Source organism: Paenibacillus rhizoplanae (assembly GCF_042684125.1).
Taxonomy (GTDB): Bacteria; Bacillota; Bacilli; order Paenibacillales; family Paenibacillaceae; genus Paenibacillus_AQ; species Paenibacillus_AQ rhizoplanae.
This window is the reverse complement of record NZ_JBHUKY010000024.1, coordinates 1-88,687: the sequence shown is the minus strand read 5'-3', so window position 1 is coordinate 88,687 and position 88,687 is coordinate 1. Positions and strand designations below refer to the sequence as shown.

The window sequence follows — 88,687 nt, the reverse complement described above, 5'->3', positions numbered from 1 at the left end:
GTTAATCAGGAGCAAGCTCCATCATAACTCCGCTCGACTTGCATGTATTAGGCATGCCGCCAGCGTTCGTCCTGAGCCAGGATCAAACTCTCCAAATTGGTATTCAGAAAGAGCGATTGCTCATTTTGAAACATCTGACGAGAATTTTCATTCTCATTTTTGGATCTCGCCGAAGCGATTTCCGATACTCACTCGTTGTTCAGTTTTCAAAGATCAAGCTCGTTGTCAGCGCCGCTCACCGCGTCACCAGCAACTTTTATAATATAACACGTTCTCCTTCTGAATGCAACACTTATTTTTAATGAAATACAATGTGTATTAGTCAGATCAACATGTCCAATCTTCTTGCAGGGCAGCTGCCTTGCGACTGGATATATAATATAGCATGATATATACCCGCTATCAACCCTTAATTTTTACCATTTTCGAAATAGTTCTATAGACTTTCATAGATATCCTATACAAGTCTCTGTACCTGCATAACCATGACCAAAGAACACATGCAGGGCCTCATATCTAGCAGGACCTGCATGTGCAACTCTCTCCTTAGAGACTAGGCTCTTTAATTCGGAATCCAAGGAGTCTGATTCTTCTTAGCTGTACTTGAACGTCCGTTTGAGTTCGAACTCGGCTTGGCGTGGGCCTTATCCTTAGTGGCAGACGTCTGGCTGGAGGTTTTCGCTTTCGCCGCTGCCGGTTTGGATTTTCCTGGTTTTGTATCCTTTGCTGCTGTGGCCTCAGTTCGCCCCTTATCCGGAAGCTCCTCCGTTTCCTGCACTACAGGTTCAGGAATCTGAATCTCGGGTACGCGGTTGTGGGCGAAGTTCTCCATGCCCGGATACGCCGGATATGGCGGAATATTCGATACCATAGGCTGTTCATACATCGGTGAGACCGCGTTAGGCATGGCATTCATTCCTCCAGCATACGGAGAAACCATCCCCATCTGCGGCATGCCGTACACCGGATAACCGTTATACATCGGCTGCTCATAAGGATAAGGCTGAATCGACATTGCGCCGCATCCGCAGGAAGGCCACGGAAGATTAACCTGCTCGCTCTGGTACTGCGGAGCAAATGCAGCATTGTCATTGACAGGGCTTACTGCAGACATATTCACATTGTTATAATCCGGCGCTTCATTAGGATACCATGCTCCGGGATATTGTCCAGGCGGACAAGGATTAATCGGCTGAGCATAGAACGGCGGGCAATCCGGCATAAACGCAGCAGGTTGAACATAACTCGGAGCATTGTTCATGTAATTCATATTGTTCATATTGTTCATATTGTTCATATCCATGTTGGCCATTGGCTCATATACGGGATACACGGGTGCATAATTCATAAAATACGGATTCTCGCTGAGGCCGGGATAGCCATCACTCTTTCCCCATGGCGAGGTTTTACCCTCATCCCAGGTGGCAGGCTGAACCTCTGATTTATGATGCACTTCTTTGGTTTTCTCTTCCTGCGCGGGAACAGTGATTTGCACATACAAGCTTTGTTTCTCATGGTTGACTTCCTGAACCGGCTTAACCTCCGGCGCTTTATTAGGTGCAGGATTAGGTGCAGGAACAGAGATTGGGATGGGAACCGCTTCTGCCAGAGGAGCCGGGGCTGGAGCAGGAGCTGGCTTTTCAATGACACCTGTGTAAGTTTTACCGCCAATCGCCGTTTTATCAACCACTGCCGGAGCGGCGGACTGAGCCTGAATTGGAGTTGTATTAGCTTTTACAGGAGAGATGGATTGGGCCTGGATTGGAGAAGTACTGACTTTCTTAGGGATATTCACGACTTCACCCGTCATCAGTGCATTAGGGTTCTTAAGCTGCGGGTTGGCATCAATCATGTCCTTGAGTGTAATTCCCCAAGCCTTGGAGAGCTTCCACAGGGTATCGCCTTGCTTGACAGTATGCTTATAGTAGATATCGTTGTTGTCCGGAACAGGCAGAGCTACAGGCGCAGCCGGGATTTTAACCTTATCTCCAACCGCAAGCACATCTGGATTGGCGATTTGCGGATTGGCCTCGATTATTTTCTGCAGCGGCACTCCATACTTCTGTGATAACGCAAACAGCGAATCACCTTGCTTAACAATGTGTATTTTCACGCAGCATTTACCTCCTAAAAGTATCTATTGATCGGCACTGCACCCCGGTTCAGGGATGATAGCCCTCCAGATTCGGTAGTTGCGGTACAGCCGCCTCCTTCGTTACTACATCTTATGCAGCCCATGGGCGAATGACATCCCTAGATGCAAAAAAAATCCTTCCATGCTTGGCATGAAAGGATTTTTCTCTATTCGCTTCTGCGAAACTACTGTACTATTCCCAAACCTTATAGCCGTCTTTATCAACCACATTGCGGAACTCTTCCAGCAATTGCAGGGTAATCGGCCCGGCCTGGCCGGAACCGATGACTCTGCCGTCGATCTCACGGGCTGCAATCACTTCCGCTGCTGTGCCGGTGAAGAAGACTTCATCAGCAATATATACGTCATGCATAGTGAACGGTTCTTCCTTAAGCGGTAAGCCCAGTTTCTCACATAGCTCAATAATCGCCAGACGGGTGATTCCCTCCAGGGCACCCAGGTAACAAGGCGGTGTATAGACTACCCCTCTTTTGATAATGAAGATATTATCGCCGGAGCCTTCGGTTACATACCCTTGAGCGTTCATCATGATCGCTTCATCGGCTTCCGCCAGATTCGACTGAATCTTCACCAGAATATTGTTCAGATAGTTCAGCGATTTGATCTTCGGATTCAGCGCATCCGGGATATTGCGGCGCTGGGAGACCGAAACGGCTCGAAGTCCGTTCATATAAGCCTCCTCCGGGTAAATGGCCAGCTGCTCAACAATGATGATCACACTTGCTATGGGACAACGGCGCGGATCAAGACCCAGGTTGCCGGGACCGCGTGATACGATCAGCCGGATGTACCCGTTGCGCATGTCGTTAAGGCGGATAGTCTCAGCCATAGCTTCCAGCATCTCATCATAGGTCAGAGGAATGTCCAGCATAATCGACTTCGCCGAATCATACAGCCTGTCCAAATGCTCCTTACATTTGAAGATGTTGCCGTTATAAATACGGATACCTTCAAATATTCCATCTCCATATAAAAAGCCGTGATCGAATACGGATACCTTTGCATTCTCTTTCGTTACATGTTGTCCATCCAGATAGATCCATTGCTCAGCCATGAACTTACTGCACCTCCGCTTTCTCTTCCTCATAAGTGTATGTGGGATAGGACCCCAGAATCCGTACCTGACAGCCCAAGGCTTTGATCTCTTCAATCGCCCCTGGAAGCAGTACCGATTCTATCGGCTCCAGCACATCAATATAGAAATAATAAGTACCCAGTTTCTTCTTCGTGGGTCGTGATTCAATACGGGACAAGTTCAGCTTCCGCCAGGAAAAAGCAGCCAGCACCTGATGAAGCGCACCAGGAAAATCCTCCGGCAGTGTGACAAGAATACTCGTCTTATCTCCGCTGCTCTTCTGCGGAAGCTCCAGCTTCTGCGGGCCAACCAGTACAAACCGCGTGTAATTGTTGTTATGGTCTGTAATCTGGCGTTCCACTACCTCCAGCCCGTGCGTAGCGGCTCCAAGCGAGGTGCCGATGGCAGCCCAGCCTTTGCCGGGATTACTCTTCACAATCTCCACCGCTTCAGAGGTACTTCCGACAGACTCAAGCTCAGCCCAAGGCATAGCCTTACGGATGAACTGCGTGCATTGCGCCATAGCCACCGGATGGGACAGGATCTTGACCATCTTCGTATAATCCTTGTCCCCATTCTCCTTGGTGAATTCCTGCGGATGACTGATCAGATTCTGTACTGACGGGAAAATCCACTCCGCCTGCATCGGCAGGTTCACTTCATTAATGAGCCAATCGATATGCAGGCTGACCGAGCCTTCTATCGTGTTCTCAATCGGAATGACACTGTAATCGGTAACTCCGCCAGCCGTAGACAGAAAGACATCGGATATAAGCTTATGGTGTTCAATATGAACAGGGTTACCGCCAAATAAATGCAGCAGCGCTTCATGCGAGACTGAGCCCTGAGGCAATACCGCTATCGATTTCATGACTGTAATTCTCCTTCTATCATATCCAAAAATGATTCGTTTTGCATCCCGTTTCTTTCAAGCAGCTCCGCAGTGACACCTGTGGTGCATGGGGACAGCCATACGGTACGGGCAGAAATTCCGTTCTCCTGCATCGTCGCTGTCAAAAACAGCTCCAGCTCCTGCTTCCGCCGCTCGCTGCGGTCGACCATACATAACAGGGTCGGGCCTGCACCACTAAGCGCAATCCCCAGCGCGCCGTGGCCCGGAGCTTCAGCCAGCAGCTTCTCCATCCCCGGCACTAGCGGTGCACGGTAGGGCTGATGCAGCCGGTCCTGCATCGCTGTGCCAATCAAGTCCAGCCGGCCTGCGGATAATGCTGCGGTGAGCAGCGAGGTACGGCTGATGTTATGAACAGCATCGCTGACCGTAACCTCCGCAGGCAGTACGCCTCTTGCCTTGACGGTCTCCAGCTCGAATTCAGGGATGACCACAAGCACTTCAAGCTCCTGAGGAGGCTCGATCCGGATATAATCGGCATGCTCGCCGTCCCACACGGCCGTAATAATTCCCCCGAAGAGCGAGGCTCCGACATTATCGGGATGCTTCTCAATCGCGGTAGCCATATCGAACAGCTTCGCCTGACTCAGCGGTGAACCAATCATAGCATTTGCCGCAGCCAGCGCGCCAATAATGGCTGAAGCACTGCTGCCAAGCCCGCGGGTCAGCGGGATTTCCGAATACATGGAGATGGACAACTCCGGAACCTGGACTCCGGCCTCTGCAAATACCATTTGAGCGACCTTGTAGAGCAGATTGCTTTTGTCCCGGGGAACGCCGGCCATCTCATCTCCGTACAGATGAAATACCGTTTCAGCGGCTTCCTCCATTTCAATCCAGGCGTACAGCGACAGAGCCATGCCCAGCGTATCGAAGCCCGGACCGAGATTGGCGGTACTGGCAGGGACCTTCACTCTAGACCTTCCGTAAATACTCATGGCGGGTAAATCTCCTTCATTATATTTGCGCGCAAGCCCTATGTTCCATGGACGCCTGCGATATTTAGCCTTCTACACGGTAATGGCTTTTGATGCGGTGAATGACATTCAATTGCTCTAAATGCCGCAATACTTTATTCATACTCGCCTTGCTGGCATTGTGCGTTACAATAATGATTTCCGCATCCGGATTATTAGTATTGGCCTGCTGCACTACGGAATCCAGACTGACATCATATTCGGCAAACACTTGAGTAATCTTCGCCAGCACACCGGCCTTGTCATCAACATGGAGCAGCAGGAAGTTTTTGTAATAGATATCCTCATCACTCTTCAGCTTCTTCTGCTTATATGGCACAATCTGCTTAAGCCCGTTGACACCCAGCTTCAGGTTCTTGATGACCGCCACGAGATCCGCCACAATCGAGGTTGCCGTAGGCATCGCCCCTGCCCCCGCACCGTAGAACATCGTCTCCCCTACAGCCTCACCATATACATATACCGCATTAAACACGCCGTTCACGGAGGCAATCGGGTGGTTCGTACGGATCATCGTAGGCTGAACGCTAATGCTGAATTCTTCATCCTGGCGTTCAGCGATCCCGAGCAGCTTCATCTCGTACCCCAGCCGTTTGGCAAAAGCTATATCCTCCTTGCTGACGCCGGAAATCCCGCTTACACTGACATCGCTCAGCTCCACATTGGTCCGGAAGCCCAGCGTGCCCAGAATGGCCATCTTGCGGGCCGCATCCAGCCCCTCCACATCGGAGGTCGGATCAGACTCGGCATACCCCAGCTCCTGTGCTTCCTGCAGTGCATCAAGGTAAGACGCGCCTTCCTGGCTCATTTTACTGAGGATGTAGTTGGTTGTCCCGTTCACAATCCCCATAATCTTCATAATCTTATCCGAGGAAAAGCCTTCAATCAGGGTGCGGATAATCGGAATGCCTCCCGCCACACTCGCCTCATAGAACACATCGCACTGCTTCTCCTGCGCCTTAGCCAGAATCTCCGAGCCGTGCAGGGCCATCAGATCCTTATTGGCGGTTACGATATGCTTGCCGCGCTCCAGCGCCTCCAGAATATACTCCTTCGTCCCTGCGATCCCGCCCATGACCTCAACAATGACATCAATCTCCGGGTCACGGATGACTGCCCATGGATCATCGGTAATCTTCGACGGGTCCACCTCGATATCACGCGGCTTCTCGGTATTCTTCACGGCAATCCGTTCAATAAGAATCGGCGAACCCACCTGGCTGCTCAAATCCTCCTGATTCCCTTCCACAATACGGACAACGCCCGTACCCACTGTACCCAGACCCAGCAAACCTACTTTGACCGGCTTCATTCGTATTCTCACCCCTGACCAATAATTAACGCACGCTTCACACCCGGGATTGCCTTGAGACTGTCCAGCAAATCGCCCAATTCTTCATTCAGATGGGAAATCTCGACAGAGATCACCACATTGGCCCGCCCCTGAAGCGGAATACTCTGATGAATCGTCAGCACGTTAGCCCCGTGGACAGCTACGGAGCCCAGCACCTTGGAGAGCATGCCTGACTCGTGCTCCAGATCAATCGAGATCGTAACGATACGTTCGCGCTCCAGCTGATGAATCAAGTGTATCCCATCTTTGTATTTATAAAAAGCACTGCGGCTAAGACCGACCTGTTCCACGCCCTCGTGTACGGTTTTGGCATCTCCTGCTTCCAGCAGTTGCTTAACCTGCATGGTCTTCAGCACCGCATCGGGCAATATGTCCTCCCGGACCAAATAATAGCGTTCTTTCACGAACGTCCTCACCCCAAAGACTTTTGTATGTACATAGTGGACATTATACGGGATTGAAGGCTTTTATTGCAATAACTTTCTGCAAACCAAGTTGAAAAGGCTGTCCCCCCATCATCTAGGAGGAACAGCCTTCACCTGAGTACCCCGCTCAGCTGTAAGCAAGGGTCGTCCCGCAGTAATCACAGCTTGTGGACTGGCCGGGAGCGACCGTATTCTGCGCACCGCAGCCCGGACAACGGACAGATTTGGGAAGCTGCTGCGCTCTCGGCTGCTGATATAACGGCTGTCCCCCAGGTGTTGAAAAGGGCGATGCGGCCGCTTGTCCCGCCGGGGCTTGAGGCTCCGTATCAGCTCCCTCATGGAAGAGAAGCCCGGAGTCCAGCACTCCATACTTTTGGAGATACAACAGATCTCTGTTCACATCTCCTTCGCTCTGCCCGGTGCGGTCAGCCAGATTACCGGTATAGCGGACTCTGTCCACCGCGATAAGATGTACATACTGATTGGCGAGCTGTGAGAAGCGAAATCTGGCTTTGGCTGCACTTCTGGCAAATACGGCCGCAGGCAGAAGCGTTATCAATGAGAACATAATTAACATTCCAATCAACGTACCCGTATCAACAGCAACTTCACTGAAGATGGAATTGACGACAATTCCCAACAACTGCACGAAGCCGCCCACAAACACATGATGCATCAGATTATAATTGACTGCCTTGCGGTAATTTTTGTAATGGGTCGTGATTATGCGTACCAGCGCAAGCACAAGTCCCAACGGCATAAACAAATATCCGGCGCCGATAGTTACAACATCAAAAGTGGTCCGCTCATACTTAGGCAGACTATCAGAGGGCTGCCCTTCCCGGCCCGGCAACAGTCCCCCCAACTCATTCCCTATCCCCATTGCTGTGTATTCCTCCTATTTAAGCGCCGCCAGCTCCAGGTTACGCCGCTGGAGCGTGCCGGCAATACTCTCGGTTAATTCCTCTGTCTCCGTGTCCCAGCGAGCCGGCAGCTCCTTCAGGACAAGCAGCAAAGCCACATGGTCATGCAGTAGAGAGATCTGCTGCCTAATGATGTCTTCCGTTGCATATAATCCCGGTCTCGATACCGGGTCACTATAGCGGAATTTCTCCTCCAGAGACTCAATCAGCTCTACCAGTCTGCCTGCCTCAGGATGCTTCCAGGTGCCGGCAATCTCTCTGATCTCATGCAGCTCCTGCATGTGAGTGCGCAGGCTCCGCGAAGCGTCCGCAGCCCTGCGCTCCCCGGAGGCGGCATTCCAGGCATATCCCCCTGTAGCCACAAGTACGATGGAAGCTACAATCAGGATCAGCAGCTGCTCTCCTGCATACCAGAGCGGACTCAGCTCCAGAATCCAGTCCAGCAGAATAGCCGAAGCAAGTACCGCAGCAACATAGAGGGCCATAATCACGGCTCCGCTGATGAATACCGGTGAAGTCCGGCCCGCTTCAGGAGCACGGCGCAGCCAGATCATGCAATATATATAAACCACAGTCTCTGCCATACCTACAGCAAGCAGAGTCACTACGAAGCGCAGCAGCGATTCCGAGAATTCAAACGTGAAGAAGGTACCCGCAGTAACTGCCAGAACAGCAACATAAATGCCAGTAACAAGACCCGTATATGACCTCTGCTTCTGCATCCCGCTCACCTGTTAGCCGCTCTGGTACCGCACTCTGGACAGAATTTCTGTCCGGGCTTCATCTCATGCCCGCAGCCTGCGCACTTCAGAATCAGGCCTTCACCGCAATGCGGACAGAATTTGGCACCAGGGATGACCGCCTTGCCGCAGCTATGGCATACCTCATTCTCCGCCTCCGGCGGGGTTTGCAGACTGCGCCCGCAGCCGGTACAGAAGCGTGCATCTGCCGGATTAAGGGTCCCACAGCCCGAGCAGGATTTAGAAGCAGCATCCGGCGCCGGCTGGCTGCCCGTACTGCCGTCCAGGGACATGCTCCGGGTCATCCGGGTGGCTATCTCAGCCGCAGGTCCGGCCAGCCCGAAGCCCATGCCGAGCCCCAGCCCGGCATTCATCATGCCCGCGCCTATATTGCCCGGATTGCCTGCCGCCTCCTCCATCGCATCAAAGCTTCGTTCCTGCTGATAGGTGAAGCCGATAATGTCCATCTCTGCTTTTTTGGCCAAGGCTTCCTTGAGACGCTGGGTTGCCGGATCATCATCGGGAATATTGATCGAGTCAATATAGAAGTTGTTAAGTTCAATACCGCTATCCAGGAATGAGGAGGACAAGCGCCCCTGAATATGCTTGGAGATTTCAACCACGTAGGCGTTGATCTCCAGGATGCTGATTTTTTTGTGCACCAGATAAGAAGAAATGAGTTCATTGATATTAGACATCAGCAGGCCGCGGAAATAACTCACCATCGTATCCTGATCGAAGACCGGCAGCGTCCCCACCAGCTTCAGCAGGAATTTGCGGGGATCTTCGATTCTCACTCCGAACTGCCCGAAGGCGCGGACCGCCACCATGAGTTTGTACTTGGGGTCTTGCAGTTGCAGCGGGGCGCTTGTTCCCCACTTGACATTCATAGAGTTCGTCTTGTTCACGAACCAGATCTCTGCGGTAAAAGGGGACTTGCCGCCGAACGGCAGATTCACCACATTCGACAGAATCGGAATATTCGCTGTGCTTAGGGTATGGCGTCCGGCCGTGAAGGAATCCAGCGCCTCTCCGCCCTTGAACAGAATCGCTTCCTGGGATTCATTCACAATCAGCTGTGTCCAGGTACCCAGCTCCTGATTCGGATACTTCCAGGCGAAGACGCCCGGAGGCCCGTCATATTTGACTACTTCAATAATTGCCATCTATCCATCCCTCTTTCTTGACAGGTATGTATGATATACGCAGATTACACCCTTGTGGGTTCAACTTAACGTCCCTGACCGCATTCAAAAAAAGGCCGCATCCCCTCTCGGAAGATACAGCCGGTAAACTTGCTTCTCTATTAATAGTAACTGCTATTCTCTACAAATTCAAATTCAAAATCAGCAATCCGCACGATCGTACCTTCTACGGCGCCGCGTCTGCGCAGCTCGGCATCCACACCCATGTGACGCAAAGTACGGGCCAGCTTAAGAATAGCATCATGTGTGCTAAGCTGCATCCGCTTAATCATCCGCTCAATGCGCGGACTGTTGACCACATAGGCCTCGTTATCACGGGTAATTGTGAATGAGTTATCCTCTTCCGCTTCCAGCTTATACACCTTGCGCTCTTTGCCAGCCACTTCTTCAACCACCGGAGCCACAGGAATACTGTCAAGAATATCCGTAGCACGGTAGAGCAGTTCCTGAACTCCCTGACGGGTCAGTGATGAGATCGGCATAATCTCAAGGTCCGGACGAAGCTCCGCGATACGCTCACGGAAGGAAACCAGGTTCTCCTCGGAATCAGGCATATCCATCTTATTCGCCGCCACGATCTGCGGACGGTCAATCAGCGCTGCATTGTATTGCTTAAGTTCATCGTTAATGAGCACCCAGTCTTCAAAAGGATCACGGCCTTCCGAGCCGGACATATCCACGACATGAATAATGATACGCGTGCGTTCAACATGGCGCAGGAACTCATGTCCCAGCCCCACTCCTTCACTCGCGCCCTCAATCAGTCCCGGCAGATCCGCCATTACAAAGCTGCGGCCGTCTCCGACAGCAACTACACCCAGATTCGGGGTAATGGTGGTAAAGTGGTACGCTCCGATCTTCGGCTGAGCAGCAGATACAACCGATAGCAGCGTAGATTTCCCTACGCTTGGGAAGCCTACCAGTCCTACATCTGCCATAACCTTGAGCTCCATGACCACGTAACGCTCCTGGCCCTCTTCGCCATTCTCGGCAAGCTCCGGCGCCGTATTGTTCGCTGTTGCAAACCGGGTATTCCCCCGGCCGCCACGGCCGCCACGGGCCACCACAACCTGTTGTCCATGACGGGTTAAATCGGCCAGGATCTCCTGGGTATCATCATCAATCAACACAGTTCCAGGTGGAATACGCACGATCATATGATCGGCGTTGGCCCCGTGCTGGCTCTTGTTGCGCCCCTTAATTCCCTTATCAGCCTTGAAGTGCCGCTGATAACGGAAATCCATCAGGGTCCGTAAGCCTTCATCCACGCGGAAAATCACATCTCCCCCGCGGCCGCCATCTCCGCCGGCAGGACCGCCATCCGGTACATACTTCTCACGGCGAAACGCTACGAGACCATCTCCGCCGTCTCCGCCTTTTACATAAACCTTAGCCTTATCTACGAACATAAATGTTCACCTTCCTTACATCTCCAGCGGTAACCGCAGTTCCACATAGCCCTTGGCAGGCTGAACCTGCTCCGCCTTCATGATTTTTCCTTGTACTATATTATAAATTTGCCCCTGAAGCAGCTCGGGATGACCTTGTTCTCCCTCACCTTTGAAAGAGATCAGAATGTCCCTTCCCTCCTGTGAAAAGCTGAGCTCAAGCTTCCGTGTGTCTCCATGCGGCGTTATTCCGCTGTACTGGTAAGCCCTAACCGTCTGCATAATTACCGAAGTCAGCTCAGACCCTACCTCAGGACTTAACTTGTCCTCCAACTGAAGCCCTTCCTCCACCTGTATGTCCAGCTCCAGACTGCTTCTGAACGTACGGAAGGGTTGGAGGTAGAACACCAGGGAAGGCACTCCCAACTTGGCAATACGGCTGTCGAGCGCAATACGCTCCTTTATTCTTTCCACACATTGTACGGATTTATCAGGCTTGCCCAACTGGATATATCCGTAAAGCACCTGCAGATCATTCATCCAGTCATGACGATGATGATTCAGTGTCCGGTTTGCCGCCTGCTGCAGAGTATTCTCCTGTATACGCAGTTCCTCTTCATATTGACGCCGGTTGTAAACAAAGCTGAATGCAAGCACTGCCGCTACCCAGACTCCGAGCAGCAGGCATGTGAAAAGGGAGGTTTGCCAATACACGAGACCTAAAGGAAACACTGCGGATAACATGACTGCCCAGACCTTACTTTTCCAGGATTTCATTCTTTCTCCCCGTCCCTCGGTTCGCAAAATTGATTCCAATGTAAGCACTGCTCATCTTGCTTCATATTCACCATTTTCCAGTATAACACAGGCTTTCTCCGCAATCACCAGAATCCCCCCACAAAGTGAGGCTTAAGCTTCGATGCTTACTCAGGTACTGTGCGGGGACCCCGAAACAATTTCAAAAAAAGCCCCCGGCACTCATGCCGGAGGCTTCTCATCTTCATAGGTTCCGTAAGCTTACGCTTCCAGTGCCGCTGCTACCGGAGCGACATCCACCGGATACACGCTCACTTTTTTGCGGTCGCGTCCCCAACGTTCGAACTTCACTACGCCGTCCACAAGTGCGAACAGTGTGTCATCTTTACCAATGCCCACGTTCGTGCCCGGGTGGATTTTGGTTCCGCGTTGACGAACCAAGATGTTGCCGCCGGTTACTGCTTGACCGTCAGCACGTTTCACGCCAAGACGTTTGGAGTGGGAATCACGTCCGTTTCTTGTGGAACCTACACCTTTTTTCGATGCGAATAATTGAAGATCCAATTTCAACATGTTGTCAACCTCCTTCTTCAAATAATGACTTCCTGTATCTGAACAAATTTTCTGTAAGATTTAGCGATATCCTTGAGCATTAGCACCATGGATTCCAGCAAAAGCTGTACCTTGGCGGAGACTTCGGGATCATTCACGGGAACCAGGGTTCCGCTTAAGAATCCATCCTTCATCGAAGTATCCAGAACGACACCGGTCAGGCTCTCAATCGCATTCACAGTTCCAACGGTAACCGTCGAAACACCCGCGCAGACGATGTCTTTCCCATTCCTAGCGTATTCCGCATGCCCCTTGACGGCAAAACCGACAATGACACCCTGAGCAGAAGCCCGTGTAATCCGTACGTTAATCATTAACGCACCTTCTTACGCCTGAATCTTCTCGATAGTTACTTTGGTGTACGGTTGACGATGGCCTTGTTTCTTGTGGTAGTTCTTCTTAGGTTTGTATTTGTAAACTACAACCTTATGACCCTTACCATGCTTCTCGACTTTGGCTGTTACAGACGCGCCGCTTACCAGCGGAGTTCCTGCAGTCAAACCACCTTCGTTAGAAACAGCCAAGACACGGTCAAACGTTACGCTTGCGCCGTCTTCAGCTTCCAGCTTCTCAATGAACAAAACATCGCCCTCTTGGACTTTGTATTGTTTACCACCAGTTTCGATAATTGCATACATTGTACTTGCACCTCCTCATGTCTCAGACTCGCCTAGTCAAGGTGGCAATCCCCGGAGGAATTACACTTCATCTACCCGATCGGAGCGGTTACAGCATGTGCAGGAATGGAACAACCAAACACATACTTGAAGATATTATCATACATATTGGTCCAAGTCAACATCTCCCCACAAAGTGGAGCTTTAGCTTCGATGTTTACTCAGGTACTTTGCGTGGGCCCCAAAACATATACATCCTATCGTCTCTCGCCTACTCCAGCCATGTTCCAACCTTGCCTGTACCGCCGCAGCACTGGCAGATCACCGGGGCAAATCCGGCGGAATCATGTCTGGCCTTCTTACGGGTCATCTCCAGCAGACCGAGATGGGTCCAGCCGAGAATATGGGTCTTGGTCCGGTCCCGGCTGATGATGCTCTCCAGCTTGTCCGTCACCTGCCTGCGGTGCTCTTCCCGTTCCATATCAATGAAATCAACAATAATAATGCCGCCCGTATCCCGGAGCCGGACAAGCCGCCCGATCTCCTCTGCAGCGAGCAGATTGGTCCGTGTTACCGTATCCTCAAGGTTCGTCCCGCCGGTGTACTGGGCTGTATTGACGTCAATGACGGTCAAGGCCTCTGTCTCATCCCAGATGAGTGTAGCCCCGCCTTCGAGGACGATTTTGCGGGCAAAGCTCTTGTGAAGCTGATCCATCACCCCGTAAGCGGAGAAAATGGACTCCTGTCCCCGGTAGAATCCCACAGGCTTGTACCCTTCAGGAGCCATATCTGTAAGGAAGGCTTCCGCCTCCTTCACCGACTTGGCCGAATCAATCATCAGCTCATCGCGCTGCGGATTGAAGGCATCCCGGATGAACCGCTGGACGATGCTCAGATCACAGTGCAGCAGGGCCGGTGCCGTCACTTCCTTGGAACGCCGGGTAATCACTTCCCATTGTGCCCGCAGAAAAGCCAGATCCCCTTCCACGGCATCCACCGGCTCGTCCTCGGAGACCGTGCGCATAATGAGCCCTTCCTCCCCTTGGCGCAGCCGCTCGCCGATGCCTTTGAGCCGACTGCGCTCGGATTCGCGGCTTATTTTTTTGGAGACCCCGACATATTCGGCAAAGGGCATGTACACCATCCAGCGTCCGGGCAGTGTATAATGCGTGGTTACCCGCGCACCCTTGCCGCCCCGCGGTTCTTTTCTCACCTGGACGACAATCTCCTGGCCGGGCTGCAGCAGCGTCTCAATTGAAGGCTTTACCTCCGGCTGCTTGTCGAGATGGGGATGCAGCACATCATCAACATATAGGAACGCATTCTTTTTCTGTCCGATATCTACAAAAGCCGCCTGCATACCCGGCAGCACATTCATAACCCGACCTTTATAATAACTCCCGACCAGGCCTTGCTGCTGATCGCGTTCAGCCGCATATTCTACCAGCCTCCCGTTCTCCAGAAGTGCCATGCGGGTAATATGCTGTGTACAGTGAACGATCATTTGTTTCATGGCTTCACCTCTGGTTTGAATCAAGCTCGCTTTTACTTTCCGAAATAAGAAGCAATCAGACGCTGCTCCGGCATAACGGCTACGATATCCCTATCGTTGTTCATCACATAGATATAATGATAATGGTTACGTTTAAATAGACGCAATATCTCATCCAAAGGTTTCGCGGAAGCGGCAACTATTGGACGGGCAATGTTCTCCGCCAGCAGATAACGCTCATAGATCCGCTCACGGTTCATCAAAAAACCAACAAACCGGTACGGCAAATTGCGCTGGTCCGTCCAGTTGGAATAGAGCAGAAACGCTCCGATCATCAGCAGGTTAAGCTGGAGGCCGCCCCCGCTCCCCAGCGGAAGAAGTGCGGACATTATCACAAGCAGGCTAGCCGCAATGCTGACTCTGCCGGTCCACAGCAGCGTGTAATAATAGGGGAGCAGCATACTCAGGGCTGCCTGAAGGACTTTGCCTCCGTCCAGCGGAAGCACCGGCAGCAGATTGAACAGAGCGATCATCGCATTGGCTCCGATAAAATAATCCAGATAGGCGATATTTCCATACTCCACCTGCTTAAGCGCCAGCGCCATCAGAATCATAATTCCGTTCTGCAGCGGACCAGCCAGGGCAATTCCGATCTCACGGACAGCCGTAAGCCGCCCATGATCCTCTATAACCGCAACGCCGCCGAAGGGCAGCAGTTGGACCGATCTGACGTTAACTCCGACCAACAGCGCCGCGCACACATGTCCAAGCTCATGAATAAATACGATCAGGAACAATGTGAGCAGCTCCAGGAACTGTCCGGTAAGCACGGAAACCATGAGAATCAGCACGAAGAGCGGATGCAGTGACAATTCAATGCCGTAGACCCTAATCAAACGATACCACTTCGGCGGGATCAATATAAGACTTGTCTTTCATAATCGCAAAAAAAAGCAACGGGACCCGGGCATCCTCCGTCCCCTGAATCCAGCCTATTTCGTCTCCGCTCTGTACCCAGTCGTCCACCGCGAGCCGTGTCCCGCTCAAATGACCGTATTCTGCCGTGATCTCCCCGGTATGGCGGACTGTAATACGGATGCCCCCCCGGGCTTCCTTCGAAACGGCCAGCACCCGGCCCGTATCTACACTTTTCACCGTGACGCTGGCACTTGAATCGTCTGCCGGTACAATTTCAATGCCATTAAGCGAAGTAGCAAAGGGACGTACAATGCTTCCCGTAAGCGGAGCGCTAAGCTCATGAGCGGCTGTCACCTTCTCTGCCGGCACCTGTTCATCTCCGAAAATCGGAATGAAGGACGGGGCTCCATTAAAATGTTCCTCGTACCACACCTGCGCCGCTGCAAAATCCATATCCTTGCTGAGGATGTCTGTAATAAAGTACTGCGCCTTCACTGCCCATGGCTGCTGGACTGCAAAGATGCCCCAGACCGCGCCGAAGACCAGCAGACTGGCCACGGTCCGCCGCAGCAGACCCGCACGGAAGCCCTGTCCCGGTCCCTTACCGCCTTCATCCTCCCAGTGACCCCGCTGCTGCTTCCACATCGTTTCGGGATCGGGCTCAGGGGAAGAGGCAAATTCATTCCTGTCACCTGCCCCCCATTCTCTGAATGAGAGAGGACTGTCAGGCAACCGGAACCGCTCTGGTGCTGCTCCGGCTGCCGGCTTTTCCTCCAGCAGACTCTGTATACGTTTCTTACGTAGGTTCTTGGACTCTCTCGGGTATTCCATCCTGATCCCTCCGGCGGGCTTGTTTTACTTCTATTTTATGAGTGCCGGAAGCTGCTTTAGAACAAGCCCTGTCCAAGTTACCGAGAAACACCAAAAAGCCCGCTGGTGATTGCTCAGCAGCGGGCTCTTAACAGAAGATTACCGTGTATAAGTGCGTGGCCGGGATTCAGCCCATTCCAAAAAATTTCTTGAGCTTCTTGAAGGCGCCCGTCTTCTGGTCAAGCTGCATCAGCGGCACCGCGTCGCCAAGAATACGCCGGGCAATATTACGGTAAGCAATCGCTGCCAAGGAGTCCGGGTTCATCACGGTAGGCTCTCCGTTGTTCGCCGCCCGGATGACCTGCTCATCATCTGGCACAATTCCGATCAGATCAATATTAAGCACCTGTAGAATATCCTCAATATCGAGCATATCCCCGGATTTCACCAAGCCCTGACGGATACGGTTAACCACCAGCTTCGGAGATTCCACATGCGACTGCTCCAAGAGACCGATAACCCGGTCTGCATCCCTTACTGCAGCATGCTCTGGAGTAGTGACCACAATCGCTTTATCGGCACCGGCAATCGCATTGCGGAAGCCATGCTCGATACCTGCCGGACAATCGATCAGAATATACTCATATTCCTTCTTAAGTTCAAGAATGATGTCCTTGACCTGCTCCGGTGTAACTGCGGTCTTATCCTTGGTCTGGGCTGCGGGCAGCATGTACAGCTCATCGAAGCGCTTGTCCTTGACCAGCGCCTGATTCAGACGGCAGCGGCCCTCCGCTACATCGACAAGATCATAAATGATCCGGTTTTCCAGCCCCATGACAACATCCAGATTCCGCAGTCCAATGTCCGTATCCACCAGACATACTTTTTTGCCCTGCAGGGCAAGTGCGGTCCCAATGTTGGCTGTTGTGGTTGTCTTGCCAACTCCGCCTTTGCCTGAGGTTACGACAATCGCTTCTCCCATGGAGGCTACACCCCTTTAAAGACATTTAAATCCTGACGTAACTTCACTATATTATGAATTTTGTCGATTTGCATAGCACCGCCTGATAAATAGGCAAATTCCATACTGCTCTCCCGGGTTCCCCATTCATCCGGCGGCCTGCTGATAATCTCAGCAATCCGGAGCTGGGTAGGCGCGAGGAGGGAAGCTGCAATAATAGCCTCCTGGTTACCGTTGATTCCGGCGTGTGCCATCCCTTTGAGCGCTCCAAGAATATAGATATCTCCTGAACAGGTAATGGTGCCTCCCGGATTCACATCGCCGAGGAACAGCAGATTACCCTCATGATGCAGCATCTGCCCCGAGCGGAGCATTCCGCTCATCATGAACAAGGCTTCCGTATCCTTCTCTTCAGGATCTTCAATCGCTTCAACCGAACGGATCAGCAGATTCCCCTGGCTCTTGAGGATATCCAATACCGCCTCTTTATCTTCTTCAGTAACAGCACGGTTGCCCAGCTTAATATCCACATGCACAATCGGTCCGGTCAGAATATTTTGATGGCTGTGCTCCAGCTTGTAGCGAAGCTCGCTTAAGAGATCTTCAAAGGGACACTTGTCGTCTAACAGGAATACCAGGCCATCCTTGATGCCCTTAATCCTTACATGCTTGGATTTAACTGTCATATGCCTGTCCCCCTATCCTCATTCATTCGTGCCGGGCCGGGCAAATTCCTTCTTTGGGCGATAAGAAAATACCGCTGCAGCTTAGGCAGCTTCCTCATCAAGCGTCTCTTTCTTCAGCAGCTCCAGCTGGCGCCGGAGCGGAATGTAGAGAAGCAGGCCTGCAGCAAAATGAATCAGCATAGTAGGCAGCATATGATGTAGTAGCGCCCAATTGTAAGGCTCCTGGCTTAGATTAAATACATTATAAATGGCAAAAAGAATACTGTCCTTCAGCAGGCTGCCCAGCAGCACCGCTGTCATCATCAGAGGCAGCGGCGCGCGGGGAATCTGGAATATCAGTCCGATCAGGTAGGCAGATAAGCCCATGGCAAAGGAATGTGCCCCCAGAATGCGGCCATAGAAGACCACATCATGCAGCATCCCGAAGGATAAGCCCAGAATAAGTGCCGTATGCCGGTGATGGTATACCGTTACGAACAGAATCACGATGAAGACGAGATCAGGAACAATCCGCATCGCCCAGGCATCAGGAATCAGCCAGGGAAGCACTGTGCCTTCCACAATAAATAATAAGAATAACAAAAGTACCAGGACAGGTCTGCGCATCCTCACTATTCTACACGCTCCTCCGTATAGACAACGAAGAGTTCCTTCCAGTCCTGGAATCCTGCCGCTGGCTTGATAATCGCTGTAGAGGTGAACCCGTACTGTCCTACCTTGACTTCTTCCACCGTGCCGATAGGCACACCGCGCGGATATCGTCCTCCAATACCCGATGAGATAATGATATCATCCTTGGCAATCGGATCGCCTACGGGAATTTTGTTCATCAGCAGCATTCCGTTCTGCTGATCATAGCTCTCAATCATCCCAAAGGTCTTGCCTTCCTTGTTAACAGCGGTTGCCGCTATAGGAGGCTGTGAGTTCGGGTCGTTGATATCCATCATTGTCATCAGCTTCACCGTAGAGGTGAAGTTACTTACATTACTTATAACTCCTACAAGCCCCTCGATAGAAGTTACGGACATATTCAGTCTAATGCCATCTTTCGCACCCAAATCAATAACAAGTGTATTATTGCCCGGTTCTGTCGTTACACTGACCACATTGGAGATCAGATATTCATATTTATACATGTTCTTTTGAGCTTTAGTGAATTGAAGATCCTTTTCATATTGTTCATTCTTGGCTTTAATGAAATTAAATTGCGCCTTATCCCGGGCGTACTGCGCAGCCAAAATCTTAAGCCGCTGGTTCTCTTCGGCCAGCTCATTCAGAGTTCCGATATCTTGGAAGAAGCCCGCTACGTATCCAGCGGGCTTGTAGAACAATTTCTGTACGAATCCGGTCGTATCCCTGAGGAAGTTCTCCGGCCAGGACAGGGTCTTTCTCTGCCCCAGGCTGAAGCCCATCAGAACGATAAACGTGACCAGCGTAATCAGCAATATAAACAGTCGTTTATTGTTAAACAGCTTAAACAATCTCGAGCACCCTCTAATAACCGTATTTCTCCAACCTCAGGGGTTGACGTTCACAGTCAGCATGATCCTAGCGTTTGGAGCGGAAGCCTGAACTGCTGCGGCTCTTGAACAGGTGGATATTCTCCAACGCCTTGCCTGTGCCGATTGCTACACAGTCCAGCGGATTCTCAGCCACGATTACTGGCATTCCGGTCTCACGCGCCAGCAGCTTGTCCAGGTTGCGCAGAAGCGCGCCGCCGCCCGTAAGCACAATGCCGCGGTCCATAATATCGGCAGCCAGCTCCGGTGGACATTTCTCCAGCGTAACCTTCACAGCTTCAACAATGGCATTCACGGTATCAGACAGAGCTTCACAAATTTCATCGGACGTAACGGTCAGCGTCTTCGGCAGGCCGGTTACCAGATCTCGTCCGCGGATCTCCATCGTCTCGGCCTTCTCCAGCGGCAGGGCAGAGCCCACATCCATCTTGAGCTGCTCGGAGGTACGTTCACCGATCATGAGATTGTACTGGCGCTTGATGTATTGAATGATAGATTCATCCGCATCATCCCCTGCCACACGTACAGAACGGCTGGTAACAATACCGCCGAGTGAGATCACCGCCACCTCGGTAGTTCCGCCGCCGATATCTACAACCATACTTCCGGTTGGCTCCCATACAGGAAGATCTGCACCGATGGCAGCTGCAAAAGGCTCCTCGATAATATAGGCTTCCCGCGCCCCGGCCTGCTTCGTGGCATCCTCTACCGCACGCTGTTCAACGGCAGTAATTCCGGAAGGTACACAGACCATAACATTCGGATGGCGCTGGAACATCGAGCGCTGCTTCTGGGCCTGGCGGATGAAATATTTGATCATGGTTGCCGTAGTATCGAAATCGGCAATGACCCCATCCTTCATTGGACGGATAGCACGGATGTTGCCCGGTGTGCGTCCGATCATTTTTTTGGCAGATTCCCCTACCGCTTCAATCGTCTTAGTATCAGTATTAATGGCTACCACGGACGGCTCTCTGACAACGATCCCTTTACCGCGCACGTAGACAAGCGTATTCGCTGTCCCCAAGTCAATTCCTAAGTCTTTCGTAAAACCACCTAACATCTTGTATGCTCCTTTTCCTTGTGAATCTGGACAATTGTATTACATATACCCTTTTTCTTTCAAACTTACATAGCTGCTGTCTCCGATAACCAGGTGATCCAGCACATCGATTCCGACAATCTCGCCTGCCTGCATCAGCCTGGAGGTCAGGGAGATGTCTTCAGGGCTCGGCGTAGGATCACCGCTCGGATGATTATGTGCGCATATAATAGCTGCGCTGCTGCATTTCATGGCTGCCCGGAACACCTCGCGGGGATGCACAATGGAGGCATTAAGGCTACCCATGGACAATGTTTCCTGCGCAATAACATGATTCTTCGTATTCAGGAACAGGCAGATAAAATGCTCCTTCTGCAAATAACGCAGCTGTTCGGTCAGAATCTCCGCCGCGTCCTGGGGACTGCGGATAATGACCGGTTCGGTAAGCCGGGAATTCGCCATGCGTCTTCCCAGCTCTATGCCTGCTTTGAGTTGCACGGCCTTGGCGGGGCCGATGCCGTTGATTGTTGTCAATTCTTCAATACTCAGATCCGCCAGTCCGCGGAGACCGCCTGCATGGCTCAAAAGCCGCTGGGCGATATGAATGGCTGATTCACGGTGCGCACCTGTGCGCAGTAGAATAGCCAGAAGCTCCGCCTGACTTAATGATTCTGCCCCATAATGCATCATGCGCTCTCGTGGTCGTTCTTCATGGGGGAGGTCACGCAGCATAAATGATTGCGACTCCATCCCTAACCTTCTTTCTTCGGCTACCCTTACCGGTTCAGCACCGAAATGCCAAACCCGGACAACATGCCGCTTAGCAGTGACAGCGGCAGACCGACCACATTAAAATAGCAGCCTTCAATTTCTTCCACCAGGGTGGCGCCCAGTCCTTGTATCGCGTAAGAGCCGGCTTTGTCGGCAGGCTCCCCGGTCGCTATGTAAGCGGAGATTTCCTCTTCGCTCATTGCTCTCATAGTTACAGAGGTTACCCTATGATCTACCAGGGTACGTCCCTCTGCGGGACCGATGCAGGCCACCCCGGTGTATACCTGATGCGTCCGGCCTTGCAGCATGCCCAGCATTCTGGCGCTGTCCTGTTCGTCCGCCGGCTTGCCGAGCACCATTTCGTCAAGCACAACAATCGTGTCGCTGCCGATAATAACGGCATCCCGGTCTCCGGCAACAGGAATCACGGCTTCTGCCTTACGCAGGGCCAGGTTCCGTACAATAGCTTCAGGGCTCCATTCAGGCGGCGTACTCTCATCAGCATCGCTGGACAGCACCTCGAAGGGCAGGCCAAGCGAGGCTAACAGCTCACGCCGCCGCGGCGAGCCTGAGGCCAGAATAATATGCCGTGTGTTGTTGTCAAGCTCCACTGTAATAAACGTCCCTTCCTGATGCTGCCAGCTAAGGCTACAGTCTGCGGTACAGCCATACGGCTGTAATGATACCGGCAAGACTGAGCAGGCACAGTTTCAAATGGATTGTAATGTCATAGGTTATGATGTCCAAATCGGCTTGCGGCGACCACTTGAGGACAGTCGAGGCTGTAAGAAAAGACAGAGCTTGTACAGGTTCCAGCAGCTTGGCAATCCAGGCTCCAGCCAGCCAGCCCAGAATAAGAAATAACAGCAGTGTTCCTACATTTTTCTTCTTCATTCAAGTCTTCCCTCGCCATTTTTTGACACCCTAATTATTATACGGTGAAACGGAGTTCAATACAAACTCAAAATCCATCCAGGGAATGTTTACCACGTATGCAGGCTGCAGATTTCAGCATAGCTCATGATTACCGCCGGAAATACAGCAATCCCCCGCCGGGCATCTCGTCCGGTACGGGGGATCTTTCAACCTATGGCTGGCGGTGCTTTACGCTTAAGCTGTCAGCTCATGGCGGACAGCAGGCTTTTTTGGCCGGTCAGGAAGCTCATCATGGCCTCCTGCACTTCCCAGAGCAGCCCCTCCGCCTTATTCTTGCTGTATTCATTCAGCGCCGCTATTCCCCGGCTCATGGATTTCTCCAGCCCGTCAGCGGTTCTCTGCCCTTCCGGGGTCAGGCCCGGCTCCAGCGCCTTGACCGCCTGGGTCCACTGCATATGGAGATCACTTACTGCTCCTCCGCCGTTCCCGCTGCCCCCCCCGACAAGCAGGGAAGCAGACAAGCTGCTCAGCTCGCTTAACAGCTGGCTGCTGATTGTGAAATAGCTGTCCACCGCCGCCCCCGTTCCGGTATAGCGGACCTGGTTCACAGCTGGCAGGGACACTTCTCTCACATACAGCTCGATGCCCTGCCCCTTGAGGCCATTGCTGAGCAGCTTGGCCTGCTCACGGTCAGGAGACAGCCCGGCGTACACACGGTTGCCGTCGGCCGGGTCAAGGCCTGCAGCAAGGCCTGCGGTCAGCAGCTCCTGCCGGGCCTGCTCCGCTCCTGCCGGTGTACTGAAGACGCCATATTGCAACAAATAATAGCTCTGCGGTGCAACCTGAACCGGAATCTGCGCGCTCACCGCTTCTCCCGTCTGCTCAGCAGGCACACCCGTTATATCTGCTGCGGTACCGCTGTTTGCCGCATTCTGCCCCTGAGTGATCCCCGTCTTAACCGCAGCATTGCCGGGAGCTTTACCCGTCTCCCCTGTCCCTCCTGTGATGAACGACAGGGCTGCGTATCCGAGCAGAATTCCCGTTCCCAGCGCTCCAGCTATGGACAGTGCGAACTTCCACCAATACGAGGGACGGCGGGTATGGAAGGAGCCGCCGGAGCTGTTCCCCTGAGCGCCGGACTGACCATAACTGTCCGGCGCTGATTCCCGGTTATCTTCATACAGCGGATAGTACTCCTCTGCCGAATACAGATCTTCTCCGTCCGCTTCTCCATAGAAGGGATGCTCCTCCGAATCTTCACTCTGTTCCCACAGGTTCCTTGCAGAAGCAGGACGGGCAACAGAATACAGCCCCAAATCATAGTTATCCTCAGGAGCTTTCAGTTTCCGGCGGCTGGAACCCTGGGGCTTCATGTAGGCTGTCTCTACAGACCGGGGCAATTCCACCTTCTCCAGATCCACAATATATTCATCGGCCTTGGAATAGGAGGATGTCTTAACTCCCCCGCGCTGCACCTTGTCAGTGTCCTTGTCCTCCACAACCACACCGGTTTCGTTCACCGCCCGGAGGTCTGCCGTCTCCATCCGCTGTCTGCCCTGGTCCCCGTCGAACCGGAATGTCATTCTACCGTTATTCAATACCCTCACCTCGCGATCTTCAGTTCTATACTGAAAGATATGAAAGCTGCGAGAGAGATATGCTATTTTAATATATTTACACCAGGCTCAGCACCTTCGCCTTCACGCCGTCTGCTGCATAATGCTTGCTCAGTGTCCGGTAGGCCTGATCCGCGATAATGGAACCAAGCTCCGGCGTCGTCAACAGTGTGATCAGATGCTCGGCAAAGGCAGCCGTTGTTTCTGCCAGCAGAATATTCCTCCCCGGCTCGCAGATCAGCTCCTCTGAGCCCTTCAGGCTGCTGACCACCGGAGTTCGGAGGGCCCAGGCCTCCAGAATCTTGCTCTGACTGCCGCAGTCCTCGCTGCACGAGGCAACCACAGCTCTGGCCCGGCGGATATAATCGGCTGTCTGTATAGCTTCGCCGATGATTAGAATAGAAGAGTCCTTCCGGGCCGCAGCTGCAACCTCAGGATGCACTTCCCCGCTAATCACGCAGCAACGGAGATCCGGCACTGCCACCTGAACCAGCGGGTATACCTTCTTGAAGAACAACAGCGCTGCATTCTTGCCGTGAGTGGAATGCATGTCCCAGTGCAGAACGATGGAGTTATCCTTGGCAGTATCTCCGGCAGCCGCATAAGGGGGTTCGCTCAGATCAATGTACGGCGGAACTACATGCACCTTGCCTGCATCGGCAAAGGATAACGCCTTGAAGGACAACGCCTCTTCTTCTGAAGCGGCGAGCAGCAGGCTGGTCTTGTTCATGAACCGGCGCTCCTCCCGGCGCATTAGGGCATTATTCAGCTTGCGGTAGCCTGTGCTGATTCCCCGCTTGCCAGCCGCCCGGCTCTGCGCCTGTCTGCCATAGGCACGGCGCACGTCGGTGACGATAACCGCACCGGGAAGCAGCGAGGAGACCAGATCCAGCCCATTGCCGAGCATGGCATACGAAACAAACACATGGCTGTAGTCGTGCTGGCTGCACATTTCAGTAATTACCGCCCGCAGAGACTTGTCATTGCCGATCATTGAGGCATCCGTACGGAGCCTGTTCAGTGGAAAAAGCAGGCTTCTGCGGGTGGCCGCAGGCCGCTTCACCTGATGCACGGTCAGGGCCGGACTGCGCAGAATCTGCGTCTCGCGGCGGTGGTGGCAATACTCCAGCAGATCAATATCAAACCTCTCCAGCAGAATATCAAGGAAATTCTCTGTTCTTATGTCTCCTTCCCGGTCTTCCGGCGTATGACTCCGGGCAGAAAGGAACAGCATTCTCTCTCTCATGGCTATAGCTCCTTGGTTCTATGTAAAATGTGTATGAATGTGTACGAAACAAAGAGGCCGAATGACATCCAGCCCAGGAATGTGAAACTTTCGATGTAGATCTATAGTAACGCATTCCCCTGGAGAAGGTTGTCGATTTATGGGGGAAATAATTTTTTTAGCTTTCACACCCCTTCAGACCAGGGAAAGCAGCTTCTCCTTGACACTTTCCGCCTCATAATGTGCCAGCAGAGTCTCGTAAGCACGGTCCGCGAGTACTACTCCTCTTTCGTGATCCTGAAGCAGCAGTGTCACACTATCGGCAAAAGAAGCGGGATCATCGGCAATCATAATATTCCGGGAATGCTCGCAGAGCAGCCCTTCCGCCCCTTTGGAGCTGGAGACGACAGGGATCCTCAGCGCCCAGGCCTCCAGAATTTTCAGCCGTGTCCCGCTGCCTTCCAGCAGTGGAGCAATGACAACCTGCGCCTTGCGTATATAATCCGCCACACTATCCACATATCCGGTAATGACGATAGAGGAATCCTTCAAGGCCAGTGCCGCTACCTCCGGATGCACATCCCGTCCGACAATATACCACTTAATGTCCGGTACCCTCGCCTTAATCAACGGATATACCTCGCGGTAGAAGTAGAGTGCTGCGTTAATGTTAGGGAAGTAGTTCATATTACCTGGAAGGATAATCCACTGCTCTCTGGGAAAAAGCGTCTTGGTCCGGTAATCCTCCATGCGTATGAAATTCGGAATGACATGGACCTTATGCGACTGGCTTGGAGCCAGTGCCTTGAAGGACAGAGCATCCTCTTCCGATGTGGCAAGCAGCACATTAGTCTTGTCCATCAGCTTAAGCTCATCCTTGCGCGTCCATACGGCATTAAGGGAATAGTAGACCTTGGCAATCCCCTTTTTGCCGCCTGCAAGCTGTGCAGATAATCCGCTCTCGAAATTATGCGCATCGGTAATAATCACAGTGTCAGGCAGGGAGCGCTGTACAATGTCAATGCAGCAGCCCAGCAGACTGTGCGAAATAAATACATGGCTGTAGGACTTCCGGCTGCAGAGCTCAATAATCATCGCCTTCATATCCACATCGACATGGCTCATATACGAGCAATTCCGCCAGGTATATAAAGAACGGAGAAGCGCTCTGCGGTAGCTGACCGTACGCTCCACTTCATGCACCGTAAGTGACGGCAGTCCCTCCGGCGTCCCTGTCTTCCGGGGATTGGCGTAGGTGATAAGCTCTACCTCATACTTGGCGAGCAGAAGCTTCAGAATATTGCCCGTTCTCAGCTTGCCCCCGCTATCCTGCGGATACGGATTCTCTGCGGAAATGAATAGCAATGGTTCCTTCATGGCTTGTTCTCCTACTCTCCATTGATCTATTACCCGGGACTGCCCAGGACATCTAGGATCTATTACCCAAGTTCGGGTGTTTGACCACGCAGTTCCTTCCCCGCTGCCGAACTGGCGCTCAATCCTGCGATTCTATGGGGAATATAGTAACTTCGCATGCAAAAAAACGGCCCTACACTCCCTATTAAAGGAATGTGGAGCCGTTTCTGTAATCAACACGATGCTGTCTTACCGGTTCTTCAGGTTGTCTGCCAGCGCATAAGCGACCTTCCAGATATCGCCTGCACCCATGGTGATGACCAGATCACCGGGAGCAATGCGGTTCTGCAGGTCTGCCAGCACATCTTCCTTTGTCGGCAGATGCCGTGCACCGGCGTTGCTGTTCTGTACAATTAGCTCTACCAGCTTGGCAGAAGTAACTCCCTCGATCTGCTTCTCACCCGCAGGGGAGTAGATATCGGTAATAATCACTTCGTCCGCTTCGCTGAACGCGCGGCTGAACGCATCCAGCAGGAAGAAGGTACGCGTGTAGCGCTGCGGCTGGAACACGGCGATAATGCGTTTGCCGGTTGCCTTGGCGGCGCTGATCGTAGCCTGAATCTCTGTTGGATGATGCGCATAATCATCAATGACGAGAATCTCGTCAACCTCGCCCAGGACCTGGAAGCGCCGTTTGGCGCCGTGGAATTTCACAATGGCAGCGGCAATGGCTTCAAAGGAAATGCCTGATTTCAGACAAGAAATCACTGCCGCCATAGAGTTATACAGATTGTATTGTCCCGGAATAGAGAGCTCGATACGGCCTAATACCTCTTTTCCATGATTCATGGTATAGGATACCTGCCGGTCACCGAGGACAATATCAGTCGCCGTATAATCGGCTGTTTCTGATTCGATCCCATAGCTGATCACTGTACCTTTTACCTTAGGCAGCAGGGATTTCAGATTCTCATCATCTGCACACACGATAGCTGTTCCGTCCTCGCGCAGCTGATTCATGAACTGAACATAAGCATCCTTCAGCTTGCCGAAGTCGCCGCCGTAGTTCTCCAGATGATCAGCTTCAATGTTCGTAACGATTCCCAGCCAAGGATGGTATTGCAGGAAGGAGCCGTCACTCTCATCGGCCTCCGCGACGACGAATTCCCCTTGTCCCGCTTTGGCATTCGTGCCGACATTCATAATCTCCCCGCCGATAATATAGGTAGGGTCCACGCCGCAGTCTTCCATGACCAATGCGATCATAGAGGAGGTGGTAGTCTTGCCATGCGCTCCGGCAACAGCTACACCCTTCCGCTGATTCAGCAGCCGCGCGAGCATCTGCGAACGGTGCAGAATCGGAATCTTCAGCCGCTCCGCTTCCACCCACTCCACGTTATCTGCTGCAAGCGCCGTAGAATAGACGACCAGATCTGCACCTTTTACCTGTTCAGCCGTATGCCCGATGAAGACCTTGGCACCCTTGGCAATTAATTTCTCCGTTAACTCTTGTGCAGCTACGTCAGAGCCCGTAACTGTATATCCCATCTCCAGCATCACCCGGGCAATCGCGCTCATGCCATAGCCGCCGATCCCTATAAAATGCACACGTTCAGTAGTATCCAACAGTTCGTCACCAGCCTTTTTCAGAATCGGGTTGCCGTAAAAGCGTACTGCGCACATCAGAAATCAAATACAGCGTTCCGGACACAACCGCAAGGTCATCGTCCGCTGTGATCGTCTGCAGCTTCTGCAGCGCCTGGCCCCAATTACGTTCTACTATAATTTCCAAGTTGTCCTTGGCATACTTATTCCGCAGACTCTCTGCAATAGCCTGCAGATCTTCCGCGTCCATTTTCTTACGGAAATCCGGTTCGGTCAGGATGAGCGTATCCACTATAGGCAGTATATGCTTAAGATACGACTCGTGATGCTTATTTGCCAGCATCCCCATGAGCAAATTTAATTTACGGTAAGGCTGGAACTGCGGAAGACTCTTCGCAAGGCTTTCTGCCCCTTCCGGATTGTGCGCGCCGTCCAGAATAATTCTGGGTGAGGTACTCACTTCCTCCAGTCTTCCGGCCCAGAATGTGCCGCGAAAGCCCTCCAGCACATCCTCGTCCTCCAGCATGAAGGCCATATACTGCCGCAGCACCTCAAGCGCCATCATCGCCCCGGCCGCATTCTCCAGCTGGTGTTCGCCCTTCATGGCAATATCCAGCTCAAGCCCCCGGAACGGCCCGTTGAAGGTGAAGTGCTGGTAGCCGTCTCTCTGCTTAACCTTACTATAGCTGAAATCTTCTCCGGCTAAATAGAGTGTCGAACGGGTAGATGCCGCCTTGGCCTTCAATACAGCTACAGCTTCCGGCTGACTCACACAGCTGACTACAGGAACGCCCGGCTTAATAATCCCAGCCTTCTCGCCGGCAATCAGCGTAAGCGTATCTCCCAGCACATCGGTATGATCATGTCCAACATTAGTGATGACTGATATAACCGGAGTAACAATGTTCGTTACATCCAGCCTTCCCCCAAGCCCCGTCTCCCATACGACTACATCGGGATAACAGACTTCGCCGTAATAGAGTATCGCCAGCGCCGTCGCCACCTCGAACATGGTCGGTGAGCCCAGCTCACTGCCCGCAATCTCCCGGGCCAGCGGACGCAGCTGATTGGCAAGCTTCAGCAGAGTCTCCTCGGGAATATCCGTCCCGTTGTACTGGAACCGGTTCGTGAACTTCGTGATATAAGGAGAGGTAAAGGTCCCCACCGAATATCCGCTCTGAATAAGGGCCGAGGTCAAAAAGGCGCAGGTCGATCCCTTGCCGTTCGTCCCGGCCACATGAATGAACTTGAGCTTGCGGTGCGGATGTCCCAGCTTCTCCATCAGCAGCTCTATCCGCTCCAGACCCGGCCGGATTCCAAAAGGAATCAGACTGTTGATCCAGTCTACCGCTTCTGTATAAGAACTTAAGGGAGCGGCAGCGCCGCTCCGGATGATCTCTTCCATGTCTGTTATCCTCTCAGCTCTGCAATACGGGCCAGCACTTTCTCGCGTCTGTCGGAATAGTCCGCCTGCTTCGCCCGTTCCTCTTCGATGACTTTTGCCGGAGCTTTGGCTACAAAGCCCTGATTACTGAGCTTCTTCTCCACACGCTCCACTTCGTTGTTCAGGGTCTGAACTTCTTTTTCAAGACGGATAATCTCCTGGTCGATATCGATCAGACCGGACAGCGGCAGAAGCAGCTCCGCTCCGGTAACCACGGCGGACATCATTTTATCCGGCGTCTGCGGCGCAAGACCTGCTTCGAACGAAGAGGTGTTGCAGAAGCGCCCGATGTAATTGTCGTTGCGGGAAATAATGTCCAGGGTGTCCTGGCTGCCGGCTTTGATAATCAGTTCGACCTTCTTGCTCATTGGCGCATTCACTTCCGCGCGGATACCTCGAACGGCCCGGATGATATCCATCAGCAGGTTCATCTCTGACACTGCCTGCGGATTCTCAAGCGCCGCATCGTACTTCGGCCATTCGGCCAAGGTGATGGATTCGCCCTGATGCGGCAGATGCTGCCAGATCTCCTCCGTAATGAACGGCATGAACGGGTGAATCAGGCGCAGTGTGCGGTCCAGCACGTAAGCCAGAACGGACTGGGTCTTGGCCTTGGCGGCTGCGTCCGCTCCATATAGCGAGAGCTTGGCGAATTCGATATACCAGTCACACAGATCATCCCAGATGAAGTTGTAGAGCAGGCGGCCAGTCTCGCCGAACTCGTACGAGTCAATTAGACGCGTAATATCGCGGGAAGTTTCGTTCAGGCGGTGCAGAATCCAGCGGTCCGCTGTGCCAAGCTCACCTGTAATGTCGATATCTTCAAAGGCTACGCCTTCCAGATTCATCAGCGCGAACCGGGAGGCATTCCAGATCTTGTTGGCAAAATTGCGCGCCTGCTCTACCTTTTCCATCCGGAACCGCAGATCCTGTCCCGCTGTACTGCCGGTAGTAATCATATAGCGCATGGCGTCAGCGCCGTACTGATCGATAACATCCAGCGGATTGATGCCATTGCCGAGAGACTTGGACATCTTGCGTCCTTCGGCATCGCGTACGAGTCCGTGCATCAGCACATCGGAGAACGGCTTCTGTCCTGTGAATTCCATGGCTGAGAAAATCATGCGCGCTACCCAGAAGTAGATGATATCGTAGCCGGTAACCAGTACGTTGTTCGGATAGTAGCGCTGATAGTCGCTGCTGTCCCCGTCAGGCCAGCCTAAGGTAGCGAACGGCCAGAGATTCGAGCTGAACCAGGTATCCAGAACATCTTCATCCTGCTTCAAGTCGGACAGTCCGCTGATGCGACGTGCTTCTTCTTCATCATGTGCAACTACAATCTCACCGGTGGATTCGGAGTACCAGGCCGGAATACGGTGGCCCCACCACAATTGGCGGGAGATACACCAGTCGCGGACATTCTCGATCCAGTTCAGGTACGTCTTCTCGAAGCGGTCCGGAACGAAGTGAACTCCGTCTCCGTCCTTCTGTGCGGCGATGGCTGCTTCTGCCAGCGGCTGCATTTTGACGAACCACTGGGTGGACAGATAAGGCTCTACTACGGCCCCGGAACGTTCACTGTGTCCTACCTGATGTACGTGATCCTCAATGGAGATCAGCACGCCTTGCTCCTTCAGGTCCGCTACGATGGCCTTACGGCAGTCGCTGCGGTCCATTCCCTGGTAGGCGCCTGCTTCCTCATTCATCACTCCGCCTTCATCCATTACATTGATCTGTAGAAGGTTATGGCGGACTCCCATCTCGAAGTCGTTCGGATCATGGGCCGGTGTAATCTTAACCGCACCGCTGCCGAAGTCCTTATCTACATACTCATCGGCAATCACCGGAATCTCCCGGCCGATTATTGGCAGAATCAGCGTCTTACCGATCAGATCCTTATAACGCTCATCCGAAGGGTGTACCGCTACCGCAGTATCGCCCAGCATCGTTTCGGGCCGTGTGGTAGCCACCGTGATATGGCCGCTGCCATCCTTAAGCGGGTAACTCAAATGGTACAGATGACCGTTCACTTCTTTGTATTCAACCTCGATATCAGACAGCGCTGTACGGGCAGCCGGGTCCCAGTTAATAATCCGCTTGCCGCGATAGATCAGGCCCTTCTGGTACAGCTCCACAAATACCTTGCTTACTGCCTTCTTCATTCCGTCATCAAAGGTAAACCGTTCGCGGGAGTAATCCAGAGACAGGCCCATCTTGGCCCATTGGTCATGAATCGTCTCTGCGTACTGGTCTTTCCAGGCCCATACCTGCTCCAGGAACTTCTCGCGCCCCAGATCATGGCGGGAGATTCCCTGCTGGCGCAGCTTCTGCTCTACCTTGGTCTGCGTAGCAATGCCTGCATGATCCGTACCCGGCAGCCACAAGGTATCATAACCCTGCATCCGCTTGGTTCGAATCAGCACATCCTGAAGCGTGAAATCCAGTGCGTGTCCGATATGCAGCATTCCTGTTACATTCGGCGGCGGAATAACGATGCTGTAAGGCTCCGCATCCGGCCGCTTGCCGGCTTCGAAGAAGCCGTTCTCCATCCAGTACGCATACCATTTCTTCTCTGCCGCTCCCGGATCATATGTAGTCGGCATGTCGCTCTGCTTGTGATTAGCTGCGGCGGTATCTTCTGCCGCTTCCTGCTGGTTCGGCAGCTCTGCTGCTGCATTGTTATTATCAGCCATTGTGAACCCTCCACTGTTAATGTATTGAGTAGCTAGTGGTTTCTGAGAATACAAAAAGGCCCTTCGTCTCAAAGGACGAAAGGCCATTCTTTCGCGGTACCACCTTTGTTTCGCGCCAACAAAAAAGAAAACTCTGCCTTAAGTCCCCTTACAGGTTCCTGAAGCTTAGCGCGACACTTCTGCAGATAACGGCTGCGTCCGGCCGCATCCTAACCGGTCTTCAGGATGAAGACAAGCTCAGAAGGGCAACTCCGGGGCGACTTCGGGGGCTGCATCCTGCGGAAATTCACACCAATAATAATTCCGCTCTCTGAAGGGCTGACCGCCTACTCTTCCCGTTCCCAGTCTTTATGCTAGTTATTACTTAGTTCAATAATACATTCAGTATTATCCCTAGTCAACCAGCATATGCACTAAACGGCAGGCAGCAGTTAAGCCGCAGCGCTTACTCCCCGCTCCAGATCACCTGAACCACATTGAAGCCCTGGTTGCTGCCTGTTCCGGGAGCTCCATCCAGTGTTACGGCGAACTTGCTTCCAACATCAATAATGGAGAAGGCCGAGGCTGAGACCTCCTCTGTTTTGGAGGTTGCTCCTTTTTGCACGAAATAGTCCTTATACGTATTGCCGAGCGTCTCCAGACTCTGCTTCGTGCGGTAGCTGAAAGTCGCGGACGGCGTACCGGTCGCCGAGCCTTCGATCAGATCAAATATCTTCGCATCGGCCGGAAGCGGGAAGTCCGCCGGCAGACTCTTCGGACGCTTCACGGAATCCGCTGGTGTTCCTGCGGACGAGCCGCCGGAGGAGACAGCCGGGGCAGCCGCATCGCCGATGATTACCCGGCTGGTAGCAGCGTCGTAAGTGACAGCGGTGTTCAGCGCTTCGCCGATGGAGCGTACAGGCAGATAAGTAATGCCGTTGTAGGTAATCGGGGCGAGGGTTTTGCCGTTGCCGTCTTTGGGCGTGTACGCCTGGCCATTCACGACGATCCCGATTTTGTTGTTCAGGAGCGCCTTGATCTCCTGCAGATTACTGGCGGCGTAGACACCGGCCGAGACTGTGAGCGTCAAGCATAGTGCGGCCGCAGTGGCTGCCACTTTTTTCTTCATGTGAGTTATCATCCTTCCAGAAGTGGTGTACCAGCGCATAGCTGCCTGAATGTGTAATGTATGTAGGCCGGTAGTGACTATTACCCCCGGCTGAACGGTTTGTAAACCAAAAGCGGATTTCACAAAGAAAACAGGAACAGCCCCATCCATAAGGCAAGGGCTGTTCCTGTTAAGCCTGAATTCTCCGCACACCGTCAATCTCAAGGAATGTATAAGACCTGTCCCTCTTCTACAATCTGGCCGGACAGCCGGTTGTACATGGTCAGCTCCCGGGTGCTAAGCTGATATTTCTCGGCAATGGTATCCAGCGTCTCTTCCCGCTGCACGATGCAGAGCCGTACCTTGCGGAACAGCTCCGTTCCGCCCATGCCGCCGATGAACCGGCTCTTCCACGCTGTATCATTGCCGGCCTCAGGGATAGCCTCCGCTACAGAGTCAATATTGCCCGAGAGCAGCTCCTCCTGCTCTCTGTTGGCGCGGCTTGCGCTGAGCAGCGAGGAGAAGGTGAGCGGCTCCTTCTCCGCGGCTCCCGGTTCTTTTTTGCTGCCAAGGGCAACCTTGAGATCCTGCTTCTCCTCCTGGGGAGCCAGAGATTCCGCAGACAGGAAGACTTCATTGTCTGTGGCCTGAATCTCCTCTGCCGTCTCCACCTCTTCGTTCCCGGCAAACAGCGCAGCAGCATCGTTGGCAGCGGAGGTAAGCACCGGCTCCGGCTGCGTGGCGGCATGAAGCTTCGCATTGCCCCAATGATCCACTGTGTTCAAGGCAGCGGTGCCTGTCTGAAGCGTGGTGTCTTCTTGAAGCGAGCCGTTCACAGCCGCTGGCGCCGTCTTCTCTCTGGAGGTGAGGAAGTGGCCGGAGACCGGATCAGCCGCCGGCTTGCTGCCTGCCGATGAAGCCGTATCCAGGCTATGGGTTCTTACTCTGGGTTCCTTGTCCTTCAGAGGTGTGGTGAGATAGGCAGCGGGCTGGGTGTACGCAGCGTCTTCCGCATACAGCGGCCCAGCTGCAGCCTCAGCCGGATCAGCAGCGTTCTGATCTTCTTCAGAGCCCTCTGCTGCTCCTTCGCCATAGGTCCAGAGCGAATTCTCATACAGGCTATCATTCTCCGGACTGCGTAATTTCTCCTCAGCCGCCCTACTGTCTCCTGCCTCCGGCGAATACGCTACCGTGTATTCCTCCTGCTGCCAGGCCGGCTGTGCATCTGCACTTCCGATTCCGCGCAGCGAGAGCACTCCGGTAATGTTGACGGTTCGCATCGTCAGCAGATCAATATCGAAATTCTCGATCTCCACCCCTATGTCATCAAGTGAGCTGACCCGGGTCAGCGGAACAGTGATTTCAACAGGAATTGCATGCTCCAGACGCTGTGTAAGGTCATCCTCCCCCCGGTAGAGTCCGGTGAGCAGCAGTTGACCGTGCAGCTCGGCCCGGTCCTCCCGCTGGATGACCTGGATGTCGGGAACCAGCTCGACTTCCTCCAGCTCTGCTATTCCCGGAAGCTCTTCCGAAAGGTGAATGCGTTCATAAATATCAAACCGCAAGCCATGGGACTGGTCAAACACGGGAAATGTCCTCCTTCTTGGCATAATCTATCCCTGAGACAAGCCCAGAGTATAAGCCCAAAATGTTACTCCCCTCATGTATATGCTTCAATCAGGCAGGCATGACAACTTTGCCGCTTCAATTGCGGACAGCGTCTATCCCAGGGGAGGAAGGGCAGTACGTGCATCAGGAATAGTGTAGTACTGTGGAAGCTTGACACGCAGCGTTACGGCAAGCGGATTCCCCGGATCACACTCGTTAAGCACATCCGCCGGATGAAATGCTGCCGGAAGCGTACCCGAGCCCGGCTCTTCCTCAAACCGGAGGTGATCCGGAATTCCCGGCCGCAGCCTGACCGCTCGCTGGTATACATTCAGCGTACCCGCAGCCATGACATCCAGCGACCGGGTCTGCTCTGCCCACTCTCTGGCCTGGAGGCCGGTGCGTCTTCTCAGCTCCACATCCCCCAGCAGCTGCTCGATCTGCAGGGCAAGCTGCGCGGCATCTCCGGGAGGAACAATCCAGCCCGTCTCCCCCTGCCGGACCATCTCCGGCATGCCTGCGGTTCCGGCGACAATCGGCGCGATCCCGGCAAGCTGCGCTTCTGTAACCGAGAAGGGCTGCGTGTCCTGGAGGGAGGGCTGCACATAGATGTCGGCAGCCCGGAGCGCAGCCGGAATGTTGTTCAGCTTCCCGGTGAAATGGACCTTCCCCGCGATACCCAGCCGGCGGGTCTGCTCCATGAGCTCCTCCAGGAGGCTGCCGATTCCGGCCACCGCACAGATCCACTGCTGACAGCGCTGCTCTAGAATGCCTAGCGCCTCTATCAGTACATGTACTCCTTTGATATATTCAAGACGTCCGGCAAACATGATCACAGGAATTCCCTCTGCAAATTGAAGCGGCGGCGTCTCTGCAGCCCGGGCGGCATATTGGTGCAGGTCCAGCCCGTATGGCAAGGTATGAATACGGTCCGGGCTGACTCCCAGGCTCTGCGTGAGCTGTCCGATCCACTCCGAAGAGACCAGAATCTGGTCGGCCGCCCTGGCACCCAGCGTCTCAAGCCTGCGGAAATAGCTCCAGATCGGCCGCTGTTCATATTCCTCCCGGGTCAGCCCGGGCTCAAGTCCCTTGTACTCATAGAAGGTCTCCTTGGTCAATGCCCCATGAACACTTGAGACCAGCGGAACGGGACGGCGCATAATCCGCCGCAGCGCGTACGAGGCTATAGGGTCCTGGGCATGAATAACATCATATTCCTCCAGCCCCAGCACAGCGGCTCCGCCCTCGAACACATAACGCCCCAGCTCGAAGCTGAAGATGCCATGCTCCAGATGCAGCGAGGGGAACCGGCCGATATCAAGCTGCGGCAGCAGAAGCGAATAGAACGGTTTTTTATCAAAAGACTCGGTCCGGTTCAGCAAATACAATGTATTGTTCTCCACATGGCTGCCCATCACTGTAACGGAATGCCCCTGCTCGCCCAGCTTATCTGCCAGCTGCTTCATATACGTCCAAATCCCGCCCATATTGGTGAGACCCCAGTAGGTGACCAGCAATATCTTCATGCATTCCTCTCCCCGGCTTATAGATTTATTTAGAGGCACAGGAGCAGTCTGCTCCACCTTAGCCAGGATAGTATATGAAGGCTACGGGCAGGCGGAAATGGATATATGGTCATTCGATACAAATTTCAAAAATAACTTTTAATCAAGAATCGTCTTTTCGGGTATAATCGGTATAAATCCTGAAAGGAAATTTCCGACATGTCAAAAGCGAGGGTATTTGACCTTTTCCTATTTGTCGCCTCCCTGGCTATAGCCTTCATTCCCACACATGCTGTAGTCCTGGATGTTACCTATATAAAAGCATTGCTGCTATACACTGTCTTCTCCAGCATCTACTTCCAATTGCGGATTGTGACCCGGAGCGGGAATTCTACGATCGATTATGCGATCAGCTATACTTCGTCATTCGGGATTTTTGCCGGACCGCTGGGTACGCTCCTGTTCGAGACCGTATACCGCTTCATTGTCTATTTCTATAAAAAGAAAACAAAAACCGCCGATCCCGGAGAATTCCTGGATACCTTCTACAACATCGGCTCGTTCACACTGGGCGGCTCAGCCGCGTATTATCTGTACACGGCACTCTCTCCCCTGGCGGACAAGCTTCCGCTCGGATACTGGCTGCTGTTCCTGCTCGTGGTCTGCGTCACCACTCTGCTGTCCTCCACCTTCCTGGTGCTGACCTTTGCCCTGTCGGGAGATATCAAGACACGCCGGGAAGCGCGGAACCTGCTGCTGCGGAGCCGGAATCTGCTGGACTTCAGCAAGGTGGCCCTGAGCAATGCTCTGCTGCTGCGGCTGCTGCAAATGGAGAAATGGGAGATGCTGATCGCCCTGTTCGTGCTCAACTATGTAGTCAGTATCTCGTTCTATTCCAAATCGCAGAGTGCCCAGCACAAGTATGAACGCGACAAATTCGAGCAGATGGCTTACCGCGATTTCCTCACCGGCACCTATAACCGGGCACATATGGACAAGATGATGAAGGAGCTGAACCAGAGCGGGGAGTATATCGGAATTGTAGTGGCGGATATCGACCGGTTCAAAAAAATCAATGACAGCTACAACCACGCCGTTGGCGACCGTGTCATTGTTCATTTTGCCAAGACGCTGCAGAAGCATCTGCATGAGGGAGACATCCTGTTCCGTAGCGGCGGGGAAGAGTTCACGCTGTTCCTCAGGGACAAGACCTTCGAGGAATGCCAGAGACAGATTCAGGAGATGCTGGACAGCCTTCACGATCACAGCGTAAGTGCAGAATTCGAGGAGCAGGTGATCCGCGTGCCGTATTCGGCATCCTTCGGACTCTTTTACTATAAGGCAGACCCGGAACAGAAGACCTCTATGGAAAAAGGGTACGTCTACGCCGACCAGCTCCTGCTGGAGTCCAAGAAGCTTGGCCGCAACCGTCTCTCTTACCGGAATGATCTTGAGTCTTAGCCAGGCACTAAAGGCCGCTCTCCGTCAACCGGAAGAGCGGCTCTTAGTGTTCGTGATGCTGGAATCGGCTATAGTTCAGCAGCCTTGAAGGTATCTCCGCCGGCAATCGTGCCGGAGTTAAAGCCCTTATAGAACCAGCGCTTGCGCTCTTCGGAGGTTCCGTGCGTGAAGCTGTCGGGCACCACATATCCCTGCGCCCGCTTCTGGATCGTATCGTCCCCCACCGCGCTCGCGGCAGTCAGCGCCTCTTCGAGGTCCCCTTCCTCCAGCAGATTCATCCCCTGGGCATGATGGGCCCATACCCCGGCATAATAATCAGCCTGCAGCTCGAAACGGACCTGAACCTTATTGAATTCGGTCTCGCTGAGACGCTGGCGCTCTGCATTCAGCTGCTTGGAAGCACCCAGCAGGGTCTGCACATGATGACCCACCTCGTGGGCAATCACATATGCCATGGCGAAGTCGCCCGGTGCCTTGAACTGCTGCTGCAGCTCATCATAGAAGCTGAGATCGATATACAGATTGGCATCCCCCGGACAATAGAACGGGCCGACGGCCGAACTTGCGGTTCCGCAGGCAGAGTTTACGCTGCCGCTGTAGAGCACAAGCGTCGGGTCCTGATAAGTCATCCCCTGCTTCTTGAAGATATCGGACCAGACATCCTCGGTATCGGCCAGCACCACGGATACGAACTCGGATAGCTCCTTCTCCTGGGCGCTCTGTTCATAGGGAGCACCAGAGTTTGTACTTGAACCAGTTGAGGTCAGATTCCCCATAATATCGCCGATATTCCCGCCGCTCAGCAGCGTTACAATCACTATAATCACGATCCCGCTGATTCCGCCGCCGATCAGCTTGCCTCCGCCGCCGCGGCCTCTGCGGTCTTCCACATTAGAACTGCCTCTTCTGCCCTGCCATTTCATGGCCTTACCCCCAGTTATGAATACTCGCGAATGCTGATGTCTTTATACTTATTAGTGTTATACCCATAATTGCAGGGGTGCCACTCTCTTGAGCAACGAAGTCGGTCTGGAGACAAATGGAAACAGCATAGCAAAACCCCTCCACAGCCGCAGCCACGAAGGGGTTAAAATCGGTTAAATGATGGAACAGCCGTTTATTTTGCAGCTTTGGCTGCGCTTAGAATGGCTTTCAGGTAACCTTGGGTATCCACCAGAGTTGCACCGCTTACAGCGTCAACGACTTGCTCTTTGCTTTTGTTAGTCAGTGTAGCTTCAAGGGATTTAATCGTTTTGCCTGTGGCGAATTTCTCGATGGCCGCCAGGTTCTTGTCATAGGCTACTGTTGATTTGGCTTCTTCCGTCATGTGCTCACTGTAGTATTTGGCGTTGGTCTTCTTGGAGGCCAGCACCATATTAGGGTCTTTGTAATTCTTGCCGAAATCCTTGTCCGAGTTCGGTACGCCAGTGGCTACATCGGTGCCCAGGAACTGATAATCATCCAGCGAAGCCGCAACGATTACGCCATTCTGTACTACAGCAACCGCAACGGTGAAGCATTTGGTGCCATGGGCAGCCGCTTCCACCCGGCCTACCTTAAGCGGTGCGCTCGCTGCCGAAGTGACATTGTTCAGGGCGCCGCTGTTCCCTACCCCGACAAGTGCCAATGAGATACCGGCCACGAGCATAAACTTAGTAATTTTTTTCACAAAATTTCCCCCAGTTCATCAATTAGACTGCGCTTACATACTATATTTATCAATATATTGGCAGCCCGTCAGTTACAAATGTTACTAGGGATCTGCAAATATCTGGATTGTTCATAGATTAGCTGCAGTTTTGTTTGATTGTCACCTTGTCATTCGTAATAATAACTTTGGAATATCCGGATAAAGTTTCGGTGTAGGAGCATATTCCGATGGTTCTGGGAACGTCCGGTTCTCTCTTGTCTGAATACTTCAGATAAATTCCGCCTTCGCCGCTTAAGGTCAGCCGGGGCTTAATTTTTACAGTTTTTCCGCTTTTGAGTATCTTGCCAACTTCATCTACTGATGCCTCTGCTGCTGCGCCGGTTACTACTCCTGTCTCCAGAATACTCAGCTCAAAGTCCGATTGATTGTCTACCGTCACCCGGAAGCTCTGAAGCTGGGCAACCAGACCCAGTACTCCGTAGTTGTTGTTCAGTTGCACAACCACCATTATTCCGGCGGCAATCACCAGGGTCGAGGCGGCTAAGAGTCCTAACACTCTGCGATTCCATCTCAATCTCACAGCCAGATCATCTCCTCATATTAGTAAGACGGGCTTGCGCGCGGAAAGGTATCAGAGGACACGTGGGCTAACTGGTGGCTACAATGAAATAAGTGGAAAAAGGGTAACTGTTCACCAGTAAATTAAATAGCATAAATCCACTTATTGTCCGATGTTCCGGCTGGGGGAGGTCGCGCTAAACAACAACTAAAAAGCCGGGCCGCAATCCTCCAGATATCGGAGAAACGCGGCCCGGTTGAGTACAGCTTACCTTAACTTCACACAGCCGATTGGTTAATGGCTTACTTCTGATCTAGGCCGCCGATTTGCTCACGCAGACGGCACAGATCCTCCGGCCAAGGATCAGATACTTCGATCTTGATGCGGGTCCAGGGATGGGCGAAAATCAGCTTCTCGCCATGCAGCGCCTGGCGGTCGGAACTCTCCCTCTTCACCGTGACTCCCGGCTTGGAAGGTGGAGCTGGCTGCTTGCCGGTGACTTGCAGACCAGGGGTAAGCCCTGCCTTCTCCTGCTCTTCGAACCAGGCCGTAATGGCAGACTTCACCTGACCAGGCTTCGTGCGCAGCTGCTTCTCATCATATAAAGAAGGAATACCAGCGGTATGCCAGCCGGCTCCGCCGTAGAGATCATCCCCGAACAGCGGATGTCCCGCATGGCTGAGGTGGACACGAATCTGGTGCGTTCGGCCCGTCTCCAGCTGAAGCTTCACTACGGTTCCGCCGGGCAGGGCTTCGCGCCCCACAATCCGCGTTACCGCCTCCTGCCCTCCCGGGGATACCCGTCTGCGCGCTGCATGATGGCGGTCACGGCCGATGGGGGCATCGATCACCGCAAGCTCAGGCGGCACTGTGCCTTCAACAATCGCCGCATACAGGCGGGATACATTCTTCTCACGCATATCCTCATCCAGTACAAGCTGGGCGTATTCGTTCTTCGCATACAGCACAGGTCCGGTAGTATCCTTGTCCAGCCGGTGGATATGACGAACCGCAATCCCTCCGCCGGAAGCCGCATAATGTGCGGCTACGATATGATCCAGCGTCACCTCTGTGCTGCTGCCGTCCGGATGAACCGCCATGCCCGCAGGCTTGTGGACCACGAGGCAGAAGTCGTCCTCGAACAGCACCTCAGCCGCAGCTTCCTGCCACACCGGCTCTATTCCCGCTTCCCGGTGGGGGAACAGGGCCAGCCGCAGCCGGTCGCCCCTCCACTGGATGCCGTCCTCGCGGCGCAGCCGGGCGTGCAGCTTCTCCGGCATGCCGGCTACGCCCAGCAGCCAGGCATCGATGGCTGCCGGTCTGTCGGCAGCCGACGTAATGACCCGGCCAGGCATGGCTTCCAGCCATTCCCCGCGCCGGGTCCACTTGCCGCCGCCTGCGAAGGGGGCGCCGCCCTGACCGGACCGGTCCTCTGGTCCGGCCGTCATAGCGATTTCAGGGCCTGGTAATGGCCCGCAATCGTATCGTCAATATCCTGCTCGCTGTGCGCAGCGGATACGAACATTCCCTCGAACTGGGACGGGGGAACGCTGATGCCCTGATCCAGCATTTTGCCAAAATAACGCTTGAACCGCTCCAGATCACTGGTCTTGGCTGTCTCGAAGTTAGTGACCGGCTCCTCCGTGAAGAACGGACATACCATCGAGCCCACGCGGTTAATCGTCAGCGGAATTCCCGTCTCCTGCGCATTGCGCTTAAGCCCGGCTTCCAGTCTCGCACCAAGCGACTCCAGACGGGTGTAGACCTCAGGGGTCAGCAGCGCAAGCGTGCTGTAGCCCGCCGCCATCGCCAGCGGATTCCCGCTGAGTGTGCCTGCCTGATAGATCGGGCCGGATGGGGCGATCTGCTCCATAATCTCTCTTTTGCCGCCGTAAGCCCCTACAGGAAGCCCGCCGCCGATAACCTTGCCGAAGCAGGTCAGATCCGGGTCCAGCCCGAACAGTCCCTGCGCACATCCCCGGTCCACACGGAAGCCGGTCATCACCTCATCAAAAATCAGCAAAGCCCCGTACCCCGTAGTCACCTTACGAAGCCCTTCCAGGAAGCCCGGAAGCGGAGGCACCACGCCCATATTTCCGGCGATCGGCTCAACGATGATAGCGGCAATCTCGTTGCCGTAACGTTCAAAAGCAGTTTTGACCCCGTCCAGGTCATTATAAGGCACCGTGATCGTGTTCATCGCCACACCTTCCGGCACGCCCGGACTATCCGGTAGCCCCAAGGTCGCCACCCCGGAACCGGCCTTAATCAGCAGGCTGTCGGCGTGTCCGTGGTAGGAGCCTTCGAATTTGAGGATTTTGCTGCGTCCGGTGTAGCCGCGGGCCAGTCTGATCGCACTCATCGTCGCTTCCGTTCCCGAGTTCACCATGCGGACAATGTCCACCGAGGCTACACGTTCTACCACGGTTTTGGCCATAATGGTCTCCATCAAGGTCGGCGCGCCGAAGCTTGTCCCTTTGGCCGCAGTCTCCTGCAGCGCCTTCACCACCGCAGGATGGGCATGTCCCATAATCAGCGGCCCCCACGAGCAGACGTAGTCAATGAAGCTATTGCCGTCAATATCATAGATCCGCGAGCCTTCGCCCCGCTCGACATACACCGGGGTCAATCCTACGGATTTGAATGCCCGGACCGGGCTGTTCACCCCGCCGGGAATATATTGTTTTGCCTCTTCAAAAGCGGTGCGGGAAGCCTCTTCCCGGCGGTTCATCGGTATATTACCCATGCTTGTTCCCTCCTGATCCTAGCCGCGCAGCCAACCGGCTGCGTCCTTGGCGAAATAGGTAATAATCACATCTGCTCCGGCGCGCTTCATGCCGGTCAGCATCTCCAGCACAACCGCCTGCTCATCGATCCAGCCCTGCTGCGCAGCCGCCTTGACCATCGAGTACTCACCACTGACGTTGTAGGCTACGAGCGGCAGATCGAACTGGTCGCGGATCGTCCGGATTACATCCAGATAAGCCAGCGCGGGCTTCACCATCAGCATGTCCGCGCCTTCCAGCACATCGGAATCCGCTTCGCGAATCGCTTCCCGCAGGTTGGCCGGGTCCATCTGATACGTCTTGCGGTTGCCGAACTGGGGAGCGGAATCTGCCGCTTCGCGGAACGGGCCGTAGAAGGCAGAGGCGTATTTTACCGAATAGGACATGATCGGCACCTGCTCGAAGCCATTCGCATCGAGTCCGGCACGGATCGCCTGCACGAATCCGTCCATCATGTTGGACGGCGCGATAATATCCGCCCCTGCCCGGGCCTGCGAGACCGCCGTGCGGGTCAGCAGCTCAAGCGAAGCGTCGTTGATTACATCCCCGTGCACCACACCGTCCAATGTATGGGTATGCACCATGCCGCAGTGGCCGTGGTCGGTGAATTCACACAGGCAGGTATCGGCGACGACCAGCAGGTCGGGGTACCATTTTTTGATTAGCCGTGTTGCCTCCTGTACAATGCCATCCTCAGCGAATCCGGACGAGCCAACCGCATCCTTCGTTTCGGGAATGCCGAACAATAATACCGCCGGAATCCCAAGGGAAGCAATCTCATCCACCTCCGCCTTCAGCGTATCCAGCGAGAAATGATAGACACCGGGCATGGAGCTGATCTCATTCTTCACACCGGTACCATAGGTTACAAAAATCGGCTGGATGAAATCCAGCACATTCAAAACGGTCTCGCGCACCATGCCGCGAATACCGGCCGACCCGCGCAAACGGCGGTGTCTGGTTATTGGAAAGCTCATTGCTGTAAACCTCCTGTCCAGTAGTTATACACACACATCTATTCGTCTTAAGCAGTATTGGGATGTTACCGTTATCGAAGCTAATAGGCCGGACCCGATTGCAACGCTCAAAGGCAGCGCTGACAGATCTGGCAGGAACAGGCTATCTCAGTCTTGTCGATTCATTCCAGCGGCACAGCTCCTGCACTAGTCCTTCAATGGTGGCTTCTTCCGGGAGCAGTCCCGGAGTGAGTCCTGCTTCGACTGCGGTCTGCTCGGTAACCGGGCCGATGCAAGCAATCTTAACGCCCGCCAGCATTGCCAACGGATCTTCCAGGCCCATCCGCTTCAGGATTCTGAGGAAATTGCGCACCGTGGACGAGCTGGTGAAGGTCACCGCATGAATGCGCTTCTCCTCCAGCAGCTTCACCAGTTCAATATCATCCTCGCCAGTGACAATCGTCTCATAAGTATCCACTTCCGTCACTTCCAGCCCCAGCTCCCTCAGCTTACCAGGCAGCCACTCACGCGCCAAATCGCCGCGCGGAAGCAGCACCTTCTGCCCCGGCAGCAGCTGTGAGCCGAAGGATTCAATCAGCCCTTCGGCCTGGAAACGGCCAGGCAGTTCCTCGGAGATCAGTCCGCGCTCTGCAAGCGCCGCGGCCGTACCCGGTCCCACAGCGCACAGCCGCGCCCCGTGCAGGCTGCGGATATCCAGCTTCTGCTGCGTCAGATGACGCATGAAGAAGTCTACGCCGTTCGGACTGGTGAAGAACACCCAGTCGTACGCCGCAAGCCCGCCAAGAGCCGCAGCGATCTCCGCCTGCTTGTCCGCATCCCGCTGCATCACCGTCTCAATGACCGGGAACTCATACGGCTCGCCGCCCAGCTCCTCGATCCGGTCCACCAGCTCACTTGCCTGTGCGCGCGCCCGCGTCACTACAATGCGCTTGCCGAACAGCGGCAGCGCCTCCACCCACATCAGGTGCTCCCGCTGGAGCACAACGTCACCGACCACAATAACCGCCGGCGGCTGAAAATCCGCTGCCGTAACCTTTGCCTCAATATCGGCCAGCGTTCCGGTCAGCGTCTCCTGATCCGCACGGGTCCCCCAGCGCACCAGCGCCACCGGGGTCTCCGGCGGACGGCCGTGCTTCATCAGCTGGGCGCTGATGTAACCGATTTTGGCGACACCCATCAGGAACACCAGCGTGCCTGTAGCATTCGTTACTTTATCCCATTGAATGGAATGATCCAGCTTATCCGGGCTCTCATGGCCCGTAATAATCGACAGGGAAGATGATGCCTCCCGGTGGGTCACCGGAATACCGGCATACGCCGGGACGCTGATGGCCGAGGTAATGCCCGGCACAATCTCATAGTAGATGCCATGTCTGCGCAGGAGCTCCGCTTCTTCACCCACCCGGCCAAAAATCACGGGGTCCCCGCCCTTCAGACGCACCACCGTTTTGCCCTCCAGAGCGAGATCCACCAGCAGCTGATTAATATCCTCCTGCTTCATCGTATGGCGGTCAGAGAGCTTGCCTACGTATATTTTTTCACCGCCGGGCTTCATCCATTTCAGCAGCCTTGGACTGGCCAGCCTGTCATAGACCAGCACATCAGCCTTCTGGATACACTCCAGCCCTTTGACCGTAATCAGCTTCGCATCCCCCGGACCTGCACCTACCAGATATACCTTCCCCGCCATCTCCGTCATCCCCTTATCCCTATACACATGCGATTCTGGCCTGCATAAGCTTCTCCCCAACCCACACTGTTTCCCTATCTGACCCTTACCCTTATTCCCTTACATCCGCCAAAATCTTCTCCGCACCTCTGGCCACCAGCTTACGCGCGACCTCCGCACCCAGCTCCACCGGATCTTTGCCGGTGCAGGTCTCCTTCAGAATAACAGTACCGTCCGGTGTTCCGACCATTCCGGTTAACGTTATGGACGGACCCGCAGCTTCGCCTTCCGGCTCAAGGATCGCGTAGGCGCCAATCGGCACCTGACAGCCGCCGTTCAGGGCGCCGAGGAAGGTCCGCTCCGCTGTCACCGTGAGTGCCGTGCGCTCATCATTATACAGCGCCAGCAGCTTGCGCAGCTCCTCATCGTCCTCACGGCACTCAATACCGAGTGCTCCTTGGCCTACAGCGGGCAGGCAGACCTCAGGCGGCAAATATGCCGTAATCCGGTCCTGCCATCCCATCCGTGACAGCCCCGCCGCTGCCAGCAGAATCGCGTCATATTCGCCGCTCTCCAGCTTCTTCAGCCGCGAATCAATGTTGCCGCGTACCGGCTCAATAAGCAGATCCGGCCGGAGTGCAGCCAGTTGGCTGGAGCGCCGCAGACTGCTCGTGCCTACGCGCGCGCCTTGCGGCAGATCCTCCAAGCCCGCTCCGCTGCCCGAGATCAGAACGTCGCGCGGATCTTCACGCTTCGGCACCGCACCATTCATCAAGCCTTCCGGCAATTCGGAAGGCATATCCTTCATACTATGTACCGCCATATCGATGTCCTTGGCCAGCATCGCCTGTTCAATTTCCTTGACGAACAGACCTTTGCCGCCCACTTTGGACAGGGTCACATCGAGAATCCGGTCACCCTTGGTCACAATCTTATGCACCTCAAAAGTAAAATCAAATCCATGCTCTCCGCTAAGCCGCTCCAGATCGGCAATCACATGCCCCGTCTGCGTTAAAGCCAGCGCACTTTGTCTGCTGCCCACGATAATCTTCCGCATGCCCCATTCCCCCTGTTCAAGTCAGTCCCTTATCCCCGCTGTTACCGCCGAACAACTTGCCCCTGGATTCGCTCGCCTGGGCTGATTCGGCCTAAATTCAGGTGTATTTATACACCTCATTTGCTCGATTGAGCCGTTTTGGCCGAATTCAGGTGTATTTATACACCTCATTTGCTCGACTGAGCTGATTCGGCCGTATTCAGGTGTATTTATACACCTCATTTGCTCGATTGAGCTGTTTCGGCCGTATTCAGGTGTATTTATACACCTCATTTGCTCGATTGAGCCGTTTCGCCCGTATTCAGGTGTATTTATACACCTCATTTGCTCGACTGAGCCGATTCGGCCGTATTCAGGTGTATTTATACACCTCATTTGCTCGACTGAGCTAATTCGGCCGTATTCAGGTGTATTTATACACCTAATTTGCTCGCTTGAGCCGATTCGGCCGAATTCAGGTGTATTTATACACCTAATTTGCTCGACTGAGCCGTTTCGCCCGTATTCAGGTGTATTTATACACCTAATTTGCTCGATTGAGCTGATTCGGCCGTATTCAACGGCACTTTTGCCCTTGATTCGTTCACCTCGGCGGCTCAGCTACTTCCGCCGCCTATTCCTCCCGGTGGCGCGCCACCCAGGCCTCAATCTCCTCGGATGTCCATGGTATAAAGGTGCCCTGCCGCAGCTCATTCAACACATCCAGCTTCCCCAGCCGCTGCAAGAGCCGCGACCGGGTCTCTGCCGCTGGCTCCAGCTGCTTGATGGCCTTCCGCAGCTCATGCAAAAAATCCAGATACGGCTCGTATTCCTCGCCGAGCAGCCCCGCAATCTGCTGCGTAATCTCCGCAGCAGCAGACGGTCCCGCTCCCGAGGTCGAGACCGCAACCGTCAAGCGCCCGCGGCGAAGCACGCCGGGCGTGATGAAGGTGCCCGCCTCCGCATGGCTGGCTACATTAACGGGCAGCCCCAGTTGCCGGGCTTCCCCCGCAACAGCCTCATTCACCGCTCGATCGTCGCTCGCGGCGTAGACCAGGACAGCTCCCTGGAGATCCCCGGGAGCATACGGGCGGCTGATCCATTGCAGCCGCCCGCCATCAGCCATCGCAGCCAGCGTTCCGCTAAGCGATGGGCTGATGATCACAAGCTCCGCACCTGCTTCCAGTATCGGGATCGCCTTACGTTCAGCCACCGCCCCGCCGCCAATTACCACCACTCGTCTGCCGCCCACATCCAGCATAATCGGCAAATACTTGTTCATCCCACCTCACTCCCCGCCCCAGCCATGGAACTCCGACCAGGAATTCAGCAGGAAGTTAAGAATAGTGAAGGCATACCCGGCAATAGCCCAGCGGGCCATGACTGTACCGCTTCGGCGGCCGGAGAACTTCAGCACAAGGTAGACGATGTAGACGCCAAGGCCCGTAAGCGTAGTCAGTACCTTCGTATCCTGAAAAAGCGGCGCCCGCCCTTCCGCCACAATCGACAGCCCGGCAAGGATCAGCGAGGCCAGCAGCAGCGGAACTCCGGCCAGGATCGCCGTGTATGAATATTTGTCCATGGTCTCCAGGCTCGGCAGCCTGCGGACACGGTCATCCCACTTCTTATTCTTAAGCTTGGTATGCAGGAATAAGTACATTATCGCAAATACCGTCCCCAGTGTCAGTGCGGCAAAGCTCAAATTGGCCAAAATAACATGCATCGCCAGCCACCCGTGCACCGCACTCCAGCTCTGCAGCGTATGATCCTCCGCCGTCAGCCATACCCGGTTCAGCAGGAATACGCTGAATCCCGCCATACTGAGCAGCAGAACCGTGAACTCGCCGCCGCGCATATACGCCACTGCAAACGAAGTCACAACCATACTGAAGGAGAACCAGAAGAGGAAATCATAAGGCGTGAAAATCGGCAGTCCGCCCTCCTGGGAGAAGCGGATTGCAAGCCCCGTGAGCTGGAGTAGGCCCACGACAGCAAGAAGCCCTGTGCCCAGCCGCTTTCCGCCCGGATTACGCCGAAGGCAATCCGAGAAAACAAACAGCAGGCTCAGGGCATATAGCAGCAGAGCGGCATCATATATTCCGTTCAGCAGTAGCATGTTGCTCACCCGCCAAGCAGAGCGGCTGGGGTAAGCACAGTCCCCGGCACCAGGATCTCTCCGCCGGAGACCCGTTCAGCAGAGCTGCGCTTAGCCGGCTCTGCACCGCTTCCGGCCGGACCGGAATCGAGCTGCTCCTGCAGGGCAAAGATTTGGGTGAAGTACTCCAGTGCTTCATTCCCCTGCTTGCCGCCGGACATTTCCTTGATTACATTGATCGGATCATGCATCATCTGGTTGACAATGCTTTTGGTCAAGCGGCGGATCACCTTGCGCTGGTGCTCATCCAGCTCCGGCAGCTTGTTGAACAGACTGTCCATCGTATCTTCGTAAATTCCGTTTGACTTGTCCTGCAGCGCACGGATGACCGGTCTGACCCCAAGGGTCTTCAGCCATTGCTGGAATTCCGCCATCTCATCCTCAATCATGACTTCGATCTTGGCGGCTTCACTGCGGCGCATCTCCAGATTGCTCTCCACAATCCCCTCCAGATCATCAATATCATAGAGGAACACATCAGGCACACTTGCCGCTGCCGGATCAATATCCCGGGGTACAGCGATGTCGATCATGAACAGCGGCCGTGATGGACGGCGCTTCATTCCCTCGGCGACCTGGGCTGCCGTAAGCACATAGCCGTCCGCACCCGTGGAGCTGATCACAATATCCACCTCATCCAGAGACTTCAGCGCCTCGTCAATCGTGCTGGGCTTACCCGAGAACTTCTCGGCCAGCTCCATGGCACGGGACAATGTACGGTTAGCGACGATCACCTCTGCGGCACCGCTGCTGTACAGATGCTTCACCGTCAGCTCACTCATTTTGCCGGCGCCGAGAATGAGCACCCGCTTGCCGGTGAACATGCCGAAGATCCGCTTGCCGAGCTCCACAGCCGCGTAGCTGACCGACACCGCGCTTTCGCCGATGGAAGTCTCGCTATGCGCCCGCTTACCAAGCGTCACTGCCTGCTTGAACAGCCGGTTGAACCAGGTCCCGGTCACACCCTCCGCCTGGGCAGTCAAAAATGCACTGCGCACCTGTCCCAGTATCTGCGTCTCGCCGATGACCATGGAATCCAGACCGCAGGTTACGCGCAGCAGGTGGGCAATGGCCTGCTCGTCTTCATATATATACATATGCTGTGCAAAACTATCGCTTTTTACACCGAACCACTGCTCCATGTAGCTGCGGATGAAATATCCGCACATATGAAGGCGGTCCACGACCACATAAATTTCCGTCCGGTTACAGGTGGCGACCAGAACCCCTTCCAGAACGCTCTTCGTCTGCAGCAATTGATGAAGCGCAGCAGGCAGATCCTTCTCGGCAAAAGCGAACTGTTCCCTCACCTCTACGGGAGCCGTACGGTAATTCAGGCCAACGACGACAATATGCATCGCTTGTTCACCATCCTAATCTCTATTCATTGGTGTAGGCTCTGTTACTGCTTAGCAGCAGATATTAGTATCAATTTCACAAGATCTCAAATCGCTGTGTTAAGTATATCACATCAAAATACGGCATTTTACATAACCTTTGAACTATTTATGAATTACAGATAATAATTATTATAAATAAAAAGTTGGAAAAGCACCATGCTTTAGCATGAGTTATTTAGAGTTTATTTATGAATCCGCCACTTAACTGACTAATATCAAATCAAATAGAGTCACGTAACCTAACACAATAATGAAATATTGACACACTTTATTACGGATGATAGCATATAACAAATGATCTGAGTAATGTTTTATAACACAAATAACAAATCAACTCTGATTACCCCCTTCAAAAGTCACTTCCATGTCAGTTATCTTAATTATTTCTCTTGTATAAGCCCGTTAATGTGGAATGGGCGTATCTACAGGCAACCGTAAATTGCCCCAGGCTACAAGAGGCCAGACAAGACGCTGGAATCATCAGCAGAGAGCTTACGGCCAAGCCGGGCTTTTTCCTTCTGAGGTATTCTGTCTTGACTTAGGCCTCTTTCGTTCCTGGGGTTTTTGCCATCTATATAATAGAAGGAGTGAGGGCAATGAGTGCATCCTACGCACGGTTAAGTGAGTCGATCAGCCAGGCCAAGAATGTGAGGATCTACACCAATAAGGATACCGCCTATGACTTCAAGCTCTACCCCTTCGGAGAACGCGGAACGTACATCGCCCCCGAGCTGATCAGTGAGATTACGGATAGTCTGGCAGCGGCCATCACAGAGCAGTTCCCCGATTTCGATTACATCGTATCTCCTGAACCGGGAGGGCATACCTGGGGGATGCTGGCTGCTTACAAGCTAATGAAGCCGATGAATATCCTGCGCCTCAGCACGGAGCTGTATGAGAATTATGAGGTTAGTGTCCGGCGCGAGACGGCGTATAATGAGAATTATATATATTTTGACGGCTTCTCTTCCGGTGACCGTGTGCTGCTGCTGGATGATGTGATTAGTTCAGGGGCTACGATCCGCTGCATTGCCGGGCAGATGTCCGTTATGGGGATTGAGCTTGTGGGGGTACAGGCGATTCTGGCCAAAGGAGAGCACTATAAGCAGCTTGAAGCGGACATTGGAGTGCCGGTCAGGCTGCTGTCCAAGGTATGACATTATAGCAGGGGAGTGACAAGCCATGGCTTATTATTACGAGCAGCCTTCAAGAACCTTCAGTGAGTTCCTGCTGGTGCCCAGCCTGACCACCAAAGAATGCATTCCCGGAAATGTGGATCTTAGAACACCGGTCACCAAATTCCGCCGAGGAGAGACCCCGGCACTGACCATGAACCTTCCGGTGACTTCGGCGGTCATGCAGGCGGTATCCGACCACAACATGGCAATCGCACTGGCCAAAGGCGGAGGCATCTCCTTCATCTACGGCTCCCAGTCGATTGAGCAGCAGGTCGAAATGGTCCGCCGGGTCAAAAAGTTCAAGGCCGGGTTCGTCCTCAGCGATTCCAATCTGCGTCCGGAGGATACGCTTCAGGATGTGTTAGTGCTGAAGGCGCGAAGCGGCCACTCCACCATTGCCATCACGGACAACGGAGAACCGACAGGCAAGCTGATGGGCATTGTCACCAGCCGCGATTACCGCGAGAACCGGCTGCCGCCGGACTGCCCGATTACGGAGTTCATGACCCCGCTCGCTTCGCTGATCTATGCTGAAGAAGGAATTACACTGACCGAAGCCAACGACATGATCTGGGATCATAAGCTGAACTGCCTGCCGATTGTGAATGCCAGCGGCCATCTCGTCCACCTGGTCTTCCGCAAGGATTATGACAGCCATCAGGAATATCCGCTGGAGCTGCATGATGACAACAAACAGCTCATCGTTGGCGCAGGGATCAATTCGCGGGATTACAAGGAACGCGTACCGGCGCTCGTGGAGGCTGGTGCAGATATCCTGTGTATCGATTCCTCTGACGGGTATTCGGAGTGGCAGGCGGAGACCATCCATTATATTAAGGGGACTTTCGGGGAGCAGGTGAAGGTTGGCGCAGGCAATGTTGTCGATAAGGAGGGCTTCCTGTACCTCGTGGAAGCGGGGGCGGACTTCATCAAGGTCGGCATCGGCGGAGGCTCCATCTGCATTACCCGGGAGCAAAAAGGGATTGGACGCGGTCAGGCCTCCTCCGTCATTGAAGTCGCGGCCGCCCGCCAGGAATATTACGAGCAGACCGGCATCTACGTCCCGATCTGCTCCGACGGCGGGATTGTCCATGATTATCATATTGTGCTGGCTCTGGCGATGGGCGCTGATTTCGTGATGCTTGGCCGGTATTTTGCCAGATTCGATGAAAGCCCCGGACGCAAGCTGCTGGTCGGCGGGAACTTCGTGAAGGAATATTGGGGTGAAGGCGCAAGCCGTGCCCGCAACTGGCAGCGTTATGACTTCGGCAATGCCGATAAGGAGAGCAAGCTTGAGTTCGAGGAGGGCGTGGATTCCTTCATTCCTTATGCGGGCCGGCTGAAGGATAATCTCGATCTCAGCATCAGCAAAATCAAATCCACCATGTGCAATTGCGGCTCGCTGACCATCCCGGAATTGCAGCAGAAGGCGAAGATTACACTCGTCTCCTCCACAACGATCTTTGAAGGAGGCGCACATGATGTTATGCTTAAGGAAAAGGACAGATCATCCTCCTGATCACATCCTAATCCATAAGGAGCGTCAACCATGACCCAAATTACCAAAGTTCTGGTCAGCAAGGACCAGCTGCAGCAACGAGTAAAAGAACTGGGAGCTGAAATCTCGCGTGACTATGAGGGCAAGGAGCTTGTCCTTATCTGCATTCTTAAGGGCGGCGCCGTATTCATGTCCGACCTGATGCGTGAGATCACCTTTCCGGTCGGCGTCGACTATATGTCGGTGTCCAGCTACGGGGCAAGCTCCACCTCCTCCGGCGTCATCACGATCAAGAAGGATATCGACATGGATATCCGCGGCAAGCATGTCCTGCTCATCGAGGATCTGATCGATACCGGCCTGACGCTTCAGCATCTGAAGGAGCTGTTCGCCCTGCGTGAAGCGGCAAGCGTACGCATCTGCACCATCCTCAGCAAGCCTTCACGCCGTCTGGTCGATGTTCCCATCGACTACAGCGGGATTGATATTCCCGACGAATTCGTCGTCGGCTACGGTCTCGACTATGCTGAGCAATACCGTAATCTGCCAGAGGTCTGGATCGTGGAGACCGGGGACTAACACGGTCAGATTTAAAAAGTTGGAGTGGGCGCGATGAGTGGGCTCTGACGGACCTGAGAGACGCTATTCCCCGGAAAACACCGCTTTTTGCCGTTTAACGGACGGAGTGGACCTTATCGTCTCTCTACGAGAGGTTTAAGCGTAGAAATTCCAAGAATAAGCCCTATGGGGTCCGATCCTTTGCCCAAGTGGTGGCTTTCATCTGGAAAAAGCGCGCCTCAGTCCGTTACACCTGTTTAAATCTGATGATCTACTAGAACCAATAAGCAAGCACAAGGGAGCGCCGTACGGCGCTCCCTTGTGCTGCAATATTACCTCAGGCCCTAGAAACTCCATCGTCGCCCGCAAAAATTAAAGCCCGCTCAGCAAATCAACATTAAGATAGTTCGTATTTCCCAGTGCACTGTTATACCCCAATTGAATGGTGCTAGAGCCTGCGTTCAGCGGTACCGTGACCGATACCGTTCCGTATGCGCTCCAGCTGGATGTCGAATTGAACACCAGATTGGAGGCTACAACCGTGCCGTTCACTTTTACGAAGCGGGAAGCATTGCCTGCCCCTGCCGCGTAGCGGAAGGTCACGGTTCTGGTTCCGGCCGTATTCTGGTTGACATAGAAATCAATGGAGGTGCCGCTTGTGTTCCAACCCCCGACATACCCTCTTCCTGTGAATCCGGCATTGGTGCTCTCATTAATCATGCCGCCTCCGCCCGCCAGCGTCCGCGCAGCGTTCTCCGCTTCATAAGCCCCGTTACCGGCAATGTATCCGGTGTAGCCGTCAGCGGGAACGAGCTGCAGAATGGAAGCGCCCGCAGCGGCAGCCAGGCTCTGCACATAGGAAGTGCCCGTATTACGCAGCCAGTCGCTGCCGATGATTCCGTCGCTCATGCGGCGGTGATTCCAGGCCTGCGTTGCATTCTGTTGAAGAAAGCTTAAATATTGCGGCTGTCCGCCCAGCGTACGGAGACGGTTCAGATTGCGGGCAAAGACCATTTTGAAACCCGCAGCATCATTCTCCCCTTCATATAACAGAGTCTGGGCGGAAACCATTTTATTAACGGCATACCCGGCTGCATTGTTGGCATCCGTTAGGTAGGCGGAAGCTCCGGTAGCCTGGTACAGGGATACAGCCGCCCCCAGGAACGTTCCGTAATTGTAAGTGAAATCCCAATCCTTAATGAGACCGCTGCCCGTACCTTCAATATGATCATTGATTTTGCTGCCATTGACCAGGGTGGATTTGGTCCAATTATAGATTTGAGTAGCCTTGGTCAGATACGCATTATCATTGTAGGCACTATACAGCTTGACTGCGGTCATGACCATCGGGGCATTCGTGGCCATATTCTTCTGGGCATTGGCTTGGCCCGGTACATGCGCATCCCTTCTCCACCAGATGCCGCCGCCGTACGCGCCGTCCCATTCGTTGTAGATTTGGCCAAACAGGAAGCTGGAGCGGTTCAGATACTCCGTGGTTCCCGTCAGCTCATAGGCCCTTGCGCAGGCCAGCGCCCACCAGCCCAGATCATCGTTGAACGGATTCGTCATCATATCCGGGTATTTGGCGTTGAATCCGGTGTAAATGTCATCAATCATCGTGCGGTAGACATTGCTGCCCGTACGTTCGTAGGCATCCATTACGGTCTCCCAGAGCTGTGCCTCCCACCAGAAATCGGTGTAGAGCCCCCCATCCGGTCCGTGGGCATGTTCGGAATGAACCAGATGATCGCTGTTCGTATAGAAGTATTTGGCGGAAGAATCATAGAATACCTGCACGAATGAGTTCATTGCAGCATCAGCATTGGAGACGGTAAAAGCCTCGGCCGTACCTCCAGCACCTGGAGCAGGCACAGTCAGAGACAGGGACATTAGACAGACAACAGCAGCCGTTCTTACTTTCTTCCAGATGAACATTTCCGGGTACCCCCTTCATTTGTGCATTTCGTCCATAACCGTCAGTCGGCAATGGGCTAATGCTTAAGCTTGGCTGCTCCCTCAAGCAGCATCAGACCGCTGAGCTGAACACTGAGCTGTACCGGCAGCCCGGGAGCCTGCTCCCAAGAGGGTCCGCACAGCCCCAGCGTCCGGTTCAGCCCTTTCTCCCACAGCATACGGGCATTGGCCCATATGACTTCACGGACCCGGTCATTTCCGGGAAAATGCTGCTCCAGCTGCACCAGATAGCGGATCAGAATTCCCTTGAACAATCCGGTATCGTCAATGCCTTCATCAGGCAGCAGCATAGATTCAGCGTGGCATAAGCGGTCGATGCAGGCCTCAGCGGTCCGTCGGGCATCTGCGGCATAGCTGGAATCGCCGGTGACACGGCAGAGCTCGATCCCCGCTCCCATGAACACTCCCTGACAATAAGTGAATTCCCAGTCGTAATCTATCTGCCCATCCCCCTGCCGGTTGATTCCATCCCATACGAACCCGGTGTCAGGGTCAACCAGATTCGCCTGGTTCCAGCGGTAAATCCGGATCGCCCAGTTCAGATCCTCCTCATGTCCAAGCAGCGAATATAGGCGGGCGGCCAGAATAGCGGCCGGAGCATTCGCCGGCGTGTTCTTGTAATCGAGCTGATCCTTTTTCCAGGCCATCCCTCCCCCGCAGTGCTCATTCCAGGCCGTCTGAATATCAGCCCACAATTCAAGCACAGCACTCAGATATTCCGCTTCGCCGGTAGCCTGATAGGCCCGCAGCAGCGCAAGGGCAGTCCATTCCATATCATCATAATAATTATGCGTGAACGTCCCGCCGTTATAGGCGTGTAAGCTGCGGCTCAGACTACGGATGCGTTCGGCATATTTGGAATCCCCCGTCCGTTCATAAGCATCGGTCAGCGCATCAATGACATGAGCCTGCCACCAGTAGTAGAAATTGTCGCCTGCCCTGCTGTATTCCTGCGGATACCATTGGTTCATAATTCCGCTGTCCGCATTATAGTAGTACCGCCAGAGGGAGTCCTGGAGCCAGTCCGCACGTTCTGCCCAGTTCTCTGCTAATGATGTCCCGTTAGAATGATCCATAAGCCACCTCCTCCTATTTAAAATGAGGGTTGAGCATTCGGCTGCCCCGTCTCTGCAAACACAGCCATTCGCTCCAGCAGCTTGATGCCGCTCAGATGGGTGCTCAATTGAACAACGTCCGAGGGTGCCGTAGTCCAGTCGGGTCCGAACAGCACCTTGTCTTCCCGCTTCCCCTGGTCCCATAGCATCTCTGCGTTGCTGCGCAGGAAGGCCGCCGCGGCCCCGTCTTCCGGCCCGGCCAGGGCCAGCTCTGCCGCATAGCGGACCAGAATGCCCTTGAAGAGACCGGCATCGCCGCCGCCTTCATCCGGAAGTATGCCGTCATGCGGGCCAGCCAGCTCCTTGACCGCTGCGGCGAAGGTGCGCCGCGCTTCCTCAAGATAGTCACGGTTCCCGGTAATCCGGTATAGCTCGATAGCCGCACCGATATACACACCTTGATTGTACGAATATTTCCAATCCTTATCGATTCCGCCGTCACCGGTTCGGTTCATCCCATCCCAGACGAAGCCCGTGTCCGGGTCCACCAGATGGGATTGCTGCCAGCTGTACAGCGCATGCGCCCACTCCAGGTCCTGTGGATCTCCAAAAGCCTGATACAGGCGGGCGGCAAGGATCGCGGCCGGGGCATTCGCCGGGGTGTTCTTGTAATCCAGCTGCGTTTTCTGCCAGGCAATGCCGCCCCCTGAATGGCTGTTCCAGCCGGTTCTGATATCCGTCCAGAGGATAAGGACCGTCTCTTTGTATAACTCATCTCCCGTTGCCTGATAAGCGCGGAGCCAGGCCAAGGCCATCCACTCCATGTCGTCGTACAGCTCATTGGGCCATACCCCGTCATTGCGGCGGAGCAGCCCCGCATGCAGAGCGGATAGCCGTTCACGGTATCCGGCAGCCCCCGTCCGCAGCAGACCGTCCACCAGCACATCCACGGCATGAGCCATCCACCAGTAATGAAAGACCGTATTACATGCTCCATCTGGGCAAGGAGTCTCAATATCATACATTCCGATAGCTTCGTTCCAGAAGAATACCTCCAGCGCTTCCTGCGCCGAGTCCGCCCGTTCCGCCCATTGTTCAAGCTCCATTTGCTTCATATGGCCTCTCTCCCTGTATATGATTTGCCTCCGGCAGATCACTCAGCCTTTGATTCCGCTGAAGGCAATCCCCTGTACAAAATAACGCTGCAGCGCTAGAAACAGCACCAGTATCGGCAGAATTGCCACCAGCGCCCCGGCCATCATCGGCCCGTAGTCCGTCTGGAAATTATATGAAAAAGCCTGCAGGCCCATCTGAATCGTTGCCTTGTCCGGATCATTCAGCACGATCATCGGCCACAAGAAGCTGTTCCAGCCGGCCTGGAAGGTGAAGATGCTCAAGGTAGCCAGCGCCGGACGGGTAAGCGGCAGATAAATCCGCCAGAAAATTTTAAATTCTCCGCAGCCCTCAATCCGGGCCATCTCCAGCATGTCACTGGGGAGCGTAAGAAAAAATTGCCGCATGAAGAACACCGCGAAGCTCCCGGAGGCCCCGGGAAGAATGATGCCCCAGAACGAGTTCATCAGCCCATTGCCGCCCCCGCCAAAAATGTCATTGCCCCCGGCAAACGGGATATGGCGCATCACGTACACTGTCGGGATCATGGTCACAATGCCGGGAATCATCATGGCCGCCAGCAGCACGCGGAACACCGGCTTGTTCAGCCTGAATCTCAGCTTCGCAAAGGCATAGCCGCTAAGTGATCCAAAAAACAGGTTGGCCAGCACACCCGACACAGCAAGCACGAGCGAATTCCAGAAGAATAACGCAAAAGGCACCGTTGAAAAGGCTTTGCGGTAATGCTCAAAGGTCAGATGCTTCGGAAACCACTGGATCGGCATCGCAAAAATCTCATCATCCGGCTTCAGCGAGGTTAGCAGACTCCAGTAGAATGGCAGAAACATAACAACTGCTATAAGGATACATACAATATAAAAAATGAGCTTGTAGAGGCCCTGCTTCAAGGCCGAACCGCCAGTAACACCCATCCTGTGAACCTCCTTTTCCTGGACAAGCTGCCCCTAAATGATCGACTCTTCCGCCTTGGAGACCCGCATATTAATCAGCGAAAAAATAAGAATGGCTACAGCAAGCACGAAGGCCTGCGCCGAGGCATAGCCCATTTGCAGCTGATTGAAGCCCTGCTGATAGATTAGATAGACCGGGGTCTTGGTCACATTGGCCGGACCGCCCTGCGTTAGCACAAAGGCCTGGTCAAACAGCTGCAGCGCACCAATAATCGCCATCGTGCTGACCAGGAAGGTCGTCGGCCGCAGCTGCGGCCAAGTGATGTAGCGGAAGCTGGCCCATTTGTTCGCCCCGTCCAGCCGTGCCGATTCATAGAGATAATCCGGGACACCCTGCAGACCGGCCAGATAAATAATCATGTTGGAGCCCACGGATTGCCAGAGGGTGAGCATCACAATGGACAGCATGGCCGTACTGGTCTCGGACAGCCAGGCCGGGCCGGTTATGCCCACATAGGACAGCAAGCCGTTCACCAGACCGAATTCCGGATGCAGCAGCCAGATCCATACGGTTGCCGCCGCTACCGCCGAGGTCAGCGTGGGCAAATAATAGAAGGTGCGGAACAGCTTAACCCCCCGCCATGCCCTGCTCAGCAGCATCGACAGCAGCAGGGAAATGATAATATTCAGCGGAACAAAAATAATCGAGTACAAGAACACATTCTTGAACGTCTTCCATAGCAGACTGTCGTCTATCAGGCGACGGTAGTTCTCCAGGCCGACCCAGTCATTTCTGCTAAGCACATCATAGTTGGTGAAGCTTAAATATAGAGCCATCACAACAGGGATGACTGTAAATACAGCGAACAGCAGCACCGTAGGCGTAATGAATACATAGGCCGTCCGGGCTTCGTGCCGTTCCACTTTTCTCATGGAAGCCATACAACTCCCCCTCTCCTCATCCGGCAAGCTTCCAGGGCAGACTACTTAACAACCGCATTGTCCTTCAGCATCTTGTCGCCTTGTTCCTGAGCCTTCTTCAGCGTGTCTTCAATGCTCTGCTTGTTCTGCTGGTTCAGCTGAAGATTAGGCGCAAGCGCATCGGTCTCCATCACAGAATAGCCGGGATGCGCCGGACGGATTTTGGCAAATTCCAGCGTATCCAGGAACGGCTTCCACTGCGGGTCATCCTGGAAAAACGGATCTTCCATCGAAGGCTTGAAGCCCGGAAGATTCAGGCTGGTCTTAGCCCACAGCAAGGCGTTATCCTTGTTCGCTGTCCACCATTTAATGAATTCCCATGCCTCATCATGATGCTTGGAGCCCTCAGGAATAACGAGTCCGAAGCCGCCCATCACACTGCCCTTGTCACCATTAGGTCCGGCAGGAGGCGGTACAATGCCATAATCGAGATCTTTACCGTATTTGTTGTAGGTGCTGAGCATCCAGGGCCCGGAATAGAGCATGGCAACCTTGCCAGTAACGAAGGCATCCTGCCCTTCGCCAAGTCCCAGCTCAAAGCCAACCTTATACACCTTGTCTTTGTTCATCAGGCGGTCCCAGAATTCAAGCACCTGTTTGCCCTTTTCATTATTGAAATTAGTTGTGCCTTCCTCTGTAAGCATCTGTCCGCCCGCCTGCTGGAGATACATATTGAACAGGCCGAGGTCGCCCATGGAGAAGCCTGCCACTTCCAGCTTGTCGCCGTTCCACTTCGTCAGCTTGGCAGCAGCCTGCTCCAGTTCATCCCAGGTAGCCGGAGGCTGAAGTCCTGCTTCGTCCAGCAGCTTCTTATTGTAGAATAATGCCCGTGCATCAACGGTCAGCGGAAGCCCGTATAACTTATTGTCATGGGAGAGCTCGGTCAAGGACTCGCTGTAGAAATCATCCTTGGAAATGCCGTCACGCGTTAAGTACTCATCCACCGGATGCAGCACGTTCTTGGGAGCATACAGCGAGGTCCGCCAGCGGTCCCAGAACAGCACATCGGGAGCGCCGCCATTCGTAGCCGCAGTCAGGAATTTGGTGATCATATCCTGCTGCAGCACATATTTGACATGAATCTTATCCTGGGATTTGTTGAAGGCATCCACCATGGTCTCGAACTGCTTCTGGCCTTCACCGCCCCAATCGCCCCAGAACGTGAGCTCCGTCTTCTTTCCGCTGCTGCCGCTTCCGGCTTTGCCCTCATTCGCAGCATTCTCTTGTCCCGAATTTCCACTGCAGCCCGCCGCCAAGGCAGCGACCATCATCACCGAGAGTGCCGTAACCAAACCTTTTTTCATTGCTTCATCCCCTTAATTTGTATTTGTCTGTTACAGGTTCCAGGGCTGCCAGCCTCTTTGCTCCACAAGTTAATCTTCCGCCAGACCCCTGCTCGCTTTCAGTCGGAATGACCTCCTTTTTATTCAATGAAGCGCTTTCACAAATGAGTATATTGGCATTTAAATGATATGTCAATATGTATTTATAGATAATAATATACTAGCATATGAAATGCACTGTAATTGCTAGACTGCAAGCTTTACCTCCGAACCGGGACGGATCCATTTGAGCGCACCAAAAAAACCCATCCGGCGGAATGGGTTGGCGGATCACAGCAGCTTGTTGTGACGGACAGGGCCGGTCGAATTCCCGGAAACCAGCTCAGCTTCCAGCATCACTTTATTGGGGACGGATTGGCCGTTCATAATACTGAGCACATTCTCCAGGGCAATCCGGCCCATCTCCTCTTCATTCTGCCGCATATGGGTGAAGGCATAGCCGCTGCCCAGATGTGTCGGCGGACTGTCAAAGCATATAATGGAGATATCCTCAGGTACACGCAGCCCCAGCCGTTCCACCGCCGTCTTCGCGAGCAGCGCGATATTGTATTCAATGGCAAATAACGCTGTGATTGACGGATGGCTCTGCAGATGGGTTACAAGCCGTGAGATGTCCCGTTCAATATTATCTGTATTAAAAGACTTTGGCAGCGTCGAAGTTAAATCACTGACCCACAGCTCCTTGTCCACCACGACTCCCCGCTGGGCATGGGCTTGAATGAAGCCCTCAATCCGGTCCTCCACGGCAGTGGTATCCACGGGAGGCGGAGACAGAAATGAAATATGCGTATGCCCGAGGTCAAATAAATATTCCGTCGCATCAAGGGCTGCCTCCAGATTATTGGAGCTGATGGATGCCGCAGCCACTCCTTTGAGATGTCTGTCTACCAGCACGAGCGGAAACCGCCTGATGACCAGCTTCAGAATTTCTGCATTGAAATACTCGCCTTGGGCCGGAAAAATAATCAAACCGTCCACACCCAGTTTCAACATCTTCTGGATCGCCTGCTCCTCATTCTCCGGAATACCAAAGGTTCTCCGCAGCACCAGGAAGCAGTCACTGTCGCGTGAAGCCTGCTCCATCCCGTAGATCAGCCCCGTCCCGTAGCTGTTGCCAAAGTCGGTGATGATCAGGCCGACTGTTTTGTCACCGGAGTGAATCTTCATGGCAGCAGCAGGGGTTGTGATGTTCATCCCCGGGTCATGCTGCCCAGTGGAAGCATCTGCTACGAACGAGCCGCGGCCGGGCTTGCGGACAATCAGCCGTTCGGCGGCAAGCATCTCAAGTGCTTTCTTGCTGGTTATACGGCTGACCTTATAGGTTTCAGCCAGCTCTTTCTCGGAAGGAACCCGTTCTCCGGGTTTATAAGCCTCCGTAAGGATGCTCTCCTTCACTTCATCAAAAATCTTCTCATACATCGGCTTGGAAGAGGTGGATTCAGTCATAACATTCTTGGTCCCCTGACATTCATTTTTCAGTATCATACATAATAATATATCATGATATATAAAAATTGTCGATCCAGGTCACCAGAACTTATCTACCAATAACGCTGCCACTCTCCAAGCACCCGCATCAAGGCCTCACAGTAGAAGTAATCCCCCCAGAGGGTGCATTCGTCAATCCCCCAACCCCGTGGTTTGTTATAGACACCATGCAGCAGAATTCCGTTTGAATGAGGATGCTCCTTCGTTGTGTACCGCTCAGCAAGTACAGCCAGCATCTCCAGGGCAGCTTCTCTGTATCCGGCTGCACCCGGATCGTCAGCCGGTAATTGCCGGAACAGCTCCAGCAGCCCGCAGACAGTAATAGCAGCAGCCGAGCTGTCCTTCTCCTGGCCGTCGCCGTCCGTAAATATCAGATCCCAATACACAATGCCGTCTGCCGGAAGTTTTGCCAGGAAATAGTCGGCCAGCTGCCTGGAGGCATCAAGCAGCGATGAATCGCCCGTATGCGCGTAGGCAAGCGCGAAGCCGTATATGCCCCAGGCCTGCCCTCTCGCCCAGCAGGAATCATCGGCATACCCCTGATGAGTGTTGCCGTACAGCGGCTTACCCGTTTCCGCGTCCATATAATAGGTGTGATAGGAGGTATGATCGGGGCGGACCAGATACCGGGCTGATTGCCGGGCGTGTCGGTGGGCTATGGATGCCAGGGCGCTGTCCCCGGTCTCTTCAGCAGCCCAGTGGAGCAGCGGAAGATTCAGCAGGCAGTCGATAATCATCCGGCCGCGCTGCGCCGGGTCATTCAGATCTCCCCAGGCCTGAATGATTCCAGCCTCGGGAAAGTAACGGTCCGCCAGCAGTCCGGCCGCTTCCAGCGCCATCTCCCGCGCCGCCGGATTGCCGGTAATCCGGTAGGCAGCAACCGCCGAGAGGCTGTACAGAAAACCCAGATCATGCGTATCCACCGCGATCCGCTCCTCCACCCGCCTCCGGAAGCTGTCCAACTGCTCTTCTGCCGCTTCCCGGTACCTGCTGTCTCCGGTCCATTCATACGCCAGCCAGACCATGCCGGTCCAGAAGCTGGCCGTCCAGTCCGTATTCTCTATCGCAGGATAGACCAGACCTTGGCTGGCCGACGCCGGGAACAGCTCCGTATATACGGGCAGATTCTGCTCAATTTTACCTACCGCAAACTTCAGGGCCTGTTCGAAGAACAGCCGCTCATCCTCCTTGAGTTCACACAGTACTTTATGCATGGCCTTCCAGCCTCCTTTTTAAGCGGAGTGTAAGTCCGATTGTCTGCCGGCCGCCGGTCAGATTGAATCTGAGGAAGGCTAGCTTATCCTTAATCAGCTTAACTTCAGCACCGCCTGAACATGCGCTGACTTCATAGCCCGCCAGATCATCCCAGTACACTAACCCGAACGGAACAGCGCTGCTGCTCCCAATCTCATATTCAAGCTCAATCACCGTATCCGTCTTCAGGTACTTCGTCACGAATACCGGCGGAACAGCTTCTGTGAAATCATCGTTCATGTTCAGCTTGCCGATGTAATTGCGCAGCAGACGGGGCCTGCATTCTCCCTCCACGAAGGACAGCTGGCACTCTTTATCATAGTATAGAAAGGTTTCCGGCCAAGGGCCGAAGCCCACTCCGCCCAGAGTCATGGTGTATTCGTTAACCTCCGGCCGTACCGGATAATCATGGGTCAGCATATAAGATGGTGCCGTGTATTCATTCTGCTCTTTATATAGGCGTACAGCATGTGGTAAAGTCGTTAAGGTAATAGGATAGCTGGTAATATAGTTGAAAAAGAGATCCAGCATCCCTGCACATTCCTCGACATGGGAAGCCGGGAATACAGTGAACCGGTCTGTGAACTCCATCTCATGGCCTTCCTGCTGCTGGAGGAAAAACACCTGCCCGTTATGATCCGTATTGAACAAATATTCATCGAACAGATGCTTCCAGTAGTCGATATTCTCTCCCGTACACAGACCGGCGCGCAGCACATCGTTGGGATCCGTGGAATAGATGACTGGGCTGCCGGTATGGTAGGTGGCATGCAGGTCACGGGCGGTCCATTCACAGGCCACCACCTGGCCCCGGCCGGAATGCGGCACCTTGAAGCTCCCGCTGTTCACATACCAGGACCCCCAGGGAATGCCCTTATGGGTGATGCCATCCCACCAGAACTGCTCATAGCAATATCCCCACATGCCTTCAAAATCCAGTTCTTCCAGCACTTCAATCACTTCATTGTAAATCTTCCCCCTTGCGGCCACCTTGGTGGCGGCCCATGGGAAGGCCTCTTGCAGCAGCGACCAATCCTCTTCCAGCCGCCGCTTCAGCACCTCCTTAGAGGAGCCAGCCTCCTCTTCGAAAAAGGGGCATTGCAGGATGACATCATCGCCGTAGGTCGCATGCCATTCCCCGATCCGTTCCCGCAGGACCGGAATCGAGCCCCGGTTGACGATCCAGGTTACGGGAATCGCATATTTATGCGCAAGCTCCGCAGTCCGCTCAATCCCGTCAAGGGCGACACCCTTGCCCCAGTCTGCATCATAATGGGCAGCGTAGCTGACGAAGGTATAAATAAGTCGTTCCGGTTTCAACACAATCCCTCCAGATATTCATAGTTTGTTCCTGCCGGACCCTGCCCGGCGCGGCTTCTCCGCCGTTGCCCTAGTTATCTTCATACTCTCCCGGAAACCGGAGGGTTACGGCGGTAAGCTTGTAGGGCTCACTCTCCAGCTCCATCGCGGCCTTGTCCCCATAGTGCAGGCGCAGCCGGGTGTAGACATTCAGCAGAGCGTAGCCGCCATGCTCCTGCCTGCCTGCTTCGACAAGTCCGGCTTCCACCCGCTCCTTGTCGAAGCCTTCCCCGTTGTCCTCCACCTTACAGACGATGAAGGTCCCTTCCCGGTACACGCGGATGATGATCCGTCCGGTATGGCCTTCACTCCTGAATCCGTGGAGAATCGAGTTCTCCACCAGGGGCTGGAGCAGGATTTTTAGCAGCGGCTGCTCTTCCAGCCCTTCCTCCACTGTAATCTCATAGGTGAACAGCTCCTCGTAGCACTGCTGCTGCAGGCTTAAGTAACGGCTGACATGATCTACCTCCTTGGCTACGGTTGTCAGATCATGGCCGTTATTAAGCCCAAGCCGAAACAGTTGGGACAGGGAGACAATCATCTCCTTCACATCCTCCTGCTTGCGGGATTGTGATTTCCAGAGAATCGTATTCAAGGTGTTGTAGAGAAAATGAGGATCAATCTGCGCCTGTAGCGCCTTGACCTCAGATACGCGCTTCTGCTTCTCCGCCTCAGTGACGTTCTGGATGAGCTGCTCAATTTTGACCAGCATGATGTTGAAGCGTTCGCCCACCTGTGCCACCTCATCCCTGTAATCGCTGGAGAAGCGCACGGAGAGATCATTGTCACCGGCTCGGGACATCAGACGCTGCAGCCGATAGAGAGGGCGGATCAGCAGGCCGGTCATCCACTTCGACAGAATCAGTGCCAGCGGAATGAGCGCGAGAACGATAACAAGGGTGGCCCACCACATGTAACGGATATCCTTCAGCAGCACAGCCTTGGGCTGGAAGTAGAAGATCATCCAATTATCGGGAAAGGTCACCTTGGCCCAATTGACCAGATATTCCTTCCCTTCGAACCTGTATTCAAAATGATTGCGCCCCGCGTTAACCTCGCTCTGGAAGGCCGCTTCCCGCATCGGGGCTACGAAGCGGGAATGCTCATCCATCACCGGATTACCTGCTGCGTCAATGACTGCAATGCTTCCGCTGTCGCCGACCACATTCGTCTCGGCATATTCCTTGATGGCAGACTCCCGCACATTGACGACCACCTGCACATCGGTTCCCCGATAGGCCGAGATCGGCTCAATCAGCAGGCTGAGGACACGGCCGCTGTTTTCGAAGAGCCCGTCACGGTGGGCCGGAACCCACAGCGGCAGCGTCTTCTCCTGCATAATCCGGCTTAGCGGAGTGTCCGCGAAATCCAGATTCGTCCGCTTCGCCCCGGTGACAGAATAGAATTCACCGATGGGCGTGGACACAAGCACCGAATCAATGGATGGCTCGATCAGTTGCATTTGGACCAGGGGTACCTGCAGCGCGTTGTTCAGCGCGAAATAAGAATAGTAGCTGGCCTCTGTTCCCGGCGAGGCGCGGAGAATATCCTCGAAGGGCGGACTCATCATAAAGGTCAGGACCGACAGCCGGACCTTGCGCAGCTTCTCCTCCAGCGCCTGGGCCGATTTGCCGATCATCATCTGGCTGAGCTCTGCCGTCTTGCGCTCCAGAAGCCGCGAAGCCAGGTATTGTGAGGAGACGCCTGTAACCCAGATCGCCAGAATCACGATGGACACTATGCCGATCCAGAGCCTGGTCTTGAAGGTGGAATTGTGCATTAATGTCCGCAAAATCGGCTTTCTCATCCGTTGCCCTGTCTGGGCCCATAGGCCGCCCGGAATTCCGTGGGCGTCATGCCGGTCGTTTTCTTAAAGACATCGCTGAAATAGGAGCGCTCCTCATAGCCGAGGCTTTCGGCAATTTCGGCGATGGGCCGGTCACCGGCCAACAGCAGCTTGGCCTGCTCCATCTTCTCCTGGATGACGAAAGCGCCGACAGAGAGCCCGGTCACCTTCTTGAACAGGTTGGAGAAATAGCTGGTGCTCAGGTGAACATGGGCAGCATAGTCGCCAACCAGCAGATTGAGATGCAGATGCTCACGAATGTAGCGGATAGCCGCCTGAATCGCCTCTTGGGCGCTGAATTGCAGCCGGGACTGGACCTGCGCACAGCTCAGCTTGCTCAGCTGCTTCAGCGATTCGCGCAGATCGCTCAGCACCGCGCGGGGCGAGGTCAATGCCTTCATTAGCTCGGTCAGCTCCGGACTCCCGGCCAGTTCAGGCACCGCATTGCGGATCAGAGCGGCAAGCTCTACACAGAGCGCCTTCGCACTGTCCGGCGAAGGCAGGGCTTCTGTCTTCCCGGCAGTTTCCAGCAGCATCAGCAGCAACTTCTCGGCCTGCCCGGCATTACCGGAACGCAGCGCATAGACCAGTTCCTTCTCCAGATCGGCATCAGGACGCGGAAGCACCTCGGGGCGCTGCGTGATATGCTCCCAGAAGAATACACTGTTGCCTCCGGTATAGAATGTGTAGGTTAGTGCCTCTACCGCCTGCTGATAGGCAACGGGAAGCTCATCCAGCTCCTGAACCGTCCGGCTTACGCCTGCCGAGACCGTGCATTTGGAGTAACGCTCGGCGTTCTCCCGGCATTCCTCAGCGATTCCCAGTGCGCTGGCCCCGTCCCCTGTGTTGATAATGAGCACGAAGCGGTGAACCGATTCGCGGAACAGCGTTCCCTTGGCCACCCGGAGCACAGTCTCCTCTACGATGTTCTGCACGGCAAACCGCAGCAGCTCCGCATCATTGACCGGAATCTCCTCGCTCTTCTGTACGAAATGGTCAATCTCCAGCACCACGACGGCGAGCGGAGAGGACTGCATATCCATCTGCAGAAATTCCCAGCGCCTGCGCAGCGTCTCCGGCTGGGCCGAGAAGCGGACCAGCAGGCTGAGGTATTCCTGGCGCAATAACGGCATGCTCTCCCGCAGCTTCTGCTGCATGTCGCTCAGCTCCTCGCTATGCTGCCGCTCTCTCTCCAGCTCCTCCGCAGCTTTCTTCACCACTTCGGCCAGCTGCCTCGGCGTGAAGGGCTTGAGGATATAATCGAAGGCGCCCAGACGAAGCGCTTCCTGCGCATGATCGAAATCGGAATAGCCGCTGATGAAGATAAATTTGGCCTGCGGGAGCTGCGGCCGCAGCTCCCGCATCATCTCAATGCCGCTCAGCCTGGGCATACGGATATCCGTCACAATGATATCGGGCAGCTTCTTCTTAACGAGCGCCAGACCTCCCTCGCCACTGGATGCCGTGCCCACGATGTCTATCCCCAGTTCGCTCCAGTCCATATCCCGGGAGATCCCGTTCACGACAGCGCGGATATCATCAATTACGACCATGGTATATGTCCGCTTGATCATAGGTGCCTCCTCCTTCAAAAGCCTCCTCCGGCCGGAGGAGGCGGAACTGATTATTGTTGTTCCAGATAACGCGCGTAAGCCGTATTATAGATTTCCAGTACTTCATCCAGCTTCAGCTGCTTCAGCTGCTGAACGAATGCGTCATAGCTGCCCTCCACTGTCTCTCCGCCCATGAACCACTTCTGCGAAGTTTCCATCACATAAGTTTCGATCGGCGGGAACAGCTCCTTAATCTTCTTGTCTTCATCCAGGGTGAAGTTCAGCTGCGGCACCTGGTACTCCGGGGCGAAGTAGTTATTGTCCACATACATTTTCACGCCTTCCAGAGCGATCTTATTCGTCCATTGCTCTTCGTAGGCGAAATCCTGATGTCCGCCGATCGTCAACTGGGCACCGGTGGTCTTGATCAAATAATCGACTACAGCAGGCTCATTCAATACCTTCTCGGTGAATACCGGCTTGCCGTCCACCACCGTGTACGTTTCGCCTTCGATTCCAAAGTTATGCAGACGGCGTCCTTCTTCAGTCCACCAGAAGTCCAAATAGCGCAGTACAGCCGCCGGGTCCTTGGCATTCGCTGAAATCGCCCAGCCGGCATCGTTGCCCAGCGGATTGCGCTTGGTTACTTCAAATACCTTGCCGGAGATGCTGGCCGGAGGTGCGATAGGACGCAGCGAGAAATTAGGCAGAGTCGGCTGGAGCTTGTTGTTGTAATTGGCGGTGCTGGCGAACCAGTCATGCACAGAACCGCCGGTATCATTCGCAAAGAGAATATCACGTGCGGTATTGCCGCGGGTGAAGATCTCCTTATCAATCAGCCCTTCCTTGTACCACTTGGCTGTCTCGGTCGCAGCCGTCTTATACTCCGGCTCGTTCGGCCCGTATACGATCTTACCGTCCTTCAGCTTGAAGGACAGCGAGGCATCCCACAGCGGAAATAGGGAAGCGAAGCCGGAAGTGGCATTGCGGGAGAAGAAAGGCACCTCGTCCTTCTTGCCGTTTCCGTTAGGGTCCTGTTCACGGAACGCCTTCAGCACCTCGTAGTACTCCTGAACTGTTGCCGGAGCCTTCAGCCCCAGCTTGTCGAGCCAATCCTGACGGATATACCAGCCCTCCTGGGCTTCCCCGTCAGACACGAACGGCACGACATAAATCTTGCCGTCTGAGGCAGTGATAGCACTCTTAACCGCCTTGTTCCCGTCCAGGAACGCCTTGAAGTTCGGAGCATTCTCGGCCAGCAGGTCATCCAGCGGCACAAGCGCGCCCTGAACAGCGATATTATTAAGTCCGGACAGCTGGTAAGCCACAATATCAGGCAGTTCACCCGAAGCGAGCAGCAGATTCCACGCCTGGGCATCGTCGCCTCCGGTCGGAGCTACATTCTTCAGTGTGACGCCGGTAGCCTTGGCCGCTTCCTGAAAAATCGGCAAATCGCCGTTAATCTGAAGCGCCTGGCTATAATAATAGAAGTTAAGATTTAGCGGTTCCACATTTGCTGCCGGTGAAGCAGAGGCGGCAGGCGAAGCGCCTGAATCATTCGCTGATGGGGATGGGGCTGCCCCCTCGTTGCCGCCTCCGCAGCCTGATATCAGGACGGCCATAAGCGCTGGTGCAAGCAGCAGGCTTTTCATCTTTTTCATATACAATAATCCTCCCTTTTATCTAGTATATCTTATCCCTTTTCTATGCAAACAAGTACGCCTCCGGTCAAGGCTTCCCTGGCGGCACTGCTACTGGCTTCAGCCCTTGATGGAACCGATCATGACTCCGTGTACGAAATACTTCTGGATAAACGGATAGAAGAGCATCATCGGAAGAACGGCAACCACAATCGTGGCGTAGATGACCGTTTCTGCAATCAGATAGGAGCTGTCCGTGACCATCATGGAATCGCTCGGCTTCATCTGTACCACCAGACGGTTCAGCAGCACCTGCAGCGGCACCTTGTCCTCACTGCGCAGCAGCACCATGGCCCAGAAGTATCCGTTCCAGCGCCCCACCGCATAGAAGAGCGTAACTGTCGCCAAGGCAGCCTTGGACAAGGGCAGCATAATCCGCAGCAGAATGGTGGCCTCGCTCGCCCCGTCAATGCGGGCTGCCTCCTCCAGCTCTTCGGGAACAGACTGGAAGAAGGTGCGCAGGATAATAACATTAAAGGTCGAAATAGCGAAGCCGAAGATGATTGCACTCCGCGTATCGAGCATGTCCAGGCTGCGGAAGTTCATATAGATAGGGATAATGCCCGCATTGAAGACAAGCGTGAAGGATATCATCAGATTGATCGCCTTCCGGCCTTTGAGCCTGCGCTTGGACAAGCTGTATGCACCGCAGATCGTAAGTACCATGCTGACCAGTGTACCTGCGACAGTGTAAAAGAGCGTATTGGCGTACCCGAGCCAAATGGTCGGCTCCCGGAAGACCGCCTTATAAGCGTCCAGTGTCGGCTCGACGGGGAACAGAATCACCCGGCCCGACACCACCGCATCCGGAGAACTGAAGGAAGCGGACAGCACATAGAGTACAGGGAACAGGACAATGATCATCAGAAGCGTCAGGAATACATAATTGAAGCGGTAAAAAATCTTTTCGCCGCGGCTTTCTGTCATGATTTCTTCACCTACCAGAGACCGTTGCCGGTGTATTTTTTGCTGAGCCGGTTAGAGATTACAATGAGGAGCAGGCCCACAACCGAGTTGAATAATCCGACTGCTGTAGCCATGTCGTAACGGCCGTTCAAGATCCCTTCCCTGTAGACATAGCTGTTAATGACGTCTGCCGTCTCGTAGGTTGCAGGCTGATAGAGCAGAATAATCGCCTCATAGCCAACCTCCAGCAGACTGCCGATCTTCAGAATCAGCATGATCATGATCGTAGGCAGAATTCCCGGCAGGGTCACATTTAGCATACGCTTCCATTTATTAGCTCCGTCTACCACCGCCGCTTCATACAGATCCGTATTGATGCCTGCCAGCGCTGCAATGTAGATAATCGCAGAGAAGCCCATTTCCTGCCATATGCCCATCGAGACGAAGATGGTGCGGAAATACTCCGGCACGGCGAGGAAATAAATTTTCTCGAGGCCCAGCTGCTCCAGCAGAAGGTTAACGATCCCGTTGCCGGGTGCGAGCAGATTGGTTACGATGCCGCACACAACGACAACAGAGATAAAGTGGGGCAGGTAAGTAATGGTCTGTACCATTTTTTTGAACATGGCGTTCTTCACATCATTAAGCAGCAATGCCAGCAGGATCGGCGCCGGAAATGCGAATAACAGGCTGTACAAGCTGATCAGTAGCGTATTCTTCAGCACCCGCAGGAAGTAATCGCTCTGCAGGAATGTTTCAAAGTGGCTGAAGCCTGCCCACGGACTGTCCGCGATGCCCTGAAAAACGCTGTAATCCTTGAAGGCAATCTGCAGCCCGTACATCGGCTTAAAGGCAAACAGGATATACCATAATACAAAAGGCACAAGGATCGCATACAGGAACCAGTCCCTGCGCAGTGTCTTCCCCAGGCCCCCGGTCTTGACCGTTAATGCCGGCAAGCCGTTCTGACTCTCCTTAATCCGAAGTTTCATCACTTTTCTCTTCCTTCCTTGGCTGCCTGCTCGGCCGCCGCTGTCGTAACTTTATTATAAGTAGCGGCACTGCAAGCCATAAGGCAAAATCCGATTGTAAGGGACGGATATTCAACTGTAACCGGGTTCACCCGGATTGCACGAGTGATCCGAAGGCTTGTGTAAGCCACATTCTGCCCACAGCAAAAAACACCCGCAGCAGGAGAACTATCTCCAGTCTGCAGGTGTTCGGGTAGTATCGTTTCTGCCAAGATCAGGATACGCTAGAAGCTGCGGCTGTCCTGAACATGAATATAGTTAATGCCTTGCGCAGTCAGCTTGGAGCCGCTTGTATTCACGACACGGACTGCTTTTTTGCCTTTGCCGCTGAGGGAGAAGCTGATATTATTAGCCAGTTTGTTCTCCACAATCTGTTCGAGCGCGCTGTGGAATCCGCCAACCGTAATGCCCTCCAGGTTCTCCAGCACCGGTTCTTTGCCCTCTTCAATCGTCTTGAGAATTTGATAGATTAACGACTTGCTTCCGTCCATCCTGATTCGCCTCCTGCATCTATTGTGAGCGTTTACAACACATCTGCCTTGCATGCAAGCTTTTCCACCATTATCTATATTCTCTTATTCGACAGTGCAGAACGATTACCTCTTACCTGGAAATCACGCTTCAATAAAAAGTTTCATCTATATGTTTCCCGTACATGCTGCTGACCCCGACGAGTCTGAACACTCCATTTACTTTGGCATAGGTGTAATTCTGATCAGGTTCATCCTTATACCGTACCTCCGCTTCATAATCGCCCGATTTTAGGCTATAGACTCCACGGATCTCTTGAATATCTGCTGCGGGATACGCTCTGGTATGAACCAGGTACTCCCTTACTTCGCTTGCGATTTGGCTTCTTTTATACGGCAGCCCTGTAAGCGTCACATAGATCCCCCCCGCAACTATAGCGAGTACTACGCCAGCAATGATCACAGTCCGATTAGTAAGCCTCATGCGGATAACCTCCGTTCAACATTAGTTTTTGCTCTGAGTGGGAATAACATAATTTAACATGTGTCAGTTCATTTTACCACACTGATGAATGACAGCACATTGTATTCGGTTTTTAGCATACATTCTACTCTCCGGCCTTAACGCGCAAAAAAGCACCCCTCAAGGTGCTTCCTGCCACTAGCCATTTTTCCTGCCACTTTCCATCCTTATGCGTTCTGGCGGTATATGGGTGCGCCCAGCGGAGAGCTGCCCGCCCCGCCGTCAACGGCGATATCTGCGCCCTGGATATACGAAGAATCATCGGAGGCCAGGAATAGCGCTACCTTAGCCACCTCTTCCGGCACAGCCGCGCGACCCAGCGGAATCGAAGTCACATTGACCCGGAGTATTTCCTCGAAGGCGGCCAGCTCTGTACTGCCCAGCGGTGTAGAGCCCGCGATTCCTGCATTCGCATAGACCACATCCAGTCTGCCGAAGGCCTCAATGGCTGCATTCACAGCCTTCACTGCACTCTGCGGATTGGTCGCGTCCGCCTGAACAGCAACTACATGCTCCGCGCCCAACTCTTCTACCGCTGCATTCAACGATACCGGATTGCGGCCGGTAATGACCACTTTTGCGCCCTCCGCCACAAACAGCCTGGCACTTGCCAGTCCAATCCCGCTATTCCCCCCAGTAATCAATGCAACCTTCCCGTCAAGCTTCCCCATCGTTAACACTCCTCATCCAGTTTATTCGAGACCATTCGTTCTACTATACTCAAAAAAATAATCTGCTTCGTACCAGCATCTTAGTACATTCGAGAACGATCAGTAAAGTATTATCTTTACCGGGCGTTCCCGAATACCATCAGCCATGAAAAAAACAGAAAATATCCCGCAATCCACAATAGCGCCGCAATCATAATGAAGATTCCTGTGTATCCTGCCCAGCCGGGCGGTTTCCTGTAGTACTTCAACAGAAGAAGCGATACAACAATCAGAGCCACAGAGGGGATGCCTAACATCTGCAGCAGCATTATATTCAAGATATCCATGAAGAACCCTTGGAAGAACCATTGGTTCTTCAGCAGGACAAAGAGGGCCAAGCCTGCTATATTTACCACGACAGCGCTGATCCAGATTATTCTAACCGGTCTAACCATGCTTCACCCCCTATGCTATCCCATTACCCGCTAATCGAAAGTATTACACCAAAGCTAACTCCCTTCTCCACAATACCTACCTATTCTTCTGCTGCACCACAAGCAAAAACGGGTCCGCCCTCATAGGGACAAGACCCGTCTTCGTCTTCGTCTTTCGTCATTATCTTACGGACAACCTACCGTCCTGCCGTCTCAAAAGAAAACCGCGCTGTCCAGGTAGCGCCTGCATCTTTGGTAACGTACAGTGTAGAGCTGTTCAGGTCTCTGGCTGCCAGCCAGCCCCGGTTATGATCGGTGAAGGAGATGACCCCCTCGAATCCGGGAACCGCCTTCTGATTACTCCAGGTCCGGCCGTTGTTCTTGGTAAGCCCAACGCCCACCTCCTCCGCTGCCGGCTGGTAACCTGCCAGGAATGCCGTCGTCTTGCCGATCAGCACCATATTGCCCGGGGTACCGGAAGCCGGGCCCTTCTTCGCTACGGCTGCGCCGCTTCCCGGAGCCGGACCGCCGCCTGCGGTCTCCTGGGCAATCACCCGGGTCCAGCTGCCGCCGGAGTTAGAGCTGCCGTAGAGCGAATAGGAAGTCTGCGACATGCCAGAATCGCCGTAGAGCAAGGCGTACACTTGACTGTCATTGGCAGAGATCTGACCGTATATAGGATCAGAGGTTGACGATTTCAGCACCTGCTTCCAGGCTGCTCCGCCGTCAGTTGTCTTCATTACCCGATAGCCGCTGCCAGGAACGATAACCACAGCCCAGCCGTTGCTTCTGCTGGTGAATGCTGCCCCGCGTGTGTTAGCAGGTGTCTTGATCAGACTCCAGCTCTCTCCGCCATCCTTCGTATAATATGTTGATGCGCGGTTGTAGCCGAAGCCCTGGCTGCTGTCCAGGAACTCTACCCGTTCGAAGGTTACCGCCTGGTTCGACAGCCTTGTCCAGGTCGAGCCGCCGTCTGCCGTTCTTAACAGATATTTAGCCTGACCGTCCTTAACTGCGGCAAGCGCCCAGCCATGAACATTATCCGGGAAATCAATCTGCTGGAAGCTCCACTGTCCTTCATAGATCTTCTGGAAATGGCAGCCGCCGTCCGAGGTTCCAATCAGGAAGCCGTTACCGGCTGCGCGCCCGATATTCGTGTTCAGAAACTCCACATCCGAGAAGCTGAGCGGAATGCTGTCAGCTCCGCTATGCGCCTTTTGCAAATCCTGAAGCAGCCCGTGATCTCCAGTCCCGCAAGCCGGTGCTGCAACCGAAGCTGCCGCCGCCTGAACCGGTGAAGCCGCCGCTCCCCAGCCTGACAGGGTAAGTAGACCTGCGCTAAGAAGAGTTACGGTTATCTGCTGTAATCTGGTCGTTCTATTCATCGGTAACACCTCCTGAATATATATACCCTTTGTACAGAACGTTACTCTGACAGTACATGAACATGTTACTCCATCTGAGACCAACTATGTAGGTGTGAAATGGTACAAAACTGTAACCAATTTTGCTGTTAAAATTTCCTAAGCGTGTTTAATAATAAGTAAAGAGATTTACGAGCACACTGCATTCAAGGAGGAAGTGAACCTTATGATAAAACAGGATATTCAGCATGCACTTCTCTCCAATCTGTGGCAACGCGTGCACCTGATCAGCGGAGAAACCTACACCGGAGTATGCAAAATCGACCACTCCTCCGATGCCCTGCATATTGAAACGAATAAAGGGAATTTCACCGTTCCTTATTGGACCATTAAGCGTTTTGTATAAAGCGCACAAAAAGGCCTCATTCCCCGCATCCGTGGAGCATGAGGCCTTTTATATGTGATTATATCACCGGATTGGATACGAAATCTCCGCCCCGGCAATGCTTCAGGTAATTCAGCGCATGGACCTGGCCCATCATCTCCAGCTCCCCCTGATAGACGGGATCATGCCAGCCTTCAATATCAATCGTGCCCTGATAGCCGCCCTGCCGGAGAATGGTGATAATATCCGTCCAGTTCGTATCCCCGAAGCCCGGCGTCCGGTCCCACACATAAGGCTTAGGACCATGAATCCCGTACTCCTTGACAATGTCCCAGGCAATCGTCGCGTCCTTGCCATGCACATGGAAGATTTTATCCACCCACTTGCGCAGCTGCGGGATCGGGTCGATCAGCGCGGTCAGCTGATGGGCAGGCTCCCATTCCAGCCCGAGATTGTCTGCCGTAACGGCGTTGAACATTTTCTCCCAGGCTGTAGGGTTATGGGCGATATTCCAGTCACCCTTCTGCCAGCTCCCGCCCATCGCACAATTCTCAAAAGCAATCCGCAGACCCTTGTCTGCCGCCCGCTTCGACAATTCTCCGAATACCTCAGCGAATCTCGGAAGCGATTCGTCAATGGACGAGCCGGGCAGCCGTCCGGTGAAGCCGCCGATAAGGTCCGTCCCGAACAAGTGGGCATGCTCAATCAGCTGCTCCCAGCCCGCCAAGGTGGCCTCCGTCTCAGACTCCGGCCCGCCGCCAAGCGGATTGCCGTAGATGCCGACAGCAGAGATGACGAAGTGATGCTCAGCCGCCAACTCCCGGACCCGGGCTGCCGTCTCTACCAGATCAATCCCGCCTGTCGTCTGCCAGAAATTCAGTTGAAAGGACTCGAAGCCATGCTTCACAATCTGCGGAATGACCTGGACGGCTTCACCGCCGCGCACAAGCGTACCTATTCTCAGTGAATCTTGCATGATGTTGTCAACTCCAGTTGGTTTTATAGTCAGCGTCCTGCTGTTACCGGCCCTTAATCATCTTGCAAGAGCCCCGTTTGAGCAATACCGCATCATAGACAATGTGCTGATGAGAGGAATGTTTGGTAATCAGGTCGAACAGCACGCCCACACTGGACAGCGCCATTTCAGTGCCCGGCTGGCTGATCGTATCCAGCGCAGGATGATAATATTCCGCCATCTCAATGCCGTCAAATCCAATGATGGAAATATCATCGGGGATAGATAAGCCTGCGGTAAGCACAGCTTTGGCCGCACCGATGGCAATCGTATCGGAGGCCGCAAAGATAGCGGTTACGGTTCTGTCGCGGTTAAGCAGTCTGCGTGCAGCGTTGAAGCCCGAGCTGGGGCTGTATTCACAATCCTCTACGAATCCCGAATTATAAGGTATATTATGTTCTTCCAGCGCCATCTTGTAGCCAAGAAGGCGGCGGCTGCCTGTGGTGTCTTCCAGTAAAGGGGATTTGGCGAGAAAGCCGATGCTTTTATGACCAAGTGAAAGTAAATATGAGGTTGCCTTATAGGCTTCCTTGGATTCATCGATTGTTACGCTTGAGAAGATGGACGGGTCCACTTCCTGTGAGGTGGTGATCGTCGTAAGTACGAACGGGACCGTTAACTGCTTGAACTTCTCTTCGGAATGATTATAGGTACCGCCCATGAAAATAATCCCGCTAAGATTCTTCTCCTTCACCAGTTGAATCGCGGCGTTGATCTCATCGGTCCCGTCCTCCACCTGATGGATAAGGAACGGATATCCGCGCAGATTGACCTGACGTTCAATCTCTTTGATCATAATGGAGAAGAAAGGGTTAGTAATCCCTTTGACCATAAGTGCGATATTCTTGGATTGCGTTGTCTTCAAATTTCTGGCGTTGGAATTGGGAATATAGTTATATTCCTTGACGACACTCAGTACCTTCTCCCGGGTGGCATTGCTCACCAGACCCTTATTATTGATCACTCTGGACACTGTTGAGATGCCTACACCGGATATCCTCGCGATATCCTTAATGTTTACGTCCACACTACTCCCCCATTTATAGGTAAGGGAGCTATAAGATATAGCTCCCCTGTAACCTATACATTCTTTTAGTTAACAGGTGTAAATTCTGCCAATTGTTTCTCTACTTCGGCAATGACCTTGTCAACTCCTGCTTTTTTCAGCTGATCGCGGTATTCTGCTACAGCCGTTTTTGGATCTTTATTTGTTTTACCCAGCATGAGCTGAATACCAAGCTGTGCATTCACGTTCGAGATTGAGGCAATTTCAGTAGTTACATTAGCCGGGTCGAAGCTGAAGCCATTGTACGGATCATCGATCGCTTCTTTATCCCATGCAGCGAACAGGTCTTTACGGACCGGGTTATCAGTATCACTAGGAATCACGAACTTGTCGTTTCTGAGCGACCAAGCCGAGAAGCCGCCGCCGTCTGTTTTTTCATTGAAGCCCTGCGGCTGTTTCTTCACGCCATCTTCAATCACGTAGTGCTTGCCTTCGATACCGTATTGCATCAGGTTGTAGTAACTTGCATCGGTCATGAATTTCTCAATTACCATGAGTGAACGCTCTGGGTTAGAGGAGTTCGCACTGATTACTGTCGAGTTGTCTACACCCATCTTACGTTTGATTTTCTTGTTGGCTTCAGCAAAAGTATAGAAGGCTGTAGGAGAATTAGGCAGCGCCTTGATATCTCCGCCATACTGGCCGATCCAGTCCTGGGCATGAGTCAGATAACCCGCAGAGTTCGCGGCTCTGAAGTTGTCTTTGCTGCCGAGGGAAGCGGACAGAACGTCTTTACCCCAGTAGCCCTTGTCGCCCCACTCACGCATTTTCACAGCCCAATCCTCGAATTCCTGGGTGAAGGCTGGATGGAATACTTTTTTGTAATCCTCCGGGCTCTTGGTAACCAGATTCAGTTCATTCAGCGAGATACCAGGTGCGTTCAGCCACATGTCTGTAGTATCTACGAGCATTCTGTACATGTTCTGAGCATCCTCAGCCTTACCGTTGATTGGAGGGAAGGATTCTTTGGCAACCACATTATCCATGTATTTAACCATATCATCAATCGACTTAATTTCAGTCATGCCGTATTTCTTCATCAGGTCGGTACGGTAGGCATAACCGGCAGGCGTGTATTCACTGAACAGACTCGGTACGCCATAGATTTTGCCATCTACCTTAGTATTCTGCCAGGAGGATTCAGGAACCTCTGCCTTCAGCTTAGGAGCCACCTTGTCCAGCATATCGGTAATGTCCGTCAGCGCACCTTCAGTAGCCAGGGTGTAGTAGGACACAGGAGCACCAGGTGATGCATGTGACAGATCGAACGATTCGCCGGAAGCGAACAGCAGCGGATACTTGGTTGCTACGTCTCCCCAGTCAATATATTTGATTTCAAGCGTAGTATTCAGATCGGCCTTAAGCTTCTTGTTAATCTCGGCCAGAATGTCTTTATTGGTAACTCCTTCACTGCCCCACAGGTAGTACGTCAACTTTGCTTCCTTAGAAGTGTCTACGCCTCCTGTGCTTGTGGATGGAGCATTCGACCCTGCCGGAGTATTGCCATTTGCATTATTGTTCGATGAACACGCGGATAGCACTCCAGTAAGCATGAGGACAGCAGCTAGAGAAGAAGCAATCTTTTTACCTTTCATTCGGTAAGCCTCCCTTTTCTTTTCTATATTATGGATCTTGCATCTATAACAAACACCCTTCAATTGAAGCAGGCGTCCATTAACCCTTGACAGCACCGATGGTAAGACCGGTTACGAAGTAACGCTGAATGAATGGATACAGGAGAATGATCGGGCCTGTGGCCAGCACGGCTGTAGCCATTTTGATCGATTGGGTCGGCAGATCGGCTGTATTAATGACCGCCCCCGAGTTGATGAGACTGCCCATATTCGCCTGGTTGATCATGCGCTGCAGGAAGTACTGGAGCGGGAACTTGCTCTGAGTGTCCATGTACAGCATTCCGTTGTACCACTCATTCCAGAAGCCCAGTGCCGAGAACAGTCCGATCGTTGCCAGTGACGGAACCGCCAGCGGCATGAAGATCCGCCAGTAGATGCGGAAATCGCCTGCGCCGTCAATCGTCGCTGATTCATACAGGGAATCCGGGATTGCCTTCATGAAGTTACGCATCAGGAAGATCGACCACGCCCCTACCACCGCCGGGAGAATCATGGCGAACAGATTGTCCTTGAGGTGCAGATGCTTAACCATCAGAATGTAAGTCGGAATCAATCCTCCGCTGAACAAGGTGGTGAAATAGATCAGGAAGGAGAAGAAGTTACGGTATTTGAAATCCTTGCGGTTCAGGACAAATCCGGCCATGGACATCATGAACAGCCCGAGCACCGTACCGACGACTGTGATAAAGATCGTTACCTGATAAGCATCCACCAGCTTGGAGGAGTTACTGAGCAACAATTCATAGGCCTTGAAAGAAATCTCATTCGGTATCAGCTTGTACCCCTCGCGGATAATCTCCTGCTCATTCATGAAGGAGGAAGAGATCATCAGCGCAAACGGGAACACGCAAATCAGCGCGAATATGGAGATGCAAATGTAACTGATGAGCTTAATGAAAATGCTGCCTGAATCCTGTTTAATAGTACTGCTTGCCATATTAACACCCCTATTTCTTATCTTGTCTTAGAATAACGCGCTGTCCGGTTCAACCTTGCGTACAATAAAGTTAACGACAAGCACCAGAACCAGACCGAATAAGGATTGGTAGAAGCCAACAGCAGCACCCATGGAGAAGTTAAATTGTCCCACGAGCGACCGGAAGACATAAGTATCTATAATATCCGTCTGCGGATACAGCACGGAGTTTGTTCCAATCAAATTGTAGAAGAGATCGAAGGAGCCTTTGAGAATTCCGCCCATACCGAACAGGAGGAGCAGAATGAAGGTTGGCTTCAGAATCGGCAGAGTCATATAACGGATACGCTGCCAGGTAGTGGCGCCGTCCATATAGGCTGCTTCATAGAGATCATGGTTAATCCCCGTAATGGCTGCCAGATAGACAATCATACCGTAACCGGTACTTGCCCAGATCTTGAACCCTACAATGATGTATTTCCAGATTCCAGCGTCGGAGTAGAACTCAATCTTGTCTAAGCCCGTACTGGTAAGCATGGTATTGATAAACCCGGAGTTGAAATTGAACAGGTTATACGCGAACACGCCGACGATAACCATCGAAATGAAGTTCGGAAGCAGAATAACCGACTGGGAGATCTTCTTGAACCACTTGCCCGCAATCTCCGACAGCATGATGGCAAATACAATCTGGATGATGTTACCCAATGCGAGGAACACCAGATTGTAGAGCAAAGTATTCTTGGTGATATTCCAGAGGTCTCCGTTCTGAATCAGGAACTCAAAATTCTTGAGTCCGATAAAGTCACTGCCAAAGATCCCTTTGTTGAGCTTGTAATCTACGAATGCAACGTAAGCGCCAGGCATTACCGCATAATGAAACACAGCAAAATACACAATGACAGGCAGCAGCATGAGATACAGCACTTTGTTCTTCAATAATTCCCGGACAACATTTCCGCCCGATTGTACAAATCTTGCCAATGAACCCACCTCCAAATTGAACAATGCATTCTACTACAGCATAATCTAACCATTCTTCATACAAATAACCACTTCATTAACAGAATCACATCATTTAACACTTCTTTATTAACCCATATTAGCTCATATAGAAACGTTTCCATTATTTCTTTGTGTTTCCCCTGCTCAGAGCATACTCCTTCCTTGTATACGCTGTCAAACATTTTTTATTTTTAAATAACAAGTAATAAAATTACAATTTGCTGATCATAATAGATGAAAAGGCGTTTTTTTTATAGATAATTGACTTTTTTCGGTCAAAAGTCTAAACTCTGAATGGATAGCTTATGGAAACGTTTCTATTTATTCTTTACACGGACATGTTAGCCTTTTTAGTGACATCTGGTGATGAATTCCCCTATTCTGATCAATTTCATGTCCTATTCAAGCACTGGAAAGAGAGGGTCGATATGATATTCACTCAACAAATGAACATGATTACCTTAACCCGTGATGACCTGTCGTATACATTCCTGCCCACAGGAGATATCTTTGAATTCACGCAGGCTTCTACTCTTATTAATCTGTTCCAAGGCAATCCGGCAGACGGCTCTACCAATAATATCTATCTGCGCGTATATACGGAGCAAGGAATCAGCAGCTATCCGCTGCTCGGTATCCACTCAGGCTCCAAGCTGTCGGGTACGGATGACAGACTCATTTATGAAGGTTCTATAGAAGCAATAAATTACCGGGTCACCTTCGCACCGGCCAAGGACGGCATCTGGTTCTGGCAGCTTCAGCTCTCCGGCAGCGGCGAGACTGTGGATGTGGTGTATGGCCAGGACGTTGGTATTGCGGAAAAAGGCAGTATCCTCGCCAATGAGCTGTATATGAGCCAATATCTGGATCACAGCATCTGGGAAGGCCCGCAGGGCTACGCCGTATGCTCACGCCAGAACCAGCCGCAGGGCACGGACTTCCCTTATCTCCAGCAGGGTGTAGTCGGTTCACGGGCTGTAGGCTATTCCACCGATGGTATGCAGTTCTTCGGCATTTCCTATAAAGGAAGCTATGTGCCTGAAGCGCTCGCCGGCAATCTGCAGAACCGTAATTATCAGTACGAGCTGGCTTATACTGCACTCCAGACCGAGAAGATGGTCTTGTCTGCTCCGGTTGAATTCGCCTTCTATGGCCTGTTCCGTCCGAATCATCCGGCAGCTGTAACCGAGCTTGAATTCCAGGCGGAGCTGGAGGCAGCTTATGCAGAGATCGACTGGAGCGGCAAGGAAGCCGTGCCAAACCGGGATGTTCCTGTGCTGAGTGACGATATCGGCAAGCCTTATGTGTCTGCGCAGTGGTCACAGGCCGAGATCGATGCTGCCTTCCCTAACCGGAAGCTTGAGGAGACCCAGAACGGTCAGCTGCTCTCCTTCTTCACAGACGGACATGTCCATGTGGTCCTGCAGCCTAAGGAGCTGCTGGTGGAACGTCCGCATGGCCATATCATCACCTCGCTGCTGGGCGACAAGCAGGTAGACAACAACCTGATCTCTTCCACCAACTATATGTACGGGATTTTCAACGGACAGACCGTGGTGGGGAATACCTCTTTCCATAAAGGGCTCTCCACGCCGCGCGGCCTGCTGAACATTCAGCGCAATAGCGGTCAGCGGATCTACGTCCGCATGGACGGGGTCTACCGGATTCTTACACTGCCTGCGGCTTACGAGATGGGCGTGAATTTTGCGAAATGGCATTATCAGCTTGAAGACGATGTGTTGACCGTTACCTCGATCGCCGCAGCGGGTCAGCCGGATGTTGCCCTTCAGGTTCAGTCGAAGCTGGGCAGATCCTACGATTATCTGATCACGAATCAGCTGGTGATGGGCGAACATGAATTCAAGCAGCCGGTAAGGGTTGAAGAAAAGGACGGCATTCTGCAGCTTCTTCCGGATGAAGCATCCCTTCACAAGCTCCCTTATCCGGGCCTGCATTTCGATATTCAGCTGCCGGGAACCGCATATACGTACAGTGACGACCGGATGTTCTATGCTGACAGACAGCCGCGCAACGGCACCCTGCTTACCCTGTCGGTGACACAGTCCTCCGGCTTCCAGCTTGTGCTTCAGGGCAGACTAACAGCAGCGGAGGCTCTTCCGCTGGCGGCACCTTACACACTGGAGAAGGAACAGGCGCAGTTTAACGAATTCTATTCTTCGTTCACCTCCGGCTTCCAGCTTGAGATTGATGGCGCTGAGCAGGCGCGGATTAATATTCTGAACGAGACCGCTTGGTGGTACACCCATAATGCGATGACCCACTTCATCATGCCGCATGGTCTTGAACAGCCGGGCGGAGCAGCCTGGGGCACACGCGATGTCTGCCAGGGACCAATGGAATACTTCCTGATGACCCAGCATTATGAGCTGGCCCGCAATACCCTGCTGAAGATCTATTCCCATCAGCTGTGGGAGAGCAAGGAATGGCCGCAATGGTTCATGTTCGACCAGCATCCGGTTCAGGCCCATGAATGGCATGGTGACGTTGTGCTCTGGCCGCTCAAATGCATCAGCGATTACATCATGGCTACCGGTGACTACTCGATTCTTAACGAAGAAATCGGCTATCACCATCTGGCGGATGCTCAGCCAAGCCAGCAGACCGAGACCATCCTTGAACATGTGAAGGCTGCCGTAGTGACCATCCGTGAACGCTTCATACCGGGTACGTCTCTGATCAACTATGCCGGCGGCGACTGGGATGATACCCTCCAGCCTGCCAATGAAGCGCTCAAGACCAAGCTGGTCAGCGCATGGACGGTAGCGCTCGCCTTCCAGGTGATCCGCAATCTGTCGCAGGTGACTTCCGCCGATCCTGAATTCTCCGCCAGCCTGGCAGTTATGGCCGAAGAGATGAAGGAATCGTTCCGTACCCTTCTGATCAAAGACGGCGTGATCGCCGGCTTCGCTTACTTCCAGGAGGACGGCAGCATTGATTATATGCTCCACCCGCTGGATCAGCAGACCGGCATTCATTACCGGCTATTGCCGATGACCCGCAGCATTATTGCCGAGCTGGTCACACCGGAACAGGCCGCAGCCAATCTGCGTCTGATCGATGAGCATCTGAACTGCCCTGACGGAGTACGCCTGATGGACCGTCCTGCCCGCTATGAAGGCGGCGTAAGCACCATCTTCCGCCGTGCCGAGCAGGCCGCCAGCGTTGGCCGCGAGGTCAGCCTGCAATATGTACACGCCCATATCCGCTATATTGAAGCATCCGCCAAGCTGGGCGAAGCGAAGCGTGCCTGGGACGGCCTGTTCCAGATTAACCCGATCAACATCCGTCAGAGCGTGCCTAATGCCCAGCTGCGCCAGAGCAACATGTACTTCAGCAGCTCGGACGGTGACTTCCCTGACCGTTACAGCTATCAGGAGAACTTCGATCAGCTGCGTGACGGCAGCGTAGAGGTGAAGGGCGGCTGGCGCTTGTATTCCAGCGGTCCCGGGATCTATCTCAATCAGCTGATCTCAGCCGTTCTGGGTATCCGCTTCAGTGAAGAAGAGCTGATTATTGATCCGGTCCTTCCGGCCAGCCTTGACGGCCTGCGCTTCACTTATGAGTGCTTCGGCAAGAAGCTGACCTTCGTCTATCACATTAGCGCAGGTAAGGCCCGCACCCCGGAAGTGCAGGCAGCAGGCGTTGCTGTTACCGGACAGGTTCTGTCCAATCCATACCGCCCGGGCGCGGTAAGCATTGCCAAGAATCACCTGCTTACGCTGCCCGGCGATGAGCTGCATATCTATGTAACACAATAACTTTCAGTACGCTTACGAAGGAGTTAGCCATGACTAAACCGTTTATCCAGGATCTCGTGAACGATATGACACTAGACGAGAAGTTAGCCCAGCTTACCCAGCTTGGTCCATACTATTGGGGTCTGGATGATACCGTGGATTTGACGGGTCCATTCAAAGAACTTAATATCGAGCCGCAGGTGATCAAAAGCATCGGAAGCGTTCTGAACGGCATTGGTGCACGGAATGTCATTGAGCTACAGACCCGGCATTTGGAAACCAGCCGCCTGAAGATCCCGCTGATCTTCATGGCCGATGTCATTCACGGCTACCGGACCATTCTGCCGATTCCGCTCGCTATGGGCTGCACCTTCGATCTTGAGGCCTGCGAACGATTCGCTGAGGTAGCCGCCCGGGAGAGCGCTGCCGCCGGCATTCACCTCACCTTCTCTCCGATGACCGACCTCGTGCGCGATCCGCGCTGGGGACGGGTCATGGAGACCTCCGGTGAGGACCCTTACCTGAACGCCCGGGTGACCGAGAGCATGGTCCGTGGCTACCAGGGCAAGGACATGAAGGAGCCGGGGCGGATCGCTGCCTGCGTGAAGCATTTCGCCGGCTACGGCGCGCCTGAAGGCGGCCGTGAATATAACACGGTGGACATGTCCACCGGCGTACTCCGTGAATTCTATCTGCCAGCCTACAAGGCGGCAGTAGATGCCGGTGTCGCTATGGTCATGGCTGCGTTCAATACCATTGACCGCATTCCATCCAGCGGCAACAGCAAGCTCCTGCGCGGCATTCTCCGCGAGGAGTGGGGCTTCGATGGGGTCACCATCGCCGACTTCAACTCCGTGAACGAGCTGGTTCCCCACGGCGCGGCGCAAGACGGCCGTGAAGCTGCCTTGAAAAGCCTGGCCGCCGGACTGGATATCGAGATGATGTCCACCCACTATCTGAACCACGCTGCCGGGCTAGTTGAAGAAGGTCTGCTCGACCTCGGTCTGATCGACGAAGCGGTTACGCGGGTACTGGAGCTTAAGGATGCCCTCGGCCTGTTCGACAACCCGTTCAAGGATGCCGACCCTGTAGCAGATGAAGCCGATAAGCCAAGCCCAGAGCATCTTCAGGCAGCACGCGAGATGGGCGCCAGTTCGATCGTCCTGCTGAAGAACGAAGGCGGAGTCCTGCCGCTGAAGCGCGGGATGAAGATCGGCCTCGCCGGTCCCTTCGCTACCTCGATCAATGTTCTTGGCGGCTGGGCCGGTACCGAGAAAGACCCGGCGGTCTCCCTCTACACCGGCATCACCGGCAAAATCCCGGCAGCGGACCTGCTCACGGCGATGACCGGCGAGCTGGGAAGTATGCTGGAGGGTATATTCGATGTGGAGGATGAGTCCGAAGCGGCTTACGAGCAGCTTAAAGACTGTGATGTCATTCTTGCCGCAGTCGGCGAGAATCAGCAGGATACCGGGGAAGGCGGCAGTAAAGCCAGCCTGCGGCTATCCGCCAACCAGGAGAAGCTGATCCACCGCCTCAAGGCGGCGGGCAAGCCGGTGGTCACCATTGTGTTCAGCGGCCGCCCGCTGGAGCTTGCGCCAGTGCTTGAGTCAAGCGACGCGCTGGTACAGGCATGGTTCCTCGGCACGGAGTCGGGCAATTCCATTGCAGATGTGCTGTTCGGCGATTACAACCCGTCCGGACGACTCTCCATGAGCTTCCCTTACTCCGTGGGACAGATTCCGGTGTACTATAACGCTTATCAGACGGGACGTCCTTATGATCCCCAGTACCCGAATGTGCGTTATGTAACCCGGTATCTGGATATTCCGAATGATCCGCTCTTCTGCTTCGGCTATGGTCTGAGCTACTCCACCTTTGCCTACAGCGGCTTCACGGTAGAAGCTGCGGCAGACGGTAAGGTGCTTGCCTCCATCCAACTGGAGAACACCTCGGAGGTTACCGGCAAGGAGACCGTTCAGCTCTATATCCGCGATGTTACCGCCAGTGTGGTCCGTCCCGGCAAGGAGCTGAAGGGCTTCCAGCAGATTACCCTCGCCCCGCATGAGAAGCAGACGGTATCCTTCGAGATCACCAGAGACATGCTCATGTTCTACGGCCAGGATGATCAGCTGGTGTTCGAGCCTGGAGACTTCGATATTATGCTCGGTGCAAGCTCCAGCAACCACAGTACGCAGCGGATCTGGATCGGCTGACCACTAATTGAATGACACAGCAAATAGCGCCAATCCGCTCACCTTAGGGTGAACAAGGATTGGCGCTTTTATGTTGCACAGCTCCGCGTTACGATCCGGTCAATAGCTCTATATCCAGCCGGGCAAAAGTATCCTTCCATTCCGCAGAGCAGCCGCTGTCCGTCAGCACCATGGAGATATGCCCCAGCGGAGCAATCTGGGCAAAGGTTGTGATCCCGAATTTGGAATGATCCGCGACCAGAATGGATTCTTCGGCCCGTTCCATCATTTTGCGGGAGATCAGGGCTTCCTCCAGGTGGTAGTCGGTGATGCCCTCCGAGAGCGAGATCCCGCCGGCAGAGATGAACGCCTTATTCACCTTGAACTGACCCAGCAGATCATGGGCGGTGCCCCCTACTGCCGCCTGATATCCTGCATTCACCTCGCCCCCGGCAAAAATAACCTTCCCCTCAAACTGCTCCAGCGCACAATTCAGGATCGGAACGGAGTTCGTAATCACCGTCACCTGTGTACGGTCCTTAAGCGCTCGCATAATCTCAAGGGTCGTTGTCCCGTTGTCGAGGATCACCGTCTCGCCGTCTTGAATAAGCGAGGCTGCCAGCCTGCCGATGGCCTGCTTGCCCGGCAGATGCATCTGGGCACGCTTCATGAATGTAGGCTCATGACTCTCCGACCGAATCCGCACCGCTCCCCCGTACACCTTTCGCAGCCGCCCTTCCTTCTCCAGCCGGTCGAGATCGCGCCGGATCGTCTCCGTCGTCACCCCGAACCGCTCCGCGAGAAAATGCACCTGCACCTTCCCTGCAAGCTCCAGCTGGGCGAGTATCGTGTGTTTGCGTTCTTCATAGGTCAGCGACATCCATGCTTCCTCCTGTTGTTGTGGATTAATTATATAGATTGTACTTTTGTTATTTCTATGATGGGATTGGTCGTGACTCCAGAGAATATTTGGCCCTCCGGCCGCTGTTGTCCCCAGATTTCTTTGATTCAGCCGCTTCTCGCGGTAGAAATCCGGTGACAAAGGCGGACGCTATCGCTCCTACAGTTCCAAAATTCCCCTCCGCCACTTTTCCCTTTTCATATATTTTCAGTTCAAACTAGTACCTCATCAGTCTTTAAACTGTAGGTAAGGTCCGATCTTCAGGGGGTGGAGGAACAGAACCACAGCAACCGATAAGTTCCTAACGGACCGGAGAGGCGTTAGATGTAAGAAAACACCACTTTTTGTGAGTTAACGGACCGAGTGGGGCCTTATGGTCCTGTTAATACAACATTAGAAGCGGGATTTCCCGGAATAAGGGCCATGGGGTCCGCTACTTGCTCTAGTGGGGACATTCTTCCGGAATAAGGGCTCCTCTGGACCTCTGTCAAGAAAGTAGATACTCACGCAACGGATGCCGTCGTAAACTGCTTAGCGAATCGGGCGGGGGAAAGATACCCCAGCGTGCCATGCATTC

76 protein-coding genes, 1 rRNA gene, 1 pseudogene, 1 riboswitch and 2 other annotated features are annotated in these 88,687 nt (G+C 53.7%); of the genes and pseudogenes, 7 read left to right on the top strand and 71 right to left on the bottom strand.

All coding sequences use genetic code 11. The features are described from left to right. The 35 genes from ACFSX3_RS15440 to ACFSX3_RS15270 all read right to left on the bottom strand — a co-directional run. Positions 1-98 (bottom strand): 16S ribosomal RNA (locus ACFSX3_RS15440); the annotation flags it as partial. A 464-nt stretch (positions 99-562) separates the two neighbouring features. Then, positions 563-2,113, bottom strand: a complete 1,551-nt coding sequence (locus ACFSX3_RS15435) for a LysM peptidoglycan-binding domain-containing protein (RefSeq protein WP_209993956.1) — start codon at positions 2,111-2,113, stop codon at positions 563-565. Positions 2,114-2,327: 214 nt separating this feature from the next. After that, positions 2,328-3,209 (bottom strand): branched-chain-amino-acid transaminase, encoded by an 882-nt coding sequence (gene ilvE / locus ACFSX3_RS15430; RefSeq protein WP_209993957.1) that lies wholly within the window; start codon positions 3,207-3,209, stop codon positions 2,328-2,330. 4 nt (positions 3,210-3,213) lie between these two features. Continuing rightward, positions 3,214-4,101 carry a prephenate dehydratase gene (pheA, locus tag ACFSX3_RS15425; protein WP_209993958.1) on the bottom strand — a complete coding sequence of 296 codons (888 nt, stop codon included), beginning with the start codon at positions 4,099-4,101 and terminating at the stop codon, positions 3,214-3,216. Beyond that, a complete protein-coding gene (gene thrB, locus ACFSX3_RS15420; RefSeq protein ID WP_209993959.1) occupies positions 4,098-5,078 on the bottom strand; it encodes a homoserine kinase in 981 nt (326 codons plus the stop codon). Before thrB ends, pheA begins: the two co-directional genes overlap by 4 nt. Positions 5,079-5,142: 64 nt before the next feature. After that, positions 5,143-6,429 (bottom strand): homoserine dehydrogenase, encoded by a 1,287-nt coding sequence (locus tag ACFSX3_RS15415; RefSeq protein ID WP_209993960.1) that lies wholly within the window; start codon positions 6,427-6,429, stop codon positions 5,143-5,145. Between the two features lie 8 nt (positions 6,430-6,437). Beyond that, a complete protein-coding gene (locus ACFSX3_RS15410) occupies positions 6,438-6,875 on the bottom strand; it encodes an ACT domain-containing protein (protein ID WP_036698990.1) in 438 nt (145 codons plus the stop codon). Between the two features lie 148 nt (positions 6,876-7,023). Then, entirely contained in the window at positions 7,024-7,779 is a 756-nt protein-coding gene (locus ACFSX3_RS15405) for a hypothetical protein (RefSeq protein WP_209993961.1), read from the bottom strand. Between the two features lie 15 nt (positions 7,780-7,794). Then, positions 7,795-8,541, bottom strand: coding sequence for a hypothetical protein (locus ACFSX3_RS15400; RefSeq protein ID WP_209993962.1), 747 nt, complete (start codon positions 8,539-8,541; stop codon positions 7,795-7,797). A 5-nt stretch (positions 8,542-8,546) separates the two neighbouring features. Then, positions 8,547-9,725: an SPFH domain-containing protein gene (locus ACFSX3_RS15395; protein WP_209993963.1), complete on the bottom strand. Its 1,179-nt coding sequence runs from the start codon at positions 9,723-9,725 to the stop codon at positions 8,547-8,549. Between the two features lie 140 nt (positions 9,726-9,865). Further along, positions 9,866-11,173 (bottom strand): GTPase ObgE, encoded by a 1,308-nt coding sequence (gene obgE / locus ACFSX3_RS15390; RefSeq protein WP_209993964.1) that lies wholly within the window; start codon positions 11,171-11,173, stop codon positions 9,866-9,868. Positions 11,174-11,188: 15 nt separating this feature from the next. Further along, a complete protein-coding gene (locus ACFSX3_RS15385) occupies positions 11,189-11,929 on the bottom strand; it encodes a Spo0B domain-containing protein (protein WP_379312999.1) in 741 nt (246 codons plus the stop codon). A gap of 240 nt (positions 11,930-12,169) precedes the next feature. After that, positions 12,170-12,481, bottom strand: a complete 312-nt coding sequence (gene rpmA / locus ACFSX3_RS15380) for a 50S ribosomal protein L27 (protein WP_209993966.1) — start codon at positions 12,479-12,481, stop codon at positions 12,170-12,172. Between the two features lie 17 nt (positions 12,482-12,498). Then, entirely contained in the window at positions 12,499-12,834 is a 336-nt protein-coding gene (locus ACFSX3_RS15375; protein ID WP_042139581.1) for a ribosomal-processing cysteine protease Prp, read from the bottom strand. Positions 12,835-12,846: 12 nt separating this feature from the next. Beyond that, on the bottom strand, positions 12,847-13,158 hold the full coding sequence (gene rplU / locus ACFSX3_RS15370; RefSeq protein WP_036698983.1) for a 50S ribosomal protein L21: 312 nt from the start codon (positions 13,156-13,158) through the stop codon (positions 12,847-12,849). 14 nt (positions 13,159-13,172) lie between these two features. After that, positions 13,173-13,258 (bottom strand) — a sequence feature (ribosomal protein L21 leader region). A gap of 150 nt (positions 13,259-13,408) precedes the next feature. Further along, a complete protein-coding gene (locus ACFSX3_RS15365; protein WP_209993967.1) occupies positions 13,409-14,650 on the bottom strand; it encodes an Rne/Rng family ribonuclease in 1,242 nt (413 codons plus the stop codon). A 32-nt stretch (positions 14,651-14,682) separates the two neighbouring features. Further along, entirely contained in the window at positions 14,683-15,525 is an 843-nt protein-coding gene (locus ACFSX3_RS15360; RefSeq protein WP_209993968.1) for a M50 family metallopeptidase, read from the bottom strand. Next, on the bottom strand, positions 15,518-16,378 hold the full coding sequence (locus ACFSX3_RS15355; protein WP_209993969.1) for a peptidoglycan DD-metalloendopeptidase family protein: 861 nt from the start codon (positions 16,376-16,378) through the stop codon (positions 15,518-15,520). Before ACFSX3_RS15355 ends, ACFSX3_RS15360 begins: the two co-directional genes overlap by 8 nt. A gap of 166 nt (positions 16,379-16,544) precedes the next feature. Next, complete coding sequence (gene minD, locus ACFSX3_RS15350) at positions 16,545-17,339, bottom strand: septum site-determining protein MinD (protein ID WP_209993970.1); 795 nt, start codon at positions 17,337-17,339, stop codon at positions 16,545-16,547. 5 nt (positions 17,340-17,344) lie between these two features. Then, the gene (gene minC / locus ACFSX3_RS15345; protein ID WP_209993971.1) at positions 17,345-18,004 is read right to left on the bottom strand and encodes a septum site-determining protein MinC; all 660 of its coding nucleotides are present in this window, start codon (positions 18,002-18,004) and stop codon (positions 17,345-17,347) included. Positions 18,005-18,085: 81 nt separating this feature from the next. Continuing rightward, positions 18,086-18,616, bottom strand: a complete 531-nt coding sequence (gene mreD, locus ACFSX3_RS15340; RefSeq protein ID WP_209993972.1) for a rod shape-determining protein MreD — start codon at positions 18,614-18,616, stop codon at positions 18,086-18,088. After that, positions 18,616-19,485, bottom strand: a complete 870-nt coding sequence (gene mreC / locus ACFSX3_RS15335) for a rod shape-determining protein MreC (RefSeq protein ID WP_209993973.1) — start codon at positions 19,483-19,485, stop codon at positions 18,616-18,618. Before mreC ends, mreD begins: the two co-directional genes overlap by 1 nt. Positions 19,486-19,552: 67 nt before the next feature. Beyond that, complete coding sequence (locus ACFSX3_RS15330; RefSeq protein ID WP_209993974.1) at positions 19,553-20,587, bottom strand: rod shape-determining protein; 1,035 nt, start codon at positions 20,585-20,587, stop codon at positions 19,553-19,555. 39 nt (positions 20,588-20,626) lie between these two features. Then, positions 20,627-21,316, bottom strand: a complete 690-nt coding sequence (gene radC / locus ACFSX3_RS15325) for a RadC family protein (RefSeq protein ID WP_209993975.1) — start codon at positions 21,314-21,316, stop codon at positions 20,627-20,629. Positions 21,317-21,342: 26 nt separating this feature from the next. Further along, positions 21,343-21,948 carry a Maf family protein gene (locus ACFSX3_RS15320; RefSeq protein WP_209993976.1) on the bottom strand — a complete coding sequence of 202 codons (606 nt, stop codon included), beginning with the start codon at positions 21,946-21,948 and terminating at the stop codon, positions 21,343-21,345. 37 nt (positions 21,949-21,985) lie between these two features. After that, positions 21,986-22,231: a DUF4321 domain-containing protein gene (locus ACFSX3_RS15315; RefSeq protein ID WP_036698966.1), complete on the bottom strand. Its 246-nt coding sequence runs from the start codon at positions 22,229-22,231 to the stop codon at positions 21,986-21,988. 224 nt (positions 22,232-22,455) lie between these two features. After that, positions 22,456-23,811, bottom strand: coding sequence for an SPOR domain-containing protein (locus ACFSX3_RS15310; RefSeq protein ID WP_379312996.1), 1,356 nt, complete (start codon positions 23,809-23,811; stop codon positions 22,456-22,458). A 76-nt stretch (positions 23,812-23,887) separates the two neighbouring features. Further along, positions 23,888-25,075, bottom strand: coding sequence for a glycosyltransferase (locus tag ACFSX3_RS15305; protein WP_209993978.1), 1,188 nt, complete (start codon positions 25,073-25,075; stop codon positions 23,888-23,890). Between the two features lie 174 nt (positions 25,076-25,249). Continuing rightward, complete coding sequence (locus ACFSX3_RS15300; RefSeq protein ID WP_209993979.1) at positions 25,250-26,431, bottom strand: glycosyltransferase family 4 protein; 1,182 nt, start codon at positions 26,429-26,431, stop codon at positions 25,250-25,252. Positions 26,432-26,659: 228 nt separating this feature from the next. After that, on the bottom strand, positions 26,660-28,036 hold the full coding sequence (murC, locus tag ACFSX3_RS15295; RefSeq protein ID WP_209993980.1) for a UDP-N-acetylmuramate--L-alanine ligase: 1,377 nt from the start codon (positions 28,034-28,036) through the stop codon (positions 26,660-26,662). A gap of 7 nt (positions 28,037-28,043) precedes the next feature. Continuing rightward, complete coding sequence (locus ACFSX3_RS15290; protein ID WP_209993981.1) at positions 28,044-29,420, bottom strand: bifunctional folylpolyglutamate synthase/dihydrofolate synthase; 1,377 nt, start codon at positions 29,418-29,420, stop codon at positions 28,044-28,046. A gap of 5 nt (positions 29,421-29,425) precedes the next feature. Beyond that, positions 29,426-32,062, bottom strand: coding sequence for a valine--tRNA ligase (locus ACFSX3_RS15285; protein ID WP_379258621.1), 2,637 nt, complete (start codon positions 32,060-32,062; stop codon positions 29,426-29,428). Positions 32,063-32,220: 158 nt separating this feature from the next. After that, positions 32,221-32,504 (bottom strand) — a binding site (T-box leader). A 93-nt stretch (positions 32,505-32,597) separates the two neighbouring features. Then, positions 32,598-33,260: a stalk domain-containing protein gene (locus ACFSX3_RS15280; RefSeq protein ID WP_209993983.1), complete on the bottom strand. Its 663-nt coding sequence runs from the start codon at positions 33,258-33,260 to the stop codon at positions 32,598-32,600. Positions 33,261-33,460: 200 nt separating this feature from the next. Beyond that, entirely contained in the window at positions 33,461-34,825 is a 1,365-nt protein-coding gene (locus ACFSX3_RS15275) for a LysM peptidoglycan-binding domain-containing protein (protein WP_209993984.1), read from the bottom strand. Between the two features lie 135 nt (positions 34,826-34,960). Then, positions 34,961-36,373, bottom strand: coding sequence for a glycosyltransferase family 4 protein (locus tag ACFSX3_RS15270; protein ID WP_209993985.1), 1,413 nt, complete (start codon positions 36,371-36,373; stop codon positions 34,961-34,963). Between the two features lie 198 nt (positions 36,374-36,571). Between ACFSX3_RS15270 and ACFSX3_RS15265 the strand changes: the two genes are divergently transcribed. Beyond that, on the top strand, positions 36,572-37,813 hold the full coding sequence (locus ACFSX3_RS15265; protein WP_209993986.1) for a GGDEF domain-containing protein: 1,242 nt from the start codon (positions 36,572-36,574) through the stop codon (positions 37,811-37,813). 68 nt (positions 37,814-37,881) lie between these two features. On the opposite strand, the gene ypfJ is transcribed toward ACFSX3_RS15265, so the two are convergent. From ypfJ to hemA, 11 genes and pseudogenes are all read right to left on the bottom strand, one after another. Continuing rightward, the gene (gene ypfJ, locus ACFSX3_RS15260) at positions 37,882-38,736 is read right to left on the bottom strand and encodes a KPN_02809 family neutral zinc metallopeptidase (RefSeq protein ID WP_209993987.1); all 855 of its coding nucleotides are present in this window, start codon (positions 38,734-38,736) and stop codon (positions 37,882-37,884) included. 194 nt (positions 38,737-38,930) lie between these two features. Next, a complete protein-coding gene (locus tag ACFSX3_RS15255; RefSeq protein ID WP_209993988.1) occupies positions 38,931-39,482 on the bottom strand; it encodes a hypothetical protein in 552 nt (183 codons plus the stop codon). A gap of 118 nt (positions 39,483-39,600) precedes the next feature. Continuing rightward, a complete protein-coding gene (locus ACFSX3_RS15250) occupies positions 39,601-40,044 on the bottom strand; it encodes a hypothetical protein (protein ID WP_209993989.1) in 444 nt (147 codons plus the stop codon). Positions 40,045-40,658: 614 nt separating this feature from the next. Continuing rightward, positions 40,659-41,471, bottom strand: a pseudogene (locus tag ACFSX3_RS15245) (RluA family pseudouridine synthase); the annotation flags it as partial. After that, positions 41,468-42,769, bottom strand: coding sequence for a glutamate-1-semialdehyde 2,1-aminomutase (gene hemL / locus ACFSX3_RS15240; RefSeq protein ID WP_379255401.1), 1,302 nt, complete (start codon positions 42,767-42,769; stop codon positions 41,468-41,470). The pseudogene ACFSX3_RS15245 and the gene hemL, both read right to left, overlap by 4 nt. An 18-nt stretch (positions 42,770-42,787) precedes the next feature. Beyond that, positions 42,788-43,786, bottom strand: coding sequence for a porphobilinogen synthase (gene hemB / locus ACFSX3_RS15235; protein WP_209993990.1), 999 nt, complete (start codon positions 43,784-43,786; stop codon positions 42,788-42,790). A 142-nt stretch (positions 43,787-43,928) separates the two neighbouring features. Further along, positions 43,929-45,476 (bottom strand): uroporphyrinogen-III C-methyltransferase, encoded by a 1,548-nt coding sequence (cobA, locus tag ACFSX3_RS15230; RefSeq protein WP_209993991.1) that lies wholly within the window; start codon positions 45,474-45,476, stop codon positions 43,929-43,931. A gap of 91 nt (positions 45,477-45,567) precedes the next feature. Next, positions 45,568-46,512, bottom strand: coding sequence for a hydroxymethylbilane synthase (gene hemC / locus ACFSX3_RS15225; protein WP_209993992.1), 945 nt, complete (start codon positions 46,510-46,512; stop codon positions 45,568-45,570). A 613-nt stretch (positions 46,513-47,125) separates the two neighbouring features. Next, positions 47,126-47,773 carry a precorrin-2 dehydrogenase/sirohydrochlorin ferrochelatase family protein gene (locus ACFSX3_RS15220; protein WP_209993993.1) on the bottom strand — a complete coding sequence of 216 codons (648 nt, stop codon included), beginning with the start codon at positions 47,771-47,773 and terminating at the stop codon, positions 47,126-47,128. 6 nt (positions 47,774-47,779) lie between these two features. Beyond that, positions 47,780-48,607, bottom strand: coding sequence for a cytochrome c biogenesis protein CcsA (gene ccsA, locus ACFSX3_RS15215; protein ID WP_209994021.1), 828 nt, complete (start codon positions 48,605-48,607; stop codon positions 47,780-47,782). A gap of 5 nt (positions 48,608-48,612) precedes the next feature. Further along, a complete protein-coding gene (hemA, locus tag ACFSX3_RS15210) occupies positions 48,613-50,004 on the bottom strand; it encodes a glutamyl-tRNA reductase (protein WP_339219847.1) in 1,392 nt (463 codons plus the stop codon). A 411-nt stretch (positions 50,005-50,415) separates the two neighbouring features. Beyond that, a riboswitch (purine riboswitch) is annotated at positions 50,416-50,518 on the top strand. Positions 50,519-50,642: 124 nt separating this feature from the next. Between hemA and ACFSX3_RS15205 the strand changes: the two genes are divergently transcribed. The 3 genes from ACFSX3_RS15205 to hpt are packed head-to-tail and all read left to right on the top strand — an operon-like array spanning position 50,643 to position 53,301. Continuing rightward, a complete protein-coding gene (locus ACFSX3_RS15205; RefSeq protein ID WP_209993994.1) occupies positions 50,643-51,203 on the top strand; it encodes a phosphoribosyltransferase in 561 nt (186 codons plus the stop codon). A 25-nt stretch (positions 51,204-51,228) separates the two neighbouring features. After that, positions 51,229-52,743 carry an IMP dehydrogenase gene (locus ACFSX3_RS15200; RefSeq protein ID WP_209993995.1) on the top strand — a complete coding sequence of 505 codons (1,515 nt, stop codon included), beginning with the start codon at positions 51,229-51,231 and terminating at the stop codon, positions 52,741-52,743. 30 nt (positions 52,744-52,773) lie between these two features. Beyond that, positions 52,774-53,301 carry a hypoxanthine phosphoribosyltransferase gene (hpt, locus tag ACFSX3_RS15195; protein WP_209993996.1) on the top strand — a complete coding sequence of 176 codons (528 nt, stop codon included), beginning with the start codon at positions 52,774-52,776 and terminating at the stop codon, positions 53,299-53,301. Between the two features lie 351 nt (positions 53,302-53,652). Here the strand turns inward: hpt and ACFSX3_RS15190 are convergent, their stop codons facing one another. From ACFSX3_RS15190 to ACFSX3_RS15100, 19 genes are all read right to left on the bottom strand, one after another. Next, complete coding sequence (locus ACFSX3_RS15190) at positions 53,653-55,215, bottom strand: glycoside hydrolase family 76 protein (RefSeq protein ID WP_209993997.1); 1,563 nt, start codon at positions 55,213-55,215, stop codon at positions 53,653-53,655. A gap of 56 nt (positions 55,216-55,271) precedes the next feature. Continuing rightward, positions 55,272-56,330, bottom strand: coding sequence for a glycoside hydrolase family 76 protein (locus ACFSX3_RS15185; RefSeq protein ID WP_209993998.1), 1,059 nt, complete (start codon positions 56,328-56,330; stop codon positions 55,272-55,274). Between the two features lie 17 nt (positions 56,331-56,347). Continuing rightward, positions 56,348-57,424, bottom strand: coding sequence for a glycoside hydrolase family 76 protein (locus ACFSX3_RS15180; protein ID WP_379255394.1), 1,077 nt, complete (start codon positions 57,422-57,424; stop codon positions 56,348-56,350). 42 nt (positions 57,425-57,466) lie between these two features. Further along, positions 57,467-58,354 carry a carbohydrate ABC transporter permease gene (locus tag ACFSX3_RS15175; protein ID WP_173132356.1) on the bottom strand — a complete coding sequence of 296 codons (888 nt, stop codon included), beginning with the start codon at positions 58,352-58,354 and terminating at the stop codon, positions 57,467-57,469. 33 nt (positions 58,355-58,387) lie between these two features. Next, positions 58,388-59,275 (bottom strand): carbohydrate ABC transporter permease, encoded by an 888-nt coding sequence (locus tag ACFSX3_RS15170; protein WP_173132353.1) that lies wholly within the window; start codon positions 59,273-59,275, stop codon positions 58,388-58,390. 41 nt (positions 59,276-59,316) lie between these two features. After that, positions 59,317-60,618 carry an ABC transporter substrate-binding protein gene (locus tag ACFSX3_RS15165; RefSeq protein WP_209993999.1) on the bottom strand — a complete coding sequence of 434 codons (1,302 nt, stop codon included), beginning with the start codon at positions 60,616-60,618 and terminating at the stop codon, positions 59,317-59,319. A gap of 309 nt (positions 60,619-60,927) precedes the next feature. Beyond that, positions 60,928-62,103, bottom strand: coding sequence for a GntR family transcriptional regulator (locus ACFSX3_RS15160; protein WP_209994000.1), 1,176 nt, complete (start codon positions 62,101-62,103; stop codon positions 60,928-60,930). A gap of 95 nt (positions 62,104-62,198) precedes the next feature. Further along, a complete protein-coding gene (locus ACFSX3_RS15155; protein WP_209994001.1) occupies positions 62,199-63,359 on the bottom strand; it encodes a glycoside hydrolase family 88 protein in 1,161 nt (386 codons plus the stop codon). Then, complete coding sequence (locus ACFSX3_RS15150) at positions 63,352-64,719, bottom strand: hypothetical protein (protein WP_209994002.1); 1,368 nt, start codon at positions 64,717-64,719, stop codon at positions 63,352-63,354. The genes ACFSX3_RS15155 and ACFSX3_RS15150 overlap by 8 nt, the downstream gene beginning before the upstream one ends. Positions 64,720-64,789: 70 nt before the next feature. Further along, a complete protein-coding gene (locus tag ACFSX3_RS15145) occupies positions 64,790-66,565 on the bottom strand; it encodes a cache domain-containing sensor histidine kinase (protein ID WP_379255384.1) in 1,776 nt (591 codons plus the stop codon). After that, complete coding sequence (locus tag ACFSX3_RS15140; protein WP_209994004.1) at positions 66,562-68,178, bottom strand: response regulator; 1,617 nt, start codon at positions 68,176-68,178, stop codon at positions 66,562-66,564. Before ACFSX3_RS15140 ends, ACFSX3_RS15145 begins: the two co-directional genes overlap by 4 nt. Before the next feature lie 50 nt (positions 68,179-68,228). Continuing rightward, positions 68,229-69,818, bottom strand: coding sequence for an extracellular solute-binding protein (locus ACFSX3_RS15135; protein WP_209994005.1), 1,590 nt, complete (start codon positions 69,816-69,818; stop codon positions 68,229-68,231). Between the two features lie 99 nt (positions 69,819-69,917). Next, positions 69,918-70,784 carry a carbohydrate ABC transporter permease gene (locus tag ACFSX3_RS15130; protein WP_076079419.1) on the bottom strand — a complete coding sequence of 289 codons (867 nt, stop codon included), beginning with the start codon at positions 70,782-70,784 and terminating at the stop codon, positions 69,918-69,920. Positions 70,785-70,795: 11 nt separating this feature from the next. Beyond that, positions 70,796-71,755, bottom strand: a complete 960-nt coding sequence (locus ACFSX3_RS15125) for an ABC transporter permease (protein ID WP_209994006.1) — start codon at positions 71,753-71,755, stop codon at positions 70,796-70,798. A 263-nt stretch (positions 71,756-72,018) separates the two neighbouring features. Continuing rightward, positions 72,019-72,285, bottom strand: a complete 267-nt coding sequence (locus tag ACFSX3_RS15120) for a hypothetical protein (protein WP_209994007.1) — start codon at positions 72,283-72,285, stop codon at positions 72,019-72,021. A 130-nt stretch (positions 72,286-72,415) separates the two neighbouring features. Beyond that, positions 72,416-72,748 carry a DUF3139 domain-containing protein gene (locus tag ACFSX3_RS15115; protein WP_209994008.1) on the bottom strand — a complete coding sequence of 111 codons (333 nt, stop codon included), beginning with the start codon at positions 72,746-72,748 and terminating at the stop codon, positions 72,416-72,418. Between the two features lie 206 nt (positions 72,749-72,954). Then, complete coding sequence (locus tag ACFSX3_RS15110; protein WP_209994009.1) at positions 72,955-73,458, bottom strand: SDR family NAD(P)-dependent oxidoreductase; 504 nt, start codon at positions 73,456-73,458, stop codon at positions 72,955-72,957. A gap of 116 nt (positions 73,459-73,574) precedes the next feature. Further along, positions 73,575-73,892 carry a hypothetical protein gene (locus ACFSX3_RS15105; RefSeq protein ID WP_209994010.1) on the bottom strand — a complete coding sequence of 106 codons (318 nt, stop codon included), beginning with the start codon at positions 73,890-73,892 and terminating at the stop codon, positions 73,575-73,577. A gap of 176 nt (positions 73,893-74,068) precedes the next feature. Then, positions 74,069-75,256: a hypothetical protein gene (locus ACFSX3_RS15100; protein ID WP_209994011.1), complete on the bottom strand. Its 1,188-nt coding sequence runs from the start codon at positions 75,254-75,256 to the stop codon at positions 74,069-74,071. Positions 75,257-75,461: 205 nt separating this feature from the next. Here ACFSX3_RS15100 and ACFSX3_RS15095 point away from each other — a divergent pair, with 205 nt between their 5' ends. Further along, entirely contained in the window at positions 75,462-75,641 is a 180-nt protein-coding gene (locus ACFSX3_RS15095; RefSeq protein ID WP_209994012.1) for a hypothetical protein, read from the top strand. Between the two features lie 58 nt (positions 75,642-75,699). On the opposite strand, the gene ACFSX3_RS15090 is transcribed toward ACFSX3_RS15095, so the two are convergent. From ACFSX3_RS15090 to ACFSX3_RS15070, 5 genes are all read right to left on the bottom strand, one after another. Next, positions 75,700-76,596, bottom strand: a complete 897-nt coding sequence (locus tag ACFSX3_RS15090; RefSeq protein ID WP_209994013.1) for a sugar phosphate isomerase/epimerase family protein — start codon at positions 76,594-76,596, stop codon at positions 75,700-75,702. A gap of 43 nt (positions 76,597-76,639) precedes the next feature. Next, complete coding sequence (locus ACFSX3_RS15085) at positions 76,640-77,662, bottom strand: LacI family DNA-binding transcriptional regulator (protein WP_209994014.1); 1,023 nt, start codon at positions 77,660-77,662, stop codon at positions 76,640-76,642. A 65-nt stretch (positions 77,663-77,727) separates the two neighbouring features. Further along, complete coding sequence (locus ACFSX3_RS15080) at positions 77,728-79,296, bottom strand: DUF3502 domain-containing protein (protein ID WP_209994015.1); 1,569 nt, start codon at positions 79,294-79,296, stop codon at positions 77,728-77,730. 79 nt (positions 79,297-79,375) lie between these two features. Then, entirely contained in the window at positions 79,376-80,272 is an 897-nt protein-coding gene (locus ACFSX3_RS15075) for a carbohydrate ABC transporter permease (RefSeq protein WP_209994016.1), read from the bottom strand. 27 nt (positions 80,273-80,299) lie between these two features. Continuing rightward, positions 80,300-81,235, bottom strand: coding sequence for an ABC transporter permease (locus ACFSX3_RS15070; RefSeq protein ID WP_339219869.1), 936 nt, complete (start codon positions 81,233-81,235; stop codon positions 80,300-80,302). A 449-nt stretch (positions 81,236-81,684) separates the two neighbouring features. On the opposite strand from ACFSX3_RS15070, the gene ACFSX3_RS15065 reads away from it, so the two are divergent. Both ACFSX3_RS15065 and bglX read left to right on the top strand, forming a co-directional pair. Next, entirely contained in the window at positions 81,685-85,035 is a 3,351-nt protein-coding gene (locus ACFSX3_RS15065) for a GH36-type glycosyl hydrolase domain-containing protein (protein ID WP_379312988.1), read from the top strand. 29 nt (positions 85,036-85,064) lie between these two features. After that, the gene (bglX, locus tag ACFSX3_RS15060; RefSeq protein WP_209994018.1) at positions 85,065-87,230 is read left to right on the top strand and encodes a beta-glucosidase BglX; all 2,166 of its coding nucleotides are present in this window, start codon (positions 85,065-85,067) and stop codon (positions 87,228-87,230) included. Positions 87,231-87,318: 88 nt separating this feature from the next. On the opposite strand, the gene ACFSX3_RS15055 is transcribed toward bglX, so the two are convergent. After that, positions 87,319-88,089 carry a DeoR/GlpR family DNA-binding transcription regulator gene (locus tag ACFSX3_RS15055; protein ID WP_209994019.1) on the bottom strand — a complete coding sequence of 257 codons (771 nt, stop codon included), beginning with the start codon at positions 88,087-88,089 and terminating at the stop codon, positions 87,319-87,321. Between the last annotated feature and the right edge of the window lie 598 nt (positions 88,090-88,687).

Excerpts from the sequence above, each read along its gene's own strand:
- cobA (WP_209993991.1), bottom strand. The coding sequence starts at position 45,476 with ATGGCGGGGAAGGTATATCTGGTAGGTGCAGGTCCGGGGGATGCGAAG.
- ACFSX3_RS15105 (WP_209994010.1), bottom strand. The coding sequence starts at position 73,892 with ATGGTTAGACCGGTTAGAATAATCTGGATCAGCGCTGTCGTGGTAAAT.
- rpmA (WP_209993966.1), bottom strand. The coding sequence starts at position 12,481 with ATGTTGAAATTGGATCTTCAATTATTCGCATCGAAAAAAGGTGTAGGT.
- ACFSX3_RS15170 (WP_173132353.1), bottom strand. The coding sequence starts at position 59,275 with ATGGCTTCCATGAGAAAAGTGGAACGGCACGAAGCCCGGACGGCCTAT.
- ACFSX3_RS15100 (WP_209994011.1), bottom strand. The coding sequence starts at position 75,256 with ATGAATAGAACGACCAGATTACAGCAGATAACCGTAACTCTTCTTAGC.
- ACFSX3_RS15415 (WP_209993960.1), bottom strand. The coding sequence starts at position 6,429 with ATGAAGCCGGTCAAAGTAGGTTTGCTGGGTCTGGGTACAGTGGGTACG.
- radC (WP_209993975.1), bottom strand. The coding sequence starts at position 21,316 with ATGGAGTCGCAATCATTTATGCTGCGTGACCTCCCCCATGAAGAACGA.
- ACFSX3_RS15300 (WP_209993979.1), bottom strand. The coding sequence starts at position 26,431 with ATGAAGGAACCATTGCTATTCATTTCCGCAGAGAATCCGTATCCGCAG.
- ACFSX3_RS15185 (WP_209993998.1), bottom strand. The coding sequence starts at position 56,330 with ATGGATCATTCTAACGGGACATCATTAGCAGAGAACTGGGCAGAACGT.
- ACFSX3_RS15315 (WP_036698966.1), bottom strand. The coding sequence starts at position 22,231 with ATGAAGAAGAAAAATGTAGGAACACTGCTGTTATTTCTTATTCTGGGC.
- ACFSX3_RS15075 (WP_209994016.1), bottom strand. The coding sequence starts at position 80,272 with ATGGCAAGCAGTACTATTAAACAGGATTCAGGCAGCATTTTCATTAAG.
- minC (WP_209993971.1), bottom strand. The coding sequence starts at position 18,004 with ATGACAGTTAAATCCAAGCATGTAAGGATTAAGGGCATCAAGGATGGC.
- ACFSX3_RS15110 (WP_209994009.1), bottom strand. The coding sequence starts at position 73,458 with ATGGGGAAGCTTGACGGGAAGGTTGCATTGATTACTGGGGGGAATAGC.
- hemC (WP_209993992.1), bottom strand. The coding sequence starts at position 46,512 with ATGCGGAAGATTATCGTGGGCAGCAGACAAAGTGCGCTGGCTTTAACG.
- minD (WP_209993970.1), bottom strand. The coding sequence starts at position 17,339 with ATGGGAGAAGCGATTGTCGTAACCTCAGGCAAAGGCGGAGTTGGCAAG.
- ACFSX3_RS15330 (WP_209993974.1), bottom strand. The coding sequence starts at position 20,587 with ATGTTAGGTGGTTTTACGAAAGACTTAGGAATTGACTTGGGGACAGCG.
- ACFSX3_RS15065 (WP_379312988.1), top strand. The coding sequence starts at position 81,685 with ATGATATTCACTCAACAAATGAACATGATTACCTTAACCCGTGATGAC.
- ACFSX3_RS15125 (WP_209994006.1), bottom strand. The coding sequence starts at position 71,755 with ATGAAACTTCGGATTAAGGAGAGTCAGAACGGCTTGCCGGCATTAACG.
- ypfJ (WP_209993987.1), bottom strand. The coding sequence starts at position 38,736 with ATGAAATGGCAGGGCAGAAGAGGCAGTTCTAATGTGGAAGACCGCAGA.
- ACFSX3_RS15140 (WP_209994004.1), bottom strand. The coding sequence starts at position 68,178 with ATGATCAAGCGGACATATACCATGGTCGTAATTGATGATATCCGCGCT.
- hpt (WP_209993996.1), top strand. The coding sequence starts at position 52,774 with ATGACCCAAATTACCAAAGTTCTGGTCAGCAAGGACCAGCTGCAGCAA.
- ACFSX3_RS15375 (WP_042139581.1), bottom strand. The coding sequence starts at position 12,834 with ATGATTAACGTACGGATTACACGGGCTTCTGCTCAGGGTGTCATTGTC.
- ACFSX3_RS15090 (WP_209994013.1), bottom strand. The coding sequence starts at position 76,596 with ATGCAAGATTCACTGAGAATAGGTACGCTTGTGCGCGGCGGTGAAGCC.
- ACFSX3_RS15355 (WP_209993969.1), bottom strand. The coding sequence starts at position 16,378 with ATGGAATACCCGAGAGAGTCCAAGAACCTACGTAAGAAACGTATACAG.
- ACFSX3_RS15095 (WP_209994012.1), top strand. The coding sequence starts at position 75,462 with ATGATAAAACAGGATATTCAGCATGCACTTCTCTCCAATCTGTGGCAA.
- ACFSX3_RS15290 (WP_209993981.1), bottom strand. The coding sequence starts at position 29,420 with ATGGAAGAGATCATCCGGAGCGGCGCTGCCGCTCCCTTAAGTTCTTAT.
- ACFSX3_RS15395 (WP_209993963.1), bottom strand. The coding sequence starts at position 9,725 with ATGGCAATTATTGAAGTAGTCAAATATGACGGGCCTCCGGGCGTCTTC.
- ACFSX3_RS15080 (WP_209994015.1), bottom strand. The coding sequence starts at position 79,296 with ATGAAAGGTAAAAAGATTGCTTCTTCTCTAGCTGCTGTCCTCATGCTT.
- ACFSX3_RS15220 (WP_209993993.1), bottom strand. The coding sequence starts at position 47,773 with ATGAACAAGTATTTGCCGATTATGCTGGATGTGGGCGGCAGACGAGTG.
- ACFSX3_RS15270 (WP_209993985.1), bottom strand. The coding sequence starts at position 36,373 with ATGAAGATATTGCTGGTCACCTACTGGGGTCTCACCAATATGGGCGGG.
- ACFSX3_RS15365 (WP_209993967.1), bottom strand. The coding sequence starts at position 14,650 with ATGAAACAAATGATCGTTCACTGTACACAGCATATTACCCGCATGGCA.
- thrB (WP_209993959.1), bottom strand. The coding sequence starts at position 5,078 with ATGAGTATTTACGGAAGGTCTAGAGTGAAGGTCCCTGCCAGTACCGCC.
- ACFSX3_RS15200 (WP_209993995.1), top strand. The coding sequence starts at position 51,229 with ATGGCTTATTATTACGAGCAGCCTTCAAGAACCTTCAGTGAGTTCCTG.
- ACFSX3_RS15385 (WP_379312999.1), bottom strand. The coding sequence starts at position 11,929 with ATGAAATCCTGGAAAAGTAAGGTCTGGGCAGTCATGTTATCCGCAGTG.
- ACFSX3_RS15145 (WP_379255384.1), bottom strand. The coding sequence starts at position 66,565 with ATGAGAAAGCCGATTTTGCGGACATTAATGCACAATTCCACCTTCAAG.
- hemA (WP_339219847.1), bottom strand. The coding sequence starts at position 50,004 with ATGCATATTGTCGTCGTTGGCCTGAATTACCGTACGGCTCCCGTAGAG.
- ACFSX3_RS15120 (WP_209994007.1), bottom strand. The coding sequence starts at position 72,285 with ATGGACGGAAGCAAGTCGTTAATCTATCAAATTCTCAAGACGATTGAA.
- rplU (WP_036698983.1), bottom strand. The coding sequence starts at position 13,158 with ATGTATGCAATTATCGAAACTGGTGGTAAACAATACAAAGTCCAAGAG.
- bglX (WP_209994018.1), top strand. The coding sequence starts at position 85,065 with ATGACTAAACCGTTTATCCAGGATCTCGTGAACGATATGACACTAGAC.
- ACFSX3_RS15190 (WP_209993997.1), bottom strand. The coding sequence starts at position 55,215 with ATGTTCATCTGGAAGAAAGTAAGAACGGCTGCTGTTGTCTGTCTAATG.
- ACFSX3_RS15135 (WP_209994005.1), bottom strand. The coding sequence starts at position 69,818 with ATGAAAAAGATGAAAAGCCTGCTGCTTGCACCAGCGCTTATGGCCGTC.
- ilvE (WP_209993957.1), bottom strand. The coding sequence starts at position 3,209 with ATGGCTGAGCAATGGATCTATCTGGATGGACAACATGTAACGAAAGAG.
- ACFSX3_RS15400 (WP_209993962.1), bottom strand. The coding sequence starts at position 8,541 with ATGCAGAAGCAGAGGTCATATACGGGTCTTGTTACTGGCATTTATGTT.
- ACFSX3_RS15180 (WP_379255394.1), bottom strand. The coding sequence starts at position 57,424 with ATGAAGCAAATGGAGCTTGAACAATGGGCGGAACGGGCGGACTCGGCG.
- hemB (WP_209993990.1), bottom strand. The coding sequence starts at position 43,786 with ATGAGCTTTCCAATAACCAGACACCGCCGTTTGCGCGGGTCGGCCGGT.
- ACFSX3_RS15155 (WP_209994001.1), bottom strand. The coding sequence starts at position 63,359 with ATGCATAAAGTACTGTGTGAACTCAAGGAGGATGAGCGGCTGTTCTTC.
- ACFSX3_RS15265 (WP_209993986.1), top strand. The coding sequence starts at position 36,572 with ATGTCAAAAGCGAGGGTATTTGACCTTTTCCTATTTGTCGCCTCCCTG.
- obgE (WP_209993964.1), bottom strand. The coding sequence starts at position 11,173 with ATGTTCGTAGATAAGGCTAAGGTTTATGTAAAAGGCGGAGACGGCGGA.
- ACFSX3_RS15280 (WP_209993983.1), bottom strand. The coding sequence starts at position 33,260 with ATGAAGAAAAAAGTGGCAGCCACTGCGGCCGCACTATGCTTGACGCTC.
- ACFSX3_RS15165 (WP_209993999.1), bottom strand. The coding sequence starts at position 60,618 with ATGAAAAAAGGTTTGGTTACGGCACTCTCGGTGATGATGGTCGCTGCC.
- ACFSX3_RS15130 (WP_076079419.1), bottom strand. The coding sequence starts at position 70,784 with ATGACAGAAAGCCGCGGCGAAAAGATTTTTTACCGCTTCAATTATGTA.
- ACFSX3_RS15055 (WP_209994019.1), bottom strand. The coding sequence starts at position 88,089 with ATGTCGCTGACCTATGAAGAACGCAAACACACGATACTCGCCCAGCTG.
- ACFSX3_RS15285 (WP_379258621.1), bottom strand. The coding sequence starts at position 32,062 with ATGCCGACTACATATGATCCGGGAGCGGCAGAGAAGAAATGGTATGCG.
- ccsA (WP_209994021.1), bottom strand. The coding sequence starts at position 48,607 with ATGCTACTGCTGAACGGAATATATGATGCCGCTCTGCTGCTATATGCC.
- ACFSX3_RS15160 (WP_209994000.1), bottom strand. The coding sequence starts at position 62,103 with ATGACTGAATCCACCTCTTCCAAGCCGATGTATGAGAAGATTTTTGAT.
- ACFSX3_RS15115 (WP_209994008.1), bottom strand. The coding sequence starts at position 72,748 with ATGAGGCTTACTAATCGGACTGTGATCATTGCTGGCGTAGTACTCGCT.
- pheA (WP_209993958.1), bottom strand. The coding sequence starts at position 4,101 with ATGAAATCGATAGCGGTATTGCCTCAGGGCTCAGTCTCGCATGAAGCG.
- ACFSX3_RS15405 (WP_209993961.1), bottom strand. The coding sequence starts at position 7,779 with ATGGGGATAGGGAATGAGTTGGGGGGACTGTTGCCGGGCCGGGAAGGG.
- ACFSX3_RS15175 (WP_173132356.1), bottom strand. The coding sequence starts at position 58,354 with ATGGGTGTTACTGGCGGTTCGGCCTTGAAGCAGGGCCTCTACAAGCTC.
- hemL (WP_379255401.1), bottom strand. The coding sequence starts at position 42,769 with ATGGGTAATATACCGATGAACCGCCGGGAAGAGGCTTCCCGCACCGCT.
- ACFSX3_RS15305 (WP_209993978.1), bottom strand. The coding sequence starts at position 25,075 with ATGAGAGAGAGAATGCTGTTCCTTTCTGCCCGGAGTCATACGCCGGAA.
- ACFSX3_RS15205 (WP_209993994.1), top strand. The coding sequence starts at position 50,643 with ATGAGTGCATCCTACGCACGGTTAAGTGAGTCGATCAGCCAGGCCAAG.